The sequence below is a fragment of the Kitasatospora sp. NPDC101447 genome, from assembly GCF_044767225.1.
Taxonomy (GTDB): Bacteria; Actinomycetota; Actinomycetes; order Streptomycetales; family Streptomycetaceae; genus Kitasatospora.
Genome location: NZ_JBIWNL010000038.1, coordinates 1 through 81,855, shown reverse-complemented (window position 1 = coordinate 81,855; position 81,855 = coordinate 1). Strand labels below are relative to the sequence as shown.

Genomic DNA, 81,855 nt, shown 5'->3' with positions numbered 1-81,855 from the left:
CCCCATTCCACCCCGGGCCCCCCCCCCCCCCCCCCCCCCCCCCCCCCCGGCGCGGCCCCCCCCCCCCCCGCCGGGGCCCCCCCCCGGGCCCGCGGCCCCCCCCCCCCCCCCGGGCCCCGGCGGTCTCCACGGTCTGGGGCCCGGCGCGGGCGGCGGCGAGCGTGTCCGGGAAGCGTTCGGCCGCCAGCCGACGGGCCTGATCGATCATTTGCGGAACTGAGGCGAACAGATTCGCGCGAACATGATCGGCCCGGGGTTGCGCCCCCGCCCCGCCTCCTGATCACGGCTCGATATCCCTTGTCACGGACCCGCGGGGGAGTCGTCACGGACCAGTCAAGACGGCGTCAAAGCGATGGCACCCCGCCCCCGCACTGCGCTATGAACGTCCCTCAGGAGGACCGCCCACCGGCGGTCCGCGATGACGGGGGAACGTCACATGAAGCCCATCCGCAACAATCGCCGTGCGCTGGCCCTGGCCGCGCTGGCCGCGGTCGGCGCACTCACCATGACCGCCTGCAACGACGACGCGTCGTCGTCCGACACCGCGACGACCCCGCCGGCGGCACCGTCCGCGCCGTCCGCGTCCGCCACGGGTGCCCCGTCGCCGAGCGGCGGCGCCATCACCCCGGCCGCCCCGACCTCCGCCCCGGCGGGCGGCGCGGCGTCCGGTTCGGCCGCCGCGCCCGCGCCCGCCGGCTCGACCCCGGCGCCCGGCACCACGGTCAAGGTCGGCGACGCCGTCACCATCCCGTTCACGTCGGGCAGCACCAGCGGCACCATCGCGCTCGCGGTCACCTCGATCGAGAAGGGCGACCCGGCCGACCTGACCTCGCTGAACCTGGGCGACAAGGCCAAGGGGCTGGTGCCGTACTACATCCACTACAAGGTCACCAACGCCGGCAGCAGCGACCTGTCCTTCACCAGCGTCAACCACATGAAGGGCCTGCTGGCGGACGGCACCGAGGCGCAGGAGCTGATGATCATCGGCTCCTTCGCCAAGTGCAAGAGCGACTCGCTGCCCAAGGGCTTCACCAACGGGCAGTCGGCCACCTCCTGCGCGGTGGCGATGTCCCCGGAGGCGTCGAAGGTGGCGGGCGCCGAGTACTGGGGCGACCCGTACACCCTCGGCAAGGGCGTCAACTGGAAGTGACCGGTACGGACTTCGGGCGGGGGCGGCGCACTGCCGCCCCCGCCCGGGGTTCCGGCCCCGGCGGGACCCGCTCCGCCCGGACCCGGTCCGCCGGGTCTCAGCCGCGGGCCGCCGGGCCGCCGTGGATCCGCAGGAAGGCGTCGACGCCGACCGTCGCGATCCGCACGACCTCCTCGTCCGCCACCGGGAGGGCGCCCCAGAAGGAGCGCTCGGCGATGCCGTGGAAGGTCAGCAGCGTGTACTGCTCGGCGGCCAGGCCGGCGTCCTCGACCACCAGCAGTCCGCGCTCCGCGAGCGCCTCGAAGTGCGCCGCGAGGTCGCGCATCGAGGCGATCGGCCCGGCCTCCAGCCAGGCCTCCAGGACGTCCGACGGGATGTTGGCCACCTCTGCGCGGATCGCCCGGCCGAGCGCCCCGTGCTCCCCGGCGGACAGCACCGCGCGCGCCCGCTCGACCGCGAAGTCGACCAGGTCCTGGCGCAGGTCCACCACCCGGTCGAGGTACTTCGCCATCAGCTCCCGGATCTTCTCGGTCAGTTCCGCCGAGTTCTGCAGCGCCACCGACAGGAAGAGGGTCTCCTTGTCGGCGAAGTGGTTGTAGACCGTGCGCTTGGAGACCCCGGCCTCGGCCGCGATCGCGTCCATGCTGGCCCGCACGTAGCCCTCGCGCCCGAACACCACCATCGCGGCCTGCGTGATCGCCTTGCGCTTCTCCGGACGCCCCGCCGCTCCACCCGTGGTCGCCACGGCCCACTCCTCATCCGTCGGCCCGGTGGCCGACCTGCTTAGAAACTACCCGGTGTAGTTTATCCGACGCACCACGGACCGAGCCACGGACCAGGCCCCCGACCAGGCCGCCGACCGGGTCGCACGCAGAGCCGCCCGCCGATCCGCAGCCGATCCGGAGCGCTTGCCGCCGGACGCACGTCATCTATGCTGCCTACGATCTCTACACCCGTGTAGAGGCCATGCGGAACCCTCCGCCCCACTCACCGGCGGCCCGGCCGCACACGGGAACCGACCGACCGCCGCGAGCGTCCAGAACTGGCAGCGCCACGAACGGAGTTCCGGACACCGGGAGGACGATCGACGACCGGCGCGCGCCATCGTGGCGCACGACACACGGGAACACCGGGGGTGAATGCGTGGCGGGACAACGAGGACGGTCATCCGACCAGGGTGCGCGGGAGCGGGCGGCGGGCAGGCCCGGGGCGTCCGTACGCCCCCTGGCCGGCGGAGCCGCCCTGCCCGTCGCCGCGGCCCTCGGGCTGCCCCTGGCAGGCGCCGCGGTCGACGAGCTGTCCGGCCCCGGCATGGGGCTCGCCTTCGTGGTGGGCGCGGTGCTCGGGACGGCGGCCGCGGCGGCGCTGAGCAGCCGGAACGGCTGGTGGTGGGTCCTGGCGGCCTCGCCGCTGGTCGTCCTGGGCGCGACGGCCGCCGTCGAGCTGGCGGCCCACCGGGACGACTACCGGGGCAAGGGCCTGGCCACCGGCGCCGCGAAGTGGGTGGTGCACGGCTTCCCCGTGATGGCCGAGGCCGCGGCGGCGGCCCTGCTGGTGATCGTGGTCCGGCTGGTCCGGGACCGGAGGAGGCACCGTGGCTGACGACGCCGAGCACACCGAGGGCACCGCGGAGGCCGGGAACGGCGGCCGGGCGGCCGCCCGCAGGCGCGCCGCAGGCCGCGGGGGCGCCGAGTCCCGCCGGGGCGCCGGAGCCCGCCGGCCCTCCCCGTTGCTGATCGCGGGCCGGGTGGTGGCCTGCACCGTCGGGCTGGCGGTGTTCGCCGCCAGCGGGGTGGTCTGGTACGAGGTCAAGCAGCTCACCGACGGGATGACCACCTCCAACGTCATCGCCGACACCAAGAAGGACGCCCCCAAGCACCTGGACAACTCGGTCAACCTGCTGCTGATCGGCCTGGACAGCCGCAAGAACATGGACGGCTCGGACCTCCCGCCGCAGTTCGTCCAGGACGAGCTGCACGCCGGCCACAGCTCCGACGTCGGCGGCTACAACACCAACTCCCTGATCCTGCTGCACATCCCCGCGAACGGCGGCAAGGTGCAGGCGGTCTCCATACCGCGCGACGACTACGTCATGACCTACAACGCCGACGGGTCCCAGCTGGGCATGGCCAAAATCAAGGAGGCCTACGGCGCCGCCAAGGACAAGGCGGACCCGGGCCTGCGGGCCAAGGGCCTCAAGGGCGCCGACCTGGAGAAGGCCGGCCGTGACATAGGGCGCGCGGCCACCATCCGCACCGTGCAGAAGTTCCTCGACCAGCCGATCGACCACATCGCCGAGGTCAACCTGATGGGCTTCTACGACATCGCCAAGGCGGTCGAGCCGATCCAGGTCTGCCTCACCCACGACACCAGGGACCCGGCCATGGAGGGCCAGGGCTCCGGCGCGGACTTCAAGAAGGGCATCAACACCCTCAACGCCGCCCAGGCCCTGTCCTTCGTCCGCCAGCGCCACAACCTCGACGGCCCCGACGGCAACTCCGGCGACTTCGCCCGCACCCACCGCCAGCAGGCCTTCATCTCCGCCGTCGTGCACAACCTGAAGCAGAAGGGCGTCATCGGCGACCTCGGCAAGCTGCAGCAGCTGATGGGCGTGGTGCAGAAGGACCTCGTCATCGACAACGAGTGGAACATCCTCGACTTCGCCCAGCAGGCCCCGGCGCTGACCGGCGGCAACGTCGAGTTCAACACCCTGACCTTCGACGGCTTCGGCACCCGCAACGGCCAGGACGTCAACCTGGTCACCCCGTCGAAGATCCAGAAGGTGGTCAAGCAGCTGTTCGGCTACGCGGACGCCGCCGCGCCGGCCGACGCCGCGGACACCTCCGCCACCCCGGCCCCGCCGACCCCCGCCGACACCCCGACGCCGACGCCGACCGCCGCGAAGGCCGTCACCGTGGACGTCCTCAACGCCTCCTCGGCCGCCGGGGTGACCTCGACGGCCGAGTCCAGGGCCCTGGTCGCGATGGGCTTCAAGGAGGGCCGGACCGGACCGGCGGCCACCAGGCCGAAGACCACCACCGTCGTCTACGGCAAGGGCGCCAAGGAGGCGGCCGACCAGATCGCGGCCCGCTACGGCGTGACCGCCACCGAGTCCGCCTCCGTCGGCGCGGACCGCGTCGTGGTGACCCTCGGCACCGGCTTCACCGGGGTCGACGCCGACAAGCCCGCCGCCCCGACCGGTGCGCCGTCCGACCCGACCGCCAACCTCCCGATGCAGGGCCCCGGGGTCGACGCCCAGTCCGACGGCGGCATCCCCTGCGTCTACTGACGCGTCCCGCACCGAACGCCTGAGGGAGGCTCCCGCCTGGGAGCCTCCCTCGGGCGTTGCGGCGGCGACCTCTGGCGTAATTCTCCGTACTATGTATAGTGTACTGCGTACGGGATAACCGGGCACGTACGGACGAGAGGGTTCTCCGCCTTGCAGATCACCAGGACCGCCGTTTCCCTGACCGTCGAGGACGTCACCAGCTCCGCCGCCTTCCTCACGCGGCACTTCGGCTACGCCGAGGAGATGTCGGCCGACGGCTTCGTCTCGCTCGCCCACCCGGGTGGCGGAACGAACGTCGTCTACCTGCGGCGCGGCCTCGAAGTCCTGCCGGAGGACCAGCGCCACCGGATCGCGGACGGCGTGATCCTGGCGTTCGTCGTCGAGGACGTCGCCGCCGAGGAGCGCCGCCTGCGCGCGGAAGGGGTCACCGTCACCCTGCCGCTGCGCGAGGAGCCGTGGGGCGAGAAGCTGTTCCAGGTCGCCGACCCGAACGGGATCGCGATCGAGCTGGTCGAGTGGGTCGAGAAGTAGCCGCCCGGCGGCAGCCGGGCCCGCTGTAGGGGGCGGAACGACGGGCGCCCCCCGTCCCGGCCGGGACGGGGGGCGCCGAGTCGCGTCCGGGGGCGGTCAGTCCACCGTCCAGGTGTCGCTGCCCGCCAGCAGCGCGGCCAGGTCGCCGGGGCCGCGGTCGGCGACGGCGGCGGCCAGCTGGCTCGCCATCAGCTCGTCGTAGACCGGCCGCTCGACGCTGCGCAGCACGCCGATCGGCGTGTGGTGCAGGGTGTCCGCGTCGGCGATCCGGGAGAGCGCGAAGGCGGTGGCCGGGCTCGCCGCGTGCGCGTCGTGGACCAGGAGGTCCGCCTCGTTCTCCGCCGTGACCGGCCCGGTGGACAGTTCACCGTCCCGGCCCCGGAACACGCCGTTGGCGCCCTCCGCGCCGAAGCGGATCGGCTGCCCGTGCTCCAGCCGGATCAGCGCCTCGTCCCGGGTGCCGGGCTCCTTCAGCACCTCGAAGGCGCCGTCGTTGAAGATGTTGCAGTTCTGGTAGATCTCCACCAGCGCCGTGCCCTCGTGCTCGGCCGCCGCCCGCAGCACCGACTGCAGGTGCTGGCGGTCGGAGTCGATGGTGCGGGCGACGAAGGTGGCCTCGGCGCCGAGCGCCAGCGACAGCGGGTTGAACGGTGCGTCCAGCGAGCCCATCGGCGTGGACTTGGTGATCTTGCCGAGTTCGCTGGTCGGTGAGTACTGGCCCTTGGTGAGGCCGTAGATCCGGTTGTTGAACAGCAGGATCTTCAGGTTGACGTTCCGCCGCAGGGCGTGGATCAGGTGGTTGCCGCCGATCGACAGCGCGTCGCCGTCACCCGTCACCACCCAGACGCTGAGGTCCTGGCGCGAGCTCGCCAGCCCGGTCGCGATGGCCGGCGCCCGCCCGTGGATGGAGTGCACCCCGTAGGTGTTCATGTAGTACGGGAAGCGCGAGGAGCAGCCGATGCCCGAGACGAAGACCGTGTTCTCCCGCTTGATGCCGAGTTCCGGCATGAAGGACTGCACCGCCGCCAGGATCGCGTAGTCCCCGCAGCCTGGGCACCAGCGCACCTCCTGGTCGGTCTTGAAGTCCTTCGCGCTCTGCGGTGCTTCGGCCTTGGGCACCAGCCGCAGGGACGGGAAGCCGCTCTCTGTCATCGGTGGTCCTCCTCGTCCAGGGTGCCGATCGCGGCCCACAGCACGTCCGCCAACTGGGCCGCCTTGAAGGGCAGTCCGCGCACCTGGTTGTAGGACTCGGCGTCCACCAGGTACTTCGCCCGCAGCAGCAGCGCGAGCTGCCCCAGGTTCATCTCGGGCACGATGACCTTCTCGTAACTCCTCAGCACCGCTCCCAGGTTGGCCGGGAAGGGGTTGAGGTTGCGCAGGTGCGCCTGGGCGACCTCGCCGCCATCCGCCCGGACCCGGCGCACCGCCGCCGTGATCGGCCCGTACGTCGAGCCCCAGCCGAGGACCAGCACCCGGGCGTCCCCGCTCGGGTCGTCCACCTCGACCGGCTTGACGGTGATGCCGTCGATCTTGGCCTGCCGGGTGCGGACCATGAAGTCGTGGTTGGCCGGGTCGTAGGAGATGTTCCCGGTGCCGTCCTGCTTCTCGATGCCGCCGATCCGGTGCTCCAGGCCGGGCGTGCCGGGCAGCGCCCAGGGCCGGGCCAGCGTCCGGGGATCGCGCAGGTACGGCCAGAAGGCGCCGTCCTCGCGGTTCGGGCCGGTCGCGAACTGCGGTTCGATCCCGGGCAGTTCGTCGACCTCGGGGATCCGCCAGGGCTCCGAGCCGTTGGCCAGGTAGCCGTCGGAGAGCAGGAAGACCGGGGTGCGGTAGGTGACCGCGATCCGGGCCGCCTCCAGTGCCGCGTCGAAGCACTCCGCGGGCGTGGCCGGGGCGACGATCGGCACCGGTGCCTCGCCGTTGCGCCCGAACATGGCCTGCAGCAGGTCCGCCTGCTCGGTCTTGGTCGGCAGCCCGGTGGAGGGGCCGCCGCGCTGGATGTCCACGACCAGCAGCGGCAGTTCGAGCGAGACCGCCAGGCCGATCGTCTCGCTCTTGAGCGCCACGCCCGGCCCGGAGGTGGTGGTCACGCCGAGCGCCCCGCCGAAGGCGGCGCCGAGCGCGGCACCGATGCCGGCGATCTCGTCCTCCGCCTGGAAGGTGCGCACCCCGAAGTTCTTGTGCTTGCTCAGCTCGTGCAGGATGTCCGAGGCCGGGGTGATCGGGTACGAGCCCAGGTAGAGCGGCAGGCCCGAGCGCTGCGAGGCGGCGATCAGCCCGTAGGACAGCGCGAGGTTGCCGGAGATGTTGCGGTAGCGCCCGGCGGGAAGCTTGGCCGGCGGCACCTCGTAGGAGACCGCGAAGGACTCGGTGGTCTCGCCGAAGTTCCAACCCGCCCGGAAGGCCTGGATGTTCGCCTCGGCGATCTGCGGCTTCTTGGCGAACTTGCTGCGCAGGAACGTCTCGGTGCCGTGGGTGGGCCGGTGGTACATCCAGGACAGCAGGCCCAGGGCGAACATGTTCTTCGCCCGCTCGGCGTCCTTGCGGGCGAGGCCGCTGTCCTTGAGCGCCTCCAGGGTCAGCGTGGTGAGCGGCACCTTGTGCAGGTGGAAGCCGTCCAGCGAGCCGTCGGCGAGCGGGTCGGCCGCGTAACCGACCTTGGCCAGCGCGCGTTTGGTGAACTCGTCGGTGTTGACGATGATCTCGGCGCCGCGCGGAAGGTCCGCCAGGTTCGCCTTGAGCGCGGCCGGGTTCATCGCGACCAGCACGTTGGGGGCGTCGCCCGGGGTCAGGATGTCGTGGTCGGCGAAGTGCAGCTGGAAGGACGAGACACCGGGCAGGGTGCCGGCGGGGGCGCGGATCTCGGCGGGGAAGTTCGGCAGCGTGGACAGGTCGTTACCGAAGGACGCCGTCTCCGAGGTGAACCGGTCACCGGTGAGCTGCATGCCGTCACCGGAGTCTCCGGCGAAACGGATGATCACCCGGTCGAGTCTGCGGATCGGCTTGGTGCGCCCGGGTGGCGGGCCGCCCGGGGCGGCCGGGCCGGCCGGTGCGCTCGGGCCGGGGCGTGCCTCGCCGCTCCCGGTACCGGCCTCGTCGCCGTCCGAGCCGTCCACTGCCTCTGACTGATCGACCTGACTGGTCACTGCCGCGGACCTCCTAGGGCACACCACCGCGGGCGCGGCCCCGTGCCCCGTCCGCCTGGTGCACCTCTCGCATCCTATGCGGGTGGAGTCGGCCTGGGACGGAACTCCCGCGTGCGGCGGGAAATCACCGGCCCGCGCCCGTACCGCACATGGGAAGAACGTCCGACCGCCGGAGATCATTCCGAATCCGGCGGACCTTCCCGGGTGCCGGACGGGAGCGGGCACCCGCCGGGCGTGGGCGGAGCGGGAGCGGGCAAGGCGGAGCGGGGCGGGGCGGCGGGGCGCCTAGGACTTGAGGTACGTCAGCACGGCCAGCACCCGGCGGTGGTCCTCCGGGCTCTGGGCCAGGCCCAGCTTGAGGAAGATGTTGCTGACGTGCTTCTCCACCGCGCCGTCGGAGACCACCAGCTGCTTGGCCACCGCGGCGTTGGTGCGGCCCTCGGCCATCAGCCCGAGCACCTCGCGCTCGCGCGGCGTGAGATTGGCCAGAACATCCCCCTTGCGGCTGCGGCTGAGCAGCTGCTGCACCACCTCGGGGTCCAGTGCGGTGCCGCCCTCGGCGACCCTGACCACCGCGTCGGCGAACTCGCGCACCTCGGCGACCCGGTCCTTCAGCAGGTAGCCGACACCGCGCGTGGATCCGGCCAGCAGCTCCGCGGCGTACCGCTCCTCCACGAACTGCGACAGCACGAGCACGCCCAGCTGCGGGTAGTGCCCGCGCAGCTCGACGCAGGCGCGCAGGCCCTCGTCGGTGTGGGTGGGGGGCATCCGGACGTCGGAGACCACGACGTCGGGCAGCTCGTCGGCCGCGGCCAGGTCGTGGATGGTCTTCACCAGGGCGGCGCCGTCCCCGACGCCCGCGACGACCTCCAGGCCGCGGTCGGTGAGCAGCCGGGTCAGTCCCTCCCGCAGCAGTACGGAGTCCTCGGCGATGACGACGCGACGCATGGCGACCTTCCCGGCAGGGGTGAGCTGACGGAAGTCAGTCTCCCCCATCGCCGGGGCCCGCCCCACCGATCCGGCCGGTTCCACCGGGACCGGGGCCCGGTCACAGCCGAGAGCCCGGGGCCGGGGGCGGGACCGGCGGGCCGGGGCGTCACATGGTGCGGATGGCCACCGCGTCGCAGAGCCCTTCCAGGGCCGCCTTCGCCGCGCAGGCCGGCAGCGGGGCGAGCAGCGCCCGGGCCTCCTCGGCGCGGCGCAGCGTCTCGGCGCGGGCGCGCTCCAGCGCGGGGTGGGCCCGCATCAGGCGCAGCGCCTCGGCGTGCAGGACGTCGTCCGAGAGGTCCTGGGTGAGCAGTTCGCGCAGCCGGGCGTCGTCCGGGTCCGCCGGGTCGGCCGGCATCTGCTGCAGCAGCAGGGTCGGCAGGGTCGGCACGCCCTCGCGCAGGTCGGTGCCGGGGGTCTTGCCGGACTCGTGGCCGTCGCTGGCGATGTCGAGCACGTCGTCGGCCAGCTGGAAGGCGATGCCGATCCGCTCGCCGAACTCGCCGAGGGTGTCGACGAGGGCGGGCTCGGCGCCGGCCATCAGCGCTCCTATCCGGCAGGAGACGGCGATCAGCGAGCCGGTCTTGCCCTCCAGCACGTCCAGGTAGTGGAGGAGCGGGTCCATGTCGGAGCCGGGGCCGCGGGTCTCCAGGATCTGGCCGGTGACCAGCCGCTCGAAGGCCTCGGCCTGCATCCGCACGGCCTCCGGGCCGAGGTCGGCCAGCACCTGGGAGGCACGGGAGAAGAGGAAGTCGCCGGTGAGGATGGCGACCGAGTTGTCCCAGCGGGAGTTGGCGCTGGGGGCGCCGCGGCGCACCGGGGCCTCGTCCATGACGTCGTCGTGGTACAGCGTGGCCAGGTGGGTCAGCTCGACGACGACCGCGGCCGGCACCACGCCGGGCGCCCCGGGGTCGCCGAACTGGGCGGCCAGCAGCAGGAGCAGCGGACGGAAGCGCTTGCCGCCGGCCTCAAGGAGGTGACTGGCGGTGACGGTGATGAAGGGGACGTCGCTCTTGACGGCCTCGCCGAGCGCCGCCTCCACCGCGTCCAGTCCGGCCTGGACGTCCCGGGTCAGGTCGCGGTCCTGCACGCTGAGCCCGAAGGGTTCCACGACGGTCACGAAGACCACTCCTCTGTCCCTGGTCGATCTAGCGGCCTGGTCCCTGAGTGCCGCCGCTGGCCATACAGGCAGGGTATCCGGTCGCGAGTGGATCACTGCACGGGCGTGCGGATCCTGTCATGATCCGGCTGGATTCCCTGGTCAGGGCCGCTGTACGGGCCGTGCGGCGGTGGGGGTGAATTCGGCTGGAAATAAAGGCCGGAGGACCGCCGGAACACTCCGGCCCGGGGTGCCGACAAACACCCGTCCGGGCCGCGCGAACGGGGCGCGGCCCGGACGGGGCCCTGGACGGGTGCGTTCGCGACGGAAGGTCAGCGCACGAACAGGGAGGCCTTCGACGCGAGGTCGAGGAAGTACTGCGGCAGCAGGCCGAGACCCAGCGTGACCAGCACCCCCACCCCGATCGCGGTCGCCGTGAAGGCACTCGGGATCGCCACCGTGGGCCCGCCCGGCTGCGGGTCCGAGAAGAACATCAGCACGATGACCCTGATGTAGAAGAAGGCGGCCACTGCCGAGCTCAGCACACCGACGATCACCAGCGGAATCGCCCCGCCGCTCGCCGCGGCCTGGAAGACCGCGAACTTCCCGGTGAAGCCGGAGGTCAGCGGGATCCCCGCGAAGGCCAGCAGGAACAGCGCGAAGACCGCGGCGACCAGTGGCGAGCGCCGCCCCAGCCCGGCCCAGCTGGACAGGTGGGTGGCCTCTCCCTTGGAGTCGCGCACCAGGGTGACCACGGCGAACGCGCCGAGCGTCACGAAGGAGTACGCCAGCAGGTAGAACAACACCGAGGAGATGCCCTGCTTGTTGACGGCGATCACGCCGGTCAGGATGAACCCGGCGTGCGCGATCGAGGAGTACGCCAGCAGCCGCTTCACGTCCTGCTGGGTCACCGCCAGCACCGCGCCGACCACCATGGTCAGGATCGCCACGCCCCACATCACCGGCCGCCAGTCCAGCCGCAGGCCCGGGAAGGCCACGTAGAACAGCCGCAGGAAGGCCCCGAAGGCCGCGACCTTGGTGGCGGCCGCCATGAATCCGGTCACCGGGGTCGGCGCGCCCTGGTAGACGTCCGGGGTCCAGGAGTGGAACGGCACCGCGGCCACCTTGAACAGCAGGCCGACCGAGAGCATCGCCAGGCCGGTCAGCACCAGCACGTCGCTCTGGGTGCTGCTGAGCTGAGCGGGGGTGGTCATCGCCTTGCCGGAGATGACGTCGCCGATGTCGCCGAGCTTGACGCTGCCCGCGTAGCCGTACAGCAGGGCCGTGCCGAACAGGAAGAACGCCGAGGCGAAGGCGCCGAGCAGGAAGTACTTGACCGCCGCCTCCTGGGAGAGCAGCCGGCGGCGCCGGGCCAGGGCGCACAGCAGGTACAGCGGGAGGGAGAAGACCTCCAGCGCCACGAACATGGTCAGCAGGTCGTTGGCGGCGGGGAAGAGCAGCATGCCGCCGACCGCGAACATGGTGAGCGGGAAGACCTCGCTGGTGGCGAAGCCCGCCCGGACGGCGGCCCGCTCCTGCTCGCCGCCGGGGGTGGCGGCGGCCTGGGCGGCGAAGGCGTCGGCGGGCAGGCCGCCGGCCTTGGGCTCCAGCTTCCGCTCGGCGTAGGTGAGCACCGCGACCGCCGCCGCCAGCAGGATGACGCCCTGCAGGAACAGCGCCGGGCCGTCCAGCGCGACCGACTCCATGGCCAGCAGGTCGATCCGGGTGAAGCCGTGGCTCTGCACGGCCAGCACCACCACGGCGACGAAGGCACCGACCAGCCCGGTCAGCGCGAGCGTCACCTGCGTCCAGTGCCGGTACCGGCGGGGCACGAAGGCCTCCACCAGGATGCCGGCCACGGCGGCGCCGAACACCACGAGCATCGGGGAGAGTTGGCCGTACTCGATGTGCGGCGCCGGGATGCTGGGGGTGTTGCCGCCGGCGGCGGCGAGCACTGCGGTGGCGCTCACTTCTGCTCACCTCCTGGAGTGGCGGCGACCGGGTGGGCCGGCGCCGGGTCGGTCTCGTGGACCTGCGAGAGCGTCGCGTTCACCGAGGGGTTGACCAGGTCGGTGAGCGGCTTGGGGTAGACGCCGAGCAGGACGGTCAGCGCCACCAGCGGGGCGACCACGGCGAGTTCGCGGGCCTTGAGGTCGGGGATCGCGTGCACGCCCTCCTTCACCGGGCCGGTCATGGTGCGCTGGTACAGCAGCAGGGCGTACAGCGCGGCCAGCACGATGCCGAGGGTCGCGACGATCCCGATCGCCGGGTAGCGGGTGAAGGTGCCGACCAGGACCAGGAACTCGCTGACGAACGGGGCGAGGCCGGGCAGCGAGAGGGTCGCCAGGCTGCCGATCAGGAAGGTCCCGGCGAGCACCGGGGCGACCTTCTGCACGCCGCCGTAGTCGGCGATCAGCCGCGAGCCGCGGCGGGAGATCAGGAAGCCGGCCACCAGCATCCACGCGGCGGTGGAGAGGCCGTGGTTGACCATGTAGAGGGTCGCGCCGCTCTGGCCCTGGCTGGTCAGGGCGAAGATGCCCATGATGATGAAGCCGAAGTGGGAGATCGAGGCGTAGGCGACCAACCGCTTGATGTCCTTCTGGCCGACCGCCAGCAGCGCGCCGTAGACGATCCCGATCAGCGAGAGGACCAGGATCGCCGGGGCGAAGGTCTTCGAGGCGTGCGGGAACAGACCGAGGCAGTAGCGCAGCATCGCGAAGGTGCCGACCTTGTCCACCACCGCGGTGATCAGCACCGCGGTGCCGGCGGTGGCCTCGCCCATCGCGTTCGGCAGCCAGGTGTGCAACGGCCACAGCGGGGCCTTCACCGCGAAGGCGAAGAAGAAGCCCAGGAACAGCGCCTTCTCGGCGGTGCCGGACAGCTGCAGCCTGCCGTCGGCGATCGCCGAGGTGAGGGTCTGCAGGTCGAAGGTGCCGAAGCCCTGGTCCTGCGCGATCACGTAGAAGCCGATCACGGCGGCCAGCATCACCAGGCCGCCGAGCAGGTTGTAGAGCAGGAACTTCACGGCCGCGTAGGAGCGCTGACGCGCCGACTCGGGGCCGCCGGCCCGGTCCCCGAAGCCGCCGATCAGGAAGTACATCGGGATCAGCATGGCTTCGAAGAACACGTAGAACACGAAGACGTCGGTGGCGTAGAAGGAGACGATCACCATCGCCTCCACCGCCAGGACCAGGGCGAAGAAGCCCTGGGTGCGGCGGCGCCCCTCGATGGTGCCGGGGTCGACGGTGCCGTCGGGCCCGGCCGGGCCGGGCCCCTCCTGCCCGTCGGCGGGCAAGGAGGGCGGGTCGGCGTCGTGCCAGGAGGCGAGCATCACCATCGGCACCAGGACGGCGGTGAGCAGGGCGAGGACGGCGCCGATGCCGTCCACGCCGAGCGAGAAGGTGATCCCGAAGGAACGGATCCAGCTGTACGACTCGGTCAGCTGGTAGCGGTCGCCGTGCGGGTCGAACTGCGTCGCCACCACGGCGGCCAGCGCCAGGGTGACGGCGGAGACGCCCAGGGCGACGGCCTTGGTGGTCCGGCGCCTGGCCCCGGTCGACCCGGCGGGCAGGGCGGCGGTCAGCACCGCGCCGACCGCCGGGACGGCACAGGTGGTGCTCAGGAGGGCACTCATGCCCCCACCTCCCGACGGGAATCAGGACGACGAGTCATCAGACGGACCTCATCAGGAGAGTCGTGGCGACCAGCACCAGCGTGCCGCCGAACATGGAGAGCGCGTACGAGCGGACGAAGCCGTTCTGGATCCGCCGCAGCCGGCCGGACAGGCCCCCGATCGCGGCGGCGAGGCCGTTGACGAAGCCGTCCAGGCCGCGGCTGTCGAAGAAGACCAGGGTCGCGGTCAGCGCCCGGCCGGGCCGCACCAGCACCGCGTGGTTGAAGTCGTCCTGCAGCAGGTCGCGGCGGGCGGCCCGGGTGAGCGGGGAGCCGACCGGCGGGACCACCGGAACGGGCGAGCGCCCGTACATCAGGTACGCGAGGCCGACGCCGGCCAGCATGCAGACCGTGGTCAGCGCGGTGACGACCGTCGCGGTGAGCGGCGAGTCGCCCTCGCTGTACCCGGTGACCGGTTCCAGCCACTTCAGGAAGGACTCGTTGTAGGCGAACAGCCCGCCCGCGAAGACCGAGCCGAAGGCCAGCAGGACCATCGGGAGCGTCATGATCTTCGGCGACTCGTGCGGGTGCGGGGCGTTGCCCTCGGCGTCGGACTTCCAGCGCTTCTCGCCGAAGAAGGTCAGCAGCATCACCCGCGTCATGTAGAACGCGGTGACGGCGGCGCCGACCAGTGCGCACAGGCCGAGGATCCAGCCCTCGGTGCCGCCCTTGGCGAAGGCCGCCTCGATGATCTTGTCCTTGGAGAAGAAGCCGGACAGGCCCGGGAAGCCGATGATCGCCAGGTAGCCGAGGCCGAAGGTGGCGAAGGTGACCGGCATGTACTTCCGCAGGCCGCCGTAGTGACGCATGTTCACCTCGTCGTCCATGCCGTGCATGACCGACCCGGCGCCGAGGAACAGTCCGGCCTTGAAGAAGCCGTGGGTCACCAGGTGCATGATCGCGAAGACGTAGCCGATCGGGCCGAGCCCGGCCGCCAGCACCATGTAGCCGATCTGCGACATGGTCGAGCCGGCCAGCGCCTTCTTGATGTCGTCCTTGGCGCAACCGACGATCGCACCGAACAGCAGCGTGACCGTGCCGACCACCACCACGGCGGTCTGGGCGTCCGGCGCCAGGTCGAAGATCGCCGAGGAGCGGGTGATCAGGTAGACGCCGGCGGTCACCATGGTGGCCGCGTGGATCAGCGCCGAGACCGGGGTCGGACCCTCCATGGCGTCCCCGAGCCAGGACTGCAGCGGCACCTGGGCCGACTTGCCGCAGGCCGCCAGCAGCAGCATCAGGCCGATCGCCGTCAGCTTGCCCTCGCTCGCCCCGGGGGCGCCGGCGAAGACCGGGCCGAAGGCGAAGGAGCCGAACTCGGCGAACATCAGCATGATCGCGATGGACAGGCCCATGTCGCCGACCCGGTTGACGATGAAGGCCTTCTTCGCCGCCGTCGCCGCGCTCGGCTTGTGCTGCCAGAAGCCGATCAGCAGGTACGAGGCCAGGCCCACGCCCTCCCAACCGAAGTACAGCAGCAGGTAGTTGTCGGCGAGCACCAGCAGCAGCATGGCCGCCAGGAAGAGGTTCAGGTAGGCGAAGAAGCGGCGCCGTCGCTCGTCGTGCGCCATGTAGCCGACCGAGTAGACGTGGATCAGCGTGCCGACGCCGGTGATCAGCAGGACGAAGGTCATCGACAGCTGGTCGAGCCGGAAGGCCATGTCGGCCCGGAAGCCGTCCACCTGGATCCAGGTGAACAGGTACTTGGTGAGCGTGCGGTGCTCGGCGTCGCGGCCGAGCATGTCCGAGAGGAGCGCCAGGCCGAGGCCGAACGGGAGCGCGGCGAGCGCGGTGGCCAGCCAGTGGCCGAAGCGGTCCAGCGCCCTGCCGCCGAGCAGCAGCAGGACGGCACCGGCCAGTGGAGCCGCCACCAGCAGCGGAATGAGAGAGTTCACCGAGGCCCTCCGCCTACAGCTTCATCAGGTTGCTGTCGTCGACCGAAGCGGAGTGCCTGGTCCGGAAGATGGAGACGATGATGGCGAGGCCGACCACGACCTCGGCAGCCGCGACCACCATCGTGAAGAACGCGATGATCTGACCGTCCAGGGTCCCGTGCATCCGGGAGAAGGTCACCAGCGCCAGGTTCGAGGCGTTCAGCATCAGCTCCACGCACATGAACAGCACGATCGCGTTGCGCCGGATCAGCACCCCGGACGCGCCGATGGTGAACAACAGGGCCGACAGGTAGAGGTAGTTGACCGGATTCACCGCGCTCCCTCCTCGTCCGCCCCGGTGGCGTTGTTGCCGTTGTTGCCGTTGTGGGCGTTCGCCGGCTCCAGGGACTTGCGCGGACCGGACACCGCCGGCCGCTCGGAGGACGGACGGCCCAGCCAGTCCGCCGTGCTGTTCTCCAGCTCCGCCATCCGGTGCAGCATCGCCTGGCTGACGTCCCGGATCTGGCCGCGCTCGCGCAGCGTCGCCATCACCGAGTCCTCGGCCACCGTGCCGTCCGGCAGCAGACCCGGCACGTCCACCGCGTTGTGCCGGGCGTACACGCCCGGCGCCGGCATCGGCGGCAACTGGATGTTGTCCTTGACCCGCTGCGCCGCCAGCTCGCGCTGGGTCTTCGGCGCCTTCACGTGCTCGCGGTGGGTCAGCACCATCGCGCCGATCGCCGCGGTGATCAGCAGCGCACCGGTGACCTCGAAGGCCCACACGTAGCGGGTGAAGATCAGCCGGGCCAGGCCCGGCACGTTGCCCTCGGCGTTCGCCTCGGACAGCCCGGTGAAGTGGTCCAGCTTCGCATTGGCGATCCCGGCGATCAGCAGCACGCCGAAGCCCAGCCCGCACAGCACCGCCGCGAACCGCTGGCCCTTCAGCTGCTCCTTCAGGGAGTCCTCGCTGGTGACGCCGACCAGCATCACCACGAACAGGAACAGCATCATGATCGCGCCGGTGTAGACCACGATCTGCACCACGCCCAGGAACACCGCCCCCTGGGCCATGTAACAGACCGCCAGCGCCATCATGGTGGCCGCCAGGCACAGCGCGCTGTGCACGGCCTTGCGCATCAGCAGCATGCCGAGCGCGCCGCCGACCGCGACCACCGCGAGCACCCAGAACTGGACGGCCTCGCCGGTGGAGGTCGTCCCGGTGGCGGCTGCGAGTTGTCCGATCACTGCTGCGCCTCCTTCTCCCGGTCGGTGCGCTCCTGCTGCACCGTGCCCGGCGCGGCCGCGGTGATCTCGCCCCGGTAGTACGCGCCCTCGTCGGCGCCCGGGAAGATCGCGTGCGGGGTGTCGACCATGCCCTCGGACAGGCCCACCAGCAGCTGCTCCTTGGTGAAGATCAGGTCCCGCCGCGAGGAGTCGGCCAGCTCGTACTCGTTGGTCATGGTGAGCGCGCGGGTCGGGCAGGCCTCGATGCACAGCCCGCACAGGATGCAGCGGGCGTAGTTGATCTGGTACACCGCGCCGTAGCGCTCGCCCGGCGAGTAGCGCTCCTCGTCCCGGTTGTCCGCGCCCTCCACGTAGATCGCGTCGGCCGGGCACGCCCACGCGCACAGCTCGCAGCCGACGCACTTCTCCAGGCCGTCCGGGTGCCGGTTCAGCTGGTGGCGGCCGTGGAAGCGCGGAGCGGTGGGCTTCTTCTGCTCCGGGTACTGCTCGGTGAGCCGCTTCTTGAACATGGCCTTGAAGGTCACGCCGAAGCCGGCGGCCGGGCCGAGGATCGACGGCCGGTCGGCCCGCTCGGGCCGGTCCGTACGGTCGGAAGGACCGGACTGGTCGGACGACATCTCGGTTCAGCTCCCTTCGGAATGGTCGGCGCCGTTGAGGGCGTCCTGGAGTTGCTTCGGGGCGCGGCTGCGCCTGCGCGGCACCGGCGGAAGCTCCTGGCCGGGCAGCGGCGGGACCGGGTAGCCGCCCGCCATCGGGTCGAACTGCCCCTCCGGGGGCGTCTCCTCGGCCTCCGGCTGCTTCCGCAGGAAGTCCCGCAGCAGCGCCAGCAGCAGCACCGCCCCGACCGGGGCGCCCACGTACAGCACCACCTCGCCGAAGTCGTAGCCCTCGTTGCGCAGGGCCCGCACGCTCGCGATCAGCACCAGCCACACCAGCGAGACCGGGATCAGCACCTTCCAGCCCAGCTTCATGAACTGGTCGTAGCGGAACCGGGGCAACGTGCCGCGCAGCCAGATGAAGAAGAACAGCAGCAGCTGGATCTTCAGCGTGATCCACAGCATCGGCCACCAGCCGTGGTTGGCACCCTCCCAGAAGGTCGACACCGGCCACGGGGCCCGCCAGCCGCCCAGGAAGAGGGTCGAGGCGACCGCCGAGACCGTCACCATGTTCACGTACTCGGCCAGCATGAACATCGCGAACTTCAGCGAGGAGTACTCGGTGTTGAAGCCGCCGACCAGCTCGCCCTCGGCCTCCGGGAGGTCGAACGGCGCCCGGTTGGTCTCCCCGACCATCGCGATGACGTAGACGATGAAGGACACCGGCAGCAGCGCCGCGAACCACGTCGGCTGCTGGTGCGCCACGATCTCCGAGGTCGACATCGAACCCGAGTAGATGAACACCGCCGCGAAGGACAGGCCCATCGCGATCTCGTAGCTGATCATCTGCGCGGACGAGCGCAGCCCGCCCAGCAGCGGGTACGTCGAACCGGAGGACCAGCCGGCCAGCACGATGCCGTAGATGCCCACCGAGGCCGTCGCCAGGATGTACAGCAGCGCCACCGGGAAGTCGGTCAGCTGCAGCGGCGTCCTGGTGCCGAAGATCGACACCTCGTCGTTGGCCGGACCGAACGGGATCACCGCGAAGGCCATGAAGGCCGGGATGGCACAGACGATCGGGGCCAGGATGTAGACCACCTTGTCCGAGCCCTTGACCACCAGGTCTTCCTTCAGCGCCAGCTTCACGCCGTCCGCCAGCGACTGCAGCAGGCCCCACGGCCCGTGCCGGTTCGGCCCGATGCGCAACTGCATCCAGGCCACCACCTTGCGCTCCCAGACGATCGCGACCAGCACCGTCAGGACCAGGAAGGCGAAGCAGAACACCGCCTTCAGCAGGACCAGCCACCACGGGTCCTGACCGAAGAAGTGGAGCGTCTCGTACGGCTGCGGAGTCATCGGTCCTCCCCTTCGCCCGCGGTCGTGTCGGCCGGGGCCTGCGCCGCCGGCTCGGGCCCGGCCTCGGCCGCCGCGATCGTGACCAGGTGGCCGACGGTGGTGCCGAGCGCGCGGTGGGCGCCGCCCGGCGTGGAGCCGAGCGGGATCCAGACCGTGCGGTCCGGGATCGAGTCGGTGACCTCCAGCGGCAGGGTCAGCGAGCCGGCCGGGCCGGTCAGCCGCAGCCCGGCGGCCGCCTCGGCGCCGATCTCCTTCGCCGTCTCGGCGGAGATCCGGGCCACCGCCCGGTGCCGGGTGCCCGCCAGGTGCGGATCGCCCTGCTGCAGCACGCCCTCGTCCAGCAGCTGGCGCCAACCCGCCAGCACCGCCTGGCCGGTGGCCGGCCGGGGCAGCAGGCCCGGGTGCGCCGCGGGATCGGCCGCGCGGTCGCCCTCCCAGGGGGTGAAGGCGTCCAGCTCCAGGCGCGCCGCCCGGACGTCGGGCAGGCCCAGCCGGTGGCCCAGCACGTCCGCCAGCATGCTCAGCACCCGCAGGTCCGACTGCAGGTGACGGCCCATCTGCTGGTCCGGCTTGAGCGCCGCCTCGAACATCCGCACCCGGCCCTCCCAGTCCAGGAAGGTGCCGGCCTTCTCCGCCACCGCCGCCACCGGCAGCACCACGTCCGCGCGCGCCGTCACCGCGGAGGGCCGCAGCTCCAGCGACACCACGAACGGGACCGCCGCCAGCGCCTCGTCGGCCAGCGCCGGGTCCGGCAGGTCGTCCGGGTCCACCCCGCCGACCAGCAGCGCCTCCAACTCGCCCTGCGCGGCCGCCGCCAGGATCTGGTCGGTGGACCGGCCCGGCTTGGAGGGCAGCTCCGCCACCCCCCACGCCTCGGCCGCCTCGGCCCGCGCCGCCGGCGCGGCCACCGGACGGCCACCGGGCAGCAGGCCCGGCAGCGCGCCGGCCTCCACGGCCCCGCGCTCACCCGCCCGGCGCGGCACCCACGCCAGCCGCGCGCCGGTCGCGTGCGCCAGCCGCAGCACCGCCGTCAGCGCACCCGGCACGGCGGCCAGCCGCTCGCCCGCCAGGATCACCGCACCCGGCGCGCGCAGCAGCTCCGCCGCCCGGCCCGCCTCGTCGTTCAGCGGCTCGTCCGCCGCCAGCGCCGCGAACCACTCCGGCTCGGTGCCCGGCGCGGCCGGCAGCAGCGCGCCGCGCAGCTTGCCCAGACCCCGGGAGCCGAACGCGGCCACCGAGAACACCTTCTGGCCGCGGCCGCGAACCGCCTTGCGCAGCCGCAGGAAGACGATCGGCGACTCCTCCTCCGGCTCGAAGCCCGCCAGCAGCACCGCCGGCGCCTGCTCCAGCAGCTCGTACGTCACGCCCGAGCCGTCCACGTCCACCCCGCGCCCGGCGACCGCCGCGGCCAGGAAGTCCGCCTCCTCGCCGCTGTGCGGGCGGGCCCGGAAGTCCACGTCGTTGGTGCCCAGCACCACCCGCGCGAACTTGGCGTACGCGTAGGCGTCCTCGACCGTCACCCGGCCGCCGGTCAGCACGCCCGTCCGGGCGCCGCGCAGGCCCTCGGCGGCCCGCGCCAGCGCCTCCGGCCAGGAGACCGGCACCAGTTCGCCGTCCACCCGCACCATCGGGGTGGTCAGCCGGTCCCGCTGCTGGGCGTAGCGGAAGGCGAAGCGGCCCTTGTCGCAGTTCCACTCCTCGTTCACCGCCGGGTCCTCGCCCGCCAGCCGCCGCAGCACCTTGCCGCGCCGGTGGTCGGTGCGCTGCGCGCAGCCCGCCGAGCAGTGCTCGCACACGCTCGGCGAGGAGACCAGGTCGAAGGGGCGCGAGCGGAACCGGTAGGCCGCCGAGGTCAGCGCACCCACCGGGCAGATCTGGATGGTGTTCCCGGAGAAGTACGACTCGAAGTCGTCCCCCTCGCCGGTGCCGACCTGCTGCAGCGCCCCGCGCTCCACCAGGTCGATGAACGGGTCGCCGGCGATCTGCTGCGAGAAGCGGGTGCAGCGCGCGCACAGCACGCAGCGTTCGCGGTCCAGCAGCACCTGGCTGCTGATCGGCACCGGCTTCTCGTAGGTGCGCTTCATGCCCTCGAAGCGGGAGTCCGCGGCGCCGTTGCTCATCGCCTGGTTCTGCAGCGGGCACTCGCCGCCCTTGTCGCAGACCGGGCAGTCCAGCGGGTGGTTGATCAGCAGCAGCTCCATCACGCCGCGCTGCGCCTTCTCGGCCACCGGCGAGCTGAGCTGGGTGCGCACCACCATGCCCTCGGCCACCGGGATGGTGCAGGAGGCGACCGGCTTGCGCTGGCCCTCGACCTCGACGATGCACTGGCGGCAGGCGCCGGCCGGGTCGAGCAGCGGGTGGTCGCAGAAGCGCGGGATCTGGGTGCCGACGGCCTCGGCCGCGCGGATCACCAGCGTCCCCTTGGGGACCTGCACTTCGACGCCGTCGATGGTGAGCGTGACCAGTTCGACCGCGGGCTTGTCTCCCGTGGAGGCGGTTGGCTCTGTGATCGTCACGCGTGCACCTCCCTTTCGGTGGCGGACTGGTGGCCGGGGCGGGGGCCGTCGGCCCAGACGGTGGAGGCGGCCGGGTCGAACGGGCAGCGGCGCTCGGCCAGGTGCTGCTCGTACTCGGCCCGGAAGTGCTGGAGCGAGGAGACGATCGGGCTGGCCGCGCCGTCGCCCAGCGCGCAGAAGGACTTGCCGTTGATGTTGTCGGCGATGTCGAGGAGCTTCTCCAGGTCCCCCTCGACGCCCTCGCCCGCCTCGATCCGCTTGAGCAACTGGACCAGCCAGTAGGTGCCCTCGCGGCAGGGGGTGCACTTGCCGCAGGACTCGTGGGCGTAGAACTCCGTCCAGCGGGTCACCGCCCGCACCACGCAGGTGGTCTCGTCGAAGACCTGCAGCGCCTTGGTGCCGAGCATCGAGCCGGCCGCGCCGACGCCCTCGTAGTCCAGCGGGACGTCGAGGTGCTCGTCGGTGAACATCGGGGTGGAGGAGCCGCCCGGGGTCCAGAACTTCAGCCGGTGCCCGGCGCGGACGCCGCCGCTGAGGTCGAGCAGCTGGCGCAGCGTGATGCCCAGCGGGGCCTCGTACTGGCCGGGGTTGGTGACGTGGCCGGAGAGCGAGTAGAGCGTGAAGCCGGGGGACTTCTCGGTGCCCAGGCCCCTGAACCACTCCTTGCCGCGGGCCAGGATCGGCGGCACCGAGGCGATCGACTCGACGTTGTTGACCACCGTCGGGCAGGCGTAGAGGCCGGCGATCGCCGGGAACGGGGGCCGCAGCCTGGGCTGGCCGCGGCGGCCCTCCAGCGAGTCCAGCAGTGCCGTCTCCTCGCCGCAGATGTACGCGCCGGCACCGGCGTGCACGGTGATGTCCAGGTCGGTGCCGGAGCCGAGGATGTTCCGGCCGAGCAGGCCCGCCCGGTACGCCTCGGCGACGGCCTCGTGCAGCCGGCGCAGCACCGGGACGACCTCGCCGCGCAGGTAGATGAAGGCGTGGTCGCAGCGGATCGCGTAGGAGGCGATGATCATTCCCTCGATGAGGGAGTGCGGGTTGGCGAACAGCAGCGGGATGTCCTTGCAGGTGCCCGGCTCGGACTCGTCCGCGTTGACCACCAGGTAGTGCGGCTTGCCGTCGTTCTGCGGGATGAACTGCCACTTCATGCCGGTGGGGAAGCCGGCGCCGCCGCGGCCGCGCAGGCCGGCGTCCTTGACCAGGGCGATCACGTCGTCCGGGGGCATGGCGAGGGCCGCCTTGAGGCCCTCGTAGCCGTGGTGGCGGCGGTAGGTGTCCAGCGTCCAGGGGCGGCTGTCGTCCCAGGAGTCGGACAGGACGGGGGTGAGCAGCTTCTCGGCCGGCTCGGCGGAGGTCATCACGCCTCGCTCCCTTCCTGGCCGGTGCCCTCGGTGCGGGGCGACTCCGTGGTGGCGGACTCGTTGCGGGGGGACTCGGTGGTGGCTGCTCCTGTGCGGGGCGGCTCGTTGCGGGGGGCCTCCGTGGCGGAGCCGGTCCGGGGTGGCTCGTTGCGGGGCGGCTCGTTGCGGGGGGAGACGACCCTGGCACCGGGGGTGCCGGGCAGGGCCTCGCCGCGGGCCAGCCGGAGTCCGGCCAGGGAGGGCGCGCCGCCGGCGCCGGACTCGTCGTTGGCGCCCGGGCGCTCGTCCGGGAAGCCGGCCAGGATCCGGGCGGTCTCCTTGAAGCCGCACAGCCGGGCACCGCGGGTGGGCCTGACCTCGCGGCCGGCCCGGAGGTCGTCGACCAGCTGCCGGGCGCTCTCCGGGGTCTGGTTGTCGAAGAACTCCCAGTTGACCATCACCACGGGCGCGTAGTCGCAGGCCGCGTTGCACTCGATGTGCTCGATCGAGACCTCGCCGTCCTCGGTGGTCTCGTTGTTGCGGATGCCCAGGTGTTCCTGCAGCTCGTCGAAGATCTGGTCACCGCCGAGCACCGCGCACAGGGTGTTGGTGCAGACCCCGACGTGGTACTTCCCGGCCGGGCGGCGCCGGTACATGGTGTAGAAGGTCGCGACGGCGGTGACCTCCGCGGTGGTGAGGTCCAGCTGCTCGGCGCAGAACCGGATGCCCGTCGGGCTGACGAAGCCCTCCTCGGCCTGCACCAGGTGCAGCAGCGGCAGCAGCGCCGAGCGGGGCTGCGGGTAGCGGGCGATCAGTTCGGCGGCATCGGAGGCCAGCCGGGCACGCACCTCCTCGGGGTACGGTGCGGCCGGCAGCGCCGGCAGTCCGAGTTCGACGTTGGTCACCGGTCCACGCCTCCCATCACCGGGTCGATCCCGGCCACCGCGACGATCACGTCGGCCACCTGGCCGCCCTCGCACATCGCCGCCATCGTCTGCAGATTGGTGAACGACGGGTCCCGGAAGTGGACCCGGTACGGGCGCGTACCGCCGTCGCTGACCACGTGCACGCCCAGCTCGCCCTTGGGCGACTCGACCGCCGCGTACGCCTGGCCGACCGGGACCCGGAAGCCCTCGGTGACCAGCTTGAAGTGGTGGATCAGGGCCTCCATCGAGGTGCCCATGATCTTGCGGATGTGGTCGAGGGAGTTGCCCATCCCGTCCGGCCCGACCGCCAGTTGGGCGGGCCAGGCGATCTTCTTGTCGGCCACCATGACCGGGCCCGGGCGCAGCCGGTCCAGGCACTGCTCGACGATCCGCAGCGACTGCTTCATCTCCTCCAGCCGGATCAGGAAGCGGCCGTAGGAGTCGGCGCTGTCCGCGATCGCGACCTCGAAGTCGTAGTCCTCGTAACCGCAGTACGGGTCGGTCTTGCGCAGGTCGTGCGGCAGGCCGGTGGCGCGCAGGATCGGGCCGGTGGCGCCGAGGGCGAGGCAGCCGGGCAGGTCCAGGAAGCCGACGTCGACCAGGCGGGCCTTGAACACCGGGTTGCCGGTGGCCAGCTTGTCGTACTCGTGCATCCGGGAGCGGAAGACCTTGACCGCCTCGCGGATCTGGTCGACGGCACCGGGCGGCAGGTCCTGGGCGAGGCCGCCGGGGCGCACGTACGCGTGGTTCATGCGCAGGCCGGTGACCAGCTCGAAGACGTCCAGGATCAGCTCGCGGTCCCGGAAGCCGTAGATCATCAGGGTCGTGGAGCCGATCTCCATGCCGCCGGTGGCCAGGCAGACCAGGTGGGAGGCGATCCGGTTGAGCTCCATCATCATCACGCGGATGACGTTGGCCCGGTCCGGGACGTCGTCGGTGATGCCGAGCAGCTTCTCGACCGCCAGGCAGTAGGCGGTCTCGTTGAACAGCGGGGTCAGGTAGTCCATGCGGGTCACGAAGGTGGTGCCCTGGACCCAGCTGCGGAACTCCATGTTCTTCTCGATGCCGGTGTGGAGGTAGCCGATGCCGCAGCGGGCCTCCTTCACCGTCTCGCCGTCGATCTCCAGGATCAGCCGGAGCACGCCGTGGGTCGACGGGTGCTGGGGGCCCATGTTGACGATGATGCGCTCGTCGTCGGCCCGGCCGACCGCCTCGACCACCTCGCCCCAGTCGCCGCCGGTGACGGTGAAGACCCGGCCCTCGGTGGTCTCGCGGGCGTCCGCCTCCGCGGCTTCGCCGCGGGCCTCTTCGTGGTGCTGAGTGTCCATCAGCTGTACGACCTCCGCTGGTCGGGAGCCGGGATCTGGGCGCCCTTGTACTCGACGGGGATGCCGCCGAGCGGGTAGTCCTTGCGCTGCGGGTGGCCCAGCCAGTCGTCCGGCATCATGATCCGGGTGAGCGCCGGGTGGCCGTCGAAGACCAGGCCGAAGAAGTCGTAGGCCTCGCGCTCGTGCCAGTCGTTGGTCGGGTAGACGCTCACCACGGAGGGGATGCGCGGATCGGCGTCCGGCGCGGTGACCTCCAGCCGGATCAGCCGGCCGTGGGTGATCGAGCGCAGGTGGTAGACCGCGTGCAGCTCGCGCCCCTTGTCTCCGGGGTAGTGGACTCCGCTCACCCCCAGGCACAGCTCGAAGCGCAGCGCCGGGTCGTCGCGCAGGAGGCGGACGGTCCTCAGCAGGTGCTCGCGGTCGACCTGGAAGGTGAGTTCGCCGCGGTCGACCACGGTCTTCTCGATCACCTCGGCCGGGTCCAGGCCCTGCTCCTCCAGGGCGCCCTCCAGCTCGTCGGCGACCTCGTCGAACCAGCCGCCGTACGGGCGTTCGCTCGGACCGGGCAGCACGATCGGGGCCGCCAGACCGCCGAACCCGGAGGTGTCGCCGCTGCCCTTCGCTCCGAACATGCCCTGGCGGCGGCCGACCACCTCGACCGGGATCTCGCGGACCGGCTGCTCGCGGCGGGTCTCGGGTACCTGCTCGTTCATCGCAGCTCCCCCCGCATCTCGCTGATCGGGGTGGCCTGCAGGGCGAGCGCCTCGCCGAGCTCCTCGGCCCGGCGACGGTTCACGCCCAGCGGCTCGTGCTGGATCTTGTCGTGCAGCTTCAGGATCGCGTCCATCAGCATCTCCGGACGGGGCGGACACCCGGGCAGGTAGATGTCCACCGGGACGATGTGGTCGACGCCCTGCACGATCGCGTAGTTGTTGAACATCCCGCCGGAGGAGGCGCAGACGCCCATCGAGATCACCCACTTGGGGTTGGGCATCTGGTCGTACACCTGGCGCAGCACCGGTGCCATCTTCTGGCTCACCCGGCCCGCCACGATCATCAGATCGGCCTGCCGGGGGGAGCCCCGGAAGACCTCCATGCCGAACCGGGCCAGGTCGTAGCGGCCGGCCCCGGTGGTCATCATCTCGATCGCGCAGCAGGCCAGACCGAAGGTGGCCGGGAAGAGTGACGCCTTGCGCACCCAGCCGGCGGCCGTCTCCACGGTCGTGAGCAGAAAGCCGCTCGGCAGCTTCTCCTCGATTCCCATCAGATCCCTCTCAATGCCCTCAAGTCCTCTGGTACGTCCGGCCCGTTCGGGCTTGTCCGCTCGTTCACAAGGGCGGCGGCCACCCCGCGCTCAGTCCGCTCAGTCCCGCTCCGGGAGTCGGTCGGCCCCGCCGGGCTCAGTCCCACTCCAGGCCGCCGCGGCGCCAGACGTAGGCGTACGCGACGAAGACGGTGGCGATGAAGAGCAGCATCTCGACCAAGCCGAAGATCCCCAGGGCGTCGAAGGTCACCGCCCAGGGGTAGAGGAAGACGATCTCGATGTCGAAGACGATGAAGAGCATCGCCGTCAGGTAGTACTTGATCGGGAACCGACCGCCGCCCACGGGCTGCGGGGTCGGCTCGATGCCGCACTCGTACGCCTCCAACTTGGCCCGGTTGTAGCGCTTGGGGCCGGTGAGTGAGGCCATCACGACGGAGCCGACCGCGAACGCCGCCGCGATGGCACCGAGTACGAGGATCGGCGCGTAGGCATTCATAGCCCCCGCTCCCTCCGTCCAGTCGTCCTTGACTGCAGATCGGAACCGGCGGGTCACGCTCAGGTGAACCCGCCTTCCGGTTCCCGGGATCCACCTCATGTGAGGCAGTTCACAAAGCCTGGAACGAGCGCATCCTATGCCCGTCGGCTTGTGATCTGCGACACGCAGTTCACCGCGATCTTTGTGATCTACGACACCATGTGAATGGTGGCGAATGTGAACATGCCCAGATTTGTCAACGCAAAGGAGTCAAATGATCACAACCAGTCGCATTTACTTGTGAAGCGGCTGGTCAGGGGCGCGTTCCTATATCAACTATGCGTCGAGCCAGGCAAATTTCCGGGCGTCATGTTGACGTGTTATTGCAGCTCACTCGCAGGGGTGGCGGGGGCCCGAACGCTCGCTTGACCCTTCGTTCACAAGCGCGCGAGGTCGGCGTCGGACGGGGTTTTCTCTGCTCTGGCACGCGTGCTCGCGGGCACGCCGGAGGAAGGGGAGGGCGGGGTCGGGGCCGCTTCCGTGCGGCCTCCGCCTCGGGGGGCTACTTCCTCCGGGGCTGGGCTGGGAGCGGGGGGGGACGAGGGCTGGGGCTGGGGGCGGGGGCCGGGGGGCTCGGGGCGGGGGCTGGGGCTGGGGGCCCGGTTACCGGTTGCCGGCTGCCTGCTCCCACACCCAGGCCGCGATGCCCACCCGGTTACGGGCACCGAGCTTGCGCTGGATGCTGGCGAGGTGGTTCTTCACCGTTCCCGGTGAGATGAACAGCCCGGCACCGATCTCGGCGTTGGTCGCCCCGTCCGCCACCTGCTCGGCGATCTCCCGCTCCCGCGCGGTCAGTTCCTCCGTCGGTGCGGCTGTCAGCGACCCCGCCGCTGCCGCGCCCGCGCCCGACCCAGCCTTCGGCTCCGTCCCGGGAAGCGCCATGTGCCGCAGGAGCCGAACGGTGACCTGCGGGCTGATCAACGCGTCCCCGGCCACCGCCGCCCGGATCGCCTCGATCAGCAGCACCGGCCCCGAGCGCTTCAACAGGAACCCGGCCGCACCGTGCCGCAGCGCCGTGTGCACGTATTCGTCCAGGTCAAAGGTGGTCACCACGATCACCTTGCACTGGCCGGACAGTTGCCGGGTGACCTCCAGGCCGTCGAGCTTCGGCATCCGGATGTCCGCGAGCACCACGTCCGGCCGCAGCCTCCTCGCCTCTGCCACCGCCGCGGCACCGTCCGCCGCCTCGGCCACCACCGTCATGTCCGGCTGCGCGTCCAGGATCATCCGGAACGCACTGCGGACGTCCGCCTGGTCGTCCGCGATCAGGATCCGGACCGACCCCGTGCCGCTACCCATCCCTGTACCTCCCCCGTGCCGACCCGTGTCGGCCTCTGTGATCGTTCCGACCCGGACCGCGGTGGCCTGGGCCGGCCCTGTCCAGGCTGCCCCTACGGCCGGGTCACTGCCGCCCGACGGCGACCGCCTCCAGCGGCAGCACCGCCGTCACCCGCCAGCCTTCCCGCTCGTACGGACCGGCTTCCAGCGAGCCGCCGAGTGCCTCCACCCGGGCCGCGAGCCCCGGGAGCCCGCTCCCGCCGCCCCGGCGCGGACGCCCGCCGGGGGCCGGCGCCCCGCCGTCGTTGGTCACGGTCAACTCCAGCCGCCCGCCGCTGCAACGGGCCCGGACCTCGACCGTCCGCGCTGCCGGGGCGTGCCGACGGACGTTGGTCAGGGACTCGACCGCGATCCGGTGGACGGTGCCCTCCACCTCGCGCGGCACCGGCCCCTCCGGCAGCTCCAACCGGACTTCGGCACCACCCGCGGCGGTGAACTGCTCGGCCACCCGGACGAGTTCGGCGAGGCCGGGCTGCGGACTGCGGCCGCCCGCCTCCTCGCTGCGCAGCAGCTGTACGGTCCGGTCCAGCGAGGCCAGGGCCCGCTGCCCGGCCTGCTCTATCCGCTCGAACAGCTCGGCCGACCGCGCCGGGTCGACGGAGGCCAGGTACGCCCCGGCCTGGGCCTGGGCCACCATGCCGCTGACGTCGTGCGCCACGAAGTCGTGCAGGTCGTGGGCCAGTTCGAGGCGCTGGGCACGCCTGGCCTCGGCCACCGCGCGGGCCCGGCCGTCGTCCAGACCCCGCAGGTAGAGCCCGATCAGCACGGTCGGCAGGGACAGCATCGATCCGAACCCGAAGAGCGTGAGCGCGTCGACGGGCCCGTCGAACCGGGACGGCCAGAGCGCGACCGCCCCGCACGCCGTCCAGGCCGCCGCCGCGACCCGGGGGCCGTCCCCGGCGCGCAGGCTGAGGACCACCGCCAGCAGCAGGGCCGCCAGTTCGACGAGACCGACCAGCCCGGTCCAGCGGTCCGCCTCCGTCCAGGGGCCGGCGAACCGGACGGCGACCGAGACCCCCGCCGACACCGCGCCGAGCACGGTCGTCACGGCAGCCGGCCCGCGGCGCCCGCGGACCGTCCAGGCCGGCAGCAGCAGGGCCGGGACAACCAGCGACAGGATCTGAGTCATCGTCACCGCCTCTCTTCGACTGCTGTCACATTACGACGCGGTCCGGGCGGTCCGCCTGTGCCGATCGGCATATTTCGCACGCCGGTTGAGCAGCAGGAACAGCCCGATCGGCACTGCCGTGAACCCCTCGCGGACCTCCAGTCTTGAGTCATCGCACCGGCCGAGGGGCCGGACCGGAAGGGAGTCCACGATGTCCAGGCTCATGATCAACGCCCGCACCACCGCCCACCGCCCCCACGCGGTCGGCACGGCTGGTGCGGCCGTCCCGGACGTCCCGCCCGCAGCGCGCTGGGCCGAGCTCGCCGCCAAGGCCGCGGCCCTGAGCACCGTCCCCTCGGGGGTGTGGCGGATCGTCTTCGGCTTCGGCGTCCCGGTCGGCTTCACCGGCGCCACGGCCGCGGCCTACAACGAGCACCAGCCGGGGTGGGGCACCGTCTACTGCGTGGTGCTGAGCGCCCTGACGGAGGCGCTGGCCTTCCTGACCCTCGGCCTGGTCCGGCCCTGGGGGCGGGTGGTTCCGCGGTGGATCCCGCTGATCGGCGGCCGCCGGGTCCGCCCGCTCGCCGCGATCGTCCCGGCGCTGCTGGGCTCGGCGATACTCACCGTCCTCGGGATGGAAGGGCTGTTCGGCCGCTGGGCCGCGAACCTGGCCGAGCCGGATTCGCCGCGCGGCCTCGCCGCCCTGGTGATGACCGCCGCCTACGCACCCCTGGTGCTCTGGGGCCCGCTGCTGGGCGCGGTCACCGTCGACTACGCCCGGCGGACGCTGTGGCGGCGCCGGTGACCACGACGACGGATCACGCCGGGGTCGGCTCGCGCCCCTGCTCCCCGGCCCCCGCAACCACAGCCACCTCGGCGCCCGTCCCGTCCCCGTCCCCGGCCGGGCGCGCTGCGGGGGCGGTACGACGGCCCCACTCCGTCGCGACCAGCACCAGGGCTCCGCCGAGCAGGGCGAGCGGGCCCATGCGGTTCCCGGCCACGGTGATGCCGAAGACGGCGGCCCACAGCGGCTCGGTGCCGAGCAGCAGGCTCACTCGCGAGGGGGAGGTGGCCCGCACCGCCCACATCTGGACGAAGAAGGCGAACAGCGTGCAGAACAAGGACAGATGCAGCAGCCAGGCCCACTGGCCGGCCCCGTACGAGCGGGCGACGGTCCACGGCGCCGGCCCCACGGACAGCGCGACGACGGCGAAAACGCCGGTGGCCGTCGCGAGTTGGACCCACGTCACGGCAAGCATGTCGGTGTCGCGGAGCGCCCGGGTGCGGGCCATGGCGAGGACGTACGCGGAGCGGACGAGGGCGGCACCCAGCACCAGCAGGTCACCGAGCGAGGGAGCACGCAGCCCGCCGTCACCGGTGAGCAGGGCGACACCGAGGACGGCCAGTCCGGCGGCCGCCAGGAAGGCGCGCGGTGGCGCGGTCCGGCCGAGGGCGCTCTCGCCGAGCGGGGTGAGCACCATCGCGAGGCTGATGATCAGCCCGGCGTTGGTCGCGGAGGTGTGCACGGCGCCGTAGGTCTCCAGCAGGAAGATCCCGCTGAGCACCAGCCCCAGTGCCGCGCCGCCGAGCCACTCGGCACGGCGGAGCCTCCGCAGGGCCCGCCAGGCGACCGCTCCGAGCAGCGGCAGCACCAGCCCGAAGCGCAGGACGAGCATCGCCACGACCGTTCCGGGCTCGGCCACCCGCTGGACGGCGAGGAAGCTCGACCCCCACACCACCGCCACCAGCAGCACCGGAAGATCACGAAGGGCCGTCGAGGACGAGCCCTTGGACAGGGAGGCAGGCATGGCGAGGATCCCTCCGAGCGAACGGAACCGACGGGCGCGAGGACCGTACGGCGTCGGACGGACCCAGGAGCCGGGCGGAAGGCCCGGCGACGAACGGGGCACAGCGTGGAGCGAGGGGGCGCCATCCTCGCGCACCGGACGGCGGATGATCAATGCCGTTCCGGACACCGGATGGTCCGCATGCCCCGGCTGGCCCGGCCGGTCCGCACGGTCCGCGCACCGCCTTCGGTCGGCCCGGCCCTTCCCGTCCTCCCGGTCCACTCCGTACGCCCGGCCCCCGCCGGGCGCCGCTCCCCGGCCGGGCGCCCCGCGCGGAACGCCCTCGCCGTCAGGCGTCGAGCAGACCGTTCGCCGTGGCGATCGCCTCGATGTCGGCTGGCGTCCCGGACATGATGACGCGGACGTGCTCGGTGACGAGTTCGACCGGCCAGTCCCACCAGGCGGCGCGGAGCAGGCGTTCGATGTCGGCGTCGTCGAAGCGTCGGCGGATCGGCCGGGCCGGGTTGCCGCCGACGACGGTGTAGGGCTCGACGTCGGCGGTGACCACCGCACCGGCCGCGACGATGGCGCCGTCGCCGATCCGGACACCGGGCAGGACGGTGGCCCCGTACCCGAACCAGACGTCGTTGCCGATCACGGTGTCGCCCCGGGTGGGCAGGCCCGTGACGATGTCGAGGGTCCGCTCGGTCCAGCTGCCGCCGAACATGGTGAACGGGAACGTGGAAACGCCGATGTCCGGGTGGGCGGCACCGGCCATCAGGAAGCGGGTCCCGGTGGCGATCGCACAGTACTTGCCGATCACCAGCCGCTCCGGACCGTACGCGTAGAGGACGTTGCGCTCCTCGAAGCGGGTGGCGCCGTCGGGGTCGTCGAAGTAGGTGTACTCGCCGACCTCGATCCGCGGGTCGGTGACGAGCGATCGCAACAGCACGACCCTGTCGTGGCCGGCGAGCGGGTGGAGCACGGTGGGATCGGGGATGGCGGTGGTGGTCACACGGACTCCTCTCGTAATGCGACGCGAGTCGCATTACGATGAGCATCGCACGATCGCCACCCCACAGCAAGCACTAATGCGACTGGAGTCGACTTTGAACGGAGCAAGTCACCACGGGCAGCCGCCCCGCACCCCCACCCCACGCCCGGGCGGCCGCAGCGCACGGGTCCGGGCGGAGGTGGTCGCCGCCACGCTCGCCGAAGTCACCGCGAAGGGCTACGACGGCCTGACCGTCGAGGCGGTCGCCACCCGCTCCGGCGTCCACAAGGCGACCCTCTACCGGAGGTGGGGCGGCGTGGACGGCCTGGTCGCCGACGCCCTGACCGCCTCCGCCGACCAGCCCTGGCCCCTACCCGACACCGGGGACCTGCAGCAGGACCTCCGCCGGATCACCCGGGAGGTGTTCGACGTCTTCACCGACCCCGAGCTGGGCGCCACGCCGACCGCGCTGATCTCCGCCGCCCAGCGCTCCGACGCAGGCGCGGCCGCCCTGCGCGCCTTCTTCGCCGCCCGCCACCGACAGGCCGCCGAGGTAGCCGAACGAGCGGTCGCACGCGGCGAGTTGCCCGCCGGAACGGACGGCGCCGAGGTGGTCCGCGCCGCCACGGCCCCGCTCTACTTCCGCCTGTTCGTCTCGGGCGAACCATTGGACGCCCGCACCGCCGAGCGGGCCGCCGACGCCGCCGCCCTCGCCGGCCGCGCCGGGCTCTTCACCCCCACCGAGAGCGCCACCGCCGCACCGGAGGAAACATCCGCCTCGCAGGAAGCAGCCGCACCAGAAGCAGGACCGGCAACATAGGCAAGACCGGCAAGTCCCGTAACACCGGGAAACATGCGCAACACCGACACCACCAACACCGCACCGCCGACACCACCGACAGCACGGACAGCACCGACACCGCACCGCCGACAGCACCGACCACGGCGAAGTCGGCAGCCCCGGCCGACTCCCCTCCCCCGCAGCTCGCCTGACCGCCCCTCACGGCTCCGGGGCCCGGGGAGTCACGGCCGTCGCGCCCCCTATCGCATCCCCACCCGGCCGTGGATGATGCCTCCATGACAATCCAGCCGTCCACCACCCCCCGGAAGGCCCGTCACGTGAAGCGCACGCACTGGGCGCTGGTCGCCGCCGCCACCGTCCTCCCGCTCGTGGCGAGCACCGGCACCGCCGTCGCGGACACCTCCGCCGCCGCAGCCGCCGGCACCACCGCTGCCTGCACCTACACACCGGCCGTGCCGGCCGACAACTTCAAGGGAATCCCGGTCTTCGACGCCAAGAAGGCGGCCCGGCCCTACCGCGCGACGCTGCGGACCAGCCAGGGCGCGATCACCTTCGAGGCACTGACCGACAAGGCGCCCTGCACCACCTTCTCGTTCCGCTTCCTCTCCGAGCACGACTACTTCGACCGCAGCCACTGCCACCGCCTCACCACCCAGCGGATCTACGTCCTGCAGTGCGGCGACCCGACCGGGACGGGCAGCGGCGGGCCCGGTTACTCCTTCCCGGACGAGAACCTGACCGGCGCCACCTACCCGGCCGGCACGGTGGCCATGGCCAACGCCGGTCCGAACACCAACGGCAGCCAGTTCTTCTTCGTCTGGAAGGACACCAAGCTCTCCCCCGCCTACACCCCGTTCGGCCGGGTCACGGCGGGCCTGGACGTCCTGCAGAAGATCGCCGCCGGCGGCGAGGACGACCAGAACAACCCCGGCGACGGTTTTCCCAACCTGCCCGTGAACATCCGCAACGTGAAGATCGGCACCCGCTGACCGACCGGACCGGGCCGCCCGGACCCTCGAACCCCTGAACCGCCCGGCCCCGGGCCGTTCTCGGCTCGTCCGGGCCGCCCCCGACCCACCGGCTGCCCGCCGCGCCGCTCCCGTACGGTGGCAGCACCAACCACACCGCAGGGGAGCAGCACCGCATGGACAGCCGGATCTGGGAGAGCGTCGACCACCTGGTCGCATGGCTGGACGAGCAGAGCACGCAGTCGCCCCGGGAGGAACGCCTGCTGCGGATCCTCAAGCTCTCCGAGGAGGTCGGCGAGGTCGGCGCCGCCGTGATCGGCGCCACCGGCCAGAACCCGCGCAAGGGGGTGACCCACAGCTGGGAGGACGTCCAGCACGAGCTCTGCGACGTCGTCTTCGCCGCCCTCGTCGCGCTGCGGACGCTCACACCCGACGCGGCCCGGGTCTTCGCCGACCGGCTGGCCTACGTCGAACAGCGCTCCGCCGCCTCCCGGCGCCCGGTCGCCACGGCCCCGGAGGCGGCGCCGGAGCAGCCCACCGACGCCCGGGCCGAACCCACCACCTCCCGGGCCGAGCCCACCGGTCCCCGGGCCGAGCCCACCGCGTCCCCGGCCGAGCCCACCGGTTCCCGGGAACCCGAGGGCTCCCGGGACCAGCCCGCGGGCTCCCCGGACTAGGCGTTCGGCGCGACCCGGGCGAGCCCGTTGATGACGCGGTCCATCGCGTCGCCGCCCTGCGGGTCGGTCAGGTTGGCGAGCAGCTTGAGGGTGAAGCGCATCAGCATCGGGTGGGTGAGGCCGCGCTGGGTGGCGATCTGCATCACCTTCGGGTTGCCGATGAGCTTCACGAAGGCACGGCCCAGTGTGTAGTAACCGCCGTACACGTCCTTGAGGACGCGCGGGTAGGCCTGGAGGGCGCGCTCCCGGCCGCCGTCGGTGACCCGGGCGAGGGCCTGCACGATGACCCCGGCGGCGATCTGGCCGGATTCCATCGCGTAGGCGATGCCCTCGCCGTTGAACGGGTTGACCATGCCGCCCGCGTCGCCGACGAGCAGCAGACCGCGGGTGTAGTGCGGCTGCCGGTTGAAGGCCATCGGCAGCGCGGCACCGCGGATCGGCTCGGTCATGTTCTCGGGGGTGTAGCCCCACTCCTTCGGCATGTTCGCGCACCAGGCCTTGAGCACCTCGCGCCAGTCCAGCTCGCCGAAGGCCGGTGAGGAGTTGAGGATGCCGAGGCCCACGTTGGAGGTGCCGTCGCCCATGCCGAAGACCCAGCCGTAGCCGGGCAGCAGCTTGCGCTCGCCGGCCCGGGTGTCCCACAGCTCCAGCCACGACTCCAGGTAGTCGTCGTCGTGCCGCGGCGAGGTGAAGTACGTGCGGTAGGCGACGCCCATCGGGCGGTCCTCGCGCCGGTGCAGGCCCATGGCGAGCGAGAGCCGGGTCGAGTTGCCGTCGGCGGCGACCACCAGCGGGGCGCGGAAGGTGACCGGCCGCTTCTCGTCGCCGAGCTTGGCGGTGACGCCGACGATCCGGCCGGTGCGCTCGTCCAGGACCGGCCCGCTGACGTTGCAGCGCTCGTAGAGCCGTGCGCCGGCCTTCTCGGCCTGACGGGCCAGCAGCTCGTCGAAGTCGGCGCGCTTGCGGACCAGGCCGTAGTCCGGGAAGGAGGACAGCTCGGGCCAGTCCAGCTCCAGCCGGACGCCGCCGCCGATGATGCGCAGGCCCTTGTTGTGCAGCCAGCCGTTCTCGGTGGAGACGTCGATGCCCATGTCCACCAGCTGCTTGGTGGCGCGGGGGGTGAGGCCGTCGCCGCAGACCTTCTCGCGCGGGAAGGCGGTCTTCTCCAGCAGCAGCACGTCCAGCCCGGCCTGGGCCAGGTAGTACGCGGTGGTCGAACCGGCCGGGCCCGCGCCGACCACGATGACGTCGGCCGTGCTCTCCACCGGGCTGTCCGGCTTCGTCAGATCGGCTGCGGTCTCGGACACGTGGACACACTCCTGGAGCTGCGGCGGGGGACGGCGGCTTTTGTCTCCGGCAGTCTAGTTCCGCTCACGCCGCCGGAAGCGCCCGCGCCCCCGCCACACCCGCCGCCACCACACCCGCCGCCTCACCCGCCGGCGGGCACCGAAGCGACGGTCCGAAGCGACGGCCCGAAGCCGACGGTCCGAAGCAACGATCCGAAGCCGACGGTCCGACAGTGGCGGACTACGCGGTCTTGTACGCCCGGTGGAGCGCGACGATCCCGCCGGTCAGGTTCCGCCAGGCGACCTTCGACCAGCCGCCCTCCTGCAGCTTGGCGGCCAGCCCGGCCTGGTCCGGCCAGACCCGGATGGACTCGGCGAGGTAGACGTACGCCTCCGGGTTGCTGCTGACGGCCGTGGCGACCGGCGGCAGCGCGCGCATCAGGTACTCGGTGTAGACCGTCCGGAACGGCGTCCAGGTCGGCGTGGAGAACTCGCAGATCACCAGCTTGCCGCCGGGCTTGGTGACCCGCAGCATCTCGCGCAGCGCCGCGTCGGTGTCCTGGACGTTGCGCAGCGCGAAGGAGATCGTCACCGAGTCGAAGGTGTCGTCCGCGAACGGCAGCCGGGTGGCGTCCCCGGCGGTGAGCGCCAGCTCGGGGTGGCGAGCCTTGCCCTCGGTGAGCATGCCGACCGAGAAGTCGCACGGGACGACCTGGGCCCCGGCTTCGACGAAGGGCAGCGAGGAGGTGCCGGTACCGGCACCGAGGTCGAGCACGAGGTCCCCCGGTCCGGCGGCCACCGCCTCGGCCACCGCCCGCCGCCAGGCGCGGGCCTGGCCGAGGGAGAGCACGTCGTTGGTGCGGTCGTACTTGGCCGCGACGTCGTCGAACATGGCGGCGACTTCGTGCGGCTGCTTGTCCAGAGAGGCTCGGGTCACGCCCCCATTGTTCACCCTCGCACGGACACCCCGACCAACGGGGCGCACCGACGGGCCGTACCGACGGGTCACCCCGCCCGGCGCGGCGCCCTCAGTGCTGCCCGCGCCGCCCGCCCGCGCGCCGCTTCCGCCGGGAGCGCTTGCCGTGCGTGATCGCGGGCATCCCGTCCGCCAGTGCCTCCGTCGCCAGGGCGAGGTTGGCGGCCAGCCGCCCCTGCCCGGCGCGGATCGCGACGGCCTTCCGGTGCCGCCAGATGCGCAGCACGCAGACCGCGAAGAGCACCACGGCGACCGGCACGCTGAACCGGGCGAGGCCCACCCCGACCGGCTGCGGGTAGGTGTCGCCGCAGATCCGCACCGCGCCCGCGTCGTCGGCCGCGTGCTCCAGGCAGATCGAGTCACCGACCTTGGCGCCGTCGGCGAGCGGCAGCGCGGCCGCGGTGTGCGACTGCCCGCCCACCCGGTAGCTGACGGCGCTGTAGGTGCCGCCGCCGGTGGGGAGCTGGGTGACGACGCCCTCGACTCTCACCGGGTGCGCCTCGATCCGGTCGGCCTGGTCGGCCTGACGCCAACCGAGCAGGCACATGCCGACGGCCAGCACGGCGCTGAGCACGGCGGCGAGGTACCAACCACGGCCCAACCGCGGGGCGCGCGGCGGGGGAACGATCGCGGTTCGCATGGTTCCTGTCCTGGCTTGCCTTCGGGACCGGGGACGCGGCCCCGCCACCCGCGGGCACGGGCGGTGGTGTGGTGAGGGTACGGAGTGAGCTGTCCGGGATCGTATCCGCTGGCGGGCCCTCAGGTCACGGCGAAGGGACAATCACCCCCGGCCACCGGCACCGGAGTTCGAGTGCACACGAAGGAAGTCCCGTGCACGGCAAGGGAATCGGTCTACTGACGAGTACGTCACACCGGCGCTGCCGATCCCGGCCCGTCCGACGCCGTTCGTCCGCCGCTCCCCGGCCGGTCCGCACCGGCCCGCACCGGCCCGCAGCGGCCCCGCTCAGCGCCGGCGGTACACCAACCGCCCGCCCAGCACCGTGGCCAGGCACCCGCCCGCCGCCGGCTCGGCGAGCCCGTCCCCCGCGGCCGCGGCCGCGAACACCGCGAAGTCGGCCCGGTCGCCGACCGCCACCCGCCCGTGCACGGCCTGCGCGAAGGGCAGCACGGCGAGCGGGTCCAACGGCCCCGCACCCTCGTCCCCCGAAGCCCCCCAAGCCCCTGGAGCCCCCGAAGCCCCCGCCGAGACCGGCGAGCCCGAAACCCCCGCCGAGCCCGAAGCCCCCGAAGCCCCCGCCAGCCCCACCAGCCCCGACCGCGCCACCGCCGTCCGCACCGACGCCCGTTCGAACGGCCCGGCCACCGCCGTCACCCCGAACCCGAGCATCCGCTGCAGCCCGCGCCGCGCACTCGCCCCGCACCGCGTCTCGTCCGTTGATCCGGCGAGCCCGTCCGCCACCGGCTCGACGCCGATCTCCTCCCGCGGATCCGGGTGGTACGCCCGCTCCAGCAGCCAGTGCCCGTAGGGGTTGCGCAGCCCGGGCGCGAGCACCGCCGAGCCCCAGTCCCGCACCCGCGCGCCCGGGTGCGCCGCCGCCAGCTCCGGGTACGGCCCGACCGCCTCGACGCGCTCGCCACGCACCACCACCGCCCCGTCCGGGAAGGACGGGGCGGTCGGATCGGCCGGGTCGGGCAGCACGAGGGCCGCCCGGTGCAGGGTCAGCACGGTTGCGGGGAGGGCCTCAGTTGTCCAGGATCTTCAGCTCGGGGTGCGCGGTGCCGCCCTCGATCGCCGTGGAGGCGATGTGCGAGGCGACCCGCGGGTCGACCGGGTCGTCGGCCGGGTCCTCCAGCACCCGCAGGTGCTCGTACGTGGTGGAGCGCTGCGCCGGGACGCGGTCGGCGGCCCGGATCAGGTGGATCAGCTCGGTGAGGTTGGAGCGGTGCTTGGCGCCGGCCGCCGAGACGACGTTCTCCTCCAGCATGACCGAGCCGAGGTCGTCCGCGCCGTAGTGCAGCGACAGCTGGCCCGCCTCCTTGCCGGTGGTCAGCCAGGAGCCCTGGATGTGGGCGACGTTGTCGAGGAACAGGCGGGCGATGGCGATCATCCGCAGGTACTCGAAGACGGTCGCCTGGGTCGACCCCTTCAGGTGGTTGTTCTGCGGCTGGTAGGTGTACGGGATGAAGGCCCGGAAGCCGCCGGTGCGGTCCTGCACGTCGCGGATCATCCGCAGGTGCTCGATCCGCTCGGCGTTGGTCTCGCCGGTGCCCATCAGCATGGTGGAGGTGGACTCGACGCCGAGGCCGTGCGCGACCTCCATGATCTCCAGCCAGCGCTCGCCGGACTCCTTCAGCGGGGCGATCGCCTTGCGCGGACGCTCCGGCAGCAGCTCGGCGCCGGCGCCGGCGAAGGAGTCCAGGCCCGCCTTGTTGATCCGGGCGATCGCCTCCTCGATGGAGACGCCCGAGATCCGGGACATGTGCTCGACCTCGGAGGCGCCCAGCGAGTGGATCACCAGCTGCGGGAAGTCGGCCTTGATCGCCGAGAACGCGCGCTCGTAGTACTCCACGCCGTAGTCCGGGTGGTGGCCGCCCTGGAACATGATCTGGGTGCCGCCCAGCTCGACGGTCTCGGCGCAGCGGCGCAGGATCTCGTCGAGCTCGCGGGACCAGCCCTTGTCGCTCTTCGGCGGCACGTAGAACGCGCAGAACTTGCACGCCGTCACGCAGACGTTGGTGTAGTTGATGTTCCGCTCGATGATGTACGTCGCGATGTGCTCGGTACCGGCGTAGCGGCGGCGGCGCACCGCGTCGGCGGCGGAGCCGAGCGCGTGCAGCGGCGCGGAGCGGTAGAGCTCCAGCGCCTCCTCCGGAGTGATCCGGCCGCCGGCGGCGGCCCGGTCGAGCACGGCCTGCAGGTCGGTGCTGGACGCATCGAGGGTGGTCGCTGCGAGCTCGGTCACCTGGCGGCCTTCTCTCTCTCAAGTGCTACTCGGGTACGGCCGAACCAGCCTACGCCAGGCCTTTCGGGCACTTTCAGCCCGCCGCCCCGTTCACCCGGTGCATCGTCCCGGTCGGGTTCCCACCCGGCGGATCCGCGGAGGTGAACCGGATCGTCCCGTCGGCCTGCAGGGTGAGCGTTTCGGCGTTGGCGCCGCCGGTGCAGGCGCCGGGCAGCGAGGAGCGGACCAGCCGGGACCGGAACACCAGCCGGGTGTCGGAGACGGAGGTGAGCGTCCAGCTGCCCTCGCAGCTGATCGGGATCAGTCCGGTGACGGCGTTGCGGCTGGTGGTGGTCTCCTGACCGATCGCCGCCGGACGGACGGTCAGCGTGGTGGTGCCGCCTGGCAGGCTCTTGTCGGTGACCATGTCCCCGCTCCAGGTGCCCAGGAACGCGGCCGGCACCGCGTTGGGGCCGCCCGTCGAGGGCGCCGCGCCGGTCGGGGAGGCCGCGGGCGTCGCGGGGTTCGAGGCCGTGGCGGAGGCGGACGGGGCCGCTGACGGGAGCGCTGACGGGGAGTCCGTCCCGCCCGGGCCGGTGGACGGGACCGGCAGCGGTCCTGCGGCCGGGGCCACCGGATCGTCGTCCCGGTGCGACCACTCGTACAGGCCGAACCCGGAGCCCCCGAGCGCCGCGGCCACCAGCACCGCCACCGTCGCGAGCCCGGCCGGCCGCCGCCACCACGACGCACCGGCCGTGCCCGGCGCCTCACGCTCCCCCGATCCCGACCCCGACGCCGCCCCCGCCCCCGCCCCCGACGCCGAGCCCACCGGCGAGCCCGGCGGCGGCCCCACCCCCGACCCCGCCCCCGGCGCCCGGTGGCCCCCGGGCACATAGGTCGGCGTCGCCACCGCCTCGGCCCCGCCCGCCGCCCCGGACTCGTCCTCCAGGTCCAGCAGCTCCACCGCGCTGCGGCCCACCCCCGCCGCCAGCTCCGGCGGCAGGAAGCCCCACAGCCGGGCGGCGCCCTGGCGGTCCGGGTCCAGCCGGGCGGCGAGGTGCTGCGGGGTGGGCCGGGCGGCCGGGTCCTTGGCCAGGCAGTCGAGGACGACCGCCCGCAGCCGCTCGGGCAGTCCGGCGACGTCGGGCTCCTCGTGCAGCACCCGGTAGAGCAGGACGGCCGCGCTGACCCCCTCCCCGAAGGGGTGCACTCCGGTGGCGGCGTAGGCCAGTACGGCGCCGAGCGCGAAGACGTCCCCGGCCGGCCCGACGGGCTGCCCGGCCGCCTGTTCGGGTGACATGAAGCCCGGCGAACCGACCACATGACCCGAACGGGTGAAGCCGCTGGTCGCGTCCAGTGCCCTGGCGATGCCGAAGTCGATCAGCCGCGGCCCGTCCAGGGTCAGCAGCACGTTGGACGGTTTGACGTCGCGGTGCACCAGGTCGAGCCCGTGCACGTGGGCGAGCGCCCCGGCGAGCCCGACGCCGAGGGCGCGGACGGCCGGTTCGGGCAGCGGCCCGTACTGCTGGACGGCGGCGGTGAGCGAGGGCCCGGCCACGTAGCCGGTGGCGACCCAGGGCCGCTCGCCCTCGGTGTCGGCGTCCAGGACCGGCGCGGTCCAGGTGCCGCCGACCCGCCGGGCGGCGGCCACCTCGTGCCGGAACCGGGCGCGGAACTCGGCGTCGTCCGCCAGCTCCGGGCGCACCACCTTCACGGCGACGGTGCGTCCGCCGGCCGTCCGGCCGAGGTAGACCCGGCCCATCCCGCCCGAGCCGAGCCGCCGCAGCAGCCGGTAGGCGCCCACCTGACGCGGGTCGTCCGACCCCAGTGCCCGCATGGCCCCGCACGCTCCCCTCGCACCGGCTCGCGCGGCACCGGGCGGGTTTGCCCGGCCGCGAAAGCCGCTTCCGGAGCGCCTCCCGCGGGCCACCCGCCGGACGCGCCTCGGGGCAGACCGTACCGGGCCGGGCCGTGCCGGATCAGCCCCGACGACGCGATCGGTGCGAAGGGTTCACGGACCGACCGGCAGCGCGGCCGGCTCCAGCAACCGCACCGCCACGTCCGGCGCGAAGCCGCTGTCGTGCGCGACCCGCCGGGCGAACTCGGCGACCCCGGCCAGCTGCCGCTCGCCGAGCGAGAAGTCGAGCGCCTCGCTGAAGTAGCGCTCCAGCACGTCCGCCCCGAAGGCCTCCCAGCGGGCGGCCTGCTCGGCGACCTTGGCGGCCTCCACCAGCGAGAGGTCGCGGGACTCCAGGAAGGCGCGGTGCACGGCCGCGGTCAGCTCCGGGCAGCGCTCGGCGAACTCGCGGCGCACGGCCCAGACCGCGAAGACGAACGGCAGGCCGGTCCACTCCTTCCACATCTCGCCGAGGTCGTGGACGGTCAGCCCGAGGTCGGCGGCCTGCCCGAGGTAGGCGCGCAGCGCCGGGTCGCCGATCAGGACGGCGGCGTCGGCCTCGGCGAGCATCGCGCTGAGGTCCGGCGGGCAGCTGAAGTAGTCGGGGCGCACGCCCTCGCGCTCCTCCAGGAGCAGCCGGGCGAGCCGGACCGAGGTGCGGCTGGTGGAGCCGAGGGCGACGCGGCGGCCGTCGAGGTCGGCGAGCGGCACCTTGCTCACGATCAGGCAGGACATCACCGGGCCGTCGCTGCCGACCGCGATGTCGGGCAGGACGAGCAGGTCGTCGGCGTTGCGCAGGTACTCCACGCAGGTGATCGGACCGATGTCCAGGGCACCCTCGACGAGCCGGTCGCTCAGCTTCTCCGGGGTGTCCTTGGTGAGGTCCAGATCGAGCAGATTGCCCGTCCTGGCGAGCCCCCAGTAGAGGGGAACGCAGTTCAGGAACTGAATATGGCCGACCCTGGGCCTGAGCGGGGGGTTCTCTCCGACCGGGGTGTTCTGGGGCTCCCGCGTTTGCGCGTCCGGTGTTTGTGCGTCCGGTGCTGCCACTGCGCCGCTCCCTTGCTGTTCGTGCGCCTCCCCGCAGCGTATGCCCGCCGTTCACAGCGGCTCGCACCGGCCACCCGACACGCCCTCACACGCCCCCAACGCCCCTTTCTGCGCCCGCTCCCGGCCTTACGACACGCGCCTTCCGCGCCGCAAGCGACCTCTGGTCGTCACAGCGGCCGCATGCTAGCGTTGCCCTCAGTTGCAGTTTGATTCCCCTTGCAGTACTTGAAGCCTGCGGAGCATGTAACCGCGGGCTTTTTGTAGTTTTTCAGCAATATCGAAAAACTTCGGACTCGTCCGGAGGCAGGGCGATCAGCGCAGCGGACCGGGGGCCACACGGTGTGGTCCCCGACACGCCTCGCAAGGAGAACGGCATGGCCACGGGAACCGTCAAGTGGTTCAACGCTGAGAAGGGCTTCGGCTTCATCGCCCAGGAGGGCGGCGGCCCGGACGTCTTCGTTCACTACTCCGCCATCAACGCGAACGGCTTCCGTTCGCTGGAGGAGAACCAGGCGGTCACCTTCGACGTCACCCAGGGCCCGAAGGGTCCGCAGGCGGAGAACGTCACCGCCGTCTGACCATCCTCTGATGATCTGATCGCTCGGGACCCCGACGGGTCCACCGGCGGCTCCCGACAGCCGTCACCATGAGCACAAGAGCAGTACCCAAGGGGGCCCGCCCGTCGGCGGGCCCCCTGCCTTTTCGAGCGGGGCTCGAAGAGGCGCGGAGAACGCGGAAGGGCCCTCCCCCGGTGATGGGGGAGGGCCCTTCCGCGTAGGTCGACGCGGGTCGAGGTCGACGCGGGTCGAGGTCGACGCGGGTCGGGGTCGCCGGGGATCAGGCGGCGGCAGGGCTCGCGACGGCACCCGCGGGGGCGCCCGCCGGGGCGTCCTCGCCGTACAGGTCGCCCGAGGGGTTGTTGTACGCGGCCACGTCGAGGATCTTCTCCCGTGCGGCCACCACGACCGGCACCAGGACCTGACCGGCGACGTTGGTCGCGGTGCGCATCATGTCCAGGATCGGGTCGATGGCGAGCAGCAGGCCGACGCCCTCCAGCGGCAGGCCCAGGGTGGACAGGGTGAGCGTCAGCATGACGATCGCACCGGTGAGGCCCGCGGTGGCGGCCGAGCCGACCACCGAGACGAAGGCGATCAGGATGTAGTCCTTGATGCCGAGGTCGATGTTGTAGACCTGGGCGACGAAGATCGCGGCGATCGCCGGGTAGATCGCGGCGCAGCCGTCCATCTTGGTGGTGGCGCCGAACGGCACCGAGAAGGAGGCGTACTCGCTCGGGACGCCGAGGCGCTCGGTGACGCGGCGGGTGACCGGCAGGGTGCCGACCGAGGATCGCGAGACGAAGGCCAGCTGGATCGCGGGCCAGGCGCCCTTGAAGAAGTGCAGCGGGTTGAGGCCGGCGGCGAAGCGCAGCAGCAGCGAGTAGACGACGAACAGGACCAGCGCGCAGCCGACGTAGATGTCGAGGGTCAGCGTGGCGAAGGGCTTGAGCAGGTCCCAGCCGTACTTGGCGACGGACTTGCCGATCAGGCCGAGGGTGCCGAGCGGGGAGAGCCGGATGACCCACCACAGCGCGGTCTGGGTCAGCTCCAGCACGGACTCGCTGAGCTTGAGGACCGGCTCGGCCTTGGCGCCGAGCTTGATGACCGCCGCGCCGACCACGACCGCCATGAAGACGATCTGCAGCACGTTCACCTTGGCGAAGGCGTCGACGATGTTGGTCGGGAAGATCCCGGTCAGGAAGTCGATCCAGGTGCCCTTGGAGTCGAGCGCCTTGAGGCCCTCGGTCTTCAGGTTGGTGCCCCGGCCGGGGTTGGTCAGCAGGCCCAGGCCCAGGCCGATGCCGACCGCGATCAGCGAGGTGACCATGAACCAGAGCAGCGTGCGGGTGGCGAGTCGGGCCGCGTTGGTGACGTTGCGCAGGTTGGCGACGCTCACCACGATCGCGGTGAACACCAGCGGCGGCACGGCCAGCTTGAGCAGCTGGACGAAGATCTTGCCGATCGTCTCCAGGGTGGTGGCCAGCCAGGAGATGTCGGCGGCGCGGGCCAGGTAGCCGAGACCGACGCCGAGCACCAGGCCGGCGACGATCTGCACCCAGAACGGTGTCTTGCGGATACGGGCGAGCACGGACGGCGACGAGGTCGCCTCGGGCGCTGTGGACATGGGGGTGCGACTCCGGGGGAGGGCGTGGCTGAACGGTGAGGTGTGGGGCGGAGCGGGCGGCACGGCGCGGGGCCGGACGGAAGGGGTCGGGGCCCCCGGTCAGGGGCGTGCCGCCGACGTACAGCTCAGGGCAGTACAGCGCATGGCGCGACAACGGCGCGGGCTGTCCACAGCACCGGTCAGAGCGCACGGGCGGGCGGCGCCGGGCAGGAGGCCCGGTCCGTGCGTCCGCAGTGCGTCTGAGGCTGACATGGCCGATACGTTAGCAGTAAAGGTTTGAGATGTTCAAAGTACTTGTTTGAGATCGTCCGAAACCCCTCCCTGCCTTGCTGCCGAGGTCCGGACACGAACGACGCTGACGCCCCATCAGTCCGGACCGACGGTCCGATTGACCGGCGAGCAGTTATACGTATAACCTTGACGGCGTCCCCGCCCCCGCCTGCCCAGACCGGAGAAGACGCCGATGGGCTACCTCGCCCTGCTCCGCGCCCCGCACGTGACCCGCCTGCTCCTCGGCACCCTGCTCGGCCGCCTGCCCGCCGGCATGACCGCCCTGGTGATCGCCCTCGCCCTGCGCGAGGCCGGCGCGCCGTACGGGCGGATCGGGCTGGCCACCGCCGCGTACGCGATCTCGGCGGCCGTCGGCGGGCCGGTCCTCGGCCGGATCGTGGACCGCACCGGGCAGCCGCGCATCCTGCTCGCCTCGGCCGTGGTGGCCGGCGGCGGATACGCCCTGCTCGCCCTCGCTCCCGGCTCCGCGCTCGCCGCGCCGGTCGGCGCCGCGGTCGCCGGCCTCGCCATGCCCCCGCTGGAGCCCTGCCTGCGCTCGCTCTGGCCGGACGTCGTCGAGGCCGAGCAGCTCGACACCGCCTACGCCTTCGACTCCGCCTCCCAGCAGATCCTCTACGTCGCCGGGCCGCTGGCCGTCGCCGGGATCGCCGGCCTGTTCAGCCCGGTCGTCGCGCTCTGGGTGGCCGCCGGACTGGGCCTGGCCGGCGCGCTGATCGTGGCCACCACCGCACCGGCCAGGGCCTGGCGCGCCCCGGTCCGCGAGCACTCCGCCGGACTGCTCGGACCGCTGCGCTCCCCCGGCCTGGTGCTGCTGCTGGTCGGGCTGGCCGGGGCCGGCTGGGCCGTCGGCGCGCAGAACGTGCTGTTCATCGCCTACGCCGAACGCCACACCGGCGCGCTGCCGGGCGGCGCGGGCACCCTGCTGGCGCTGGCGGCGCTCGGCGGACTGCTCGGCGCGCTCGCCTACGGCGCGGTCAAGTGGCGGCACACCACCGCCACCCGCACCTGGGTGATGGCGCTCGCGATGGCCGCCAGCTACCTGCCGCTGATCGCCCTGCCCGGGCCGTACCCGATGGCCGCACTGGCCTTCCTCTCCGGGATCATGCTGGCGCCCCTGCTCGCGGCGGCGTTCGTGCTGGTCGCCGAGCTGGCGCCGACCGGCACCGTCACCGAGGCCTTCGCCTGGCTGGTCACGCTGTTCGCCACCGGCAACTCGCTCGGCTACGCCGTCTCCGGCAGCCTCGCCGAGAGCTCGCTGCAGTCGGTCGCGCTGTGCGCGGCGGGCGGGATCGCCCTCGGCGGGCTGCTGCTGTTCGGCTCCCGGCGCTGGTTCCACCCGGCGCCGGTCGTGCCGGGCGCGGCCCGGCCCGTCCCGGTGGGCTGAGCCCACCCCACGAACGACTGCGCCCACCGGTGGTCTGGCCGGTGGGCGCAGTCCTCTCCCCGTCCGGTCCGACCGGGCGAACCTCCGGGACCGGGGCGCTACGCCGAGGCCGTGGAGGCCCGCAGCACCAGCGAGGTGGCCAGCGGCGCGACCGGCTCCACCCGCTCCCCGCGCAACAGGCCCGCCAGTGCGGCGGCGCCCGCCCGGCCCAGCTCCTCGCCGGGCAGGTCGACGGTGGTCAGCGGCGGGGCGAGCAGCGCGGCCACCGGGACGTTGTCCATACCGACCACGGACACGTCCTCCGGCACCCGCAGCCCCAGCTCGGCGGCGGCCTGGTAGACCCCGGAGGCGACCACGTCGTCGTCGCAGATCACCGCGCGCGGCCGGTCCGACCGCGCCAGCAGCCGGTCCGCCACGGTCCGCGCGGCCCGGTGCCCCTCGTTCAGGCTCACGCCCAACTCCACGACGTCCAGGCCGAGTTCCCGCACCGCCCGCTCGAAGGCGGCCTGTCGCACCCGGAAGGTGTACGCGGAGTGGGTGGAGCGCAGCCGGCCGATCCGGCGGTGGCCGAGCGCGGCCAGGTGCTCGACGGCGGCGCGCATCCCGCCGGCCACGTCGAGCTCGACGGTCGGGCGGGTGCGGTCGGTGCCCGGGTCGGCGTCCAGGAAGACGGCGGGGGTGTCGGCGGGCAGCTCACCGAGCTGGCTGTCGTCCGGGGAGCAGATCAGCAGGCCGTCGAAGCGCCCGGCGGTGGCGGCCTCGGCGAGGGTGGCGCTGCCCCAGCCGGAACTCACCACGACGGCCAGGCCGTTGCGGCCGGCCTCCTGGTGGACGCCGTCCAGCACCCGGCCGAAGAACGGGCCCTGGAGGTTCGGCACCGCGAGCAGGATCATCCCGCTGCGGCCCAGCCGCAGCTGCCGGCCGGCCGCCTGCGGACGGTAGCCGAGGCTGCGGGCGGCCTCCCGGACCCGTTGCCGGGTGGCCTCGGAAACCCGCCGCCCGGCCTCGGCACCGGAGAAGACCAGCGACACGGTGGCCTGGGAGACCCCGGCGAGCCGGGCCACGTCCCGCCCGGTGGGCCGGCGCACGGGGGCCGGCCAGGTCCCGAGCTCGCTCTCGGCGGACGACGAGTCGGGCGACGAACCGGACGACAAGTCGGACGACGACTTGGGCGACGAGCCGGACGGCTGCGCGGACGGCTCGGACTGCAGCTCGACCGGCTGCTCGGACGGCACGGGATCCGGGGTGGCGGGCACGGCGGCTGCGGCGGCGGCTCGGCGGTCGGGGGTGGGGCCGGGGTCAGTTCTGCCCGGCGGTCGCCGCGCGGGCGGCGTCGTCGGCGGCGTCCTCCTCGGCGTTCTGCGCGGCGATCCGGTCGGCGGTACGGCTGCGGATCCCGGTGACCTTGCCGCTGATCTGGGCGGACATCTCGTCACGCTGCTTGCTCAGCAGGGCGTAGCTGAGCGGCGCGGAGGCGATCGCGGCCAGCAGGAAGAGGAAGATCACGCCCGCCTCGCCGCTGACCGGAATGACCTGGAAGTGCCCGAGCAGCAGGGCCACCAGCAGGCACCCGAGGAAGATGCTGACCCGCATGGAGGTGTAGCGGAGCGTGGCGTGCGACTTTCCCGGGCCGTTGCTGCTCACTGGAACACATCCTTCTCGTTGCGCGGGGCGGGCCGGCGGGGCGGCCGGCGGGGTCGGGGCGGGTCCTCCAGTCAAGCATGCCTGACGCCCGGCGCGGCCGGGGCCCCTCCTGCCCGGTGCCGGACGGGGAGGGCGGGCCGCCCGCCGCGGCCGGCCGCCGCCGCCCGGGGACCGGGATCAGCGCAGATCGAGCCACATCGTGATGTCGTCGCGGTCGTCCCCGGGGGCGACCCGGATCGCGGCCGGCACCCGACCGACCTCGCGGTAGCCGCTGCGGGCGTAGAACTGCTCCAGTCCCAGGCCGCCGCGCGCGGTGAGCCGCAGCGACTGCAGGCCCCACTCCCTGGCGACCCGCTCGGCCTCGGCGAGCAACTCGGCGCCGTGGCCCCGGCCCTGGCAGTCGGGGTGCACCATGACCCGCTTGAGCATCCGCCAGTGCTCCATCGGGCCGAAGCGCATCGACGCGAAGAACAGCACGCCCACCAGCCGGCCGGTGTCGGCGTCGTGCGCGGCCAGCAGCCGGTCCGGACCGTCCGGGCCGACCCCGTCGAACTGGTGGTCGGCGGTGTCCCACACCTCCTCCTCGGTGACCGGCGCCACGAAGCCGACCGCGCCGCCGGCGTTGGTCACGTCGGTCCAGAGGCGGACGATCTCCGTCCGCAGGTCGGGGTCGAGCTTGGGATCCAGCGTGAAGGTGAGCGCCATGGAGCGGAGCCTAGACCTCCGCGGTGACGGCCTTCCCGCCGACACCGGCAGCCCCGCCGGCCCCGGCAGCACCGGCAGCACCGCCGGCACCGGTCGTGCCCGGCCGGTCGGTCCGCCCGGTCCGCAGCGCCAGGCAGAGCCCGACCGCGACCGCGCACAGCCCGCCGGCGCCGTACCAGGTCAGGTCGTAGTTGCCGAGCGCGTCGCGGGCCAGGCCCGCCAGCCCGGCGACGACGGCCGCACCGATCTGGTGGGCGGCCAGGACCCAGCCGAAGACGATCGGGGCGTCCTCGCCGAAGTGCCGGCGGCACAGCGCGACGGTCGGCGGCACGGTGGCGACCCAGTCCAGGCCGTAGAAGACCACGAAGGCCAGGATCGGCGGGTGCAGCGAGCCGGCCAGCAGCTGCGGCAGCAGGAGCAGGGAGAGGCCGCGCAGCCCGTAGTAGACCGTCAGCAGCACCCGGGAGTCGAGCCGGTCGGTGAGCCAGCCGCTGAAGACGGTGCCGACCACGTCGAAGACGCCGATCAGGGCGAGCAGGCTCGCCGCGGTGGTGACCGGCATGCCGTGGTCGTGCGCGGCCGGGATGAAGTGGGTGCCGACCAGGCCGGCGGTGGTGGCGCCGCAGATCGCGAAGGAGCCGGCCAGCAGCCAGAAGGCCCGGGTGCGGGCGGCGGAGCGCAGCACCCGCAGCGAGCGGGCCAGCGCGCGGGTGTCACCGACGGGCGGGGCCGGCGGCTCCTCGGTGGCGCCGTAAGGGAGCAGGCCGACGTCGGCGGGCCGCTCGCGCATCAGCAGCAGGACCGGGACGGCGACGGCACTGGCGGCGAGCGAGACCACGACCACGGCCGAGCGCCAGCCGTGCTGTTCGACCAGCCAGGCGCCGACCGGCAGGAAGACCAGGTTCCCGGCCGCGCCGGCGGCGGTCAGCACGCCGGTGACCAGGCCCTGGCGCGCCCGGAACCAGCGACCGGTGATGGTGGTGGCGAAGGCGCCGGCCATCGAGCCGCTGCCGAGGCCGACCAGCACGCCCCAGCAGAGCACCAGTTGCCAGGGCTCGCGCATCAGCATGGTGAGCCCGGAGCCGACCGAGATGGTCAGCAGCGCGCAGACCACCACGAGGCGCACCCCGAACCGGTCCATCAGGGCGGCGGCGAACGGGGCGGTGAGGCCGTAGAGGGTCAGGTTGACGGAGGTGGCGCTGGAGATGGTCCCGAGCGACCAGCCGAACTCGTTGTGCAGGGCGTCCATCATCAGGCTCGGGGTGGAGCGGAAGCCGGCCGAGCCGAGCAGGACGAGCAGGGAGACGCCGGCCACCACCCAGGCGTAGTGCACCCGGGGGCGCCCGGCCTGCGCGGCCCGTTCGGGGCCGGCCGGCCGTGCGGCAGCCGGATCGGGAACGGTCGGGCCGGAATCGGCCGGGTCGGACATGGTCGGACCGGAGTCGGCCGGGCCGGGAACGCTCGGACCGGAGTCGGCCGGATCGGGGAGGGGCGTGGTGGGGGCGAGGGCGCTGCGTTCGGTCACGCGACGAGTGTTCCGGGCCGCCGCGCCCCGGACGAGTGGCCTGAATGACAGCTTTCGCAAGGATCGGGCCACGACCCGGCGTACGCTGTCCCGGACCCACCGACAGCCGAGGGGACCTCATGGCGCACCTGGTCGCGGTACTCGCCCTGGAGGGCGTGATCGCCTTCGAACTCGGCATCCCGGCCCGCATCTTCGGCGGCGCCAAGGACCCGGCCGGACGGCCCTTCTACGAGGTGGCCACCTGCACCCTGGACGGGCGGCCGGTCGCCACCAGCGCCGACTTCCGGGTCGCCGTCGACCACGGTCCCGAGCTCCTGGAACGGGCCGACACGGTGGTGATCCCGGCCTCCGCCGACTCCAGCCCGGCGGTCGCCGACGCCTGCTTCACCCCCGCACTGGCCGCCGCGCTGGCCCGGATCCGGCCCGGCACCCGGCTGATGTCGATCTGCACCGGCTCGTTCATCCTGGCCGCCGCCGGCTTGCTGGACGGCCGCCCGGCCACCACCCACTGGCGCTACACCGACCGCTTCGCCCGGCTGTTCCCCGCGGTGCGGCTCGACCCGGACGTGCTCTACACCGACGACGGCGACATCCTCACCTCGGGCGGGGTCGCCGCCGGGGTGGACCTCTGCCTGCACGTGGTGCGCCGCGACCACGGCAGCGCGGTGGCCAACGCGGTGGCCCGCAACTGCCTGGTGCCGCCGTGGCGCGAGGGCGGCCAGAAGCAGTACGTGGAGGCCCCGAGCCCGGTGGACGCCGGCGACCACGGCACCACCGCGGTGCGCGCCTGGGCGCTGGAGCACCTGGACCGGCCGCTCACCCTGCGCCTCCTCGCCGACCGGGCGGGCATGAGCGTACGGACCTTCACCCGGCGGTTCCGCGAGGAGACCGGCGCCAGCCCCGGCCAGTGGATCACCACTCAGCGCACCGAACGCGCCCGCCAGCTGCTGGAACGCACCGATCTGACGATCGACCAGGTCGCCCGGGAGTCCGGTTTCGGCACCGCCGCCTCGTTGCGGCTGCAACTACGCGGCCGCCTCGACGTGGCGCCCAGCGCCTACCGACGCACCTTCCGCGCCGCCCCCCGGTAGTCCGCGGGCAGGCCCGCCGGCGGACTCGTCGACGGATCCGCCGGCGACAGCACGGGCAACGCACGGGCAACGCACGGGCAAGGTCCCGGAACCGGCCCCGGTGGTGGCCGGATTCCGCCGCTCCACGGAGACGCAGTGGATGGCGGCAGGCCGCGCGCACCCCGAGCACGGCACGGCACACCGCCATCCAACCGCGACGCGCGGGCCCTGAACCCGCGCCGCGGCCTCCGCACTCGCCGAGGAACGGTCCGCGACCGGCAGTCCGCGGCCCCCCTCGCTGACACGATCCCCCTGGACAGCGGCACCGCGGCGGTGGACGGACGAACCCCTCGGCGTCCCCTCGCGTCGGAGAGCCGCACCCAAGCGTGATCAGTCGGATACGTCACGTCAATGGGTAGTCGGAAATTCGGAATGGTTGCGTCACCTTTCGGCCGGTGATCGCCACGGCGCCGCGGCCACCGGGAAAGCCGCTATTGCGCCAAAGCCGCCCAGTCCACGTCGGCCAGCGGATCGGCCGGCCGGGCGTCGGCACCGATCTCGCACCAGACCCGCTTGCCCGAGCCGTCCGGGTACCAGCCCCAGCGCTCGCAGAGCAGCTCGACCAGCTCCAGGCCGCGCCCGTTGGTCGCATCCTCGTCGGCCCCGGCGTGCCGCGGGGCGGGGGCGGCCTGGCTCGCGTCGGCGACCTCCACCCGCAGCGGGGCGACCGACCCGCTCGCCTCCCGCGGCTCCTCCTCGGTCATCGGCAGGCAGAGCCGCAGTACCGCCGGGCAGCCGGTGTGCACCACGGCGTTGGTCACCAGCTCCGAGACCACCAGCACCACCGTCTCGGCCATCGGCGCGTCCGGGTCCACCCCGTGGTTCAGCAGCCGCGAGCGCACCCACCGACGGGCCCGGCCGACCTCGGCGGGGTCCGCCTGCACCGCAAGCTGTACCTGAAGAACCTGCACCGCTCCACCACCCGCACTCGCAGTTCGGCCTAAGTCCCGATCGGGCCGGATCGACCGGCCGGCGGGCCCTCGCACTCCGCCCGGCGCCACCCGGGCCGCACCCGGGCGACCGCCCGGTCCGTCCACCCGCGCCCACTCGTCCGCGCCGACTCGTCGGTCGCGCACCGGCCGCGACACGAATACGCCTCAGGATGAGCGGGCCGACGGACCGCAGCAAGCGCTTCGGGCATATTCCGGCGATCGGGGGACAGGGCAGTGCATACTGTCCCGCTCACTCTCACGAGCCTCGTACCGGCGCTCGTCCGGCCCGGGCCGAACCGCCGGTCCCAGCGGGCGCGTCCGGCTGCTCGCGCGGATCCGGCGCGGGTCGTCGGCCACGCCCTGGTCCGGAACCTACCGCCGGACACCCCCGGTGCCCCGCCCGCCACTCGCGAACCACCCGTGCGACATATGTCCAGCAGGTCTCGAACAGCGGCATCGGCGGACGGTCCCACGAACGGACCGTCGCACCATGTGACCATCCCCGCCCGATCGACGGTCCACGCCCGGCCGACGGTCCACCCGGGCCGACGGTCCACGGCGATCCGCGAGGACCGGTTCCGTTCTTGCCGGATTCCGTCCACTGCGGACCGGCCGCAAGATACCGTTGGGTAAGCCAGCGACCCCGGGCAGGAGGGTGGTTCCCGATGGCCACCCCGGAGCGGCCCCCGCGCTGGGACGAGCAGCTGCAACGCCGCCTCGCGCGCGGCGAGGAGACGGCGCTCGGCGAACTCTACGACCAGCTCGCGCCGATGGTGCACGGTCTGGCCGGACGGATACTGGCCGACCAGGCCGCCGCCGCCCAGCTGACCCGGGAGATCTTCGCCCACGTCTGGGAGCACCCCGAGGACTTCGACCCCGCCGAGGGCACCCTGCGCTCCTGGCTCGGCGCCCTCACCCACCGCCGCGCCGTCGAACGGCTGCGGGCGCGGCGGGCCGCCGAGCACGGGCCGGGCGGCGACCTCCGGGGCGCCGAGGCGGAGATCCGCGCCGTGGCCACCGCCGCGCGCATCCAGTACGTGGTCGACTCCCTGCCCCAACCCCTGCGTGAGACCATCGCGGTGACGTACTACGACGGCCGCACCTACCGGGAGACGGCCCGGCTGCTCGGCATCAGCGAGCAGGCCGCCAAGCAGCGGATGCGGCTCGGACTGGAGCTGCTGGCCACCGAACTGGCCGAGGAGCGCGCCCGCCAGGACGAAGCCGGGGACGGGGAGACGTGAGCAGCACTGAGGAGCAGCACGACGCCCTGCGCTCGCTGCTCGGCGCCTGGGCCCTCGGTGCCTGTCCGACCCGCGACGCCGCCGACCTGGAACAGCACCTGCGCGGCTGCCCGGAGTGCGCCGAGGAGGGTGCCCGACTGCGCGACGCGGCCGGCTGGCTCTCCCTGGACGAGCCGCTGGACCAGCCCGGCTCGCTGCGCCAGCAGGTGCTCGACTGGTGCCTGGCCCGCCGACCGGCCGAACTGCCCGTCCCCGCCTGGGGCATGCCGTACACCGCGGAGACCGCCAAGCTCGACGCGCTGCTGCGCGACCTCGGCCCGGAGGAGTGGCAGGAGGTGGCCGAACTGCCGTGGCACGGCGGCACCGAGCGGCTGCGCCCGGCCGAGGTGCTCTCCCGACTGACCGCGGTGGACGGCTTCCTGGCGCTCGCCCTCGGCCTGCCCGACCCGGTGCCCGCCGCCCCGGGCGCCCCCGCACCGGGCGCCGCCGCCGCGGCCACCGGACGACGGGTGCCGCCGCAGGACCCAGCCGGGCCGCCCGCGGTGCCGCGCGTCCCGCCGCAGGGCGGCCGGTACGCCGCGATCACCGCGCGCACCGCCCGGCTGCTCGGCGACCAGGGCGCCCTGCCCCCGCAGTCGGTGCGCTCCCGGTGGCGGCGGCAGACCCACGACCTGGTGCGCAGCGCCGCGCTCGCCCCGCAGGGCAACACCCCGGTCGACTACGGCTGCGCGGTGCTGCCGCTGCGCGACGCCTTCGTGGACCGCGCCCTGGAGTGCTACGTGCACGGCGAGGACGTGGCCCGCGCGGTCGCCTACCCGTACGACCCGCCGGCGCCGCAGCACCTGCGGCAGATGGTGGAGTTGGTGGTCCGGCTGCTCCCCCGGGCGCTGGCCGGCCTGCGCGCCGCCCGTCCCGAGCACGCCGGGGCGCCGGCCGCGCGGGACGGCGGGCACCCGGCCGCCCGTCGGCTGCGGCTGGTGGTCGACGGCCCGGCGAGCGGCGAGTGGCTGGTCCCGTTGGACCCCGCCGACGGCACGGGCGGCAGCGGCAGCCCGGACGCGGGGCCGCCCGGCGGGGAGCCGGTGGCGTCGATGGTGCTGGACGGCCTGGAGCTCTGCCTGCTGGCCGCCGCGCACCGTGACCCGGACCGGCTGCCGGTCGGCGAGCACGGTGACCGCGCCGCGGTGCGCGAGGTGCTGCACGCGCTCCCGCTGCTGTCCCGGCCCTGAGGCTCAGGCGAAGACGACGGTACGGGCGCCGTCGAGCAGGACCCGGTGCTCGCTGTGCCACTTCACCGCGCGGGCCAGCGCCTGGCACTCGACGTCCCGGCCGAGCGCGACCAGCTGGTCCGGGCTGACGTCGTGGGTGACCCGGGCCACCTCCTGCTCGATGATCGGGCCCTCGTCCAGGTCGGCCGTGACGTAGTGCGCGGTGGCGCCGATCAGCTTCACCCCGCGGGCGTGCGCCTGGTGGTACGGCTTGGCGCCCTTGAAGCTCGGCAGGAAGGAGTGGTGGATGTTGATCACGCGGCCGGACAGCTCGGTGCACAGCTGGTCGGAGAGCACCTGCATGTAGCGGGCCAGCACGACCAGTTCGACCTGCTCCTCGGCGACCAGGTCGAGCAGCCGCTGCTCGGCCTGCTCCTTGGTGTCCTTGGTGACCGGGATGTGGTGGAACGGGATCCCGTAGCCCTCGGTCAGGTCCTGCAGGTCGGTGTGGTTGGAGACCACCGCGACGATCTCCACCGGCAGCGCGCCGATCCGGGTGCGGTACAGCAGGTCGTTCAGGCAGTGCCCGAACTTGCTGACCATGAGGATGATCCGCATCCGCTCCTCGGTCGGGTGGAGCTGCCAGTCCATCCCGAAGGAGGCGCCGATCGCGGCGAAGCTGGCCCGCAGCTTGTCGGCGGTGACCGGCTCGGGGGCGGAGAAGTGCACCCGCATGAAGAAGAGTCCGCTGTCGGCGTCCCCGAACTGCTGGCTGTCGATGATGTTGCAGCCGGTCATGAAGAGGTAGCTGGAGACAGCGTGGACGATGCCCTGCTTGTCGGGGCAGGACAGCGTGAGGACGTACTGGGCGCCGGCCGGCTGCTGTTCCACGTGGGGGTATCCCGTTCTGAGTTCGTGGCGTGCGGTGGACGGTCCAGCGTGTCACATCCTGGACAGCCGCCGCCCCGCTGCCCGTACTGCGGGACGGCCCCGTCCGACCGGGGCCGCCGCCCCCCGCGGGTCAGACCTGGGTGAGGATGCGCAGCACGTCCAGCGACTTGGGCGCCGCGTCCGGGTCGTCCCCGTCGCCCACGGCCAGCAGCACGTGCGCCTCGCGGGCGGCCCGGACGGTCTCCGGCCACCCGGGGTGGCCGAGGTAGGCGGAGGCCGGGGCGTCCGCACCCACCTCGTGCAGCATCTGCACCGCGCGCAGCACCGCGACGTCGACCAGCGCGGCCTCGGCCGGGTCCCGGAAGATCGTGCCCACGTACTTCTCGGCGGACCAGCGGTCCAGCCAGGTGTCCTCGACCAGCCGGTAGACGGCGTCGGTCACGTCCCCGTAGCCCTCCCGGCCGGCCAGCCAGGCCTCCTGCTGGAAACCGGGGTCGGACAGCATGTGCAGCGCCGAGCGCAGTCGGGCTCGCCAGCGCCACCAGGGCAGGTCGTTGAGCGGCATGCCGCCCATGGTGCTGGAGCGGTGCCCCGGACGAGAAGGGTTTCGGGCGGACCGGTGCGAAGAATCTGTGCTGGCGGACATGGTCAACGATCGTACGTTCCTCGTCCGTTCGTACTCCACTCCGGAATCTACACGCGTACTCCACCGGATTTCAGCCTTCGTTTTCCGATCGTTCACACTTCGGCCCTCTCGGCTTGTGGCACCGGGGCTTGGCTGATTCCGGTGCGCCGGAGTGCGCCCCAGAGAGGGAAGACCGATGACCAGCCGAAGGGACTCGTTCCAGGCCCGTCCGCCGATCGGGCGGCGCCGCCGCCGACGTCCGATCGCCGCCGCCGCGACAGCTGCGGCGCTGCTCCCCGCCCTCTTCTCGGCCTCCGCGTGCGGCGGACCGGCCGATGCCTCCAGCGGCAGCGGCGGCGGCGAGCTGACCGTGATGACGTGGGCCCCGTCCGGGACCGGCTCCGCCGACCGGCCGGGCATGACCGCGCTCGCCTCCGCGATCGGCCAGGACGTCAACATCAAGGGCGGGCTGAACGGCCGCCGGCTGCGGGTGATCACCTGCAACGAGCACAACTCCGTCGACGGCGCCCGCGCCTGCGCCCAGCAGGCGGTGGACGCCAAGGTGGCCGCCGTGATCGGCTCCTACAGCCAGTGGGGCGAGGCCTTCATGCCGGTGCTGGAGCGCGCCGGCATCCCGCTGATCGGCGGGTACGGGCTCTCCCAGCCGGAGTTCTCCAGCCCGCTGTCCTACCCGGTGGACGGCGGCATGCCGGCCCTGATCGCGGGCAGCGGCCGCCAGCTGGTGGACGCCGGGTGCAAGAGCGTGGCCCTGGTCCGCCCGGACACCCCGGCCGGCGACAACCTGATCGGCTACCTGGGCACCGCGCTGCGGCCCGCCGGGCTGCGGTTACTGGACGTCAAGGCGCCCGAGCAGTCCTCCGACTACACCCAGGTCGCCCGCAAGGCGATCGGCAAGGACGAGCCGGGCAACTGCATCACCAGCGCGTTGACCGCCGAGCCGACCGGCAACCTGCTGGACTCCTACCGGCGGCTGAACCCGAAGAACACCCGGATCGCCTCGGTGATCGGCAGCGTGCAGCAGTCGGTGGTCGACTCCACCGGCGGTGACTCCGGACCGCTCAGCGGCGCCTACGTCACCAGCTGGTACCCGCCGGAGTCGGCGAAGATCTGGGACGGGCTGCGCGCGGTGGTGCGCGCGGACACCACCGGCGGCAGCACCATCGACGTCTCCGACCCCGGGGTGCAGACCACCTGGGTCGCGTACGAGGTGTTCCGGACGGTGGCGCAGAAGCTGTCGGAGGCCGGCAAGCCGGTCACCCCGAAGTCGATCACCGGGCTGCTGGACGCCGGCGAGGGCATCGACACCGGGATCACCCCGCCGCTGAACTGGGGCACCACGAGCATGCTGCCCAGCACGGCGTCGCCCCGGCTGGTGAACACCTGGGTCACGTACCAGGTGGTCAGGAACGGGCGGATGACCCTGCAGCAACCGGGCTTCGTGGACGTCCGCTGGGTGCTCGCCGGGGGCCGTCCGCCGGCGTGACGCGCGACGGGGCGGGCCGACCCCGGCCCGCCTCCACCCGTCGCCCGCCCGGGCCCGTCGGCCGCCCGCGCCCGTCGGCCCCGGCTACAGGTCGCCGTCGCTGCGCGACGGCAGGCCGGTCTGGCCGGCGATCGTGTTCCAGAGCGTGGAGGCCTGCTTCTTCGCGTTGGTCGCGGTGCCGCTGGCCTGGACGGCGTTCTTGTAGTGCTGGTTGTCCTGCTTCTTCGCGTCGCAGGAGGCCTGCGCGTCCTGCGCCCACGCCGCGTACTCGTCGTCGGCCTGGGCCGAGGCGGCCCAGGCCGCGTTCAGCTGCTCGACCAGCTGCTGGCCGCCGGGCAGCTTGTCCGTCTTCAGCTGGCCCAGCTTGGTCTGCAGCTCGCGGCGCTTGCCGGCCGCGGCGGTGAGGGCCTGCTGGGAGTCCGGCAGCTTGTCGCACTTCTGCACCGAGGCGACCGCGGAGACCACCGAGCTGCGGCTGTCGCTCGCGGTGCCCAGCAGGTCCGACAACGGCTGCGCCTGCGCCTTGACGTCCGGGTCGACGGCGGTGCCGGAGCCGCTCGCGCTCGCCGTGGCGGGGGCCGTGCCGGCGGTGGTCGCGGCCACCGGGGTGGCCTTCCCGCCGCCCTTGGTGTCGTCGCCGCCGCTCATCAGGACGGCGATCAGGATGCCGGCCGCCGCGCAGCCCGCCACCACCCCGCCGATGATCAGCTTGTTGGACGGGCGACCGCCGCGGACGGACCCGCCGCCCTGGGTCGCGTCGAAGCCCTGCCCGCGGTCCGGGGCGTAGCCCTGGTTGTAGTCCTGCGCCGGGTAGGCCGACTGGGGGTGCGCGACGGGGCTCGCGACCGGCGGGTACCCGTAGCCGGGTGCGGACTGCTGCTGCGGGAAGCCCGGCTGGGTCTGCGGCGCGGGGTAGCCGCCCCCCTGCGGATCGCCGACCGGGTACGGCGGCAGGTACTGGGTCTCCGGGGCCGGGTCGCCCTGCGGGACGCCGTACCCGGGCTGCGGCGCACCCCACGGCGCGCCCGGCGCGGGCATCGCCTGGCCCGGCATGGACTGGCCGGGCATCGCCTGGCCCGGCATCGGCTGGCCCGGCATCGGCTGGCCCGGCATCGGCTGGGCGGGCACGGCCTGGGTCGGCAGCGCGTGCGCGCCCTCGCCGAGGTACTCCGGCTGCCCGGACGGCTGCCCCACCGGCGGCACCGCCGAGTGCCCCTGCGGCTGTCCCGGCTGACCCTGGAACTGCGGCTGACCCTGGAACTGCGGCTGGCCCGGCTGGCCCTGCGGCTGGCCGGGCTCGGGGCGGAACAGGTCGTCCAGGTTGAAATCACCCGAGTTGGGGTACGAGCGGCGCTGACTCAACGCGATTCCTCACCTGTGCAGGACCGCGCGCTGACGGCGGACCACATCTCGTCGGTTCTTGGGAGCATCACAGTTCCTTGGACGTCGCGCCCACGCTACCGGTTCGCCTCACCGGGTGACCACGTGGGCGGGACATCCGTCACGCTCCCTGCACAGACGGTACGGGTCCGCCGCTGGTCAGGCCGCCTCCGCGTCCGCTCTGGCGTGGAACTCCCGGACCACCCGCTGCTCCCGGTAGGGCTCCAGCCGGCGCCGGAACTCGTCCAGGTACTCCACGCCCCGGTTGGAGCGCAGCCCGCTCAGCAGCCGGACGGCCTGGGTGCCCGTCTCGCAGGCGCGTTCCAGGTCCCGCTGCTGCAGCTGGGCGGTGGCCAGCAGCACCAGGTCCACCGCACGGCGCCGGACGCGGGTCGGCGGGTGCAGGTCGAGCGCCCGGCGGGCGTAGTGCTCGGCCTGACCGGCCTGCTCCAGGTCCCGGTGGCAGTGGGCCAGCTCGTCCGCGAGGTAGGCGTCGTCGAAGTGGACGATCCAGTCCGGGTCGTCCTCCGGTCGGCGCTTCTCCATCATCTCCAGCGCTCTGGCCGACACCGCCTCGCAGGAGCGGGCGTCGCCGAGCAGGGCGTGGCCGCGGGCCTCGGCGGCGTAGAACATCGCCATCGCCGTCGGGGTGGCCACCGACCGGGCGCCCTCCTGTGCGGCCCGGGCGAGTTGGGCGATCTCCCGAGGGTTGCCGAGGGTGGCCGCCAGGTGGCTCATCGAGGCGGCCAGCACGTAGCCGCCGTAGCCGCGGTCGTCGGCCGCCTGGGCGAGCCGGAGCGCCTGGATGTAGTAGCGCTGGGCCAGCCCCGGCTGCCCGGTGTCCACCGCCATGTAGCCGGCCAGCTCGGTCAACCGGGCCACCGCGGCGAAGAGTTGGCGGCCGGTCTCCTCCCGGTAGGCGCCGCCGAGCAGGCCGGAGACCACCGAGTTGAGGTAGTGCACCACCACCGGGCGCACGTGCCCGCTGCCGAAGCGGTGGTCCAGGTCGACCAGCATCGCGGTGGTCGCCTTGATCGCGGCCACGTCGGTCGGGCCGACCCGGGGACCGCCGGCGCGCGCCACCACCGGGTCCGGCGGGGTGATCAGCCAGTCCCGGCTGGGCTCCACCAGCGCGGAGGCGGCGACCGTCGCCCCGGTGAGGAAGTCCCGCCGGCCGACGTCGCTGCGCCAGAGCTCGCAGACCTGCTCCAGGGCGGCGCCCAGCGTCGGGGCGAACTGCAGCCCGATGCCCGAGCTGAGGTTCTTGCCGTCCGCCATGCCGATCTCCTCGACCGACACGCTACGGCCGAGCTTGCGGCCCAGGGCCTCGGCGATCACCGCCGGGGCCTGCCCGCGCGGCTGCTGACCGCGCAGCCAGCGGGCGACGGAGGTCTTGTCGTACCGCAGGTCCAGACCGTGCTCGGCACCGCAGAGGTTGACCCTCCGGGCCAGGCCGGCGTTGGAGCAGCTGGCCTCCTGGATCAGTTGCTGCAGACGCTCGTTGGGCTGTCGTGCGACGAGTGGTCTCGCGGCCATTGGGCTTCGCCTCCCCACACCCTCCGGTCCCGGCCGGCGGGCGACGATTCTGCTGATCTGTTGCCGACTGTCCGACCGTCCAAGGAATCTGACACCAGGTTAGCGATCAGCAACGCCAGCGGGATACCCACGGTGACGATCCGCACCCCCCTTGCGCCCTGGGAAATGCTCCCGTGCGCCCCCGCTGCGCCCGCCTTCGGCCGCCCCAACTCGGTCGAGTAACCGGAACGGGTGACATTGCCGGGATGCACCCAACCGGGCACCTCCGGGCCGTAACCAGGCTCACACACGGTAGTTGAGCAGCGCGTGGAAGACATCCCCGACGCCTCCGGCCAGGACGAGAACGCCGGCCTGCCCCCGCTGCTCATCGAAGCCGTCGGCTACGCCGAGAACCGCCACTGGGAGGTCGCTCCGGGCGCCTGGCTGATCGACGGCGACGGGCCCGCCCGCTGCTCCTGCGGCGACCTGCGCTGCACGCTGCCGGGCGCCCACCCGCTGGACGCGGACTGGGCCCGCAAGGCGAGCGCGGGGCCGGGGGCGGTGCGGCGCTGGTGGACCGAGCGGCCCCAGGCCTCGATCCTGCTGCCCACCGGGCGCTCCTTCGACGTCCTGGACGTGCCGGAGACGGCCGGCTGCCTGGCGCTGGCCCGGATGGAGCGGATGGACCTCCAGCTCGGCCCGGTGGCGGTGCTGCCCGCCGCGCCCGGGCGGATCGGCCGCCGGCTGCACTTCCTGGTGCTGCCCGGGGTCGCGGCCAAGCTCCCGGAGATGCTCCGCAAGCTCGGCTGGCCGCCCGGCCGGCTGGACCTGGTCGCCCGCGGCGAGGGGGACTGGACGGTCGCCCCGCCGTCCCGGATCGGCTCCACCGGGTACGCCCAGTGGGCCCGCTCCCCCTCCGCGCTCAACCGCTGGCTGCCCGACGCCGCCGAGCTGATCAGCCCGCTCGCGTACGCCTGCGGACGCGAGGCGCCCGCCCACCGCGCCGCCCCGGCCGCCCAGCCGGCGGCGGTGGGCTGAGCGGGGCCTCCCCCGCCGGTTCACCCTCCCCTGCACGGCCGCCCTACGCCGATCGGGCGAGGGCGTGCACTGCGCGACACCACGCGCGCCAGTGACGGGCCTTGCCTCCCACCGGAGGCGGGGCCCGTCATACGCATGTCCGGATAAGGCTTCCGTCTACCCGCTGGTCAACCGCAGAAGCCCCTCGTACGAGTGACAGCGCTCAAGGATTGCCATGATCGGCCGAGGGGAGGAATTGCGGTGAGGGGGCGCCGGAGGGTCGCTCGGACGGGGAAGCCGGGCGAGGCGCCGGAGGGGAGCCGGGAGGGAGCAGGGAGGGACGGGAGGGAGCGGAGGGGACGGGAGGGAACAGGGAGGGACGGGGAGGACGAGCAGGGCCCGCTGCACGGAACGCAGCGGGCCCTGGTCGTCGTACCGAACGGGCGGTGGGGCATCGGGCCGGGCGGTGGAGCCCCGGTCCGGGCGGTGGAACCTCAGGCCTGGGCGACGAAGACGTGCTGGGCGATGTCCTTGCCCAGCTCCGCCGCGTTCTCGCCGCTGCCGACCAGCACGCCGCCGACCACGCCCGCGTTCACCTTGACCGTGGAGCCCGGCCGGACGCCCGCCCGGCGCAGCGTGCTCATCAGCGCACTGTCGGTCTGGATCGGCTCGCCGATCCGGCGGACCACGACGTCGGCCCCGGTGTCGCCCGGCTTGACGCTGTCCAGCGGGACGAGACCGGCGTCGAAGCCCTCGCCCTCGGCCTTGGCGTCACCCAGCTCGTCCAGGCCCGGGATGGGGTTGCCGTACGGGGACTGGGTCGGGTGGCCGAGCATGGCGAGCACCTTGCGCTCGACCGTCTCGCTCATCACGTGCTCCCAGCGGCAGGCCTCCTCGTGCACCTGCTCCCACTCCAGCCCGATCACGTCGACGAGCAGGCACTCGGCGATGCGGTGCTTGCGCATGACGCGCACCGCCAGCCGCCGGCCCTCCTCGGTGAGTTCGAGGTGACGGTCCCCGGCGACCTGCAGCAGACCGTCGCGCTCCATCCGGCCGACCGTCTGGCTGACCGTGGGCCCGCTCTGTTCCAGGCGCTCCGCGATCCGGGCGCGCATCGGGACGATGCCCTCCTCCTCCAGCTCCAGGATGGTGCGAAGGTACATCTCAGTGGTGTCGATCAGCCCAGACATCGCCGCTGGCTCCGTTCTTCGGTGTCCTCATCGCCAATTCTGACCTACCGGGGCGACAACCGGGGCCGCTCGGGGGCTTCCGGTACGGCATTTCGTTCCTGTTGACAGCGGGACCGCCGGGACGCGACCGTGCTCGCCGTAGCTTTCTCCACCGGCGGTCTGGACCACCCGGACCGCCCCACCCGGCCGGCTCCCTCACCGGCAGAGAGCGGAGGCACCAGATGAACGACCTGGTCGGCAGGTACTTCGACGCCGCGATCGCCCACCTCCAGCGGGTCCGCGAGGAGGAGGCCGACACCATCGAGGCCGCCGCCGCGCTGCTGGCGGAGGCGATGGCCGAGGGCCGCCGGGTCTTCACCTTCGGCGCCGGACATTCCTCGCTGCCGGCCCAGGACGTGGTCTACCGGGCGGGCGGGCTCGTCCCGGTGAACCTGCTGAACGTGCCCGGGACGGCCGGGGTGACGGTGATGCCCGCTCCGCTGTCGAGCGCCCTGGAGCGGGTCCCCGGGCTGGCCACCGCGACCCTCGACCTGACCCCGGCGACCACCGGCGACCTGCTGTTCGTGATCTCGCTGTCCGGCCGCCAGGTCATGCCGGTCGAGCTGGCCCGGTACGCCCGGGACCGCGGACTGAAGGTGGTCGGGGTGACCTCGCTGGCCTACCCGCAGGAGGTGCCCTCGGCGCACCCGTCCGGCACCTACCTGAAGGACCACTGCGACGTGGTGCTGGACAGCAAGATCGCGGTCGGCGACGGCGAGCTGACCCACCCGGGCGCCGAGACCACCTTCGGCCCCGTCTCCACGATCGTGACCAGCGCGCTGATGCAGGCCGTGGTCGCCTCGGCGGTGGGCCGCCTCGCCGACCGGGCCGCCGCCGGGGAGGCCCCCGCCCCGCCGCTGTTCCGCTCCGGCAACGTCCCGGGCGGCACCGAGTGGAACGCCCGACAGATGGCCGACAACGCCGAACGGGTCCTCTACACCTACTGACCCGTCCCCGCCCGTACGCCCGCCGACCCGCCTGCGCCCGTACACCCACCGACCCGCCCCCGCCCGGCGGGCCGCCGCACCCCGCACGCTGGGTGGCGGCATGAACACGCGGAGTACCGGACAAACCACCGGGACTTCCCGGCCATTGCGGGCCGCCCGGGGCGGCGCCAGGCGTACCGGGAACCCGCCCGGGGCAGGAGAGCGGAGCGACCGGAGCGACGGGTGGGGGCCGAACATGGCGTCTGGGGCGGGACGGACCGGGTGGGTGCGTGAGCGGGACCTGCTGCCCGGATTCTTCTGGGCCGCCGACGCGGCCTCGCTGCGCGGGCAGCGCCGTTCCGTGCTGCTCTCCGCCTGGGAGCTGGTCCTGCTGGTGGTCGCCGCCGCGACCGGCTCGGCCGACGGCGAGCCCTGGGCCTGGCCGGCCGCCGTCGCCTACCTCGGCGCGGTCGCGCTGGCGGTGGTGATCAGCCGGCAGAACCCGCAGGGCCTCTGGTACGAGGGCCGGGCGGCCGCCGAGTCGGTGAAGACCCTGGTCTGGAAGTACGCCGTCCGGGCCGACGCCTACCAGCCGCCGCCGCGCGCCCTGCCGGACGCCGAGGGGCTGTACCGCTTCCAGCTCGGCCGGGTGCTCGGCGCCTTCCGGGACGGCCCGGCGGCCGTGCCGGGGAGCGGGGCGGGGAGCGGGGCGGACATCACCGCGGCGATGCGCGACCTGCGCGAGCAGCCGCTGGCGGTGCGCCGCGAGGTGTACCTGGCCGAACGGATCCAGGTGCAGCACGACTGGTACCGCGCCAAGGCCCGCTACTGCGCCCGGACCGGCCACTGGGCCGGGGTGCTGGGCGTGCTGCTGCCCGCGCTCGGGCTGGTGCTCGCCCTGCTGCGGGCGCTCGGCGCGTTCACCTACGACGCGCTGGGCACCGTCTCGGCCGTGGCCGCGTCGGTCACCGCGTGGGCGCAGCTGCGCCAGTACCGGCCGCTGGCCGCCGCGTACGGGCTGGCCGCCGAGGAGCTGGCGCAGATCCAGCGCCAGCTCGCCGAGCTGGACCTGGACTCGCCGGAGGCGGAGGAGATCTGGGCCCGGCTGGCCCGGGACGCCGAGGACGCGATCTCCCGCGAGCACACCACCTGGCAGGCCCGCCGGGAGGTGCGCACCACCACCGACCGGGAGCAGGAGCACGACCGGGAGCAGGACCGGGACGGCGCCCGGGAGCAGGAGACCGAGCGGGAACACGGAACCGCCCCGGAGCACCGAACCGACCGGGAGCACTGAGGAGGCCGCAGGTGTCGTTACGGATGGTCAAGACCGCGGACGACCGCGCCCTCGCGGTCGAGTCCCTCGGCGACCCGCGCGGCCGGCCGGTGTTCCTGCTGCACGGCATGCCCGGCAGCAGGGTCGGCCCGCACCCGCGCTCCACCGTGCTGTACCGGCTGGGCGTGCGGCTGATCTCGTACGACCGGCCCGGCTACGGCGACTCGACCCGGCTGTTCGGCCGCCGGGTGAGCGCGGCGGCCGCCGACGTGCGGGCCATCGCGGACGAGTTCGGGCTGGAGAGCTTCGCGGTGCTCGGCCGCTCCGGCGGCGGCCCGCACGCACTGGCCTGCGCGGCGCTGCTGCCGGAGCGGGTCAGCCGGGTCGCGGTGCTGGTGGGCCTCGCGCCGCGCAACGCGACCGGCCTGGACTGGTACGCCGGGATGACCCCGTCCAACGTCCGGGCCTACCAGGAGGCCGAGCGCGGGCACGGCCGGATCGCCGACGCGATGGAGTTCCGCTCCCGGCAGATCAAGGACGACCCGGTCCGGCTGCTGAACGGGCTGCGCACCGAACTCTCCCCCGCCGACCGGGAGGTGGTGGCCGACAGCGGGCTGCGGCGGATGCTGCAGAGCAACTACCGGGAGGCGTTCCGGCACGGCGCGGACGGCTGGATCGACGACGTGCTGGCCTTCACCGCCGACTGGGGCTTCGAGGTCGGGTCCATCGGTGTCCCGACCTGGCTCTGGCACGGCGCGGACGACCAGTTCTCGCCGGTCGACCACTCCCGTTGGCTGGCCGACCACATCCCGGCCGCCGAGCTGTTCCTCGAACCCGGCGCCGCGCACTTCGGGGCGTTCCGGGTGATGACCACCGCCCTGGCCTGGGCGGCGGGCTAGCTGTACCGGCCCGGTCGGTCCGCACCGGGCCGCGCCGAAACCGCACCGCGTCAGAGCAGCACCGGGCCGAAACCGCGCCGGGTCAGGGCCGCACCGGGGTGAGCGGTTCCGCGCCGCCGAGCACCGCGAGGACGTTGTCGACCGCCAGGCCGCCCATCGCCTGCCGGGTCGCGACGGTGGCGCTGCCGAGGTGCGGGGCCAGCACCACGCGCTCCTGGGCGAGCAGCGCGGCCGGGACGACGGGCTCGTGCTCGAAGTTGTCCACGGCGGCGGCGAACAGCGCCCCGGACTCCAGCGCGGCGGCCAGCGCCTCCTCGTCCACCACTCCGGCGGTCATGCTGACCACCACCGCGCCGCGCGGCAGCAGTGCCAGGCGGCGGGCGTCCAGCAGGTGCCGGGTGGCCTCGCCGAGCGGGCAGGTGACGACCAGCACCGTGGAGGTCGCGAGCAGCTCCTCCAGCGGCTTCCAGTCGGCGCCCTCGGCCTGCTCGGGCGGCAGTTCGCGGCGGTTGTGGTAGCTGACCGGCATGTCGAAGGCGCGGGCCCGACGGGCCACCGCCTGCCCGATCCGGCCCATGCCGAGCACGCCCAGCGGGGTGCCGGCCAGTTCCAGGCCGAGTAGGAAGTTGGGCGCCCACGTCCAGGGCGCGCCGGAGCGCAGCAGCCGCTCGCCCTCGCCGAGCCGGCGGGTGGCGGCCAGCAGCAGCGCCCAGGCCATGTCGGCGGTGGCGGTGGTGAGCACGCCGGGGGTGTGCGTGACCGGCACGCCGCGCTCGGCGCAGGCGGCCAGGTCGATGTTGTGGTAGCCGACCGCGTGGTTGGCGACGATCCGCAGCCCGGGGCCGGCCGCGTCGAGGAACTCGCCGTCCACCCGGTCGTCCAGGGTGGTGAGCACGGCCTGCCGGCCGCGGACGGCGGCGAGCAGCTCGGACCGGTCCATCGCCCGGTCGGAGTCGTGGTGGGTGACGGCGTGGTGGGCGGTCAGCCGTTCGATGACGCCGGGCGCGAGGCGCCGGGTGACCAGGACCGGGGGCGGGGTGTCGACCATGGTTCGGCAGCGTACCCCGCCCCCTGCCGGGACGGCCTCACACCGGCTGCGGCTCCAGGTCGCGGTTGATCCGCTTCCAGCCGCGCGCCGACACCGTGTTGGGGTGTTCCTCGCCGAACTGCCGGATCAGCTCGGCGATCGACCGCGCGCGCAGCTCGGCGGCCTGGGTGTGCCGGCCGGCCGTCCGCAGGGTGACCGCCAGGTTGGCCTCGCAGGCCACCGCGTCCGGGTGCTGCGCCGAGTAGCGCTCGCACAGGCCCTGGTGGGCGGCCCGGCCGAGTTGTTCGGCGAGCGTCAGCTGCCCGTCGTCGCCGTAGGCGTTGGCCAGGTTGATCATCGCGTTGAGGGTGTACGGGTGCTCGGGCCCGACCGAGCGCGTCAGGCCCTCGACGGTGAGCCGGCCGCGTTCGATGGCGCCCTGGACGTCGCCGCTGCCGCGCAGGTAGATGCCGAGGTTGTTGGCGCAGGCCAGGGTGAACGGGTGCTCGTCGCCGAACAGCCGCCGGTGGCCCTCGAAGACGGTGGAGCAGAGGTCGCGGGCGGCCTCCTTGTCGCCGAACGCGCTGTGGTCGGCGGCCAGGTTGAGCGCGCAGGCCAGCGCGTCGGGGGCGTCGGCGCCGTAGCGCTCCAGGTAGCGCTCGTAGGTCTCCTTGGTGATCCGGCGGGCCTCGGCGAGCTGGCCCATCCGGCGCAGCGAGACGGCCAGCGACTTGGCGTTGCGCAGGCTCTCCGGCAGGCCGGGGTCGAGCCCGTCGCCGAAGTCCGCGGTGACCTCCTGGAGCAGCTCCACCGAGCCGCGGTAGTCGCCCAGTTCACGCAGGTCGCGGGCGAGGGCGGACTTGGTGATGAGGGTGTAGGGGTGCTTGGGGCCGAGGACGGCGGTGCGCCGGTCGAGGGTCTCCTGGTCGAGTTCGCGGGCGGCTTCGCTCTCGCCGACCAGCCGGTAGTCGATCGCCAGGTTGTTCGCCATGGAGAGCGTGCGCGGGTTGTCGTCGCCGAACAACTCGCGGAACTGGTCGAGGATCTCGCGGTCGAGGTCGAGCGCGGCCTGGAACCGGCCGAGCGCCCGGCGATCGGCGCCGAGGGAGCCGGCCGTCATCAGGGTGTACGGGTGGTGCTCGCCGAGCAGCGCCCGCTGCCGTTCCAGGGTCGCCTCGTCCAGCGCCAGCGCCTCGGCGTAACTTCCCTGGGAGCGGAGGACGTTGGCCAGCTGGAAGCGCAGCAGCAGGGTCTGCCGGTCGTCCTCGCCGAGCTTGCTGGTCCACTCCGCGTCGAGGGCGTGGCCGAGGTCGCGGGCGCGGTCGAGCTCGCCGCGCTTCCACAGGTAGCGGACCCGGTCGATGAGCAGCTGGCGGGTGTCCGCCTCGTCGCAGTTGTGCGCCTTGGAGGGCGACAGGTGCGGCCAGATCTCGTCGAAGGCGGGCCAGTTGGCCGGGTCGTCGGTGTCGCCGAGGACGGGCCGGGCGCCGGTGAGGATGCGGTGCACCTCGTGGACGGCGACCTCCTGCTCGTCGGCGGTCATCCCGGCCCGGATCACCGCCTGGACGAGGCGGTGCACCTGGAAGCTGTTGCTGCCCGCGTCGACCTTGGCCAGCGCGTACCGGCCGATCGCCTGGATCACCTTGCCCAGCATGAACTTGTCGCTGAGGTCGGCGTCGTACTTCACCAGCGCCCTGATCATCTGGTCGCTGTAGAAGAGGTTCATCGAGATCGGCTCGGGTGCGAAGAAGGCGCACAGTTGCAGCAGCCGCACCGCCGCCGGGGACTGCTCGCGCAGCCGTCCGATCGAGACGTTCCAGGTCGCCGCGACCGGGGTCGGGTAGTCGGCGGGGCGGCCGACGGCCAGCGCGCGGGCGGCCTCGGCGTGCAGCTGGGCGACGTAGGTCTCCACCGGGGTGCCGGTGGTGTCCAGCCAGGCGGCGGCCACCTCGACGGCCAGCGGCAGGTCGCCGACCGCCTCGGCGACCCGGTCGGCGTCCGGCCGGGAGAGGCTGCGGGCGCGCCGGCACAGGTGCTCGACGCTCTCCCCGCGGGTGAAGACGTCGACCTCCAGGGCCTCGGCGTGCCCGGTCCAGGCCTGGTTGCGGGAGGTGACCAGGATGTGGCCGGAGCCGCCGGGGAAGAAGCGGCGGATCTCGGCGGGCTCGTCGGCGTTGTCGAAGATCAGCAGCCAGCGCGAGGTGGGCACGCCGCGGCGCAGTGCCTCCCGGGCGGCCTCGGCGGCCTCGGTCACCGAGTCGCCGACCCGCAGGCCCAGCCGGCGGGCGAGTTCGGCGAGCGCCGGGGCGACCAGCTCGGTCTGCTCGGCGTCGATCCACCACACCAGGTCGTAGTCGGACATGAAGCGGTGGGCGTACTCCAGCGCCACCTGGGTCTTGCCGACGCCGCCGAGCCCGTACAGGGTCTGCGGGGTCGGCAGGACGGCCGCCATTCCGCCGCGCAGCTGGTTGCGCAGTTGCTCCAGGACGGCGGAGCGGCCGGTGAAGGAGGGGTTGCGGGGCGGGACGTCCCACACCGACGGCTTGCTGCCGGGGAAGCGCGGCCCGCCGTTGGGGGCGTCGTCGAGCGGCGCGTCGCCGCGGCCGAGCGCGCGCAGCAGGCTCTGGATCGACTGCGTCTCGTCGCGGCCGACCAGGTCGACGGGGTTGCGGTTGCTGAACGGCGCGGTGAGCCGGACGTCGCCGACCCGGACGGGCAGCAGCTGGCGCCGGGTGCCGGACGGGTCGGAGCTGACCACCGACTCCCACAGCGCCCGGGCCTGCGGGGAGCGCTGGTAGGCGGGCGAGAGCACGGCGACCGTCCGGAAGGCGGAGTCGATGCCGCGTTCGGTCTCCTCGCGCGGGTCGGTGCCGGCGCTGAGGTCGCGGGGCAGCACCCGGAAGCCCGCCCGGGTGAGGACGGACTCGATCCAGTCCGCCCACATCCGGTCCTCGGGGACGTAGGAGAGGTAGAGGTCGGCGGGGACGGACGGGCGGCGGCGGGTGAACGCGTCCACGTAGCGCAGCCGTACCGCCTCGTCCACCGGCGGCAGGCCGGAGACCCGTCCCTCGGTGATCGTGGAGGTCAGCCGCTCGCAGGCGGCCAGCATCGAGGTGGGCGTGCCGGTCTGGTCGCCGAAGGTGGCCAGGATCTCCTCGTAGGCGTAGAACGGCCGGTACGGGATCTCCACCGAGCCCCAGTACTGGGCGAGTTCCTCCCCGCCCAGGCCGGTGGGCAGGCCGTCGAAGCGGACCCGGGCGAGCGCGCGGCCGGCGTCCGCCTTCTCCTTCTCGCCCTCGTCGATGCGCATCGGGACGGGCAGGATGCGGATGCCGCGCTCGCGGTAGCGGTCGTGGATGTGCTGGGCGATCCGGGAGGCGCCGTCGATGGACTGGTCGCTCAGGGTGAAGCAGACCACCAGGTCGTCGGGCATCTGGACGGTGCAGATCTCGGCGATGTCGGACAGGCCGGTGCGGGAGTCGATCAGCACGTAGTCGTAGCGCTTGGCCATGTCGGCCTTGAGGGCGTCGAAGAACTGCCCGCCGTCGAAGCGGTCGTAGAAGATGTCCCAGTCGAGGTGGGTGACGGCCTCGGAGTAGTCCCGGTTGAACTGGCCGGCGGAGAGGAAGTCCAGGCTGCCGCCGGCCGGGAAGTGCGGCCAGGTGAGCGACAGCGCGTGCGGGTGGACCCGGGCGAAGTCCAGGTGCCAGCCCTCGGCGTGCTCGACCGGGCGCAGCGCCTCCTCGCGGTACTCGGCGATCAGGTCCATCATCCCGGTGGTCCCGGCGAGCGAGGCCGGGTCGAGGAAGGGGTGGAAGAACTTGGCCAGGCCGGGCGCCTCCAGGTCCCAGTCCACGGTGAGCACCCGGAAGCCGTTGGCGGCCAGGATCCAGGCCGTGTTGGCGAGGGCCATGGTGCGGCCGGTGCCGCCCTTGTAGGAGTAGAAGGTGATGATCCGGCCGTTGCGGTCCTGCTCCGCGGCCTGGCGCTCGGCCTCCCGCCGGTCGGCCAGGTCGGCCGCGGTGAGGCCACCGAGGCGGAGGTTCCTGGTGCGGTTCTCGGTCATCGGTTTCCTCGTCCTCCCAGGGGCGCCATCCCGTCATCGGGGTCATCGCCGTCGTCGCGGTACGGGTCGTGCTCGCGGTACGGGTCGTTGCGGTGGCCGGTGCGCTCGCCGGGGCGGTCGCGGTGGCCGGGGTCACGGTGGCCGTCGTCCCGGGCGCCCCGGCCGTTGCCCTGGTTCCGGTCCTCGTCGAAGGGGTCCGGCCCGGATCCGTCCGGTCCGTAGCCGCCTCCGCCGCGCCGGAACGCGTCGCGCAGGCTGGGCCTGGGCGGTGGCGGTTCCTCGGGTTCGGCCCTGGTGCGTCCCTCGAAGGCGTACTTGGCCTTCATCGCGGCGCGGGGCAGTGCGTCGTCGAAGTCCTCCAGCGAGTGCAGCCCGGTCGGGCCGGTGGCGCCGAGGAAGCTGGGGCGGCTCGCGCGCCGGGTGATGCGCAGGGCGTCGTCGCTCAGGTCGCCCAGTTCACCGGCTTGTTCCTCGCACTCCGGGTCGTCGGCGTTCCACGGTTCCAGGACGCTCACCCAGGTGGCGTCCGAGCGGTCGAAGCGCCGCACCAGCTCGCGCCGGTGCGGGTCGCGCAGCGCCCACCGGTCGAGCAGCAGCAGGCCGGGGGCCTCGGCGTTGCCCCCGAGGATCGACTCGACCTCGTCGTCGAACTCGTGCACGGTCGGCTGGAAGCCCAACTGCCGTGCCAGCCGGACGGCGTGCTGGGCGATGGGCGAGCCGACCGGCCGGTACGGGTGCCAGTCGGTGCGCCGCTCGCCGTAGTAGTCGGGGTTGCGGTCGGCCGGCAGCTCGCCCTGGTGGTAGGCGAGGACGGAGATCCGCAGCTGCTTGGTGGGCGCGGTGACGTTGAAGGCGCTGGGCAGGGCGTTGAATTCGAGCCGCCGCCCGATCGGGATCACGGTCTCCTCCGCCACCTGCACGATCCGGGCCGCCAGGCGGTGCACGGCCAGCTCGTACGCGGAGCGGAAGTAGCTGAGCTTCATCAGGGCGTAGAGGCCCTCGGTGGCGTAGTCGGGGCCGAAACTCGCGTGGTTGAACTGGAGTTCACTGGCCACCTTGGGCAGCCGGTAGCGGCTCATCGGCGCCCACAGCACGGGGACGATGCCGCTGGTGCGCTCGGAGTCGAGGTTCGCCGGGTAGACGGGGCGGCGGGTGAAGGCGTGCCACTCCTGCCCGCACGGCACGCTGTTGAAGTACCGGGGGGAGTAGAGCGGGACGAACACCCGGCAGCTCGCCAGCTCGTCGGACAGCCGGTCGGCCCACAACTCGCCCTGGTGCATGGACTCGTCCATGAAGCCCACCGGCACCCCGTCGGGCACGGTGGTCAGTTGGAGCACCGCTTCGCAGAGGTCCCGGTACAGCTGCCGGACCCAGTGGTTGGGGTCGCCGGCGCCACGCGCACCGGCTTTCGGGGTGTGCGCGTAGGAGAGGAAGAAGTACGGCCGGGTGTCGTCCTCGTCCCAGCCCCGGTCAGTCACACGCGCCTCCCCCGGGCCCGTCGGCAACCTGCCTCCCGCAGCCCCCGTGCGGCGGGGCTTCAGTGTAGGAACGACTGACACCCCAATGGAATAGCACAACGACCCGCACGAATTGACATGACCGAAACGATGCTGCTGCCTCCGCTGCAGGAGCAGTACCCTCGCTCCGCTCCTCGGCCCGTCCGCCTCACGCGGTGTAGCGGGCGGCCAGGGCCCGTACCGTGGCGGCGATGCGGTCGCGGAGTTCGGCCGGTTCCAGTACCTCGACGTCGGTGCCGAGCCGCAGGAACTCGCCGTGCGCGTGGTCCACCGACTCGATGGGCACCCGGGCCTCCGTCCGGCCTCCCCCGGCCGCGGGGGCCACGCCGAGGCGGCGGGCGCCCTCCGGGGTGAGCCGGACCAGCGCCTCCCCGGTGTGCAGCCGCGCCCGGAAGTCGTCCAGGTAGTCCGCCCAGTACGCGCCCAGGTCGAACCCGTCCGGTACGACGAACTCCTCGTCCTGCTCCCGGAGTCCGATGATCTGATCGACCCGGTACGTCCGCAGCCCGGCCGGCCCGGCCGCGACCAGGTACCAGCGCCCGGCCTTCAGCACCAGCCCGTACGGCTCCACCCGTCGCTCGACCTCCTCCGGCGCCCGCCAGCGCCGGTACCGCAGGACCACCGCCCGTCGCGCCCACACCGCGGCGGCGACACCGGCCAGGTGCGGGGTGTCGTCCGCGTCGCCGTACCAGCCCGGGGCGTCGAGCAGGAAGCGCTCCTGGATCCGCCCGGCCTGCTCGCGCAGTCCGGCCGGCAGGGCGGCCCGCAGCTTGAGCTGGGCGGCGGCGAGCGCCCCGCCGAGGCCCAGCTCGGCGGCGGCACCCGGGAGCGCGGCGAGGAAGGCGGCCTGCGCCTCGTCCGCGGTCAGCCCGGTCAGGCGCGTCCGGTAGCCGTCCACCAGCCGGTAGCCACCGGCGTGCCCGGCGTCGCCGTAGAGCGGGATGCCGGCCGCGGCGAGCGCCTGGACGTCCCGGTAGACCGTACGGACGGAGACCTCCAGCTCCCCCGCCAGCTGCTCGGCCGTCATCCGGCCGCGGTTCTGCAGCAGCAGGAGCAGGGTGACCAGCCGACTCGCGCGCATGGCGCCAGTATCCACTGACGGGGGATGTCAGGGGACCACCCCTAACCTGCGGCGCATGACCATCGTCGAGCTCCGCCAGTACACCCTGCACCCCGGCGCGCGGGAAACCCTGATCGAGCTGTTCGAGCGCGAGTTCGTGACCGGGCAGCAGGCGGTCGGCATCACCGTCGGCGGCCGCTTCCGCGACCTGGACGACCCGGACCGCTTCGTCTGGCTGCGCGCCTTCCCCTCGATGCCCGAGCGCCGTCGCGCACTGGAGGCGTTCTACGGCGGCCCGGTCTGGCAGGCGCACCGCGACGCGGCCAACGCCACCATGGTCGACAGCGACGACGTCCTGCTGCTGCGCGGCCCCGGCTTCACCCCACCGCCGGGCACCCGCGAGGTGCTCGCAACCGTCTGCCGCCTCGGCGCTCGCCGTCCCGATGCCGATGTCGAGGTCGATGCCGGCGCCACCGCTGCCGCTGCCGCTGCCTTCGAGGCCTATGCCGAAGGGAATCTGAGCCCGCATCACGCGCTGCACCGCACCGAGCACGCCGAGAACGACTTCCTCCGGCTGCCCGTGCGCACCGGCGAGGACGTCCGCCTCTGGTTCGGCCCCGCCGCACCGGCGCCCTGGCCCCTCCGGCGGCTGCGACTGGAGCCCGTGACGCCGTAACGGCGGCCCGCAGAGCGTTCACCCTCATCCCATTGCAACGCAAGGGGTGAGGGTCGTTGCGTTAAGCCTGCGCCCAGCGCAACGATTTCTCCGTCTTCACCTGCAGCGATGGCCATTTGAAGCAACGAAGCTGTTGCCTGATCTTTGAACGCAACGTAGCTTTTCCATCGTCAGAAACACCGACGAACACCGGAGAGCACGATGCAGACCTTCGACACCCCCGCCGCGATCACCGCCGTCCTGAACGTCCCGGCCGGCCGGGTCCAGCTGATCGCCGCCGACCGCCCCGACACCACCGTCGAGGTCCGCCCGGCCGACCCCGGCAGGAACCGCGACGTCCGCACCGCCGAGCAGACCACCGTGACCTACACCGACGGCGTCCTGAGCATCCGGGTGCCCGAGGCCGGGAACCAGCTCCTCGGCCCCGGTTCGGTGGAGGTCACCGTCCAGCTGCCGGCCGGCTCCGACGTCGAGGCCGAGGCCGCCTCCGCCGAACTGCGCGTCGTCGGCCGCCTCGGCGCCCTCGCCTTCGACGGCGCCTACCGCCGGATCAAGATCGACGAAGCCGCGAGCGTGCGCCTCACCGCCGTCGACGGCGACGTCGAGATCGGCCGCCTCACCGGCCCCGCCGAGATCAGCACCGCCCGCGGCGACATCCGCATCACCGAAGCCCACCGCGGCACCCTCGCCCTCAGCACCCAACTCGGCGACATCACCGTCGACACCGCCCCCGGCACCTCCGCCGCCCTGGACGCCGCCACCGGCCACGGCCGCATCACCAACGCCCTGCGCAACGACGGCACCACCACCCTCGACATCCGCGCCACCACCGCCCAGGGCGACATCACCGCCCGCAGCCTCTGACCCCCTCCCCCCCTCCGTCCCCAGCGGCCACAGGAAGGCACCCCATGAGCACCGAGACGACCGCCCGCCCGTCCGCCTGGACCGGCACGGTCCCCGTCGACGACACCACCCTCGCCGTCACCGACACCGGCGGCCCCGGCACCCCGGTCGTCTACCTCAACGGCTCCTACGCCGACCGGTCGCACTGGAAGCGCGTCATCGCCGAACTCGGCGACGGCTACCGGCACATCACCTTCGACGAGCGCGCCCGCGGAAAGTCGGGGACGTCCTGCGACTACTCCTTCGAGTCCTCGGTCCGCAGCCTCGACGCCGTCCTCGCCGCGCGGGGAGTCGAGAAGGCTGTCCTGGTCGGCTGGTCCTACGGCGCCATGCTCGCCGTCCACTGGGCCGCCCGGAACCCGGACCGGGTGCTGGGGGCGGTGTCCGTGGACGGCGCGATGACACACGAGTGGCTCGACGAGGCCACGAAGGCCCGGATCCGCAAGCTCTTCCGCCGTTTGAGCCCGCTGTTCCCGATCTGCCGCCGGCTCGGCATGGCCGCCCGGATGAGCGCCGCCCAGCACGCCGAGATCAACATCGAGCTCAACGAACTCTGCGCACCCGCCGCCCTCGACCCGGTCTTCGACCGCATCACCGTGCCGACCCGCTACGTGCTGGCCACCGGCGGCAACCTGGGCGGCGACGCCGAGGTGATGGAACGGCTCCGCGCCGGCCTCGGCGCCGTGCTCGCCCGCAACCCGAACATCACGGTCAGCGCGAAGGTCCCGAGCAACCACTCCAAGATCCTGCGCAAGGACTTCCGGGCCGTCGCCGCCGCGGTCCGCGAACTCGCCTGACGGTGCCGGAATCCGTCACGGCGTCATCGGCCGCCCCCACCCGTTACTCCCTACTCCCTGCCCCGCGCCCCGGCGTTCCGGGGGCGCGGGGAGGCGGGCTGCGGTCGGGCCTCGGGAGGCAGCCGCGTCAGGGGGACGTTCCCTTCGGGCAGCGGCGAGTCCGAGAAGTAGCCGATCCGCTGCGGTGCACCTCCCGGGCTCCCCGCAGGTGCCAGCGCCAGTGCCGCACCGACGGCTGCGATCGCCACGACCGCCTTCAGATCCCGCGCCACTGTTTCCTCGACCTCCAGAGACACACCGAGCACGCAGAGCGATGCCAGTTATACCCTGCGCGCTCGGACGGCCGCGCCCCCGCCGGCGCGGGCTCAGGTACGGGGACCCGTGCGGGTGCGGGTGCGGCGCAGGATCCGCTCCGCGAGGTCGACGGACTCCCGGACCGGGATCAGGCGGCAGTCCGCGCCCCCGATGTGCGCGGTGGTGATTCCGCGGGCGGCCTGCAGCACCTCCTCGCCGAGAGCGCCGAAGTGGAGGTCGTCCAGGTCGGGTGCCTCGAAGGCGGTCCACCCGTGCTCCCCCACGCAGCGGTACTGGCGGACGGCGACGTCGGGCATCCGCAGGTCGGCCAGGTGGAAGGCGGTGAAACGGTTCATCGGTACGCCGATCATCAGCACCCGGGCGTCCAGGTCGTAGAGCCGGCCCAGCGGGGAGTCGAAGCCCAGGTGGCACTCGTCCGGGTGACTGCCGGTGATCTCCTGCGCTCGACGGCCCACCGCCGCCCAGGAGGTCTGCGGGTGGCGGCTGCGGCACGCGCCCCGGTACGTCCGGATCGCCTCCGACAGCCTTCCCATGGTGGGTGACGCGGGGGTGGCGGCCGGGTCGAACCTCGGCATCCCGGCCAGGTAGTCGTCCACTTCCGCCGGGGAGAGACCGGCGGTGGCGGACTGGTGGATGCGCGAGGTGGCGGAGTTCTCGGGGGTGGCCGTGTAGGCGACCAGGGTGCCCTCGGGGCCCAGCACGTCCAGCAGGGCGTCGATCACGCCCGCGGCCCCGCCCGGCACCGGGCCGAGCGCGCGCAGGGACGCCTGGACGTGCAGCACCGTGCCCGCGCGGACCCCGAGGTCGGCGAACTCACGCGAGAGCGGGCGGACATGAGGACGGACGGCCGGCGTGACCGATGCGGCGACGGGTGGCCGGACGGGGTCTGCGACGGCGACGCTGCCGGTTCGCGGTTCGGTGAGGATGACGGTTCCCCGGGGTTGAGGGCCCCGGGGTGAGGGAGGTCCCGGGGCAGGGCGGAGTGGGAGGTCAGACTCCGGCCCGTTCCCGTCGCGCCCGGTCGGCCGCGTGCTCGGCGGCGGCGGGCAGCGGCAGGGCGAGCCAGGGTGCGACGGTGGCACGCATGCCGTCGGCGAAGCGCAAGCCGGTCCCGGTCAGGGCCCCGGACTCGGTCAGCCGTTCCACGGCCTCGGCGGTGTACCGCCGCCAGAGCGCGAACTGTGCGCGCGCCCGGTCGGCGGCCTCGCCCGGCAGCCCGTCGTACGCCAGGGTTCGGGTGCCCCAGTACTCGGTGACGGCCAGGTGGGCGTAGGTGCCTTGGAGGAGCCCTTCGAGCGGCCGGGGGTCGGGCCGCCAGGGGGCGAAGTACAGCGCCGTGTCGGCGCGGTCGTACAGGTCCATCAGGTCGAGCACCGCGCCGAGTTTGACGTGCTGGAACTCGTGCGCGAGCAGCAGTGCGAGCGTCGGCGCGGTGGCCGGCCGGGCGATGCCGACCGCGCCGTACGCCTGCCGGGCCGCCGAGCTGACGTCCCGGCCTGCCGGGCCCGGCCGCAACGGGGTGACCGTCGTCAGTCCGGTCCGGATGCCCTCGGCGTACCCGGGCAGGTCCCGCCCGAGCAGCTCCCAGGCCTCGCGCAACGCGCCCGTCCAGTCGAGCAGTTCGCCGTCCGGCAGCCGGTCCGCCACCGGGTGGTCGTGGCAGTCGCGCATCGGGTCGGCGTCCTCCAGGGCGACCGTCCAGCCGCCGGCCAGCCGGACCCGCCGCAGCGGCTCGTCCAGGGCCGTACGCACCGTGCCGTCGCCGGCCCGCACCTCGAAGCCGTCCGCGCGCCCGGAGACCACCGCCTCGCCGTCGGGCAGGGCGATCCGCCCGAGCGTCGGCAGGTGCAGCCACCCGCCGCGCACCGGCACCGCGACCGCGTCCCCCCGTCCGGCCCGGACCGCGGCGGCCGCGGCCAGCGAGGCCAGCGGGCCGAGCCCGACCGCCAGGTCCCCGGCGAGCCGTCGGGCCGCCCAGGCTCGGGCGTACGGGTGCGCGAGGACGGCGTCGACGGCGGCGGGGGCCTCGACGTCCAGCTCCGAGAGCAGGGCCCACGCCTCGGGCCGCCCCTGTCCGGAGGCGTCCCAGGCGGCGGCCAGCATCGCCCGGGTGAGGGCGAGTTGGGAGCGTCCGAGCGCGGCCACCGTCTCCGCGCCGCCGTAGCCCCGCGCGAGTTCGTCGAGTTGTGACGACGTGAGCGCACCGGGCAGCAGCTCGGGTTCGGGGGCGGGCTGCTGCCCGCCCTGGGGCGGCACGGCAGCCGAACCGGCGCTCCCCGCAAGACCGTTGATGAACGTCATGAGATCACCGCAGTAGACGGAGGGATGGTCGAAGCTGCCTCCTCCATCGTCGCTCCGGAATCGGTGGGCGTACAGCCCGCCTCCGCAGGAGCGCACCACGGAGCAGGCGCGGCAGGCCTCGCTCAGTCCGGCCAGGCCGGACTGGCGGGCGGCGATGCCGGGGTGGCGGGCCAGGTCGTCGAGGCTGTGCGCGAAGACGTTCAGCCCGGTGGCGGGCGCGCCGTCGTACGCGGTCTTCAGGCTGTCGGCCTGCTCGAAGGTGCCGTCCGTCTCCAGGACGGCCAGGTCCGAGGGCTCCAGCCCGAGCGACTCGGTGAGGCTGGAGAACCCGCGCAGGGTCCGGTGCACGGATTCGAAGGTCCGGACCGCGAAGGGCCGCCCGTCCGCTTCCCACAGCCGGTGGACGGTCAGCAGCCAGTCGGCGTACGGGGTGGCGCCCAGGGCGGCGGGGCGCTTGGGCCGCTCGTCCCAGGTGGCGTGCGGGAGCAGGAAGTCGACGGCGGGTGGACGGAGTTCGGCCAGGGCGCGGTACACCGCCACCGGGTCGTTCTCGACGTCCATCGTGCAGAGCAGCCCGGCGAAGAGGTGCCGGAACTCGGGCTCGTTGAGCAGCGCGACCGCCCGCAGCACCTGCGGATGGCTGCTGCGCCCGTCGGCGAAGCGCCGGTGGCGGTCGTTGGCGGCCTTGTCGCCGTCCAGCGAGATGCCGACCTTGAGGTCCAGTTCCGCGAACAGCGTGCAGAAGGCGCGGTTCAGCAGCACACCGTTGGTGTGGATGCGCAGGTCGAGCGCACAGCCGGGCGGAAGCGCCGCCCGGAACGCCTCGGCGGCGCGGCGCAAGCGGTCCGGGCCGGCGAGCAGGGGTTCTCCCCCGTGCAGGACGACCCGGACGGCGGGCAGCCGGTGGGCGGCCGCGTGCTCGCCGATGCGTTCGGCGGCCTTGGCCAGGATCCCGTCCGCGATGACCTTCGGGCGGGAGCTCCAGCTGCGGTCCGCGTGCTCGTAGACGTAGCAATGGTCACAAGCGAGATCACATCTGCTATGGATCTTGACCACGAACTGCGTCAGGGGCAGCGGAGTTGACGTCGTCATGGAACTTTTCGGAGATCCGTTCGGATCGATCGGCTCGGTTGGTCCTGCCCGGCGGTACGGGCCGGGTCAGATCGAGGAGTTGAAGGCCGCGACCGGCACGAGGCCGGATTCCGCGCCGGGGAGTGCGCGCTGGAGGCGGGAGGCGAGTTCCTCTGCCCCGAGGGCGGCGAGATCGGCGAGGGACGGGCGTTCCGGCGTCTCCTGAGTGTCAGTGAGCTTGCCGGCCGGCCTGGTGCTGGTTACCGGAGTCATATTCGTTTCCTTAGGCGCGGTTAGGACCTGCCGAGGGTGGGTAAGCCCACCCAGTTGCGACCCAATGTAGTGCCCGCGGAGGCTCCGCGCGGCACGTTGTCGACTCACATTGGACTCACGTCGGGCCCGCCAGGCGGCCGACGTCGTACAACGGGCTCGGAGCCCCGAGTTTTTCACCCGGACAGCGGTCGCGCACTTCGCCCTGGCGCGCGCCGAAGCGCACCGCCGGGGTAAGCACCCGGGTAAGCGTTCGAGTCCTCCGGTTGATTCCCCCCACCCGCGGACGCCGGCCGGAGCACCGACCTCAGGCCCGCCGACCGGCACCGCCACCCAGTTCCCGCACGGAACGCACCAGCTCCTCGGTGAACTCCCGGCCGTGCAACGTCAGTTCACCACAGTGCAGCAGCGTGTCCGCAGCCGCCAGACTGTGCCCCCGCCACCGCACGAACTCCCGCTCCGCCCGGCCCGCATCCGCGCCCGCGGCAGCCTCCGCACACCAGAAGTCCGCGACCCCCAGGTGCGCGTACGTGCCCTGCAGCAGCGCCCCGGCCGGCCGCAGGTCGGGCCGCCACGGGGCGTGGTAGACGGCCGGACCGTTGGGGCGGTGCAGCGGCACCAGGTCCAGCAGGGCACCGAGTTGGACGTGCAGGAACTCGTGGACCAACGCCAGTGCCAGCAGCACCGGCTCCTCCGGCAACGAGGCCGCCACCGCCCCGTACGCCCGGCGGGCCGCGGCACTGACCGCCTCCCCGCCGGGGGCGGGAGAGAGCGGGACGATCGTGGTGACACAGGCCGCGACCGCCTCCGCGTGCCGCCGGTGGCGGCGCACCAGGATCCGCCAGGCGCCGGCCAACCTCTCCTCCCAGCAGGCGAGTTCCGCGTCGGTCAGCGGCCCGGCCGGCGGGCGGCCGTAGTCCACCCGGCGCGGCCCGACGTGATCGACCGACGGCGCCCAGCGCAACCCGTCACAGTCCAGCACCAGCCTCCGGCCGACGTCGGCCCGGAGGAAGTCCCCCAACTCGCCCGGCCCGCCCGGCGAACCCTCCGCACCCGCCGCCACACCGCGCAGACAGTCGGCCGCCCAGGCATCCAACTCCGGCCGCAGCAACACCTCTTCCCACCCCGCCCGGTCCTCGCGCTGCAGCGCCCGCACCCGCGCGTACGCCTCGCGGTAGCCCTCGTGGTCCGGCACAGCCCGGCACAGCGCGAGCAGCAGCAACGCCCGCTTGCTCAACTGCCCCGCACGCAACAGCCGGACGGCCTCCGGCCCACCGCGAGCGCCCGCGATCGCCAGGAACGTCGCCCGGTCCACACCGTGCCGGGGCAGCCCGTCCGCCCCGCGCGCACCCGGCACCCAGGCCGCCACCGCCTCGTCCGTGCCCGCCACCACTCCTCCTCCTACGCCGCACCGCCCCCATCCGCTCGCAGTCTCCCCCCGCCACGCCGGACAATCCGGCCAACGGACACGCATGACCCGAACGGACGAACCCACCCCGCCGCACCCACCCCCGAAGCCGCCCCCAGCGCGAGTGCTCCCCCTCCCCCAGCCCTCACCCCCAGCTCCCCACCCCCCTCCCCAGCGAGAGTGCTCCCCCCTTCCTCTCCCCCCGCGAAAGGGACGCGCTGCGGGGACGGACGGGGGCGGCGCAGGGGGTGGCCCGGAGAGGGGCGTTGCGGGTGATTTTCAGACTGCCAACGGCGCCCGACCC

At 73.2% G+C, this 81,855-nt stretch carries 70 protein-coding genes; 21 read left to right on the top strand and 49 right to left on the bottom strand.

All coding sequences use genetic code 11. The features are described from left to right. Nucleotides 1-436: 436 nt before the first annotated feature. On the top strand, nucleotides 437-1,150 hold the full coding sequence (locus ACIRST_RS34975; RefSeq protein ID WP_350524954.1) for a hypothetical protein: 714 nt from the start codon (nucleotides 437-439) through the stop codon (nucleotides 1,148-1,150). A gap of 97 nt (nucleotides 1,151-1,247) precedes the next feature. Here ACIRST_RS34975 and ACIRST_RS34970 read toward each other — a convergent pair whose 3' ends face one another. Beyond that, nucleotides 1,248-1,895, bottom strand: coding sequence for a TetR/AcrR family transcriptional regulator (locus tag ACIRST_RS34970; protein WP_402807564.1), 648 nt, complete (start codon nucleotides 1,893-1,895; stop codon nucleotides 1,248-1,250). A 398-nt stretch (nucleotides 1,896-2,293) separates the two neighbouring features. Here ACIRST_RS34970 and ACIRST_RS34965 point away from each other — a divergent pair, with 398 nt between their 5' ends. The 3 genes from ACIRST_RS34965 to ACIRST_RS34955 all read left to right on the top strand — a co-directional run bounded on the left by ACIRST_RS34965 (nucleotide 2,294) and on the right by ACIRST_RS34955 (nucleotide 4,970). Next, on the top strand, nucleotides 2,294-2,752 hold the full coding sequence (locus ACIRST_RS34965; RefSeq protein WP_350524952.1) for a DUF6542 domain-containing protein: 459 nt from the start codon (nucleotides 2,294-2,296) through the stop codon (nucleotides 2,750-2,752). Next, complete coding sequence (locus ACIRST_RS34960) at nucleotides 2,745-4,439, top strand: LCP family protein (RefSeq protein WP_402807560.1); 1,695 nt, start codon at nucleotides 2,745-2,747, stop codon at nucleotides 4,437-4,439. The genes ACIRST_RS34965 and ACIRST_RS34960 overlap by 8 nt, the downstream gene beginning before the upstream one ends. Nucleotides 4,440-4,589: 150 nt before the next feature. After that, complete coding sequence (locus ACIRST_RS34955) at nucleotides 4,590-4,970, top strand: VOC family protein (RefSeq protein ID WP_350524950.1); 381 nt, start codon at nucleotides 4,590-4,592, stop codon at nucleotides 4,968-4,970. A gap of 96 nt (nucleotides 4,971-5,066) precedes the next feature. Here ACIRST_RS34955 and ACIRST_RS34950 read toward each other — a convergent pair whose 3' ends face one another. From ACIRST_RS34950 to ACIRST_RS34855, 20 genes are all read right to left on the bottom strand, one after another. Continuing rightward, a complete protein-coding gene (locus ACIRST_RS34950; protein ID WP_402807557.1) occupies nucleotides 5,067-6,122 on the bottom strand; it encodes a 2-oxoacid:ferredoxin oxidoreductase subunit beta in 1,056 nt (351 codons plus the stop codon). Next, nucleotides 6,119-8,116 (bottom strand): 2-oxoacid:acceptor oxidoreductase subunit alpha, encoded by a 1,998-nt coding sequence (locus tag ACIRST_RS34945; RefSeq protein WP_402807554.1) that lies wholly within the window; start codon nucleotides 8,114-8,116, stop codon nucleotides 6,119-6,121. Before ACIRST_RS34945 ends, ACIRST_RS34950 begins: the two co-directional genes overlap by 4 nt. 285 nt (nucleotides 8,117-8,401) lie before the next feature. Next, the gene (locus ACIRST_RS34940) at nucleotides 8,402-9,064 is read right to left on the bottom strand and encodes a response regulator transcription factor (protein ID WP_350524947.1); all 663 of its coding nucleotides are present in this window, start codon (nucleotides 9,062-9,064) and stop codon (nucleotides 8,402-8,404) included. A gap of 148 nt (nucleotides 9,065-9,212) precedes the next feature. Beyond that, complete coding sequence (locus tag ACIRST_RS34935; protein ID WP_350524946.1) at nucleotides 9,213-10,223, bottom strand: polyprenyl synthetase family protein; 1,011 nt, start codon at nucleotides 10,221-10,223, stop codon at nucleotides 9,213-9,215. A 311-nt stretch (nucleotides 10,224-10,534) separates the two neighbouring features. After that, on the bottom strand, nucleotides 10,535-12,172 hold the full coding sequence (nuoN, locus tag ACIRST_RS34930) for an NADH-quinone oxidoreductase subunit NuoN (RefSeq protein WP_396552213.1): 1,638 nt from the start codon (nucleotides 12,170-12,172) through the stop codon (nucleotides 10,535-10,537). Further along, on the bottom strand, nucleotides 12,169-13,836 hold the full coding sequence (locus ACIRST_RS34925) for an NADH-quinone oxidoreductase subunit M (protein ID WP_402807550.1): 1,668 nt from the start codon (nucleotides 13,834-13,836) through the stop codon (nucleotides 12,169-12,171). The genes nuoN and ACIRST_RS34925 overlap by 4 nt, the downstream gene beginning before the upstream one ends. A 37-nt stretch (nucleotides 13,837-13,873) precedes the next feature. After that, on the bottom strand, nucleotides 13,874-15,769 hold the full coding sequence (gene nuoL / locus ACIRST_RS34920; RefSeq protein WP_402807549.1) for an NADH-quinone oxidoreductase subunit L: 1,896 nt from the start codon (nucleotides 15,767-15,769) through the stop codon (nucleotides 13,874-13,876). A gap of 13 nt (nucleotides 15,770-15,782) precedes the next feature. Then, complete coding sequence (gene nuoK / locus ACIRST_RS34915; RefSeq protein ID WP_030235394.1) at nucleotides 15,783-16,082, bottom strand: NADH-quinone oxidoreductase subunit NuoK; 300 nt, start codon at nucleotides 16,080-16,082, stop codon at nucleotides 15,783-15,785. Beyond that, nucleotides 16,079-16,990, bottom strand: a complete 912-nt coding sequence (locus ACIRST_RS34910) for an NADH-quinone oxidoreductase subunit J (RefSeq protein WP_402807584.1) — start codon at nucleotides 16,988-16,990, stop codon at nucleotides 16,079-16,081. Before ACIRST_RS34910 ends, nuoK begins: the two co-directional genes overlap by 4 nt. Further along, nucleotides 16,990-17,610 (bottom strand): NADH-quinone oxidoreductase subunit NuoI, encoded by a 621-nt coding sequence (nuoI, locus tag ACIRST_RS34905; protein WP_396552216.1) that lies wholly within the window; start codon nucleotides 17,608-17,610, stop codon nucleotides 16,990-16,992. Before nuoI ends, ACIRST_RS34910 begins: the two co-directional genes overlap by 1 nt. 6 nt (nucleotides 17,611-17,616) lie before the next feature. Further along, entirely contained in the window at nucleotides 17,617-18,945 is a 1,329-nt protein-coding gene (nuoH, locus tag ACIRST_RS34900) for an NADH-quinone oxidoreductase subunit NuoH (RefSeq protein ID WP_350524941.1), read from the bottom strand. Beyond that, nucleotides 18,942-21,461 (bottom strand): NADH-quinone oxidoreductase subunit G, encoded by a 2,520-nt coding sequence (locus tag ACIRST_RS34895; protein ID WP_402807545.1) that lies wholly within the window; start codon nucleotides 21,459-21,461, stop codon nucleotides 18,942-18,944. The genes nuoH and ACIRST_RS34895 overlap by 4 nt, the downstream gene beginning before the upstream one ends. Continuing rightward, the gene (gene nuoF, locus ACIRST_RS34890; RefSeq protein ID WP_350524939.1) at nucleotides 21,458-22,819 is read right to left on the bottom strand and encodes an NADH-quinone oxidoreductase subunit NuoF; all 1,362 of its coding nucleotides are present in this window, start codon (nucleotides 22,817-22,819) and stop codon (nucleotides 21,458-21,460) included. The genes ACIRST_RS34895 and nuoF overlap by 4 nt, the downstream gene beginning before the upstream one ends. Further along, on the bottom strand, nucleotides 22,819-23,685 hold the full coding sequence (gene nuoE, locus ACIRST_RS34885; RefSeq protein WP_402807581.1) for an NADH-quinone oxidoreductase subunit NuoE: 867 nt from the start codon (nucleotides 23,683-23,685) through the stop codon (nucleotides 22,819-22,821). The genes nuoF and nuoE overlap by 1 nt, the downstream gene beginning before the upstream one ends. A gap of 17 nt (nucleotides 23,686-23,702) precedes the next feature. Continuing rightward, the gene (locus ACIRST_RS34880; protein WP_350524938.1) at nucleotides 23,703-25,055 is read right to left on the bottom strand and encodes an NADH-quinone oxidoreductase subunit D; all 1,353 of its coding nucleotides are present in this window, start codon (nucleotides 25,053-25,055) and stop codon (nucleotides 23,703-23,705) included. Further along, nucleotides 25,055-25,768 (bottom strand): NADH-quinone oxidoreductase subunit C, encoded by a 714-nt coding sequence (locus tag ACIRST_RS34875; protein WP_350524937.1) that lies wholly within the window; start codon nucleotides 25,766-25,768, stop codon nucleotides 25,055-25,057. The genes ACIRST_RS34880 and ACIRST_RS34875 overlap by 1 nt, the downstream gene beginning before the upstream one ends. Beyond that, nucleotides 25,765-26,319: an NADH-quinone oxidoreductase subunit B family protein gene (locus ACIRST_RS34870; RefSeq protein ID WP_350524936.1), complete on the bottom strand. Its 555-nt coding sequence runs from the start codon at nucleotides 26,317-26,319 to the stop codon at nucleotides 25,765-25,767. The genes ACIRST_RS34875 and ACIRST_RS34870 overlap by 4 nt, the downstream gene beginning before the upstream one ends. A 136-nt stretch (nucleotides 26,320-26,455) precedes the next feature. Then, the gene (locus ACIRST_RS34865; RefSeq protein ID WP_030060100.1) at nucleotides 26,456-26,815 is read right to left on the bottom strand and encodes an NADH-quinone oxidoreductase subunit A; all 360 of its coding nucleotides are present in this window, start codon (nucleotides 26,813-26,815) and stop codon (nucleotides 26,456-26,458) included. Nucleotides 26,816-27,457: 642 nt separating this feature from the next. Beyond that, nucleotides 27,458-28,153 (bottom strand): response regulator, encoded by a 696-nt coding sequence (locus tag ACIRST_RS34860; protein ID WP_402807540.1) that lies wholly within the window; start codon nucleotides 28,151-28,153, stop codon nucleotides 27,458-27,460. A 103-nt stretch (nucleotides 28,154-28,256) separates the two neighbouring features. Continuing rightward, entirely contained in the window at nucleotides 28,257-29,321 is a 1,065-nt protein-coding gene (locus ACIRST_RS34855; RefSeq protein WP_350524934.1) for a histidine kinase, read from the bottom strand. A 190-nt stretch (nucleotides 29,322-29,511) separates the two neighbouring features. Here ACIRST_RS34855 and ACIRST_RS34850 point away from each other — a divergent pair, with 190 nt between their 5' ends. Further along, nucleotides 29,512-30,105 carry a hypothetical protein gene (locus ACIRST_RS34850; RefSeq protein ID WP_402807537.1) on the top strand — a complete coding sequence of 198 codons (594 nt, stop codon included), beginning with the start codon at nucleotides 29,512-29,514 and terminating at the stop codon, nucleotides 30,103-30,105. A 13-nt stretch (nucleotides 30,106-30,118) separates the two neighbouring features. On the opposite strand, the gene ACIRST_RS34845 is transcribed toward ACIRST_RS34850, so the two are convergent. Both ACIRST_RS34845 and ACIRST_RS34840 read right to left on the bottom strand, forming a co-directional pair. Continuing rightward, complete coding sequence (locus ACIRST_RS34845) at nucleotides 30,119-31,108, bottom strand: DMT family transporter (RefSeq protein ID WP_402807535.1); 990 nt, start codon at nucleotides 31,106-31,108, stop codon at nucleotides 30,119-30,121. Nucleotides 31,109-31,436: 328 nt separating this feature from the next. Next, nucleotides 31,437-32,102 carry a CatB-related O-acetyltransferase gene (locus tag ACIRST_RS34840; protein ID WP_350524931.1) on the bottom strand — a complete coding sequence of 222 codons (666 nt, stop codon included), beginning with the start codon at nucleotides 32,100-32,102 and terminating at the stop codon, nucleotides 31,437-31,439. A 94-nt stretch (nucleotides 32,103-32,196) separates the two neighbouring features. Here ACIRST_RS34840 and ACIRST_RS34835 point away from each other — a divergent pair, with 94 nt between their 5' ends. The 3 genes from ACIRST_RS34835 to ACIRST_RS34825 all read left to right on the top strand — a co-directional run bounded on the left by ACIRST_RS34835 (nucleotide 32,197) and on the right by ACIRST_RS34825 (nucleotide 34,528). Continuing rightward, nucleotides 32,197-32,901 carry a TetR/AcrR family transcriptional regulator gene (locus ACIRST_RS34835; RefSeq protein ID WP_350524930.1) on the top strand — a complete coding sequence of 235 codons (705 nt, stop codon included), beginning with the start codon at nucleotides 32,197-32,199 and terminating at the stop codon, nucleotides 32,899-32,901. Between the two features lie 257 nt (nucleotides 32,902-33,158). After that, nucleotides 33,159-33,872, top strand: coding sequence for a peptidylprolyl isomerase (locus ACIRST_RS34830; RefSeq protein ID WP_402807532.1), 714 nt, complete (start codon nucleotides 33,159-33,161; stop codon nucleotides 33,870-33,872). 155 nt (nucleotides 33,873-34,027) lie between these two features. Continuing rightward, nucleotides 34,028-34,528 (top strand): MazG-like family protein, encoded by a 501-nt coding sequence (locus ACIRST_RS34825; protein ID WP_402807529.1) that lies wholly within the window; start codon nucleotides 34,028-34,030, stop codon nucleotides 34,526-34,528. Here ACIRST_RS34825 and ACIRST_RS34820 read toward each other — a convergent pair. The 7 genes from ACIRST_RS34820 to ACIRST_RS34790 form a co-directional block, all read right to left on the bottom strand. Beyond that, complete coding sequence (locus ACIRST_RS34820) at nucleotides 34,525-35,835, bottom strand: geranylgeranyl reductase family protein (protein ID WP_350524928.1); 1,311 nt, start codon at nucleotides 35,833-35,835, stop codon at nucleotides 34,525-34,527. The genes ACIRST_RS34825 and ACIRST_RS34820 overlap by 4 nt on opposite strands. Before the next feature lie 220 nt (nucleotides 35,836-36,055). Beyond that, a complete protein-coding gene (locus ACIRST_RS34815; protein WP_350524927.1) occupies nucleotides 36,056-36,751 on the bottom strand; it encodes a demethylmenaquinone methyltransferase in 696 nt (231 codons plus the stop codon). A 91-nt stretch (nucleotides 36,752-36,842) separates the two neighbouring features. Further along, the gene (locus ACIRST_RS34810; RefSeq protein ID WP_350524926.1) at nucleotides 36,843-37,430 is read right to left on the bottom strand and encodes a hypothetical protein; all 588 of its coding nucleotides are present in this window, start codon (nucleotides 37,428-37,430) and stop codon (nucleotides 36,843-36,845) included. A 324-nt stretch (nucleotides 37,431-37,754) separates the two neighbouring features. Next, the gene (locus tag ACIRST_RS34805) at nucleotides 37,755-38,477 is read right to left on the bottom strand and encodes an imidazolonepropionase-like domain-containing protein (RefSeq protein ID WP_402807526.1); all 723 of its coding nucleotides are present in this window, start codon (nucleotides 38,475-38,477) and stop codon (nucleotides 37,755-37,757) included. Nucleotides 38,478-38,493: 16 nt separating this feature from the next. Then, nucleotides 38,494-39,714, bottom strand: coding sequence for a cyclic dehypoxanthinyl futalosine synthase (mqnC, locus tag ACIRST_RS34800; protein WP_350524924.1), 1,221 nt, complete (start codon nucleotides 39,712-39,714; stop codon nucleotides 38,494-38,496). 73 nt (nucleotides 39,715-39,787) lie between these two features. Then, nucleotides 39,788-41,530, bottom strand: coding sequence for a serine/threonine-protein kinase (locus tag ACIRST_RS34795; protein ID WP_402807524.1), 1,743 nt, complete (start codon nucleotides 41,528-41,530; stop codon nucleotides 39,788-39,790). 174 nt (nucleotides 41,531-41,704) lie between these two features. Then, the gene (locus ACIRST_RS34790) at nucleotides 41,705-42,541 is read right to left on the bottom strand and encodes a menaquinone biosynthesis protein (protein ID WP_350524965.1); all 837 of its coding nucleotides are present in this window, start codon (nucleotides 42,539-42,541) and stop codon (nucleotides 41,705-41,707) included. Nucleotides 42,542-43,014: 473 nt separating this feature from the next. On the opposite strand from ACIRST_RS34790, the gene ACIRST_RS34785 reads away from it, so the two are divergent. Further along, nucleotides 43,015-43,218: a cold-shock protein gene (locus ACIRST_RS34785; RefSeq protein WP_045692393.1), complete on the top strand. Its 204-nt coding sequence runs from the start codon at nucleotides 43,015-43,017 to the stop codon at nucleotides 43,216-43,218. Between the two features lie 259 nt (nucleotides 43,219-43,477). Here ACIRST_RS34785 and ACIRST_RS34780 read toward each other — a convergent pair whose 3' ends face one another. After that, a complete protein-coding gene (locus ACIRST_RS34780; RefSeq protein WP_350524922.1) occupies nucleotides 43,478-44,821 on the bottom strand; it encodes a dicarboxylate/amino acid:cation symporter in 1,344 nt (447 codons plus the stop codon). 463 nt (nucleotides 44,822-45,284) lie between these two features. Here ACIRST_RS34780 and ACIRST_RS34775 point away from each other — a divergent pair, with 463 nt between their 5' ends. Continuing rightward, nucleotides 45,285-46,496, top strand: coding sequence for an MFS transporter (locus ACIRST_RS34775; RefSeq protein WP_350524921.1), 1,212 nt, complete (start codon nucleotides 45,285-45,287; stop codon nucleotides 46,494-46,496). Nucleotides 46,497-46,594: 98 nt separating this feature from the next. Here ACIRST_RS34775 and ACIRST_RS34770 read toward each other — a convergent pair whose 3' ends face one another. The 4 genes from ACIRST_RS34770 to ACIRST_RS34755 form a co-directional block, all read right to left on the bottom strand. Beyond that, nucleotides 46,595-47,731 carry a LacI family DNA-binding transcriptional regulator gene (locus ACIRST_RS34770; RefSeq protein WP_402807520.1) on the bottom strand — a complete coding sequence of 379 codons (1,137 nt, stop codon included), beginning with the start codon at nucleotides 47,729-47,731 and terminating at the stop codon, nucleotides 46,595-46,597. A gap of 64 nt (nucleotides 47,732-47,795) precedes the next feature. Further along, nucleotides 47,796-48,140: a DUF4229 domain-containing protein gene (locus ACIRST_RS34765; RefSeq protein WP_402807517.1), complete on the bottom strand. Its 345-nt coding sequence runs from the start codon at nucleotides 48,138-48,140 to the stop codon at nucleotides 47,796-47,798. Nucleotides 48,141-48,317: 177 nt separating this feature from the next. Then, complete coding sequence (locus ACIRST_RS34760) at nucleotides 48,318-48,845, bottom strand: GNAT family N-acetyltransferase (protein WP_350524918.1); 528 nt, start codon at nucleotides 48,843-48,845, stop codon at nucleotides 48,318-48,320. A 10-nt stretch (nucleotides 48,846-48,855) separates the two neighbouring features. After that, nucleotides 48,856-50,274, bottom strand: coding sequence for an MFS transporter (locus ACIRST_RS34755; RefSeq protein ID WP_402807577.1), 1,419 nt, complete (start codon nucleotides 50,272-50,274; stop codon nucleotides 48,856-48,858). Nucleotides 50,275-50,489: 215 nt separating this feature from the next. On the opposite strand from ACIRST_RS34755, the gene ACIRST_RS34750 reads away from it, so the two are divergent. Then, nucleotides 50,490-51,461, top strand: a complete 972-nt coding sequence (locus tag ACIRST_RS34750; protein ID WP_350524917.1) for a helix-turn-helix domain-containing protein — start codon at nucleotides 50,490-50,492, stop codon at nucleotides 51,459-51,461. Between the two features lie 470 nt (nucleotides 51,462-51,931). Here the strand turns inward: ACIRST_RS34750 and ACIRST_RS34745 are convergent, their stop codons facing one another. Then, nucleotides 51,932-52,411 carry an ATP-binding protein gene (locus ACIRST_RS34745; protein WP_350524916.1) on the bottom strand — a complete coding sequence of 160 codons (480 nt, stop codon included), beginning with the start codon at nucleotides 52,409-52,411 and terminating at the stop codon, nucleotides 51,932-51,934. 686 nt (nucleotides 52,412-53,097) lie between these two features. On the opposite strand from ACIRST_RS34745, the gene ACIRST_RS34740 reads away from it, so the two are divergent. Continuing rightward, complete coding sequence (locus tag ACIRST_RS34740) at nucleotides 53,098-53,673, top strand: sigma-70 family RNA polymerase sigma factor (RefSeq protein WP_350524915.1); 576 nt, start codon at nucleotides 53,098-53,100, stop codon at nucleotides 53,671-53,673. Beyond that, nucleotides 53,670-54,902, top strand: coding sequence for a zf-HC2 domain-containing protein (locus tag ACIRST_RS34735; RefSeq protein WP_402807512.1), 1,233 nt, complete (start codon nucleotides 53,670-53,672; stop codon nucleotides 54,900-54,902). Before ACIRST_RS34740 ends, ACIRST_RS34735 begins: the two co-directional genes overlap by 4 nt. 3 nt (nucleotides 54,903-54,905) lie before the next feature. On the opposite strand, the gene purU is transcribed toward ACIRST_RS34735, so the two are convergent. After that, nucleotides 54,906-55,772 carry a formyltetrahydrofolate deformylase gene (gene purU / locus ACIRST_RS34730; RefSeq protein WP_350524913.1) on the bottom strand — a complete coding sequence of 289 codons (867 nt, stop codon included), beginning with the start codon at nucleotides 55,770-55,772 and terminating at the stop codon, nucleotides 54,906-54,908. Nucleotides 55,773-55,902: 130 nt separating this feature from the next. Continuing rightward, on the bottom strand, nucleotides 55,903-56,418 hold the full coding sequence (locus ACIRST_RS34725) for a hypothetical protein (protein ID WP_350524912.1): 516 nt from the start codon (nucleotides 56,416-56,418) through the stop codon (nucleotides 55,903-55,905). A 175-nt stretch (nucleotides 56,419-56,593) separates the two neighbouring features. Between ACIRST_RS34725 and ACIRST_RS34720 the strand changes: the two genes are divergently transcribed. Further along, nucleotides 56,594-57,901, top strand: coding sequence for an ABC transporter substrate-binding protein (locus ACIRST_RS34720; RefSeq protein WP_402807510.1), 1,308 nt, complete (start codon nucleotides 56,594-56,596; stop codon nucleotides 57,899-57,901). 84 nt (nucleotides 57,902-57,985) lie between these two features. On the opposite strand, the gene ACIRST_RS34715 is transcribed toward ACIRST_RS34720, so the two are convergent. Beyond that, nucleotides 57,986-59,263: a hypothetical protein gene (locus ACIRST_RS34715; RefSeq protein ID WP_402807508.1), complete on the bottom strand. Its 1,278-nt coding sequence runs from the start codon at nucleotides 59,261-59,263 to the stop codon at nucleotides 57,986-57,988. A 177-nt stretch (nucleotides 59,264-59,440) separates the two neighbouring features. Beyond that, the gene (locus ACIRST_RS34710; protein WP_350524909.1) at nucleotides 59,441-60,817 is read right to left on the bottom strand and encodes a transcriptional regulator; all 1,377 of its coding nucleotides are present in this window, start codon (nucleotides 60,815-60,817) and stop codon (nucleotides 59,441-59,443) included. 315 nt (nucleotides 60,818-61,132) lie between these two features. Between ACIRST_RS34710 and ACIRST_RS34705 the strand changes: the two genes are divergently transcribed. Then, on the top strand, nucleotides 61,133-61,834 hold the full coding sequence (locus ACIRST_RS34705; RefSeq protein ID WP_350524963.1) for a bifunctional DNA primase/polymerase: 702 nt from the start codon (nucleotides 61,133-61,135) through the stop codon (nucleotides 61,832-61,834). 473 nt (nucleotides 61,835-62,307) lie between these two features. Here the strand turns inward: ACIRST_RS34705 and ACIRST_RS34700 are convergent, their stop codons facing one another. Beyond that, a complete protein-coding gene (locus ACIRST_RS34700; RefSeq protein WP_350524908.1) occupies nucleotides 62,308-63,003 on the bottom strand; it encodes a metal-dependent transcriptional regulator in 696 nt (231 codons plus the stop codon). A gap of 221 nt (nucleotides 63,004-63,224) precedes the next feature. On the opposite strand from ACIRST_RS34700, the gene ACIRST_RS34695 reads away from it, so the two are divergent. The 3 genes from ACIRST_RS34695 (at nucleotide 63,225) to ACIRST_RS34685 (ending at nucleotide 66,140) form a co-directional block, all read left to right on the top strand. Next, nucleotides 63,225-63,989, top strand: a complete 765-nt coding sequence (locus ACIRST_RS34695; RefSeq protein ID WP_350524907.1) for an SIS domain-containing protein — start codon at nucleotides 63,225-63,227, stop codon at nucleotides 63,987-63,989. Nucleotides 63,990-64,254: 265 nt separating this feature from the next. Then, a complete protein-coding gene (locus tag ACIRST_RS34690; RefSeq protein WP_402807504.1) occupies nucleotides 64,255-65,262 on the top strand; it encodes a DUF4231 domain-containing protein in 1,008 nt (335 codons plus the stop codon). 11 nt (nucleotides 65,263-65,273) lie between these two features. Beyond that, nucleotides 65,274-66,140, top strand: coding sequence for an alpha/beta fold hydrolase (locus tag ACIRST_RS34685; protein ID WP_396552242.1), 867 nt, complete (start codon nucleotides 65,274-65,276; stop codon nucleotides 66,138-66,140). Nucleotides 66,141-66,222: 82 nt separating this feature from the next. Here the strand turns inward: ACIRST_RS34685 and ACIRST_RS34680 are convergent, their stop codons facing one another. The 4 genes from ACIRST_RS34680 to ACIRST_RS34665 form a co-directional block, all read right to left on the bottom strand. Then, on the bottom strand, nucleotides 66,223-67,188 hold the full coding sequence (locus ACIRST_RS34680) for a 2-hydroxyacid dehydrogenase (protein ID WP_402807501.1): 966 nt from the start codon (nucleotides 67,186-67,188) through the stop codon (nucleotides 66,223-66,225). Nucleotides 67,189-67,225: 37 nt separating this feature from the next. Beyond that, complete coding sequence (gene fxsT / locus ACIRST_RS34675) at nucleotides 67,226-71,233, bottom strand: FxSxx-COOH system tetratricopeptide repeat protein (RefSeq protein ID WP_402807499.1); 4,008 nt, start codon at nucleotides 71,231-71,233, stop codon at nucleotides 67,226-67,228. Then, nucleotides 71,230-72,711 carry a TIR-like protein FxsC gene (locus tag ACIRST_RS34670; RefSeq protein WP_350524904.1) on the bottom strand — a complete coding sequence of 494 codons (1,482 nt, stop codon included), beginning with the start codon at nucleotides 72,709-72,711 and terminating at the stop codon, nucleotides 71,230-71,232. Before ACIRST_RS34670 ends, fxsT begins: the two co-directional genes overlap by 4 nt. Before the next feature lie 187 nt (nucleotides 72,712-72,898). Continuing rightward, complete coding sequence (locus ACIRST_RS34665) at nucleotides 72,899-73,831, bottom strand: helix-turn-helix transcriptional regulator (RefSeq protein ID WP_402807494.1); 933 nt, start codon at nucleotides 73,829-73,831, stop codon at nucleotides 72,899-72,901. A gap of 55 nt (nucleotides 73,832-73,886) precedes the next feature. Here ACIRST_RS34665 and ACIRST_RS34660 point away from each other — a divergent pair, with 55 nt between their 5' ends. The 3 genes from ACIRST_RS34660 (at nucleotide 73,887) to ACIRST_RS34650 (ending at nucleotide 76,186) form a co-directional block, all read left to right on the top strand. Next, nucleotides 73,887-74,486 carry an NIPSNAP family protein gene (locus tag ACIRST_RS34660; RefSeq protein ID WP_402807493.1) on the top strand — a complete coding sequence of 200 codons (600 nt, stop codon included), beginning with the start codon at nucleotides 73,887-73,889 and terminating at the stop codon, nucleotides 74,484-74,486. Nucleotides 74,487-74,687: 201 nt separating this feature from the next. Then, the gene (locus ACIRST_RS34655; RefSeq protein ID WP_402807490.1) at nucleotides 74,688-75,350 is read left to right on the top strand and encodes a DUF4097 family beta strand repeat-containing protein; all 663 of its coding nucleotides are present in this window, start codon (nucleotides 74,688-74,690) and stop codon (nucleotides 75,348-75,350) included. Between the two features lie 44 nt (nucleotides 75,351-75,394). Next, entirely contained in the window at nucleotides 75,395-76,186 is a 792-nt protein-coding gene (locus ACIRST_RS34650) for an alpha/beta fold hydrolase (protein WP_402807487.1), read from the top strand. A gap of 365 nt (nucleotides 76,187-76,551) precedes the next feature. Here ACIRST_RS34650 and ACIRST_RS34645 read toward each other — a convergent pair whose 3' ends face one another. The 4 genes from ACIRST_RS34645 to ACIRST_RS34630 all read right to left on the bottom strand — a co-directional run bounded on the left by ACIRST_RS34645 (nucleotide 76,552) and on the right by ACIRST_RS34630 (nucleotide 81,533). Continuing rightward, nucleotides 76,552-77,283, bottom strand: coding sequence for an aminoglycoside N(3)-acetyltransferase (locus ACIRST_RS34645; RefSeq protein ID WP_402807485.1), 732 nt, complete (start codon nucleotides 77,281-77,283; stop codon nucleotides 76,552-76,554). Nucleotides 77,284-77,491: 208 nt separating this feature from the next. Further along, a complete protein-coding gene (locus tag ACIRST_RS34640) occupies nucleotides 77,492-79,894 on the bottom strand; it encodes an FxsB family cyclophane-forming radical SAM/SPASM peptide maturase (RefSeq protein WP_402807483.1) in 2,403 nt (800 codons plus the stop codon). Nucleotides 79,895-79,960: 66 nt separating this feature from the next. Then, nucleotides 79,961-80,146 (bottom strand): hypothetical protein, encoded by a 186-nt coding sequence (locus ACIRST_RS34635; RefSeq protein WP_350524897.1) that lies wholly within the window; start codon nucleotides 80,144-80,146, stop codon nucleotides 79,961-79,963. 304 nt (nucleotides 80,147-80,450) lie between these two features. Continuing rightward, nucleotides 80,451-81,533, bottom strand: a complete 1,083-nt coding sequence (locus tag ACIRST_RS34630) for an aKG-HExxH-type peptide beta-hydroxylase (protein ID WP_402807481.1) — start codon at nucleotides 81,531-81,533, stop codon at nucleotides 80,451-80,453. Between the last annotated feature and the right edge of the window lie 322 nt (nucleotides 81,534-81,855).

Coding starts and splice junctions, on each gene's coding strand:
- ACIRST_RS34660 (WP_402807493.1), top strand. CDS start 73,887: ATGACCATCGTCGAGCTCCGCCAGTACACCCTGCACCCCGGCGCGCGG.
- ACIRST_RS34740 (WP_350524915.1), top strand. CDS start 53,098: ATGGCCACCCCGGAGCGGCCCCCGCGCTGGGACGAGCAGCTGCAACGC.
- ACIRST_RS34950 (WP_402807557.1), bottom strand. CDS start 6,122: ATGACAGAGAGCGGCTTCCCGTCCCTGCGGCTGGTGCCCAAGGCCGAA.
- ACIRST_RS34700 (WP_350524908.1), bottom strand. CDS start 63,003: ATGTCTGGGCTGATCGACACCACTGAGATGTACCTTCGCACCATCCTG.
- ACIRST_RS34795 (WP_402807524.1), bottom strand. CDS start 41,530: ATGCGGGCACTGGGGTCGGACGACCCGCGTCAGGTGGGCGCCTACCGG.
- ACIRST_RS34640 (WP_402807483.1), bottom strand. CDS start 79,894: ATGACGACGTCAACTCCGCTGCCCCTGACGCAGTTCGTGGTCAAGATC.
- ACIRST_RS34880 (WP_350524938.1), bottom strand. CDS start 25,055: ATGGACACTCAGCACCACGAAGAGGCCCGCGGCGAAGCCGCGGAGGCG.
- ACIRST_RS34750 (WP_350524917.1), top strand. CDS start 50,490: ATGGCGCACCTGGTCGCGGTACTCGCCCTGGAGGGCGTGATCGCCTTC.
- ACIRST_RS34650 (WP_402807487.1), top strand. CDS start 75,395: ATGAGCACCGAGACGACCGCCCGCCCGTCCGCCTGGACCGGCACGGTC.
- ACIRST_RS34780 (WP_350524922.1), bottom strand. CDS start 44,821: ATGTCCACAGCGCCCGAGGCGACCTCGTCGCCGTCCGTGCTCGCCCGT.
- ACIRST_RS34695 (WP_350524907.1), top strand. CDS start 63,225: ATGAACGACCTGGTCGGCAGGTACTTCGACGCCGCGATCGCCCACCTC.
- ACIRST_RS34825 (WP_402807529.1), top strand. CDS start 34,028: ATGGACAGCCGGATCTGGGAGAGCGTCGACCACCTGGTCGCATGGCTG.
- nuoF (WP_350524939.1), bottom strand. CDS start 22,819: ATGACCTCCGCCGAGCCGGCCGAGAAGCTGCTCACCCCCGTCCTGTCC.
- ACIRST_RS34975 (WP_350524954.1), top strand. CDS start 437: ATGAAGCCCATCCGCAACAATCGCCGTGCGCTGGCCCTGGCCGCGCTG.
- fxsT (WP_402807499.1), bottom strand. CDS start 71,233: ATGACCGAGAACCGCACCAGGAACCTCCGCCTCGGTGGCCTCACCGCG.
- ACIRST_RS34940 (WP_350524947.1), bottom strand. CDS start 9,064: ATGCGTCGCGTCGTCATCGCCGAGGACTCCGTACTGCTGCGGGAGGGA.
- ACIRST_RS34875 (WP_350524937.1), bottom strand. CDS start 25,768: ATGAACGAGCAGGTACCCGAGACCCGCCGCGAGCAGCCGGTCCGCGAG.
- ACIRST_RS34760 (WP_350524918.1), bottom strand. CDS start 48,845: ATGGCGCTCACCTTCACGCTGGATCCCAAGCTCGACCCCGACCTGCGG.
- ACIRST_RS34865 (WP_030060100.1), bottom strand. CDS start 26,815: ATGAATGCCTACGCGCCGATCCTCGTACTCGGTGCCATCGCGGCGGCG.
- nuoH (WP_350524941.1), bottom strand. CDS start 18,945: ATGACTCCGCAGCCGTACGAGACGCTCCACTTCTTCGGTCAGGACCCG.
- ACIRST_RS34830 (WP_402807532.1), top strand. CDS start 33,159: ATGACAATCCAGCCGTCCACCACCCCCCGGAAGGCCCGTCACGTGAAG.
- ACIRST_RS34775 (WP_350524921.1), top strand. CDS start 45,285: ATGGGCTACCTCGCCCTGCTCCGCGCCCCGCACGTGACCCGCCTGCTC.
- ACIRST_RS34810 (WP_350524926.1), bottom strand. CDS start 37,430: ATGCGAACCGCGATCGTTCCCCCGCCGCGCGCCCCGCGGTTGGGCCGT.
- ACIRST_RS34845 (WP_402807535.1), bottom strand. CDS start 31,108: ATGCCTGCCTCCCTGTCCAAGGGCTCGTCCTCGACGGCCCTTCGTGAT.
- ACIRST_RS34860 (WP_402807540.1), bottom strand. CDS start 28,153: ATGGGTAGCGGCACGGGGTCGGTCCGGATCCTGATCGCGGACGACCAG.
- ACIRST_RS34680 (WP_402807501.1), bottom strand. CDS start 67,188: ATGGTCGACACCCCGCCCCCGGTCCTGGTCACCCGGCGCCTCGCGCCC.
- nuoI (WP_396552216.1), bottom strand. CDS start 17,610: ATGTCGTCCGACCAGTCCGGTCCTTCCGACCGTACGGACCGGCCCGAG.
- ACIRST_RS34850 (WP_402807537.1), top strand. CDS start 29,512: ATGTCCAGGCTCATGATCAACGCCCGCACCACCGCCCACCGCCCCCAC.
- ACIRST_RS34785 (WP_045692393.1), top strand. CDS start 43,015: ATGGCCACGGGAACCGTCAAGTGGTTCAACGCTGAGAAGGGCTTCGGC.
- ACIRST_RS34635 (WP_350524897.1), bottom strand. CDS start 80,146: ATGACTCCGGTAACCAGCACCAGGCCGGCCGGCAAGCTCACTGACACT.
- ACIRST_RS34710 (WP_350524909.1), bottom strand. CDS start 60,817: ATGGCCGCGAGACCACTCGTCGCACGACAGCCCAACGAGCGTCTGCAG.
- ACIRST_RS34925 (WP_402807550.1), bottom strand. CDS start 13,836: ATGAGTGCCCTCCTGAGCACCACCTGTGCCGTCCCGGCGGTCGGCGCG.
- ACIRST_RS34655 (WP_402807490.1), top strand. CDS start 74,688: ATGCAGACCTTCGACACCCCCGCCGCGATCACCGCCGTCCTGAACGTC.
- ACIRST_RS34855 (WP_350524934.1), bottom strand. CDS start 29,321: ATGACTCAGATCCTGTCGCTGGTTGTCCCGGCCCTGCTGCTGCCGGCC.
- ACIRST_RS34720 (WP_402807510.1), top strand. CDS start 56,594: ATGACCAGCCGAAGGGACTCGTTCCAGGCCCGTCCGCCGATCGGGCGG.
- ACIRST_RS34665 (WP_402807494.1), bottom strand. CDS start 73,831: ATGCGCGCGAGTCGGCTGGTCACCCTGCTCCTGCTGCTGCAGAACCGC.
- ACIRST_RS34755 (WP_402807577.1), bottom strand. CDS start 50,274: ATGTCCGACCCGGCCGATTCCGGCCCGACCGTTCCCGATCCGGCTGCC.
- ACIRST_RS34870 (WP_350524936.1), bottom strand. CDS start 26,319: ATGGGAATCGAGGAGAAGCTGCCGAGCGGCTTTCTGCTCACGACCGTG.
- ACIRST_RS34725 (WP_350524912.1), bottom strand. CDS start 56,418: ATGTCCGCCAGCACAGATTCTTCGCACCGGTCCGCCCGAAACCCTTCT.